105 protein-coding genes and 32 tRNA genes (2 of these 137 cut by a window edge) are annotated in these 112,493 nt (G+C 54.0%); 77 read left to right on the top strand and 60 right to left on the bottom strand.

Annotated elements, in window-relative coordinates:
• The 18 genes from PTW35_RS04175 to flgB all read right to left on the bottom strand — a co-directional run.
• Positions 1–907: the 5' portion of a flagellar hook-length control protein FliK gene (locus PTW35_RS04175; RefSeq protein WP_281026632.1), read on the bottom strand. 176 nt of this gene lie to the left of the window's left edge; 907 of the gene's 1,083 nt are visible here — the first part of the coding sequence; its start codon is at positions 905–907; its stop codon lies beyond the left edge, outside the window.
• Positions 904–1,218, bottom strand: a complete 315-nt coding sequence (locus PTW35_RS04170) for a hypothetical protein (RefSeq protein WP_039463581.1) — start codon at positions 1,216–1,218, stop codon at positions 904–906. Before PTW35_RS04170 ends, PTW35_RS04175 begins: the two co-directional genes overlap by 4 nt.
• A complete protein-coding gene (gene fliS, locus PTW35_RS04165) occupies positions 1,208–1,603 on the bottom strand; it encodes a flagellar export chaperone FliS (RefSeq protein ID WP_044622700.1) in 396 nt (131 codons plus the stop codon). The genes PTW35_RS04170 and fliS overlap by 11 nt, the downstream gene beginning before the upstream one ends.
• Before the next feature lie 11 nt (positions 1,604–1,614).
• Positions 1,615–2,994, bottom strand: coding sequence for a flagellar filament capping protein FliD (gene fliD, locus PTW35_RS04160; protein WP_281026631.1), 1,380 nt, complete (start codon positions 2,992–2,994; stop codon positions 1,615–1,617).
• Between the two features lie 411 nt (positions 2,995–3,405).
• The gene (lafA, locus tag PTW35_RS04155; protein ID WP_281026630.1) at positions 3,406–4,236 is read right to left on the bottom strand and encodes a lateral flagellin LafA; all 831 of its coding nucleotides are present in this window, start codon (positions 4,234–4,236) and stop codon (positions 3,406–3,408) included.
• Between the two features lie 296 nt (positions 4,237–4,532).
• A complete protein-coding gene (locus PTW35_RS04150; protein WP_281026629.1) occupies positions 4,533–5,129 on the bottom strand; it encodes a hypothetical protein in 597 nt (198 codons plus the stop codon).
• A 100-nt stretch (positions 5,130–5,229) separates the two neighbouring features.
• On the bottom strand, positions 5,230–6,285 hold the full coding sequence (locus tag PTW35_RS04145) for a hypothetical protein (protein ID WP_281026628.1): 1,056 nt from the start codon (positions 6,283–6,285) through the stop codon (positions 5,230–5,232).
• Between the two features lie 53 nt (positions 6,286–6,338).
• The gene (gene flgL, locus PTW35_RS04140; RefSeq protein ID WP_281026627.1) at positions 6,339–7,244 is read right to left on the bottom strand and encodes a flagellar hook-associated protein FlgL; all 906 of its coding nucleotides are present in this window, start codon (positions 7,242–7,244) and stop codon (positions 6,339–6,341) included.
• Positions 7,245–7,254: 10 nt separating this feature from the next.
• The gene (flgK, locus tag PTW35_RS04135; RefSeq protein ID WP_281026626.1) at positions 7,255–8,631 is read right to left on the bottom strand and encodes a flagellar hook-associated protein FlgK; all 1,377 of its coding nucleotides are present in this window, start codon (positions 8,629–8,631) and stop codon (positions 7,255–7,257) included.
• A complete protein-coding gene (locus PTW35_RS04130) occupies positions 8,628–9,125 on the bottom strand; it encodes a rod-binding protein (RefSeq protein ID WP_281026625.1) in 498 nt (165 codons plus the stop codon). The genes flgK and PTW35_RS04130 overlap by 4 nt, the downstream gene beginning before the upstream one ends.
• 8 nt (positions 9,126–9,133) lie before the next feature.
• Positions 9,134–10,255 carry a flagellar basal body P-ring protein FlgI gene (locus PTW35_RS04125; protein ID WP_281026624.1) on the bottom strand — a complete coding sequence of 374 codons (1,122 nt, stop codon included), beginning with the start codon at positions 10,253–10,255 and terminating at the stop codon, positions 9,134–9,136.
• Between the two features lie 9 nt (positions 10,256–10,264).
• Positions 10,265–10,906 carry a flagellar basal body L-ring protein FlgH gene (gene flgH, locus PTW35_RS04120; RefSeq protein WP_044624396.1) on the bottom strand — a complete coding sequence of 214 codons (642 nt, stop codon included), beginning with the start codon at positions 10,904–10,906 and terminating at the stop codon, positions 10,265–10,267.
• Between the two features lie 60 nt (positions 10,907–10,966).
• Positions 10,967–11,752: a flagellar basal-body rod protein FlgG gene (gene flgG / locus PTW35_RS04115; protein ID WP_039463612.1), complete on the bottom strand. Its 786-nt coding sequence runs from the start codon at positions 11,750–11,752 to the stop codon at positions 10,967–10,969.
• A 10-nt stretch (positions 11,753–11,762) separates the two neighbouring features.
• A complete protein-coding gene (locus PTW35_RS04110) occupies positions 11,763–12,494 on the bottom strand; it encodes a flagellar basal body rod protein FlgF (protein ID WP_281026623.1) in 732 nt (243 codons plus the stop codon).
• 10 nt (positions 12,495–12,504) lie between these two features.
• The gene (gene flgE, locus PTW35_RS04105) at positions 12,505–13,707 is read right to left on the bottom strand and encodes a flagellar hook protein FlgE (protein WP_281026622.1); all 1,203 of its coding nucleotides are present in this window, start codon (positions 13,705–13,707) and stop codon (positions 12,505–12,507) included.
• A gap of 36 nt (positions 13,708–13,743) precedes the next feature.
• Positions 13,744–14,457, bottom strand: a complete 714-nt coding sequence (locus tag PTW35_RS04100; protein WP_281026621.1) for a flagellar hook capping FlgD N-terminal domain-containing protein — start codon at positions 14,455–14,457, stop codon at positions 13,744–13,746.
• Between the two features lie 10 nt (positions 14,458–14,467).
• Complete coding sequence (gene flgC, locus PTW35_RS04095) at positions 14,468–14,890, bottom strand: flagellar basal body rod protein FlgC (protein ID WP_281026620.1); 423 nt, start codon at positions 14,888–14,890, stop codon at positions 14,468–14,470.
• Positions 14,891–14,896: 6 nt separating this feature from the next.
• Positions 14,897–15,262, bottom strand: coding sequence for a flagellar basal body rod protein FlgB (gene flgB / locus PTW35_RS04090; protein WP_281026619.1), 366 nt, complete (start codon positions 15,260–15,262; stop codon positions 14,897–14,899).
• A 212-nt stretch (positions 15,263–15,474) separates the two neighbouring features.
• Here flgB and flgA point away from each other — a divergent pair, with 212 nt between their 5' ends.
• The 3 genes from flgA (at position 15,475) to flgN (ending at position 17,094) form a co-directional block, all read left to right on the top strand.
• Positions 15,475–16,227, top strand: a complete 753-nt coding sequence (gene flgA / locus PTW35_RS04085; RefSeq protein ID WP_281026618.1) for a flagellar basal body P-ring formation chaperone FlgA — start codon at positions 15,475–15,477, stop codon at positions 16,225–16,227.
• A 68-nt stretch (positions 16,228–16,295) separates the two neighbouring features.
• Positions 16,296–16,607, top strand: a complete 312-nt coding sequence (gene flgM / locus PTW35_RS04080; protein WP_281026617.1) for a flagellar biosynthesis anti-sigma factor FlgM — start codon at positions 16,296–16,298, stop codon at positions 16,605–16,607.
• A gap of 52 nt (positions 16,608–16,659) precedes the next feature.
• Positions 16,660–17,094, top strand: coding sequence for a flagellar export chaperone FlgN (flgN, locus tag PTW35_RS04075; RefSeq protein ID WP_281026616.1), 435 nt, complete (start codon positions 16,660–16,662; stop codon positions 17,092–17,094).
• Between the two features lie 110 nt (positions 17,095–17,204).
• On the opposite strand, the gene fliJ is transcribed toward flgN, so the two are convergent.
• Genes fliJ through PTW35_RS04035 form a run of 8 tightly spaced genes read right to left on the bottom strand, consistent with a single transcriptional unit; the run spans position 17,205 to position 25,336 of the window.
• Complete coding sequence (gene fliJ, locus PTW35_RS04070; protein ID WP_281026615.1) at positions 17,205–17,633, bottom strand: flagellar export protein FliJ; 429 nt, start codon at positions 17,631–17,633, stop codon at positions 17,205–17,207.
• Positions 17,626–18,966 carry a flagellar protein export ATPase FliI gene (gene fliI / locus PTW35_RS04065; RefSeq protein ID WP_281026614.1) on the bottom strand — a complete coding sequence of 447 codons (1,341 nt, stop codon included), beginning with the start codon at positions 18,964–18,966 and terminating at the stop codon, positions 17,626–17,628. The genes fliJ and fliI overlap by 8 nt, the downstream gene beginning before the upstream one ends.
• Positions 18,963–19,970 (bottom strand): flagellar assembly protein FliH, encoded by a 1,008-nt coding sequence (gene fliH / locus PTW35_RS04060; RefSeq protein ID WP_281026613.1) that lies wholly within the window; start codon positions 19,968–19,970, stop codon positions 18,963–18,965. Before fliH ends, fliI begins: the two co-directional genes overlap by 4 nt.
• Positions 19,971–19,972: 2 nt before the next feature.
• Positions 19,973–21,004, bottom strand: a complete 1,032-nt coding sequence (locus PTW35_RS04055; protein ID WP_281026612.1) for a FliG C-terminal domain-containing protein — start codon at positions 21,002–21,004, stop codon at positions 19,973–19,975.
• Entirely contained in the window at positions 20,991–22,745 is a 1,755-nt protein-coding gene (gene fliF, locus PTW35_RS04050) for a flagellar basal-body MS-ring/collar protein FliF (RefSeq protein WP_281026611.1), read from the bottom strand. Before fliF ends, PTW35_RS04055 begins: the two co-directional genes overlap by 14 nt.
• Before the next feature lie 10 nt (positions 22,746–22,755).
• Positions 22,756–23,088 (bottom strand): flagellar hook-basal body complex protein FliE, encoded by a 333-nt coding sequence (gene fliE / locus PTW35_RS04045; RefSeq protein WP_281026610.1) that lies wholly within the window; start codon positions 23,086–23,088, stop codon positions 22,756–22,758.
• A 17-nt stretch (positions 23,089–23,105) separates the two neighbouring features.
• Entirely contained in the window at positions 23,106–24,473 is a 1,368-nt protein-coding gene (locus tag PTW35_RS04040; protein WP_281026609.1) for a sigma-54 dependent transcriptional regulator, read from the bottom strand.
• Positions 24,470–25,336 (bottom strand): OmpA family protein, encoded by an 867-nt coding sequence (locus PTW35_RS04035; protein ID WP_281026608.1) that lies wholly within the window; start codon positions 25,334–25,336, stop codon positions 24,470–24,472. The genes PTW35_RS04040 and PTW35_RS04035 overlap by 4 nt, the downstream gene beginning before the upstream one ends.
• A gap of 761 nt (positions 25,337–26,097) precedes the next feature.
• Here PTW35_RS04035 and PTW35_RS04030 point away from each other — a divergent pair.
• The 8 genes from PTW35_RS04030 to PTW35_RS03995 all read left to right on the top strand — a co-directional run bounded on the left by PTW35_RS04030 (position 26,098) and on the right by PTW35_RS03995 (position 34,542).
• Complete coding sequence (locus tag PTW35_RS04030) at positions 26,098–26,892, top strand: FliM/FliN family flagellar motor C-terminal domain-containing protein (RefSeq protein WP_281026607.1); 795 nt, start codon at positions 26,098–26,100, stop codon at positions 26,890–26,892.
• A gap of 2 nt (positions 26,893–26,894) precedes the next feature.
• Positions 26,895–27,275, top strand: coding sequence for a flagellar motor switch protein FliN (fliN, locus tag PTW35_RS04025; RefSeq protein WP_281026606.1), 381 nt, complete (start codon positions 26,895–26,897; stop codon positions 27,273–27,275).
• Positions 27,250–28,032 carry a flagellar type III secretion system pore protein FliP gene (gene fliP, locus PTW35_RS04020; RefSeq protein WP_281026605.1) on the top strand — a complete coding sequence of 261 codons (783 nt, stop codon included), beginning with the start codon at positions 27,250–27,252 and terminating at the stop codon, positions 28,030–28,032. Before fliN ends, fliP begins: the two co-directional genes overlap by 26 nt.
• Entirely contained in the window at positions 28,032–28,301 is a 270-nt protein-coding gene (gene fliQ / locus PTW35_RS04015) for a flagellar biosynthesis protein FliQ (RefSeq protein ID WP_281026604.1), read from the top strand. The genes fliP and fliQ overlap by 1 nt, the downstream gene beginning before the upstream one ends.
• Positions 28,288–29,079 carry a flagellar biosynthetic protein FliR gene (gene fliR, locus PTW35_RS04010; protein ID WP_281026603.1) on the top strand — a complete coding sequence of 264 codons (792 nt, stop codon included), beginning with the start codon at positions 28,288–28,290 and terminating at the stop codon, positions 29,077–29,079. The genes fliQ and fliR overlap by 14 nt, the downstream gene beginning before the upstream one ends.
• A gap of 1 nt (position 29,080) precedes the next feature.
• Positions 29,081–30,223 (top strand): flagellar biosynthesis protein FlhB, encoded by a 1,143-nt coding sequence (gene flhB / locus PTW35_RS04005; RefSeq protein ID WP_281026602.1) that lies wholly within the window; start codon positions 29,081–29,083, stop codon positions 30,221–30,223.
• 58 nt (positions 30,224–30,281) lie between these two features.
• Positions 30,282–32,378: a flagellar biosynthesis protein FlhA gene (flhA, locus tag PTW35_RS04000; protein WP_281026601.1), complete on the top strand. Its 2,097-nt coding sequence runs from the start codon at positions 30,282–30,284 to the stop codon at positions 32,376–32,378.
• 409 nt (positions 32,379–32,787) lie between these two features.
• Complete coding sequence (locus PTW35_RS03995) at positions 32,788–34,542, top strand: formate--tetrahydrofolate ligase (protein ID WP_281026600.1); 1,755 nt, start codon at positions 32,788–32,790, stop codon at positions 34,540–34,542.
• Positions 34,543–34,618: 76 nt separating this feature from the next.
• Here the strand turns inward: PTW35_RS03995 and PTW35_RS03990 are convergent, their stop codons facing one another.
• Both PTW35_RS03990 and PTW35_RS03985 read right to left on the bottom strand, forming a co-directional pair.
• Positions 34,619–35,872 (bottom strand): NupC/NupG family nucleoside CNT transporter, encoded by a 1,254-nt coding sequence (locus tag PTW35_RS03990; RefSeq protein WP_281026599.1) that lies wholly within the window; start codon positions 35,870–35,872, stop codon positions 34,619–34,621.
• A gap of 384 nt (positions 35,873–36,256) precedes the next feature.
• A complete protein-coding gene (locus tag PTW35_RS03985; protein WP_281026598.1) occupies positions 36,257–36,910 on the bottom strand; it encodes a hypothetical protein in 654 nt (217 codons plus the stop codon).
• Between the two features lie 296 nt (positions 36,911–37,206).
• Between PTW35_RS03985 and PTW35_RS03980 the strand changes: the two genes are divergently transcribed.
• From PTW35_RS03980 to PTW35_RS03935, 10 genes are all read left to right on the top strand, one after another.
• Positions 37,207–37,707 carry a YfbU family protein gene (locus PTW35_RS03980; protein WP_281026597.1) on the top strand — a complete coding sequence of 167 codons (501 nt, stop codon included), beginning with the start codon at positions 37,207–37,209 and terminating at the stop codon, positions 37,705–37,707.
• 257 nt (positions 37,708–37,964) lie between these two features.
• A complete protein-coding gene (locus tag PTW35_RS03975) occupies positions 37,965–39,230 on the top strand; it encodes an extracellular solute-binding protein (RefSeq protein WP_281026596.1) in 1,266 nt (421 codons plus the stop codon).
• Positions 39,230–41,593 (top strand): ATP-binding protein, encoded by a 2,364-nt coding sequence (locus PTW35_RS03970; RefSeq protein ID WP_281026595.1) that lies wholly within the window; start codon positions 39,230–39,232, stop codon positions 41,591–41,593. Before PTW35_RS03975 ends, PTW35_RS03970 begins: the two co-directional genes overlap by 1 nt.
• Positions 41,580–42,851 (top strand): sigma-54 dependent transcriptional regulator, encoded by a 1,272-nt coding sequence (locus PTW35_RS03965; protein WP_281026594.1) that lies wholly within the window; start codon positions 41,580–41,582, stop codon positions 42,849–42,851. The genes PTW35_RS03970 and PTW35_RS03965 overlap by 14 nt, the downstream gene beginning before the upstream one ends.
• 130 nt (positions 42,852–42,981) lie before the next feature.
• The gene (gene rlmA, locus PTW35_RS03960; RefSeq protein ID WP_281026593.1) at positions 42,982–43,800 is read left to right on the top strand and encodes a 23S rRNA (guanine(745)-N(1))-methyltransferase; all 819 of its coding nucleotides are present in this window, start codon (positions 42,982–42,984) and stop codon (positions 43,798–43,800) included.
• A 206-nt stretch (positions 43,801–44,006) separates the two neighbouring features.
• A complete protein-coding gene (locus tag PTW35_RS03955) occupies positions 44,007–44,975 on the top strand; it encodes a ChaN family lipoprotein (protein ID WP_281026592.1) in 969 nt (322 codons plus the stop codon).
• 455 nt (positions 44,976–45,430) lie between these two features.
• Positions 45,431–46,399 (top strand): ABC transporter substrate-binding protein, encoded by a 969-nt coding sequence (locus PTW35_RS03950; RefSeq protein WP_281026591.1) that lies wholly within the window; start codon positions 45,431–45,433, stop codon positions 46,397–46,399.
• Between the two features lie 134 nt (positions 46,400–46,533).
• Positions 46,534–47,472, top strand: a complete 939-nt coding sequence (locus PTW35_RS03945; protein WP_044622673.1) for an ABC transporter permease — start codon at positions 46,534–46,536, stop codon at positions 47,470–47,472.
• A gap of 7 nt (positions 47,473–47,479) precedes the next feature.
• Positions 47,480–48,274: an ABC transporter ATP-binding protein gene (locus PTW35_RS03940; protein ID WP_281026590.1), complete on the top strand. Its 795-nt coding sequence runs from the start codon at positions 47,480–47,482 to the stop codon at positions 48,272–48,274.
• A gap of 93 nt (positions 48,275–48,367) precedes the next feature.
• Positions 48,368–48,670, top strand: coding sequence for a DUF6172 family protein (locus PTW35_RS03935; RefSeq protein ID WP_044622671.1), 303 nt, complete (start codon positions 48,368–48,370; stop codon positions 48,668–48,670).
• Between the two features lie 70 nt (positions 48,671–48,740).
• Here the strand turns inward: PTW35_RS03935 and yfbV are convergent, their stop codons facing one another.
• Positions 48,741–49,193: a terminus macrodomain insulation protein YfbV gene (gene yfbV, locus PTW35_RS03930; RefSeq protein ID WP_044622670.1), complete on the bottom strand. Its 453-nt coding sequence runs from the start codon at positions 49,191–49,193 to the stop codon at positions 48,741–48,743.
• A gap of 333 nt (positions 49,194–49,526) precedes the next feature.
• Between yfbV and PTW35_RS03925 the strand changes: the two genes are divergently transcribed.
• The 3 genes from PTW35_RS03925 (at position 49,527) to PTW35_RS03915 (ending at position 54,658) form a co-directional block, all read left to right on the top strand.
• Positions 49,527–50,723 (top strand): acetate kinase, encoded by a 1,197-nt coding sequence (locus PTW35_RS03925; RefSeq protein WP_044622669.1) that lies wholly within the window; start codon positions 49,527–49,529, stop codon positions 50,721–50,723.
• 151 nt (positions 50,724–50,874) lie between these two features.
• Entirely contained in the window at positions 50,875–53,028 is a 2,154-nt protein-coding gene (gene pta / locus PTW35_RS03920; RefSeq protein ID WP_281026589.1) for a phosphate acetyltransferase, read from the top strand.
• 307 nt (positions 53,029–53,335) lie between these two features.
• The gene (locus PTW35_RS03915) at positions 53,336–54,658 is read left to right on the top strand and encodes an anaerobic C4-dicarboxylate transporter (protein WP_281026588.1); all 1,323 of its coding nucleotides are present in this window, start codon (positions 53,336–53,338) and stop codon (positions 54,656–54,658) included.
• A 120-nt stretch (positions 54,659–54,778) separates the two neighbouring features.
• Here the strand turns inward: PTW35_RS03915 and focA are convergent, their stop codons facing one another.
• From focA to PTW35_RS03885, 6 genes are all read right to left on the bottom strand, one after another.
• Positions 54,779–55,624: a formate transporter FocA gene (gene focA / locus PTW35_RS03910; protein ID WP_281026587.1), complete on the bottom strand. Its 846-nt coding sequence runs from the start codon at positions 55,622–55,624 to the stop codon at positions 54,779–54,781.
• Positions 55,625–55,969: 345 nt separating this feature from the next.
• A complete protein-coding gene (yfcE, locus tag PTW35_RS03905) occupies positions 55,970–56,518 on the bottom strand; it encodes a phosphodiesterase (protein WP_281026586.1) in 549 nt (182 codons plus the stop codon).
• 75 nt (positions 56,519–56,593) lie between these two features.
• Complete coding sequence (locus PTW35_RS03900) at positions 56,594–57,001, bottom strand: CBS domain-containing protein (RefSeq protein ID WP_281026585.1); 408 nt, start codon at positions 56,999–57,001, stop codon at positions 56,594–56,596.
• A complete protein-coding gene (locus PTW35_RS03895; protein WP_281027430.1) occupies positions 56,998–57,348 on the bottom strand; it encodes a P-II family nitrogen regulator in 351 nt (116 codons plus the stop codon). Before PTW35_RS03895 ends, PTW35_RS03900 begins: the two co-directional genes overlap by 4 nt.
• Positions 57,338–58,132 carry a DUF1538 domain-containing protein gene (locus tag PTW35_RS03890; RefSeq protein WP_281026584.1) on the bottom strand — a complete coding sequence of 265 codons (795 nt, stop codon included), beginning with the start codon at positions 58,130–58,132 and terminating at the stop codon, positions 57,338–57,340. The genes PTW35_RS03895 and PTW35_RS03890 overlap by 11 nt, the downstream gene beginning before the upstream one ends.
• A 9-nt stretch (positions 58,133–58,141) precedes the next feature.
• Positions 58,142–58,876, bottom strand: coding sequence for a DUF1538 domain-containing protein (locus PTW35_RS03885; RefSeq protein WP_281026583.1), 735 nt, complete (start codon positions 58,874–58,876; stop codon positions 58,142–58,144).
• Positions 58,877–59,095: 219 nt separating this feature from the next.
• Between PTW35_RS03885 and PTW35_RS03880 the strand changes: the two genes are divergently transcribed.
• Positions 59,096–60,004, top strand: coding sequence for a TIGR01777 family oxidoreductase (locus PTW35_RS03880; RefSeq protein ID WP_281026582.1), 909 nt, complete (start codon positions 59,096–59,098; stop codon positions 60,002–60,004).
• A 61-nt stretch (positions 60,005–60,065) separates the two neighbouring features.
• Here the strand turns inward: PTW35_RS03880 and PTW35_RS03875 are convergent, their stop codons facing one another.
• Complete coding sequence (locus PTW35_RS03875) at positions 60,066–62,522, bottom strand: FtsX-like permease family protein (protein ID WP_281026581.1); 2,457 nt, start codon at positions 62,520–62,522, stop codon at positions 60,066–60,068.
• Positions 62,519–63,193, bottom strand: a complete 675-nt coding sequence (locus PTW35_RS03870; protein ID WP_281026580.1) for an ABC transporter ATP-binding protein — start codon at positions 63,191–63,193, stop codon at positions 62,519–62,521. Before PTW35_RS03870 ends, PTW35_RS03875 begins: the two co-directional genes overlap by 4 nt.
• On the opposite strand from PTW35_RS03870, the gene tesA reads away from it, so the two are divergent.
• From tesA to PTW35_RS03855, 3 genes are all read left to right on the top strand, one after another.
• A complete protein-coding gene (gene tesA, locus PTW35_RS03865) occupies positions 63,192–63,791 on the top strand; it encodes a multifunctional acyl-CoA thioesterase I/protease I/lysophospholipase L1 (RefSeq protein ID WP_281026579.1) in 600 nt (199 codons plus the stop codon). The two genes, PTW35_RS03870 and tesA, sit on opposite strands and share 2 nt — an antisense overlap.
• Positions 63,792–63,822: 31 nt before the next feature.
• Complete coding sequence (locus tag PTW35_RS03860; protein WP_281026578.1) at positions 63,823–64,659, top strand: SDR family oxidoreductase; 837 nt, start codon at positions 63,823–63,825, stop codon at positions 64,657–64,659.
• A 521-nt stretch (positions 64,660–65,180) separates the two neighbouring features.
• A complete protein-coding gene (locus PTW35_RS03855; protein WP_281026577.1) occupies positions 65,181–66,035 on the top strand; it encodes a co-chaperone YbbN in 855 nt (284 codons plus the stop codon).
• 81 nt (positions 66,036–66,116) lie between these two features.
• Here the strand turns inward: PTW35_RS03855 and cueR are convergent, their stop codons facing one another.
• Entirely contained in the window at positions 66,117–66,509 is a 393-nt protein-coding gene (cueR, locus tag PTW35_RS03850) for a Cu(I)-responsive transcriptional regulator (RefSeq protein ID WP_281026576.1), read from the bottom strand.
• Positions 66,510–66,684: 175 nt separating this feature from the next.
• On the opposite strand from cueR, the gene PTW35_RS03845 reads away from it, so the two are divergent.
• The 3 genes from PTW35_RS03845 to PTW35_RS03835 all read left to right on the top strand — a co-directional run bounded on the left by PTW35_RS03845 (position 66,685) and on the right by PTW35_RS03835 (position 70,693).
• Entirely contained in the window at positions 66,685–69,627 is a 2,943-nt protein-coding gene (locus PTW35_RS03845) for a copper-translocating P-type ATPase (protein WP_281026575.1), read from the top strand.
• Position 69,628: 1 nt separating this feature from the next.
• Positions 69,629–69,751, top strand: a complete 123-nt coding sequence (locus tag PTW35_RS03840) for a hypothetical protein (protein WP_276329435.1) — start codon at positions 69,629–69,631, stop codon at positions 69,749–69,751.
• Between the two features lie 78 nt (positions 69,752–69,829).
• Positions 69,830–70,693, top strand: a complete 864-nt coding sequence (locus PTW35_RS03835; RefSeq protein WP_044622656.1) for a TraB/GumN family protein — start codon at positions 69,830–69,832, stop codon at positions 70,691–70,693.
• Positions 70,694–70,945: 252 nt separating this feature from the next.
• Here the strand turns inward: PTW35_RS03835 and ltrA are convergent, their stop codons facing one another.
• The 7 genes from ltrA to PTW35_RS03800 all read right to left on the bottom strand — a co-directional run bounded on the left by ltrA (position 70,946) and on the right by PTW35_RS03800 (position 73,566).
• The gene (gene ltrA / locus PTW35_RS03830; protein ID WP_348637733.1) at positions 70,946–72,238 is read right to left on the bottom strand and encodes a group II intron reverse transcriptase/maturase; all 1,293 of its coding nucleotides are present in this window, start codon (positions 72,236–72,238) and stop codon (positions 70,946–70,948) included.
• A gap of 602 nt (positions 72,239–72,840) precedes the next feature.
• Positions 72,841–72,917: transfer RNA gene (locus tag PTW35_RS03825), tRNA-Pro, on the bottom strand.
• A 43-nt stretch (positions 72,918–72,960) separates the two neighbouring features.
• Positions 72,961–73,037, bottom strand: a tRNA-Pro gene (locus tag PTW35_RS03820).
• A 43-nt stretch (positions 73,038–73,080) separates the two neighbouring features.
• Positions 73,081–73,183 (bottom strand) — tRNA-OTHER (locus PTW35_RS03815).
• A 43-nt stretch (positions 73,184–73,226) separates the two neighbouring features.
• Positions 73,227–73,303, bottom strand: a tRNA-Pro gene (locus tag PTW35_RS03810).
• Positions 73,304–73,346: 43 nt separating this feature from the next.
• Positions 73,347–73,449, bottom strand: a tRNA-OTHER gene (locus PTW35_RS03805).
• A 40-nt stretch (positions 73,450–73,489) separates the two neighbouring features.
• Positions 73,490–73,566: transfer RNA gene (locus PTW35_RS03800), tRNA-Pro, on the bottom strand.
• 285 nt (positions 73,567–73,851) lie between these two features.
• Here PTW35_RS03800 and PTW35_RS03795 point away from each other — a divergent pair.
• Entirely contained in the window at positions 73,852–73,992 is a 141-nt protein-coding gene (locus PTW35_RS03795) for a DUF3149 domain-containing protein (RefSeq protein WP_039460702.1), read from the top strand.
• Between the two features lie 175 nt (positions 73,993–74,167).
• Positions 74,168–74,749 carry a DNA endonuclease SmrA gene (smrA, locus tag PTW35_RS03790; RefSeq protein WP_044622655.1) on the top strand — a complete coding sequence of 194 codons (582 nt, stop codon included), beginning with the start codon at positions 74,168–74,170 and terminating at the stop codon, positions 74,747–74,749.
• 75 nt (positions 74,750–74,824) lie between these two features.
• On the opposite strand, the gene PTW35_RS03785 is transcribed toward smrA, so the two are convergent.
• The 5 genes from PTW35_RS03785 to PTW35_RS03765 all read right to left on the bottom strand — a co-directional run bounded on the left by PTW35_RS03785 (position 74,825) and on the right by PTW35_RS03765 (position 80,410).
• Positions 74,825–75,439, bottom strand: a complete 615-nt coding sequence (locus tag PTW35_RS03785) for a LysE family translocator (RefSeq protein ID WP_044622654.1) — start codon at positions 75,437–75,439, stop codon at positions 74,825–74,827.
• Positions 75,440–75,567: 128 nt separating this feature from the next.
• On the bottom strand, positions 75,568–76,476 hold the full coding sequence (locus PTW35_RS03780) for a LysR family transcriptional regulator (protein ID WP_281026574.1): 909 nt from the start codon (positions 76,474–76,476) through the stop codon (positions 75,568–75,570).
• Between the two features lie 54 nt (positions 76,477–76,530).
• Complete coding sequence (ybaK, locus tag PTW35_RS03775) at positions 76,531–77,007, bottom strand: Cys-tRNA(Pro) deacylase (protein ID WP_281026573.1); 477 nt, start codon at positions 77,005–77,007, stop codon at positions 76,531–76,533.
• Between the two features lie 148 nt (positions 77,008–77,155).
• On the bottom strand, positions 77,156–78,829 hold the full coding sequence (gene ushA / locus PTW35_RS03770) for a bifunctional UDP-sugar hydrolase/5'-nucleotidase UshA (RefSeq protein WP_044622651.1): 1,674 nt from the start codon (positions 78,827–78,829) through the stop codon (positions 77,156–77,158).
• Positions 78,830–79,048: 219 nt separating this feature from the next.
• Entirely contained in the window at positions 79,049–80,410 is a 1,362-nt protein-coding gene (locus PTW35_RS03765) for a Na+/H+ antiporter NhaC family protein (RefSeq protein WP_281026572.1), read from the bottom strand.
• 331 nt (positions 80,411–80,741) lie between these two features.
• Between PTW35_RS03765 and PTW35_RS03760 the strand changes: the two genes are divergently transcribed.
• A complete protein-coding gene (locus tag PTW35_RS03760) occupies positions 80,742–82,625 on the top strand; it encodes a methyl-accepting chemotaxis protein (RefSeq protein WP_281026571.1) in 1,884 nt (627 codons plus the stop codon).
• 109 nt (positions 82,626–82,734) lie between these two features.
• Here PTW35_RS03760 and PTW35_RS03755 read toward each other — a convergent pair whose 3' ends face one another.
• The 7 genes from PTW35_RS03755 to hemA form a co-directional block, all read right to left on the bottom strand.
• Positions 82,735–83,991: an aromatic amino acid transport family protein gene (locus PTW35_RS03755; protein ID WP_281026570.1), complete on the bottom strand. Its 1,257-nt coding sequence runs from the start codon at positions 83,989–83,991 to the stop codon at positions 82,735–82,737.
• Between the two features lie 297 nt (positions 83,992–84,288).
• Positions 84,289–85,143 (bottom strand): 3-deoxy-8-phosphooctulonate synthase, encoded by an 855-nt coding sequence (kdsA, locus tag PTW35_RS03750; RefSeq protein ID WP_281026569.1) that lies wholly within the window; start codon positions 85,141–85,143, stop codon positions 84,289–84,291.
• Positions 85,144–85,182: 39 nt separating this feature from the next.
• Entirely contained in the window at positions 85,183–85,995 is an 813-nt protein-coding gene (locus PTW35_RS03745; protein ID WP_281026568.1) for a tetratricopeptide repeat protein, read from the bottom strand.
• Positions 85,996–85,997: 2 nt separating this feature from the next.
• Positions 85,998–86,378 (bottom strand): SirB2 family protein, encoded by a 381-nt coding sequence (locus PTW35_RS03740; RefSeq protein WP_281026567.1) that lies wholly within the window; start codon positions 86,376–86,378, stop codon positions 85,998–86,000.
• Between the two features lie 13 nt (positions 86,379–86,391).
• The gene (gene prmC, locus PTW35_RS03735; protein WP_281026566.1) at positions 86,392–87,240 is read right to left on the bottom strand and encodes a peptide chain release factor N(5)-glutamine methyltransferase; all 849 of its coding nucleotides are present in this window, start codon (positions 87,238–87,240) and stop codon (positions 86,392–86,394) included.
• Positions 87,240–88,328: a peptide chain release factor 1 gene (gene prfA, locus PTW35_RS03730; protein ID WP_281026565.1), complete on the bottom strand. Its 1,089-nt coding sequence runs from the start codon at positions 88,326–88,328 to the stop codon at positions 87,240–87,242. Before prfA ends, prmC begins: the two co-directional genes overlap by 1 nt.
• Before the next feature lie 51 nt (positions 88,329–88,379).
• Positions 88,380–89,642, bottom strand: a complete 1,263-nt coding sequence (hemA, locus tag PTW35_RS03725; RefSeq protein ID WP_044622644.1) for a glutamyl-tRNA reductase — start codon at positions 89,640–89,642, stop codon at positions 88,380–88,382.
• A 245-nt stretch (positions 89,643–89,887) separates the two neighbouring features.
• Here hemA and lolB point away from each other — a divergent pair, with 245 nt between their 5' ends.
• From lolB to ychF, 5 genes are all read left to right on the top strand, one after another.
• Positions 89,888–90,520: a lipoprotein insertase outer membrane protein LolB gene (gene lolB, locus PTW35_RS03720; protein WP_281026564.1), complete on the top strand. Its 633-nt coding sequence runs from the start codon at positions 89,888–89,890 to the stop codon at positions 90,518–90,520.
• A gap of 8 nt (positions 90,521–90,528) precedes the next feature.
• The gene (ispE, locus tag PTW35_RS03715) at positions 90,529–91,392 is read left to right on the top strand and encodes a 4-(cytidine 5'-diphospho)-2-C-methyl-D-erythritol kinase (RefSeq protein WP_281026563.1); all 864 of its coding nucleotides are present in this window, start codon (positions 90,529–90,531) and stop codon (positions 91,390–91,392) included.
• A gap of 32 nt (positions 91,393–91,424) precedes the next feature.
• Positions 91,425–92,372, top strand: coding sequence for a ribose-phosphate pyrophosphokinase (locus PTW35_RS03710; RefSeq protein WP_281026562.1), 948 nt, complete (start codon positions 91,425–91,427; stop codon positions 92,370–92,372).
• 125 nt (positions 92,373–92,497) lie between these two features.
• Positions 92,498–93,088: an aminoacyl-tRNA hydrolase gene (gene pth, locus PTW35_RS03705; protein WP_281026561.1), complete on the top strand. Its 591-nt coding sequence runs from the start codon at positions 92,498–92,500 to the stop codon at positions 93,086–93,088.
• Positions 93,089–93,179: 91 nt separating this feature from the next.
• A complete protein-coding gene (ychF, locus tag PTW35_RS03700; RefSeq protein ID WP_281026560.1) occupies positions 93,180–94,271 on the top strand; it encodes a redox-regulated ATPase YchF in 1,092 nt (363 codons plus the stop codon).
• Between the two features lie 17 nt (positions 94,272–94,288).
• Here ychF and PTW35_RS03695 read toward each other — a convergent pair whose 3' ends face one another.
• Positions 94,289–94,516 carry a hypothetical protein gene (locus PTW35_RS03695; protein ID WP_281026559.1) on the bottom strand — a complete coding sequence of 76 codons (228 nt, stop codon included), beginning with the start codon at positions 94,514–94,516 and terminating at the stop codon, positions 94,289–94,291.
• A gap of 60 nt (positions 94,517–94,576) precedes the next feature.
• On the opposite strand from PTW35_RS03695, the gene PTW35_RS03690 reads away from it, so the two are divergent.
• The 26 genes from PTW35_RS03690 to PTW35_RS03565 all read left to right on the top strand — a co-directional run bounded on the left by PTW35_RS03690 (position 94,577) and on the right by PTW35_RS03565 (position 97,716).
• Positions 94,577–94,653 (top strand) — tRNA-Met (locus tag PTW35_RS03690).
• 30 nt (positions 94,654–94,683) lie between these two features.
• Positions 94,684–94,768, top strand: a tRNA-Leu gene (locus PTW35_RS03685).
• A 48-nt stretch (positions 94,769–94,816) separates the two neighbouring features.
• A tRNA-Gln gene (locus PTW35_RS03680) sits at positions 94,817–94,891 on the top strand.
• 45 nt (positions 94,892–94,936) lie between these two features.
• A tRNA-Met gene (locus tag PTW35_RS03675) sits at positions 94,937–95,013 on the top strand.
• A 32-nt stretch (positions 95,014–95,045) separates the two neighbouring features.
• Positions 95,046–95,130: transfer RNA gene (locus PTW35_RS03670), tRNA-Leu, on the top strand.
• A 28-nt stretch (positions 95,131–95,158) separates the two neighbouring features.
• A tRNA-Gln gene (locus PTW35_RS03665) sits at positions 95,159–95,233 on the top strand.
• A 45-nt stretch (positions 95,234–95,278) separates the two neighbouring features.
• A tRNA-Met gene (locus tag PTW35_RS03660) sits at positions 95,279–95,355 on the top strand.
• 32 nt (positions 95,356–95,387) lie between these two features.
• Positions 95,388–95,472, top strand: a tRNA-Leu gene (locus PTW35_RS03655).
• A gap of 28 nt (positions 95,473–95,500) precedes the next feature.
• A tRNA-Gln gene (locus PTW35_RS03650) sits at positions 95,501–95,575 on the top strand.
• Between the two features lie 37 nt (positions 95,576–95,612).
• Positions 95,613–95,689: transfer RNA gene (locus PTW35_RS03645), tRNA-Met, on the top strand.
• 30 nt (positions 95,690–95,719) lie between these two features.
• Positions 95,720–95,804 (top strand) — tRNA-Leu (locus PTW35_RS03640).
• Positions 95,805–95,872: 68 nt separating this feature from the next.
• Positions 95,873–95,957 (top strand) — tRNA-Leu (locus PTW35_RS03635).
• A 38-nt stretch (positions 95,958–95,995) separates the two neighbouring features.
• Positions 95,996–96,070: transfer RNA gene (locus PTW35_RS03630), tRNA-Gln, on the top strand.
• Between the two features lie 37 nt (positions 96,071–96,107).
• Positions 96,108–96,184: transfer RNA gene (locus PTW35_RS03625), tRNA-Met, on the top strand.
• A gap of 30 nt (positions 96,185–96,214) precedes the next feature.
• Positions 96,215–96,299, top strand: a tRNA-Leu gene (locus PTW35_RS03620).
• Between the two features lie 66 nt (positions 96,300–96,365).
• A tRNA-Leu gene (locus tag PTW35_RS03615) sits at positions 96,366–96,450 on the top strand.
• A gap of 38 nt (positions 96,451–96,488) precedes the next feature.
• Positions 96,489–96,563: transfer RNA gene (locus PTW35_RS03610), tRNA-Gln, on the top strand.
• A 42-nt stretch (positions 96,564–96,605) separates the two neighbouring features.
• Positions 96,606–96,690 (top strand) — tRNA-Leu (locus tag PTW35_RS03605).
• Between the two features lie 66 nt (positions 96,691–96,756).
• Positions 96,757–96,841, top strand: a tRNA-Leu gene (locus PTW35_RS03600).
• Positions 96,842–96,879: 38 nt separating this feature from the next.
• Positions 96,880–96,954, top strand: a tRNA-Gln gene (locus tag PTW35_RS03595).
• A 42-nt stretch (positions 96,955–96,996) separates the two neighbouring features.
• Positions 96,997–97,081: transfer RNA gene (locus PTW35_RS03590), tRNA-Leu, on the top strand.
• A 28-nt stretch (positions 97,082–97,109) separates the two neighbouring features.
• A tRNA-Gln gene (locus PTW35_RS03585) sits at positions 97,110–97,184 on the top strand.
• Between the two features lie 42 nt (positions 97,185–97,226).
• Positions 97,227–97,311: transfer RNA gene (locus tag PTW35_RS03580), tRNA-Leu, on the top strand.
• Positions 97,312–97,383: 72 nt separating this feature from the next.
• Positions 97,384–97,468, top strand: a tRNA-Leu gene (locus PTW35_RS03575).
• Positions 97,469–97,501: 33 nt separating this feature from the next.
• Positions 97,502–97,576 (top strand) — tRNA-Gln (locus PTW35_RS03570).
• A 55-nt stretch (positions 97,577–97,631) separates the two neighbouring features.
• A tRNA-Leu gene (locus PTW35_RS03565) sits at positions 97,632–97,716 on the top strand.
• Between the two features lie 192 nt (positions 97,717–97,908).
• Here PTW35_RS03565 and PTW35_RS03560 read toward each other — a convergent pair.
• Complete coding sequence (locus PTW35_RS03560) at positions 97,909–99,069, bottom strand: 2-octaprenyl-3-methyl-6-methoxy-1,4-benzoquinol hydroxylase (protein WP_281026558.1); 1,161 nt, start codon at positions 99,067–99,069, stop codon at positions 97,909–97,911.
• Positions 99,070–99,217: 148 nt separating this feature from the next.
• Here PTW35_RS03560 and mtgA point away from each other — a divergent pair, with 148 nt between their 5' ends.
• From mtgA to PTW35_RS03525, 7 genes are all read left to right on the top strand, one after another.
• Positions 99,218–99,922, top strand: coding sequence for a monofunctional biosynthetic peptidoglycan transglycosylase (gene mtgA, locus PTW35_RS03555; protein ID WP_281026557.1), 705 nt, complete (start codon positions 99,218–99,220; stop codon positions 99,920–99,922).
• Between the two features lie 160 nt (positions 99,923–100,082).
• Positions 100,083–101,507, top strand: coding sequence for a tRNA (N6-isopentenyl adenosine(37)-C2)-methylthiotransferase MiaB (gene miaB / locus PTW35_RS03550; protein ID WP_281026556.1), 1,425 nt, complete (start codon positions 100,083–100,085; stop codon positions 101,505–101,507).
• 78 nt (positions 101,508–101,585) lie between these two features.
• Entirely contained in the window at positions 101,586–102,689 is a 1,104-nt protein-coding gene (locus PTW35_RS03545; protein WP_281027428.1) for a PhoH family protein, read from the top strand.
• The gene (gene ybeY / locus PTW35_RS03540) at positions 102,689–103,153 is read left to right on the top strand and encodes an rRNA maturation RNase YbeY (RefSeq protein WP_281026555.1); all 465 of its coding nucleotides are present in this window, start codon (positions 102,689–102,691) and stop codon (positions 103,151–103,153) included. Before PTW35_RS03545 ends, ybeY begins: the two co-directional genes overlap by 1 nt.
• Before the next feature lie 99 nt (positions 103,154–103,252).
• The gene (gene corC, locus PTW35_RS03535) at positions 103,253–104,125 is read left to right on the top strand and encodes a CNNM family magnesium/cobalt transport protein CorC (RefSeq protein WP_281026554.1); all 873 of its coding nucleotides are present in this window, start codon (positions 103,253–103,255) and stop codon (positions 104,123–104,125) included.
• A 3-nt stretch (positions 104,126–104,128) separates the two neighbouring features.
• Positions 104,129–105,688, top strand: coding sequence for an apolipoprotein N-acyltransferase (lnt, locus tag PTW35_RS03530; RefSeq protein ID WP_281026553.1), 1,560 nt, complete (start codon positions 104,129–104,131; stop codon positions 105,686–105,688).
• A 202-nt stretch (positions 105,689–105,890) separates the two neighbouring features.
• Entirely contained in the window at positions 105,891–106,541 is a 651-nt protein-coding gene (locus tag PTW35_RS03525) for a lipid-binding SYLF domain-containing protein (protein ID WP_281026552.1), read from the top strand.
• A gap of 69 nt (positions 106,542–106,610) precedes the next feature.
• Here the strand turns inward: PTW35_RS03525 and PTW35_RS03520 are convergent, their stop codons facing one another.
• Positions 106,611–107,093, bottom strand: a complete 483-nt coding sequence (locus PTW35_RS03520; RefSeq protein ID WP_281026551.1) for a zinc ribbon-containing protein — start codon at positions 107,091–107,093, stop codon at positions 106,611–106,613.
• A gap of 184 nt (positions 107,094–107,277) precedes the next feature.
• Between PTW35_RS03520 and leuS the strand changes: the two genes are divergently transcribed.
• The 5 genes from leuS to rlmH all read left to right on the top strand — a co-directional run.
• Entirely contained in the window at positions 107,278–109,851 is a 2,574-nt protein-coding gene (gene leuS, locus PTW35_RS03515; RefSeq protein ID WP_281026550.1) for a leucine--tRNA ligase, read from the top strand.
• 144 nt (positions 109,852–109,995) lie between these two features.
• The gene (lptE, locus tag PTW35_RS03510) at positions 109,996–110,664 is read left to right on the top strand and encodes an LPS assembly lipoprotein LptE (protein WP_281026549.1); all 669 of its coding nucleotides are present in this window, start codon (positions 109,996–109,998) and stop codon (positions 110,662–110,664) included.
• Positions 110,661–111,689 (top strand): DNA polymerase III subunit delta, encoded by a 1,029-nt coding sequence (gene holA / locus PTW35_RS03505; RefSeq protein ID WP_044622632.1) that lies wholly within the window; start codon positions 110,661–110,663, stop codon positions 111,687–111,689. The genes lptE and holA overlap by 4 nt, the downstream gene beginning before the upstream one ends.
• A gap of 154 nt (positions 111,690–111,843) precedes the next feature.
• On the top strand, positions 111,844–112,161 hold the full coding sequence (gene rsfS, locus PTW35_RS03500) for a ribosome silencing factor (protein WP_039461484.1): 318 nt from the start codon (positions 111,844–111,846) through the stop codon (positions 112,159–112,161).
• 6 nt (positions 112,162–112,167) lie between these two features.
• On the top strand, positions 112,168–112,493 hold the 5' portion of the coding sequence (rlmH, locus tag PTW35_RS03495; protein ID WP_044622631.1) for a 23S rRNA (pseudouridine(1915)-N(3))-methyltransferase RlmH. 145 nt of this gene lie beyond the right edge of the window; only the first 326 of its 471 coding nucleotides appear in the window; the start codon lies at positions 112,168–112,170; its stop codon lies beyond the right edge, outside the window.

The following is a 112,493-nucleotide window of genomic DNA, read 5'->3' as shown; positions in this document are numbered from 1 at the left end:
GCTTGCCTTCGAGCTCTGAGCGCAAACGCTCGGCCCCCTGCTGGGCAGCTTCACGCAATGCCGGATCGGCGGCGGCGATATGTACTTGGATCCTGTTGTTTTCCATCTTGACCGACAGCTCCAGGCTGCCAAGGTGCGGCGGGTCAAGGCGGATACGGGCATGCTGGACATCTTGGTTAAGGTGCATCTGCACCCGATCTTTGAGGACCGAGACCAGCTGCTGGCCCCATTGCTGCTGGTTTTCCGCCATTTTGACAGGAGCCCATTCCGCCCGGGTCGGCGAATGGGTGAGTGTCGGCTCTGAGGCCGAGACTCCGTGGGTCGCCTCTTGCAGCGATAGGGTGGTAAAGCCATTGGCCTGAGTCAGCTGCTGCAACAGCACAGGGTTGGTCATTTCCTGCCTGACCGGTGTCATCGCATTGGAAATCACCCGCTCGATCGCCTGCTCAAACGACAGCGACTCACCCTGAGCCGTGCCATTTGCGGCCAAATAATGCGGGATTGCCGGCTGTGCCTGACCCAGCTGTACCGATGCACTGTGCATACCGTCGGCGCGGCGCATCATGCCAAGCAACTGCTCACGGACATCACTGCTCAGCGCATTGGTGATGTTGAACAGGCGAAACTGGCCTTCCGGCGGCAGCTGTTCGATGAACGGGTGGGCGCTGCTGAACACCCACTCCTCGCCCTCGGCCAGCCCCTTGAGCTGATCATAGAGATCAAACCAGTAACGATTGGCTTCATCGGCCACGTTGCTTTCAGCCCCTTGCTCGGCCCCTAGCCCCAGCAGCGCGGCAAAGCTGTCTAACCAATCGCCGCTGGCCCCGTTTTGCGCCGGGGCCGGCAAGGCAGAGGCGGCACTGCCGCGGCCCTGGGGCATTGATGGCGGTATCGAGAGTTGGCTCATCGAATAAAGCCTCCGGCCATCTCGACCTGCTGGTACTCAGAGACACCTTCTCGCTGGCTCTGGAACTTGGCCAGCATCTGGCCCAGATGTGCTTTTTCTATCTCGCAGGCCGACATGGCCGCCAGATGCACTTTCTTGAGCTGAAGAATGTCGCGGCGCAGCGATTCGGCTAAGGCCGGTTGCTGCTTAAGCTCAGCCAGCATGCTGTAGATCTCCTTGTCTATCTTGCGGACCGTCTGCCACTCCTTGCGCTTGTAGCTTTGGTTGAGCTGCACGGTAAGCTGGCGAACCTGGGTGTTGTTAAGCATCATGGGCCACTCCAAAGTTATGCCAACCTTGTTGGATATTGCCCATCACGGTGCGTACCTCTCCCAGCTTTCCGGCATCGTTATGGACGCTGGCTTCGAACAAGCGCATGCTGCAAAAGTCATACAGCTGGTTCATCTGCTGGGCAAGCTCCCCGCCTTGGCGCATATCGAGCGCGCTGTTAAGGCCACCGATGATATCGATGCACTTACCAATGGCTTCACCTCTTTCCTTCAATCGGTTCGCCGCCATATGGCCCTCGGCACGAGTCAGGTTGTCCATAAAGCCGTCGATCAGCATCAGCACCAGCTGGTAAGGGCTGGCCGCAGCTGCTTGCGCTTCCACTTCGACCTGCTGGTACGCATCGAAGCCAGAATCATCCATTAACATTATCTCTTCCTCTAAAACATAAACATGGAGCCAGTCGACTGCATCTGCGACATGGTCTGCTGCATCGCGGTGTATTGGCGCAAGTAGCGGTTGTAGGTCTTTTCCATCCGGTGATCGAGCCGCTCTATTTTCTCGTCAACCCGGTCGATGTTGCCCTGCAAAGTATCCTGACGACTTTTCAGCAGGTTGCTGCCCGAATTGGAAGAGCCGGTATAGGGTTCGATCGCGGTTTCCAATGCCGTCAGCACACCGTTGTCACCAAAGAAAATGGCATCGATTTTTTCCGGACTTTCTTTCAAAGCCTTTTCAAAACGGTCACTGTCGATTTTCAGTGTGCCGTCGCGGTTAGCCTCGATCCCGATGCTGTACAAGGTACCTTCGTCGAACTGGCCTCGAGTCACGCTGTTGAGCATGTTTTTAAGGCCGCGGGCGGTGGAGTCACTGGCTAGCGCTCCGGCCTCGGTAACCTTAACGCTGTTGTCATCTTTGTCGTCATCGTCACCATCACTGCTCTTGTCGTCCTCATCCTGATCAAGCTTATAATCACTCATGGTGTGCTTGAGGATGGTATTGACCAAATCGTTATAGGCATCGACGAACTCCTGCACCGCTTCTTTCGAGGCCGATTCATCGCTGCCAATCACCAGCGTCAATGGCTTATCACCCGGTTCATGGGCCTTGGTAAGCTCCAGCGTCACGCCATAGATAGCATCATCAATGGTGTTGTTGCTGCTGCGAATTTCCAGACCATTTTCACCGCCGAGCATGACAATGGCATCCTGGGCCTTGTTCAGCACCTGCGGCGGCTTGAAATAATCGGTCACGGCTTGATCCGCCGTAACGCTGAATGCATGCTCTTCGCCGGTTTCGGTGCTGCTCAGTACCAAACTGACCTCATCGCCGGAGCGCACTACCGAGGCGGAAACACCCTCGTCAAACTCATTGATGTAATCAGCCAAGTCATGGAGGCTCTTATCGCCATCGGCATTGAAGGTCGCAAAATCAACTTCGATAGGCTCGCTACCCGGCACCTCAATGGTGATCACACCATCGGTTGGCAGTTCGTCCCCTTTGAGGGTGAAGGCTTCTTGCTGCGCCGTAGCCAGTTGCTTGACAAACAGGTCATAGCTGCCATGGCGGGCAAAGTTACTGGCCGAGGCATTGATGTAACCGTCTTCACTGGGGGTTGCGCTGTTTTTGACAAAGCTGCTGTCGGCCTTGTTCATTCGATCCAGCGCCGATGAAAAGCTGCTGAATGCAGAATCAATATCTTTCCAGGCATCTAATTGCGCCTGGTACATTTTTTGTTGGTTCGCATATTGGATATCAAATGGCTGGCGTTGCATCATCACCATTTGCATTGCCATTGAAGCGGGATCCATCATCGACATTATTGTTCTCCTCAACTCACCAGTTATCAGCAAAAAACATTCCAACTTTTAATTCAGTGATATTTTGCTAATTCGTGTCGATAAAATTACTAATTTGCTGACTAAACAGCCAACAGCGATCGGTTTACGGCTCTTACATTATTTAAGGCGGAAGTTTTACTTCCGCCAGCGGAAGTATTTTATTTCCAAAGCTTCCGCCCCTATTGAAAAACGGGCTTTATAATTGTATTAAGCGACAAATATTGTTTTTTCTTAATTGGCTATTGGCTATTGGCTATTTAATAAACGAGGAAGGAAATATAAACACCAATAACATAAACCCTACGCGGAAAATAAAAAAAGCCGCAGCAAACGCTGCGGCTTTCACTATTATGTGGAGTGGTTTGATTGCAGTATGAATTCTGGAAAGAATTAACCTACTAGGCTCATTACCATGCCAGACATGCCGTTCGCCTGAGACAGCATAGACATGCTCATCTGCGTCAGCATCTGGTTCTTCATCATGTTTGAAGACTCAACCGCGTAGTCGGTGTCCATGATGCGGCCTTTCGCCATTTCTGTGTTTTCACGCATGTTGCCAAGGTTAGTGATAGTGTGGTCAAGACGGTTGATGTTAGCACCGAATGCAGAGCGGACTTCACCAATACCACCTAGAAGCTCATCAATTTTATCCATCTCAGCTCCCTGACCACCAGCAGTAGTCAAGTCACCTAGACCATTAATGAAACCGCTAACCGCACCGATTTCACCTGAAACATCAACAGTTAGCTGATCAGCAGAGCTAGCACCGATTTGGAAGTTTACTGCGCCAGCAAACATACCGCCTTCAAGTAGCTTGTTACCCGCACCATATTCAGTGTTAGTCATAATTGTACCAAGCTCGTCTTTAAGCTCCTTGTACTCAGCATCCATAGCTGCAAGCTCATCAGCACCGTTAGTACCGTTCGCTGCCTGAGTCGCCAGGTCCTTCATGCGGTGGGCGATGTTAGTCATCTCATCGAAAGCACCTTCCGCAGTTTGCATCATTGAAATGGCATCTTGCGAGTTACGCTGCGCAACATTCAAGCCATTTGATTGTGACTGAAGCATAGTTGCAATCTGCAAGCCTGCCGCATCGTCAGCTGCTGAGTTGATGCGGAAACCAGTTGAGATACGCTGCATCGCGTTATCCATCGCACCAGATGTTTTGTTCAGGTTGTTCTGCGTTAGTAGAGATGTGTAATTAGTATGAATCGATAGCATGGTATTGCCCTCTGTGGATTATTCTGTATTAGTGTCTACACCTCTATAAAACGACACCTAAACCTGCTCCTTAAACTGGCAATTGATAATTTTTTAGTGTTTTTTCGCCAACGACGAAAATTAATTTTTCTTAAATTTAAAAGAAAGAAAATAGGCAATAGGCAATAGGCAATAGGCAATAGGCAATAGGCAATAGGCAATAGGCAATAGGCAATAGGCAATAGGCAATAGGCAATAGGCAATAGGCAGGATTAAAACCAAAGAAAGGAAAAAAGTATTTGCTGGCAAAAAAAGTCTTAAAACAGCCAATAGCAAAGGGAGAAAACGATAACTGTGATAATCAGACCAGTGCGCAACCATACCTTGAGCGATAGCGCCGTCTCCACGCCAGCCCCTGCGTTAGCACTATTGCCATACGGTAACCACAGTAGCTGCAGCGGTTCATGGTGCAAAAAGCCCTTGGCGACCAGGCGCCAGCCTTGGTCAACGCTAGGCAGCAGAGTTAGCGATAGCGCGGTGGGCAACGTGGAGTTGAGCTGTTGCACCTCCCCTTGGCTAACCTGCCAACGGAGTGTATGGGGCTGGCCTTCAACCTGAACACGCACTTGCAGCTCCCCTTCCCCGCCAGCCAGGCGGAAACTGGGCGATTGCAGGGTAGGTGCGCTATATGCCGAAGTGTGACCCAGCGCCATCGCGGATGAGCTGGCCAGCATACGGACTACTTGCCACTGGGCTTGTGGCAAAATTTGGGGAGGCGATGCGGGGCTCGAAGGCTGCTGGCTGGCACCTTGCTTGGCGCCCTGCGGCAGTGGCGGGGTAAATTGATCGGCTTTGAGCTGCTGGGGCTCAATACGCAGTAATTTGTGGATTGCCGCAGAGATCGGTGACAGCATACTCATTCCTTTAGTTGCCCAGTGAGAACTGAATCTGCGAGTGCGGGCTCAGCTTTTACTGACTGAGCCTTTACCAGCAAGACCTTTACCTGCCAAGCCTTTACTGGCTCAGCAAGGATACCACGGTTTGGCGATGGACGTTGGCCTGGGCCTTGAGGTTTTGGAATGCCGAGCTGAAACTGTCGCCTTTAGGCAATATCCGCGACAAGTCGTTTTCAATACTGCCCTGCACCTGCTCATTCAAATAGTGATTCCGCTGGTTGATAGTATCAATACGCTGCATCACATCTTGGTTATGTACTTTGAGCTCCTGGATACTGGCCTTTATCTGTTTCATCATCTGCTGGCTTTTCACCAGTGTCTGGCGCAACTGCTCTTTATCCGTTTGCCAGGTCAGTGGCTCAAACCGGGTCTCCGTGGTCTCAAGCTTGACCCGGTTTGGCTGTCCGGCCGGAAAACGATCCCCCTGGCCGACGACGCGCATTTTTTGCGACAGGTGCTGCCAGTCGGCTTCATTGGCCGAAAACACCAGTTGACGCTGCTTGTTGAGCGCAACCCCGATACCGTGCTCATTGAGCGCCTGGCGAAACTGCACCGCCTGCTGTTCCGGAGTGGTATTGGCACCGAGCTTGACCGGCACGGCATTGGCACCGCCCTTGGCAAGATTGAATATCAGGGTTTCATCACGCGGGCTACTGCGCTTGGTATCCAGCCCGCGGATTTGAAATACGGTACGCGGCTCGCCATGGAAAACCGGCTTGAGCTGACGGCTTAGCACCGGCTGCTCTTTGTAAGTGGCTTGCTGCAACCGCTGCTCCATCCGGCTGGCCAGTTGTTCTATCTCACCGGCAATTTTCGGTGAGGCGCTACCGGCACGCATGGCAAACTCGACCCGCTTGCTGAGCTGGGCAAGGTTCTTGCCAATATCGTTAAGGCTGGTCTCTGCCACCCGAGAAGCCGCCACCTTGTGCTGGGCTCGCTGGATCAAGCTGTGCTGGCGGGTATGCTCGGGGGTGAGGGTTTGCGACAGGCGCAATGGGTCCGGCTGCTTGTTATCAGGTAGTGCAGCTGTTTTTTGGGCAGGCCTGGCAATTACCTGCTGCTGGTGACTGGCACCCGCCGCTGCCGAGCGAAAATCATTTACCTGAGAAACCATATGCTTTCCATCAATCAAAAAACACCCTGCCGGGCTCACCGGCAGGGTAACTATTACATAATACTAAACAACGACAGGCTGGCAGTCTTGACATAGGTCGCCTGGGTGGCCTGCAAAGCCAACAGATAATTGTTGTACTGCACCATGGCATCGGCGTAATCAAGATCTTCCAGCTGGCCAATCAAGTCATTGTTGAACAGCTCGACCTCGCTGTGGCCATCCTGCATGGTCGTCAAGGCATTCTGCCGGCTACCCAAGCCGGTTACAGTACCTGACACCGACACCAAGGTCTCGTCCAGCACGTCAACACTACGTTCAATAATATCGCTTGCCGCAAAGTCATAGTCAGGGTCGCGCAGCGCGACCACCAACTCATCCAATTGGTTGAAGATATCCGTACCGCCCGAGAAGAACATATCTTCGGCATTGACGTTGAGCTGAATCGTCACCCCATCGCCCACCACCACCTCGCGCACACCGGTATCACCTTGGTAGATCCAGTTGCCGTCTTGGTCTTTGACCAGTGGCTGGGTGTTAACTTCATTGCCCGAGAAAATGTACTTGCCGTTCTCATCCTTGGCATTGACCAGGCTCACCAAACTGTCTTGCAGGTGCTCAAGCTCATTGGCCATGGCCGCCCGCTCATCAGGTCCATTAGCATCGTTACCGGCCCACAACATCAAATCGCGCATCTGATGCAAGACATCCACCGCACTGCTCAGGTAGGTTTCCTGCTTCTTGAGCGCTACGTCGGCCTGTTCGATATTGCCCAGGTACTGGCTAATCGACGCCTGCTCGCGTTTGAGGCTCATCACCCGTGTCGAGGCCATCGGATCATCAGAAGGAACCAGCAGACGCTTGCCGGTTGCCATCTGCTGCATGATCTTGTTAATGCCTAAAGAGTTCTGGCTGAGGCTGCCAGACATCATCTGGCTGTATTGATTGGTACTTACGCGCATCGCTAACTCCTTAGAACAACTGCATGATAGAGGCGAACACTTGGTTGGAAGCGTTAATCACCTGCAGGTTGGCCTGATAGGCTTGCTGGTACATCATCAAGCTAACGGCTTCCTCGTCGAGGTTAACCCCGCTGGTCGCCGACTTCTCAATCGTTGCCTGCAGGTAGATATTGCTAGCGGCATCGTGATCGGACTGTGCCTGACGGCTTTTCACCGCAATATCCCCCAGCAGGGAGTTAAACGCACTGCCCAAAGTCTGCGAGCCCAGGTGGCCAATATCGAACTCCTGATCTTTAATCTCTATCAGCTTCATCAGGTTATCGGTATTGCCCGGGGTCCCGTCGCCGGATAGCGCCAAATCTTCCGGCTTGAAATCCGGGTTGATTGACATGGTTGCAGCAGGGTTATCCGGATCGAACACAAACAATGGCTTACCCGGCTCGCCGTTGAGATCAAAACCCTGAGCCAACTGATCGTTAAACGCCTGGGCAAACTCAGAGGCGATGTCATTGATCGCAGCCTGGGTTGGGATCAGGACGTCCTTCTCGTATTCGGCCAGCGCCCCGAGCTTACCGCCGATATCATCATCAAGCGGGAAGTTCTGATCGTTGAACGACAGCGACAGCACATCGCCGCGCGGGTTGTTGGGATCCGACTCCAAGCTGAACTGGGCGACTTGGTTGCCCATCACCAGCGGCTGCCCGTTTGGCAGAGCAATGTTCAACGTACCGTCGCCGGCATCGGTAATGCGTACATCGACAATTTCCGACAGCTCGGCAATCAACACATCCCGCTCATCCTGCAGCGCCGAAGTATTAGCGCCTGTTGCCTCGCCCTTGCGGATCTCTTCGTTGAGCTTGCTGATGTTGCCAAGCAAGCTGTTGGCCTGCGATACCGCACTGCTGCGCTGCTGCGACAAGTCGTTATACTGGCCGTCGAGCGAACTACTGAGCTGGTTGAAGCGGTTGCTCAGGGCTTCCGCTTCGCTGATGATCTGAGAGCGGTAGGCCGAACTATACGGTGACACACTGGCACCGTTGAGGGCCGAGAAAAAGCTATCGAAGCCCTGGCTCAGATCCATCGAGTCCCCTGACAGCAGAGTTTCCAATCGCTTCAACTGCTGGGCAGAGGTGGAAGTGGCGCCCAGCATCGAGCCGGCACGGAAAATCTGGTTGGTTTGGTACTGGTCGGTGACCCGGCGGATCGAGCTGACCGAGACACCGTTGCCGGCATCTTTCATGCTCATACTGGTCGAGCCCACCGCCGACAGGTGTACCTGCTGGCGACTGTAGCCCGGGGTGTTGATATTGGCAACATTTTGGGCGGTAACGTTCATGCCCACTTGGCTGGCCTGGATCCCAGACAAACCGATATTCATCAAACTCATACGTTGGAGTCCCCACGGTTAAAATGCAGCAAAGACTGGCTGAATGCGCTGCCCGCGACCGGAGCTTGCTCTGCCTTACTAGAAGTTAAAGCGACCTCCTCCCCGGCTTCCTTAAACGCCGAATCACCACCTAGCTGACGGACAATCACTTCCGCCAGGCCCAGCTGGCTTTTCGACATTTCGATGGCCACCTGGCCATCGAAAAATTCCTGGTAGGTCTTGTGCTCGCGGCTGCCGAACAAGGCATTGTCATCATCGCTATTGAGCGCTTCGCTCGCTTTGCGCATCTGCTTGAGTACCATCTGCAAAAACAGGGACTCGAACTGCTCGGCCACCGTTTGGATGGCCTGCTTCGGATCATCACTCCCCTTCAGCCCAGCCAGCTGACGGCTGTCGAAGGCGGTGACCGTCCCCATATGGGAGTTTGCCGCAATTCGGCTGGTCGCCATGGGCTGAAGCGCCATGGTATTGACCGGTAAAACAGTTACTGTCATGGGTATCCTTAAATCACGACCAGTTCGGCATCCAATGCCCCAGAGGAATGCAAGGCCTGCAGAATAGCGATCAGGTCATCGGGAGAAGCCCCGAGGCTGTTCACCGCTGAAACAATGGTTTCCAGCTCAACCCCTTCCGGCCAGATGAACATCGGATTGCGCTCATGGTTGATATCAATGTCACTTTCCGGGGTCACTACGGTGTTACCGCGGCCAAAGGCATTGGGCTGGCTGACGTTGAACGACTCGGCAATCGTCACCGTCAGGTTGCCGTGGCTTACCGCGGCCCGGCCAATCCGGACCCCATTGCCGACCACCACAGTACCGCTGCGGCTATTGAATACCACCCGCGCGCGCTGGCGACCAATATCGACCGTCATATCTTCAAGCATCGACATAAAGATCACCCGCTGTTCAAAATCCTCCGGAGCAAAGACTTCCACCCGGGCATTGCTGACCGCTACCGCCGTATCCGGGCCAAACACCTCGTCGATCTGGCGGGAAATATTGCGGGCGGTGGTAAAATTCGGACGCAATAAGTTCAAGGTGACTTTCGGCTGGGTGATGAAGTCCGACGGGATCTCTTCTTCAATAATCGCACCACCGGGAATACGCCCGGTGGTCGGCACGTTAACGGTGATGCTCGAACCCGAACGGCCTTCGGCCTTGACCCCAGCAACAATCAGGTTGCCCTGGGCTACCGCGTAGATCTGGCCATCAATCGCCCGCAGCGGTGTCATCACCAAGCTGCCACCCCGCAGGCTCTTGGCGTCACCGATCGACGATACGGTGACATCAATGGTTTGCCCCGGCCCAGCCAGCGGGGGAATAGAGGCATGCACGCTCACCGCCGCCACGTTACGCAGCTTCGGATCGATGTTGTCGGGAAGCTGCAAACCGAACTGGCGCAGCATATTGGTGACAGACTGACTGGTAAACTTCACCTGATTGCGGTCACCGGTTCCGTCCAAACCCACCACCAGGCCATAACCTATCAGCTGGTTTTCCCGCAGCCCCTGAATATCAACCAGATCAATCAAGTGGCGCTCGTTGACCTGCGCTTGGGCAGCATCGACAAACAAGAAAGGCACGACCAGCAGCGTCAGTAGTATCATAAGTTGCTTAAACATAATGCCTCGCTAGATTGGGAACAGTGGATTGACAAACAACTTGGTCAACCAGCCCGCTTCGTTGGCATCCGCCAACACTCCGCTCTGGGAGTAGGTAATACGCGCATCACCGATACGCTGGGAAGATATCTGGTTGCCGTTGTCGATGTCGTCAACCCGCACCAGGCCATCAAGGCGAATAAACTCATCCCCCTGATTAAGCCGGATCCACTTCTCCCCTTTGATACGCAATACCCCGTTAGGCAACACTTGGTGCACCATGACGGTAATGGAACCACTCAGGGAGTTGCGCTGGGAGCTGGCCGAGCTGCCACGGAAATCTCGGTTGCCCGAAATATCCCCGCTGGCACTGCCGCTGCTGGAATTGGTGGAAAAGCTGCCCATCAAGCCGCCACTGGCATTCTTGCCAAAATTGGTATTGGCCTGCTTGCTCGAGCGGGTATCTTCGTCCAGCGAGACCGTCAGCATGTCGCCGACCCGGTAGGCACGGCGGTCCTGGAACAGGGTCCACATATAGCCATCACGGTAAACGGAACCGCTGCGAGCATCCGGCAACGAGTAATCGAGCATCGGGGGCGCATAGTCCAGATCATCGGGGGCCGGGCGCTCATCAATCAAAGAAGGGGTTGATGAACACCCCGCCAGAAGCATGGCTGCCAGCCATGCCCCCAACCGCCGAGTAATGTTATCCTTCATCAGTCCTGCCATGGCTTACAGTACCTGGGAAATGTACTGCAGCATCTCATCCGATGATGACAGCGCCTTCGCATTCATCTCGTAGCCGCGCTGAGTGGTGATCATATCCACCATCTCCTCGACAACCTGCACATTAGAGCCTTCCAGAACCCCCTGCTTGATCTGGCCAAAGGCCCCTTCACCGGCAATACCGTCAATCACCTCGCCGCTCGATGCCGTGGCGCGGAACATGTTGCCACCCAACGCTTCGAGGCCGGCCGGATTGATAAAGTTAGCCAGGGTGATCTGGCCGATTTCCTGCGGCATTTCATCACCGGCAATCTTGGCCGACACAATGCCATCGCGACCGATTGTGATCGTCTCGGCATCCTGCGGTACTTGGATTTGCTGGGCCAGCGGCAGGCCCTGGGCGTTTACAATCAAACCGTCGGAGTTAAGGTGGAACTGACCATTGCGGGTAAAGGCCTGCTCACCGTCCGGGGTTTCCAGCTCAAAAAATCCCTGGCCATCAATGGCAATATCCAGGCTCTGGTTGGTCGTCTGGTACATGCCTTCGGTGAAGACCTTCTGGGTACCAATAACACGGACACCTGAACCAAGCTGAATACCACTTGGCAACTCGTTGACTTCATCAGCCATGGCACCCGGCTGGCGCTGGATCTGGTAGAACAGATCTTCAAATGCCACGCGATCGCGCTTAAAACCAACCGTGTTGACGTTGGCAAGGTTGTTAGAAATGGTCGCCATTTTGGTATCTTGGGCGGCCAAGCCAGTTTTACTGATCCATAGTGCTGCGTTCATCTTTTATCCTTTACGCTCTGATCAGGCGGTTGCCTGCTTCTGCTATTTTTTCTGCGGTCTGCATCATCTTCAGCTGCATTTCGAAATTGCGGCTCAGCTGCATAGATGCCACCATTTCTTCCACAGCAACCACGTTACTTTGCTCGAGAAACCCCGACACCATCTTCACGGTCTCGTCATCATTGAGCGGCTCGCGGCCGTTGGTCACGAACAGGCCGTTTTCCAGCTTGGACAGATCCTGCACCTCTGGATTAACCAGCTTCAACCGGCCAACTTCAACCGCCAGGGCCTCACCTTCCGGCACAATATTGATCAGCCCGTTATCACCAAACTCAATGCTGCTGTACAACGGAACGTTCATCACGTCCCCGCCGTCAGCAAGCACCGGCAGCCCGCTAATCATCAGGTCCCCGTTCTCGCTACGCTCCACTGCCCCCGAGCGGGTATAGGCTTCCTCACCTTCCGGCAAGCGGACCGTAAAGAAACCATCGCCACGGATCGCCAAGTCGAGCTCGCGCCCGGTAGTTTGCAGTTCGGCCGCATCAAAACGCGTTCCCGCCGACTGGGCCTGGACCATGGTCCGGGTATCAAAACCGTTGCCCTGTACGGCAAATGCCTGGGCACGCTCCATATCGGCACGGAAACCATGGGTATTGATATTGGCCAGGTTATTGGCACGTACTTGCTGGGCGTTAAAGATCCGCCCAGCCCCGCTTGCCGCGGTATAAATAAAACGATCCACGCAACGGCCCTTACATGTTGAACAGCACTTGGGTCAACTGCTGCTGGGTTGACAGAGACTGGGCATTGGCCTGGTAGTTACGCTGCGCAGTCATCAACCCCACCAGCTCACCGGTCAAGTCAACATTCGACTCTTCGATATACCCCGAGTAAAGACCGCCCAGCGTACCCGAACCCGGTACTCCGATCAGCGGCTGGCCAGAAGCCTGAGTCGCCGACCAGCCAGTGTTGCCCACCTGCATCAAGCCGCCACTGTTCGGGAAATCTGCCAGTACGACCTGGCCCTGCAACATCTGCTCGCCATTGCTGTAGTTGGCAAAGACCATGCCGCTGTCATCAATGGAGATCCCGGTCAGCTCGCCGGAGGTATGGCCGTTGCTGCGGTTGGTCGATACGGCGAATTCGCTGCCGAACTGGGTCGATCCGGTCATCGACAGGGCGATGTTCATCTCCGCCGCCCCTTCTGGCGCATAGGTCAGGTTAATGCTGCCGGTTGGGTCAACCAGCTTACCGCTTTCATCAAATTGCAACGCCTGGCCGCTTTCGTTTGCCATCACCTCGCCGTTCATGGCGTAGTGCACTTCCCACTCGTTTTCTCCGGTTTTGACAAAGTACTGGGTCAAGGTGTGCTCGTTACCCAACGAGTCAAAGACCGTGGTGGTATAGGAGGAGTTGAAGCTGTCGCTATCTTCTGGGTCGAACGGGATACGGTCACCGTTCTCGTCGACGATGATGCTGGCGCCCGCATCGAGGTTGGCAGAGAAATCAATACGATCGGTGGCTTTCGCCGCTACAGAGCCGGTTTTGACCTGAATATCCCCGACCGTACCCGTCAGGAGGTTGCCGTTGTTGTCGGTGGTGTAACCTTGCAGACGAAGGCCCGCGCTATTGACCAGGTAGTTGTCCTTGTCCTGGTTGAACATACCGGCACGGGTGTAGGTGTAGGCACCGTCTTCACCCTGCAGGACAAAGAAACCATTGCCACCAATCGCCAGGTCGGTGGTGCGGCCGGTCATGCTAAAGCCCCCTTCGTTGAAGGACTGGGACAGGCTGGCCAATTCAACACCGCCGCCCATGCCGCCGTTCATCAGAGCTGAAAATTCAGCACGGGATGACTTGAAGCCAACGGTCGAGACGTTAGCGATGTTGTTACTGATAGTGTTCAATTCCTGAGAGGTGGTATTCAACCCACTCATTGCAATGTTAAAGCTCATTATTATTTCTCTTCTAACCTAGATATTTGCAAACCGCTATCGGCGGCCGGCCAACTTAAATAAGGGAGTGGGTTCCGGGGACTGAGAGGCTGAACCCTGGTTTTCACCGTACTGGTTAACATTGTAAAACGGCACGTAACCGACACCGGCAATCAGGAATTCCGGTGAGCCGCCGCCCGGTGGAATCCGCATCTTCTCAATCTTGCCGGCTACCATGACATCGGGCTTGTAGTCGCTATCGTTTGTCACCACAGTGAGATCATATTGGCCGTCTTTAAGGCCCATAGCTTTAGGATCAATGACAAACGCAACTTCACCATCACTGTTCGCGCCCAGCTCGATGGTGTGCACCAGCTCACCGGCATCGTTGCGGATCTCCACCTTGAGATCATCGACCGTGCTGTCGAGCTCAATGACCGCATCGAGCGGTTTGCCTGCCAACTCCAGACTATCCGTGGTCACCCGGACATCCTGACCGACCATACCGGCCGTGGTCAGCACCTGGATATTGTCGAGCAGTACCATCTGGTTGAGGACCGTACCGTTCATGTTCTGCATCGTCTCGACCTGGGTCATCTGCGCCATCTGGGTCATGAACTGGGTGGTATCCAGCGGATCAAGCGGTGTCTGGTTCTGGATCTGGGCAATCATCAGGGTCAAGAAAGTGTTGTCCTGCTGGCCATTGCTGGCAATCGGATCCTGACTCGTTGGCGTCGCGCCGCTGCTGCTGGTCACATAGGGAGTACTCATCGGCTTATCCTCACTGTCCAAGCTTCAGCAGGCCCTGCTGCATGCTGCGCGCACGCCCAAGGACATCGACACTGGTTTCAAAGCTGCGTGACGCCGACATCATATCGGCCATTTCCGACACCACATCCACGTTGGGGTAGAACACGTAGCCATCGCCATCGGCAATCGGGTTGCTTGGCTCATAGCGGCGTACCAGCTCGCCCTCTACCGGCACCACATCCACAATCTGCACCCGGGCGCCGGCACGCTGGCTGGCCTGGAACTGGCTGTTTTCATACACGGTCGAAAACACTGGCTTGCGGCTGCGGTAGGTACCCGCTTCGGTGGTGGAGGCCGCATCCGCATTGGCCAGGTTACTGGCTATCGTGTTGAGGCGAAGCGTCTGCGCTGTCATTGCCGAGCCGGCTATTTGGTAAATTTCACTGAATGACATAATGAATTACTGTCCTTGAATAGCTGTCGCCAGCCCTTTAAATTTCATGTTCAAAAAAGTCAGGCTGGTGTCAAAATCCATGGCGTTTTGGGCGTAGTGCGCCTGCTCCACCCCCAGCTCAACGGTATTACCATCCATCGAGTTGTTGTAAGGGTTACGATATTGCAGCGCAGGTGCCGTCTGAACCTGTGCCTGTCCCCCCAGACTCTGCGCTTCCACGGATGCTATCGCTGCCTGAAAATCAAAATCTCGCGCTTTGAACCCCGGTGTATCCACATTGGCCAAGTTTCCGGCCAGCACCTTGGCACGCTCGGTACGAAGGTTTAAAGTGTGCGGGTGAATCCCGAGGGCTTTGTCAAAACTGATCCCCATTTGGTGTCCTTGATTGCAAGAGGTCTTAAGCTGCCCTCTTACTAACAAATAACGTGCCAACTTTTAAATTATTGATTTATAACAATAAAAAGCAGCACCAAACCAAAAGCGGAAGTGGTACTTCCGTTACAGGAAGGCGAGCGGAAACGGCAAAGCGGAAGCCGTTCCGCTATCAGGAAAGCGCCAATGGCAAGAAAGAACAAAAGGACAAAATGATCAAGATACCCCATCACCCAGCACTCGTCGCCTTACTGCTAACCCTGCCGCTCGCCGCCAGAGCGGGTGGGCCCGTCAAGCCAGTAAAAGCGCCTACCCCAGCCGAGGCCCAGATAACGCGCCAGGTCTCGGAGGCAATCGAAAAGGCGGTCAGCGGTGCGGCGAAACAGCACCGCTGGCCACCCGCGACGCCAGAGATCACGCTGCGGCTGCCAGGCGGCAGCCACCGCTTGGCAGAATGCCTCTCTGGGCTTGATATTGAGCGGGTCGACCGGCGCCGCTACCCGGCAGGGCGGCTGCGGTTTGTGGTCAGCTGCCCGCAGCCGGACGCCTGGCAACTGGCGGTCCAAGCCGATGTCAGTGTCACCGTGCCCGTTGCGGTTGCAGCCCACACCGTCAGTAAAGATACGGTGCTCAACGCCGAGGACATCACTCTCAAAGCCACCGATATCGCCACCATCAACCGCGAGTTCTTTGCCTCGCCCGAGGGCTATCTCGGCCAGCGAGCCTTGCGGCAAATTCGCCGAGGCCAACAACTCTCCCCCTCTCATCTGAGCCCGGCCTACCTGGTTTCTGCCGGGGACAAGGTGATCATCCAAGCCAGCAACGGAGAGTTTAGCGCTACCACGCCGGGTATTGCGTTAGAGGGTGGGTATGCCGAACAGCAGATACGGGTAAGAAATACCAGCTCCGGCAAGGTGATCAGAGCTGCGATAGCCAAGCCAGGCCTGGTTACCACACTTTTCTAAATTGATTTAATCATCTCGCTCAGTTGGTCGCTTAACAAAAGTATCGGAGAAACAGTCAGGAATTTGCCATGATCGAGTCAACCAAAGCGAGTCTGCAGCTAGCGCCTGCAGTCCAAAACCAGACACAAAAAACCTCAGAAGAGGCCAGCAATCATACAATATCCAAGTCACCGGCACCGGTATCGCAAGTGACCAGGCCAAGTGCCGATGTCAGCGCCCAAGCCCAAAGCCTGGACAGCCTCCAGCAGGAGCTTAAGCGCATCCCAGATGTAGATATGGCGAAGGTCAACGAAATCCGTACTTTGCTGGCCAGCGGGAATTACGAGGTCGACTTGGACGGGTTGGCAGCCAGTATCCGCGGTGCTCACCGCCGCGATTAATTGGTTGGCATTACGCTTAATAACCGGTCTTACACCTCGGAAATTGAATACCATGAGCCAAAAATCAACCGCAATAATCAAGCGCTTTATTCAAGATATCCAAAGTGATTTAGCTGATTACCAGCAGCTCCATCAGCTATTGAAGGTGCAGCACTACAATATGCTGCACCGCAATGGCGATAAGCTCACGGCGATGGCCGAGCCCCATCAGCTTTTACTCCAACAATTACAACGACGCGCTGATCAACGGACGCGGTTGCTAAGCCAACTGGGTATGGATAACAACCCTGACAGTATCAATCGCCTGATCGCAGCCCTACCGGCCCAGTACCGTCAACCCGTTAACGGCAAATGGAAAACGCTCAAGGAACTCGTTCACACCTGCATGGCACAAAACGAGCGCAACAGCCGCCTGTTGATGATGCAGCAAGACATCCTGACTCAAGTGCTTCACCCTGACAGTGATGCTACCTACCAGCCCGCCTAAGCCATCTCTTTCCAGATTGCGCCATTTCTGGCCATCGATTTTCACGACCACCAATAAAAAAGCACCGCAGTGAAAGCTGCGGTGCTTTTTTAAGGAGACGGCTTTGCAACCTAATAATTGGCGCGGATAAACCGTTGCATCGCCATTTCATCCATCAATTTCTGCTCACTTCGTGCCGCATGCTGCTGTTGGTGCTGACGGCGCTTTTCAATCACGCTATCCAAACTCTTGACCTTCACATGCTGCCGGGCAACATGCAGCTTCAAACTCGACTGCTCGGCCTGAGACAGGGCCAGAGTCTGGGTTTGGATCTCAGTCAGATGCTTGAGGTGATCACGCAGGGCAAAGCGATTGGCCCAGGCCAGCCCCGTCTCCCCTGCGACCACCTGGCAAGAGTCGTAAAGCGCATCCAACTGCTCCAGCTTTTCTAGGTGGCGGGCGCAGTCCTGCTGCTTTTGCTGGTACTGCTGGCCCATTTTTTCCAGCTCGTCTTGCCTTAGCTGCCGAAACCGCTCCAATGCTTTTGATTGCCTAGCCAAGATTTAGCTCCTGTATCAACTGGGTCATTTGACCATTCACGGTTTCCCAGTCTGCCTGTTCATCCATTGCCTGTTGCAAGAAGGCCACCAGTTTGGGGTGGGCCGTCACGGCCTGATCCATTTCCGGATCATTACCCGGCTGGTAACCGCCCAGCGGGATCAGCTCGCGAACCTCTTGGTAACGGCTGTAAAGCCGCTTGAAACGCATCGCATAGCCTAGCTGCTCCTTGCTCACCACTTGCGGCATGGTACGGGATATCGACTGGGAGATATCAATGGCCGGATAATGCCCTGCCTCTGCCAGCTGGCGGTTGAGAACCACATGGCCATCGAGGATTGCCCGGGCACTGTCGGCAATGGGATCTTGCTGGTCATCCCCTTCCGTGAGCACGGTATAGATAGCACTCATGCTGCCCTGCTGCGAAGCACTGTTACCCGCCCGTTCAACCAGTTGCGGCAACATACTAAATACCGACGGCGGATACCCCTTGGTTGCAGGTGGTTCGCCCAACGCAAGGGCGATTTCCCGCTGCGCCATGGCAAAGCGGGTCAACGAATCCATCAGCAGCAACACATCCTTGCCCTGATCGCGGTAGTACTCCGCAACCCGGTGGCAAAGCTGAGAAGCACGGAGACGCATCAGGGGGGATTCGTCCGCCGGTGCGGCAATCACCACCGCCCTTGCCAACCCTTCCGGCCCCAGGGAGTGCTCGATAAATTCCTTCACTTCGCGGCCACGCTCACCGATCAGGCCGACCACCACCACATCGGCGCTGGTCTGGCGGGTGATCATGCCCAGCAGAACACTTTTGCCCACCCCGCTGCCAGCAAACAGGCCTATCCGCTGGCCTTTGCCCAGCGTCAGCAGGCTATTGATGGCTCTGATCCCCACATCCAGCGCACCATCAATCGGGCGCCGTAACATCGGGTTGATATTTTCACTTTCGAGGCTGATGTCATCTTGGCCCAGCACCGGCCCCAACCGATCAAGGGGCTCGCCCAGACCATTGAGCACCCGGCCAAGCCACTGCGGTCCGATGCGGATCTGGCTCTCGCCGTCGAGTGGCCAAACCTTGGCGCCTGAAAACAAGCCCGAGGCATTGCTGACGGGCATCAGATAAGCAACATCCCGGTTGAACCCGACCGTCTGCGCTTCAATCTTGGTGCCATTGCCGGTCTCCACCAAGCAACGCTGCCCGGTCAGCAGCCGGCACCCCACCGCTTCCAGCATCAGGCCGGTCACTTTCACCAACCGCCCGGTGACTTTCGCCACCGGGACAGAATCGAGTGAGGCCAGTGCTTGCTCCAGGCGGTAATCGATTATGTTGCTCATGATGCCTGCCTGATCGCTCCACCCGTTTGTTCGGTCGAGCCGGCTCGCTCACAACCCTGGGGATCGGCTTCGCTATTGTTTTCCACCACCACTTGCTCATCGAGCAGGTGCCCCTTTACCGCCGACATGCAAGTCTCTAGACGCTGCTCGCATCCGGCATCGGCCTCGGCATTTTTGGTCACCACGCGACACTCTCCCTGACGCAGGGTGTCATCACAGACAATATTCCACTCACTGATTTTGTCGCTGGCTACTTTCTCTAGGTGGGTAAACTCTTCCTTGGCCATTTTCACCTTCAGGCCCAATGGCTCACCCGGCAAACTTTCGAGTGTTTCATCCACCAGAGCCAAGATCTGCTGAGGCTGGAGTGCGAGTTCACAGCGGATCACCTGCTGAGCGACCTTCTGCACCAGTTCACACACCTGCTCGCGCTGGCGACGTTCGTGCTCAGCAAAAAGCTCAGCCACCTGCTGGTGCATGCGGGCGAAAGGCAGGGTCGCCTGGACAAACTGGGCCTTGCCTTCCTCAATCCCCTGCGCGATCCCTTGCTCACGGCCCTGCAACAATCCTTGCTCGAAACCTTGATGCTGGCCCTGCTCGATACCTTGCTGCAGCCCCTCTTCGTGACCTCGGGTCATCCCCTGCTGGAAGCCTTGGTTAAACTGGGCCTGGAAGTCTTCGGGCTGACCCGGCCGCTCGGCAGGATCAGCGAGCAACGGCTCTTGGTCCATGCCCGCCAACAAGCGGGCATCCTCAGTCATTTCATCGAGGCCAAATTCGTCCATCGCCAAGTTATCAAACCCCAGCTCATCCATGCCGAACTCATCACCCAAGCCAAGGCCGTCATCAAAACCATTCTCCATTCCCTCGCCAAACTCCAATCCCTTCCGAGGGTGTGCCGGCAACGGAGCCTGCGCCAAACTCGCAGGGTCAACCAAAGGCGGAAAGCGATGACTGCGAAACTGACTGGGTTGCAGGCGCATAATCTTATTTCGTCTAAACATCTCTATTCCACCGTCGTTTCTTGATATAGCTGCAGGCTGATCACCTTGGACTCATTCAGCTCACGCACATAGTCCATGATTTCCGAACGGGCCTCCTGCACCTGGCGCAGGGAGACTTTTCCTAGCTGGGCAATTTCCCCTTCCATCGACTGCTGCATGCGACGCGGCAAAATAGAGAGCATTGACTTGCGCAGTGATGAGTCGGACCCCTTCAATGCCATCGCCAGCAAATCGGTTGGGATCTCTTCGAGGATCCGCAAGCGCACCGCTTCCGGCTGACGGGTCAGAATAGAGAACTCATACATCTTGTTCTTCAATCGCTCTGCCAACTCGTTGTCATGCTCTTCAAGGGCGGTCATCAGACTGAGCTGATCACCGCTGTAACGGTTGATGATATCGGCAACTTGCTTCTCGCCTTCAATCACAGCACCGGAGTTCTCCGCCAGGAAGTCGATACAGCGGTCGACCAGATCCTGCAGCTCGACGGCCACTTCACGGCTGACTTCGGTCAGTACTGCTATCCGACGCAGCACATCCTTCTGTTCATCCTGCGACAGCTCAACCAGTACCTGGGAAGCAATGTCCGGTGGCAGGAAGGCAATGAAAACCGCCTGCATCTGGATGTGCTCATTCCTCAAGAATTTGGCAAGTTGCTTTGGCTCGATCCACTGCAGGCGCTGCATCGAGGTACGGATCTCGTCCCCGTAAATCGTATCAAGCAGGTTACGGGCCAGACGGCCACCTAATGCTTTGTCCAGGGTGCGTTGCAAGAACGGGCGCGACGCCCCGCTGATGCCCGATTGGGCACGGAACTCTTCAAAGAATCCCTGCAAGACAAAGCGGGCCTCGACACTGCGAATAGCCGGTTGCTGGGCCATGGCATGGCTGACTTTTAGCAGCTCATCACGGGACATATGGCGCATGACCTGAGAGGCCGACTCCTCGCCCATGCTGAGCAGCAAGATCGCGGTTTGCTCCATTGGTTCCAGCAGCACTTCACCGTCTGCCAGGTGGCTAAAATTACTTAGACTCATTGCTATTCACCCACTTCTTGATAACTTCTGCAACACGCTCTGGCTCGACTTCTGTCAATTTCTGCAGGTGCTTCACCTGTACCTCAAGCTCGGAGCCCGGCGGTGGCAGCGTCGACAGGTCAAAATCCAACTCTTCGGACGACACTGACAGACTTTCCTCTGCCACCATGCCGCCCTGGGCAATCGAATCCAGCAGCGCATCGGCCAGATCCTGCTCGCTTCCCCCGGCAGGGCTAATGCTGGCAGGCTTGAACGCCGCGACCGGATCGGCGCTAGCCAGCGTCTCGCCTGTCGCCATCTCAACCCCTGCCGACGTGGCAGCCAGTGCCGTGGTCATCGGCGCAGGACGTTGCAATGCCTTCACCAATGGACGCAGAACAAGAATAATGAATGACAACCCCAGGAAGGCGTAAACACCATATTTCGCCAGCAACAGCAGCTGCTGATCGTGCCACCACGGGGTTTCAACCGGTGCGGTCTCTACTGCACGGGCAAAATTAAATGCATGCAGGCTGAACTGATCTCCTCGTTCAGCGACAAATCCAACGGAATCTTTAACCATTTGAGCTATTTGCTCCAACTGTGCTTGTTGCCAACCTTGTTCTTGAACATTGTCATTGAGCAACACTGAGACGGATAACATTTCAATACCACCCTGGGCGTGGCGGGTATGGCGAACCTTGCGGCCCACATCGTACTGGCGACTTAGCTCAGCACGCTCATTTCGTGTTTCATTGTTAGTATTGCCCTCTTCTCCCGTCGGCTGATTGCTCAGCGCGCCCGGGATCCCGATTGCCAGCTGGCCCTGGGTATTGTCTTGCTTGGTGAACTCTGTCCGCAGCACCGGATCACTATCAATCGATTCATGGGTCTCTTCACTTTGATCGAAGTTAAGCGTCGCCGCGACCTGCACCCGGAAATTACCGACTCCCAGCAACGGGGCCAGCATATCGCCCGCTCGACGGACAATGTCACGCTCTACCCGTTGCTGCAGCTCGTGGAAACGCACATTGATCTGAGACTGCTGGCCCAAAGCTAAATCGGCACTCAGCAGATTGCCGTATTGATCGACCACCGATACCGCATCGGTTGCCATTCCGGTGATACTGCCGCTGACCAAATTGACGATCGCTTCCACCTGTGGCTGGTCAAGCTGCATGCCAGGCTCAAGCTCGAGCATGACCGCCGCCGATGGCTTCTCTTCATTGATCCCCACGAACAGGGTTCTGTTTGGGATCGCCAAGTGCACGCGGGCATGGTTCACCGCTCGGATAGCCAAGATGGTACGCGCCAGCTCGCCTTCCAGTCCCTGACGGTAGCGGGCATTTTCAATAAACTGACTGGTACCAAGACCAGAGCTACGATCAAGGATCTCCAACCCTTCAGGCAACTTGGCCTTTACGCCACGCGCAGCAAGAAGGATCCTGGCATCGGCCAAACGGTTCGCTGGCACCATGATCTGCCCTGACTGGTTATCAAGCTGGAACTTGATCTTCTCCTGCTCCAGCACCGAGAGGATCTCGCTATTGTCATAGCGCTCCTGGGTACCATACAACGGTCTATAAGGGCTGGTCTGGGTCCACATCGCCACCACGATAAACAGCGATACCAGTACTGCCAACGCCGTAATAAGGGCTACGTTCTTGTATTTACCGTCCAATCGCTGTTGGATTTTTTCTTTATATGACAGCCATTTGCTTGATGGTGCCTGTTCTGGGTTTTCAGCTACTGTTGTACTCATTTTTTTCTCACTACAGAGGCATCTTCAGTACATCGTCATAGGCAGCCAGGATCTTATTCCTTACCTGTGTCAATGCTGAAAAAGAAATACTGGCTTTTTGGCTGGCGACCATAGCGCCGACCAAATCATCAGAGCGCCCGGCATCCACATCCGTCGTCATCTGATGGGCAATATGCTGCTGGTTGTCTACCCGGCGCACGGCTTGTTTCATTGCCGCCTGAAAATTACCGGTTGGCGGATGCGAGAGATTTACCGAGACCTGAGAACCCGCCTGGGCCTGCGAACGCATAACCTCCATGCGCTGCAGCATCTCGCTCTGCATCATTGAAATTTGATTCGACATCGTGTCCGTCCTTATCCTTATGCCGCAGTGCCTGATTGATGAATGTAAGAATCGATGTTGATCCCTTGCTCACGCATGGCGGCAATCTTGTATCGCAGCGCTCGGGTCGACATCCCCAGCGCTTCTGCAGTGTCGTTACGTTTGCCATTGAAGCGAGCAAGGGTTTCGAGAATAAACTGGTGCTCGGCGTTCTTTCGGCTTTGCTTGAGCGCTTGCTTGGCATCTTCCACCACCTCGGAGATCGCCCCTTCCACCATGGTACTGAGCATGTCGTTGAGCATCAGATCCTGTGCGGTGATCCAGTGGCCATGGCGCATCACCAAAGCACGCTGAATGGTATTTTCCAACTCGCGGATATTGCCCGGCCAGCTATAACGCAGCAGAACCTGCTGGGCCTCTTGCGAGAGGCTGCAAGACTCCATGCAACCGGCATTGAGCTTGCGGATAAAGTGATCAGCCAATGGCAAAATATCTTCCCGGCGCTCACGCAGTGGTGGCCATTGCAGTGGCAGCACATCCAAGCGGTAGTACAGATCCTGGCGGAACCGTCGCTCGGCAACCGCTTGCTGCAAATCAACATTGGTCGCGGCAATCACCCGAATATCCAGTGCAATCGAACGATGGCTGCCCAGCCGCTCGACCTGACGCTCCTGCAGCACACGCAGCAGCTTCGCCTGCAGGGCCGGGGGCATCTCTCCAATCTCATCCAGCAGCAGAGTGCCACCGTTAGCCTCTTCGAACTTGCCGGCCTGGCTGTGGGTTGCCCCGGTAAATGCCCCTTTGATATGGCCGAACAACACCGCTTCCAGCATACTCTCGGGGATCGCCGCGCAATTAATGGCAACAAACGGCCCTGCGCTGCGAGGCGAGTTATCGTGGACATATCGCGCCAGCACTTCCTTGCCGGTGCCGGACTCTCCGGTGATCAGCACCGTTGCATCGGTTTGTGCTGCACGGTGGGCCATTTGCAGCACCTGAAGGCTACGCCGGCTGCTGGCCACAACATCACGCTGGGGGGACTGAACCGTCTTGTTCCGCGTCATCAAAGAGATAATTTGCTCGGGCTGGTAGGGCTGCAGCAAATAATCATCAGCCCCAGCCTGTATCGCATCACTGGCTAACTTGCTCTGCTGGTAATCAACTATGGCCACCACCATGGTGTTCGGTTGCGTTTGCTTCACCTGCTTGATGGTTTCGAGCATGCCCATATCCGAAAGGTTATCGGCAACGAACAAGAGACTGTCTTGATGTTCACTTAACTTGGCAATGGCACCTGCAGCCGTTGACACATTGCACACCTGATATCCCTCGGCGGTGAGGATCTTGATGGCTGCAGCAGCGTGAACCAGGCAACGATGAGCAAAAATCACATTGCCAGCTCTCATACTCCCTCCTTGACTATTCGTAGCTGAACACGACGGTTCTGCTGATTGGCGTTTGTCCCTGTTCCTTGTGCAACGGGATAGCGCTGTCCATGGGCACGCAACTGAATAAGCTGGCGATCGATCCCCATTGCCACGAGTTCATCAGCAACAGCTTGGGCACGCTGGCGCGAAAGCCAGAGGTTATCCAGCGTTCTTCCGGTCAGATCGGTATGGCCATCAATCAGAAGCGCCGCTACACGCTGGTCATAGCGGATATACCGCACGATGTCACTGAGCGTTTGTCGCTGCTCGTCCCCCAGCATGGTATCGTTGCTGGAAAAGAAAAATGTGTTGTCTTTCGCCTGCTCGAAGCCCATTGGCAGCAACGCTGCCACGCAAGACTTAAACTCTTGATATGAATCAGAAAAATTGACGGACGGAATATCCCATACTTTCTCTTCCTGATGCTGGCTGTCACGAACCTTAATTTGCGCCCAGGCTCCTTTTTCCATTTCATTGAGCAAGTAGTGGAGCGCTTCCGAGCCGCTAAAAGTCAGCCCGTGCGGATCCACATCGTGACCATCGAGCAAGGTTGTCGTTTCCGGGTTTAACTCCCACGGCGAAAAATTGACGCTTAATTTCACCTCATCGACAAAATAAGGTCGCTGGGTACTCGCAAATGAGACCGAATAGGGTTGAGCAGAGTTTGCAATAAACGCAACACTGCCATCAAACTTGAGTTTCTTTGTTAATTTGCAAGAAAAGCGATCTCCTGAGAATTGCCAATCCACTTTATCCAACGGCGCTTGAATGTTTTTTGCCTGAGCACTAGTTGATAAAAAAACTAACAAAGAAAGCATTGCTGTTGATTTGATTGCTTTCATATAAAACATATTGCCTAACTGGTAAAAAAATACTCGTCCCAACTTGATAACAAGTATGACTAGAAATGCTTACAAAAGTGTCATTGCTTTTATTTTGCGCAATTCATATGCAACAAAGCACCTTAATTATTATATTTGTCAATAAAGCAAGACATTACGGGTGGATATTAGGCAGCATTTAATTGATTTACTAGGCAGTAATCTAAGCCATTTATTTTGATTGGGTTAAGATCACAATTTCAACTTTTGTTACAACAAGCCAGATTTTACATAACCACAACAAAATAACAACAAAACAACCACCACGGAAACCAAATGACTACAAACAAGCCGAAAAACTATGCAGTAGCGCACATTTATAAGACAAGCAAAAATTCTCCATTATTGAAAAACTAAATGGATTTGTGATCTTGATTCATTATTTTTCTAATATTTCATTTAATAAATTTAATTTGCTTTGTTTTGACAAACTTTTTTAAGCATTTGAAATGTTGAATCAATACTGTTAGAAATAACCGCCTAATCGATACATGCAAATAACTGAGCATATTCAGCAATCAATTTTAACTTTTATATCTTCGGGATTATTAATGAAACCGAGCATTAGCAAGAATAAAACCAAGCCGAGGAATATACATAGTTCAAAAAATGTATTTCCTATCGACATCCGTTCATTAGGAAGGCCATTAAATGCTGCTCAACAGTCTTTATCTCCCTATATTTCTCAGTCAGTAAAAGTGCTTGAGCAAACGCTTAATAGCATGACTCGCCGAACAGACTGTCATGTCAAACTTCTCAGCTATGGCTTGGATGTTAGTTACCAGGAAATAAAAGATAGAGAACCTATTTGCTTTACCCACAATCAATTTGATGGTCAGTGCCTTATTAGTATTTCTCAACCGCTGACCCACCTTATTGCCGAAGCATTCTATGGTGGCACCCCCGACTTTTCACATCAGGGCAAAGCCGAAGCAACCGATATTGCTGATGGGAAAACCGAGGCGGCGGCTGAAAACCAAGCCGCGGGCGAGGAGCCAGAAGCGAGTGCCAACACGGTGTTCAAAGCGCCGCCGATGAACGCCAGTGAAAAACGGGTTCAAGCCAGGCTGGCCGCTACCCTGCTAAACCAAATCAGCCACCAGTGGCAAGTGTCATCGGAGCAAGTGAAGTTCAGCAATGGGGTGCTTCATGCCAAGTTCGCTATCCAGATTGAAGATAGTCATGGTGAGATCCACCTTCATCTCGATGATGATCTCTTGCTGCAACTGACAGCACAGGACGTCGTTTCCCAGACCGAACCGGCCAAAGTTGAAAGCCTAAGGGAGATGCACCTCAAACAGGTTCCTCTCCGGCTCAGTGCGGTACTGAGCCGCCAGACCCTGACCCTCGATCAAGTCATCAACCTAAACGTTGGCGACATCATTTCCACCGAAATCCAAGAAGTTGTCGATGTTCATGCTGGGACGCTACCGCTTTACCAAGCCCATATTGTTGAGCGCAACGGCCATCTTGTCCTGCAAGTTATTGATAACATTACTCCTCAGGAGCGAAACTGACTATGAATGAACAAAACATCCAACATCTCCTTGATGGCGATCTCAACATCGATGCCGATGTCGCAGATATCTTCGACACTCCCGCGGCCTCAGAAACCTTGGACAATACCGCAGCCTCGCAGGCACCGCGCGATCTTGGCTTTTTCCGCCAGATTCCTGTAACGGTGACTCTGGAAGTCGCCAGTACCGATATCGCCCTGGGTGAGTTGCTTACCGTCGGCCCTAACTCGGTCATTGAGCTCGACAAGCTCAATGGCGAGCCGCTGGACGTCAAGGTTAACGGCCGCCTGCTGGGCCACGCCGAGGTCGTGGTGGTCAACGACAAGTACGGCCTGCGCCTTACTGACATTGCCGAAGATGCACTGCATGACGTTACCGCATAAGCGCCCTATGCCGGCCTGGCTGAAATTCCTTCCTCTCTTGGCGCTAATGCTTGGCTTCTCCGGCCAAGCATTGGCTGATCAGGGGATTGCATTTATGTCAGTCTTCGACGGCGACAGCAGCCAAGAGTACTCGGTCAAGGTTCAGATCTTGCTGCTGATGACAGCATTGAGCTTTCTGCCTTCAATGCTGCTGATGATGACCAGCTTTACCCGGATCATTGTGGTACTGGCCATCCTGCGCCAGGCATTGGGCCTGCAGCAAAGTCCCCCAAACCGGATTCTGATCGGCATCGGCCTCACCCTGACCATGCTGCTGATGAAGCCGGTTTGGGACCCTATCTATACCGACGCCTATGTGCCTTACGAGCAGGGTAACATCACTCTTCAGCAGGCAGTCGCAACGGCGGAAAAGCCCGTTCGGGCCTTTATGCTGGCGCAGACCTACGAGAACTCTCTCGAGCAGATGCTTCGTATAGCCGGCGACCCGCTTGATCTCGAACCGGATGAAATCAGCTTTGCCGTGCTGATGCCAGCATTCGTGCTCAGTGAGCTCAGAACTGCTTTCCAAATCGGTTTTATGCTATTCATTCCTTTTCTCATTATCGATATTGTGGTCGCCAGTGTGCTGATGGCGATGGGTATGATGATGCTGTCGCCGCTTATCATCTCGCTACCCTTCAAATTGATGGTGTTTGTCATGGTCGATGGCTGGACCATGACCGTCGGCAGCCTGACAGCCAGTTTCGGAGGCTTGTGATGGGGGTTGAAGCAACGGCTAACCTATATGCCGATGCCATCTATATGATCATCTCGATGGTGGTCATCTTGATTGGCCCGAGCCTGCTGGTTGGCCTGGTAGTGGCGGTCTTCCAGGCGACCACCCAAATCAATGAACAGACCATGAGCTTTCTGCCAAGGCTGCTCACCACGCTGCTGATGCTGATCTTCGCCGGCCCTTGGCTGCTGCGCAACATCAGCGATTTCTTCACCTTGCTATTCCACACCATTGCCAATGTCGTTAGCTGACAGCCTGGTCAACCTGACCTTTGCCGAGATCACGGCGATGGCCGGCCAGTTGTGGTGGCCGTTTTTTCGCATCTCGGCCGCCTTCATGACCATGCCTTTTATCGGCAATGCACATATCAACAACCGGACCCGGCTGCTGCTGGCACTGTCTATCTCCTTGGTTTGCGCACCGCTTCTGCCGCCAATGCCTGCGGTCGATCCCGTCTCGCTCAAAGCCTTAGTACTGGCTGGGGAACAATTGGCAATCGGCGCCCTGCTCGGTATGTGCCTGCAGTTCCTGTTTGCGGCCATGGCGATGGTCGGCCAAATCATGTCGATGCAAATGGGATTGGGTATGGCAATGATGAACGACCCGGCCAACGGGGTCACTGTCGCCCTGCTGGGCAACTACTTTTTGATGTTCACCACCTTGTTGTTTCTGGCCTTGGATGGCCACCTGGTCGCGGTGGATATTGTGATTCAGAGCTTTGCCCGCTTCCCGGTCGGAGGCGGCTTTGACGTAGCCTCCTTTGCCCGCCTGATTGACCTGTTCGGCTGGATGATGACCGCAGCGGTGACCATCGCCCTGCCAACCATTGCTGCCATGCTGACCGTCAACCTGACTTTCGGGGTGATGAACCGTGCCGCCCCCTCGCTGAACGTCTTTGCCTTGGGCTTTCCGATGTCGATGATGCTCGGCCTGTGCGCGGTATTGCTGTCAACCTCGGGGCTGCCGGGCATTTACGCCGAGCTGTGCCACCAAATTTTGGCCGAGATGCGCCTGATGGGAGGATACTAGTATGTCCCAGCAACAAAGTAGCCAGGACAAGAGCGAGAAACCCAGCCCCCAGAAACTGCGCAAAGCCAAGCGGGAGGGGCAGGTTGCCCGCTCCAAGGAGTTCGTGGTCGGGGTGCTGTTTATTACCATCGCCCTCTTTCTCTGGGCCTATGGCTACTTCCTCGCAGAGCAAGCCGAGAAGTTATTTACTATCAACTACCAGCTCAGTGCCGCCGAGCTCAGAGAGCCCGACATCATGGCCCGCAAGCTCGGCGAGAGCGTGCTGCTGCTGGCCGGCATTTTTGTTCCGATGGCGATGGTGCTGCTGATCATGACGGTGCTGGCTTCCATGGTCCCGGGCGGCTGGGTCATGTCACTCAAGCCAATCCAGCCCAAGCTCAGCAAGATCAGTCCACTGGCTGGCCTCAAGCGGCTTTTTTCCATCAAGTCGCTGGTTGAACTGGTCAAGTCGATTCTCAAGATCACCCTGATCTCCATCGTGCTCTATGTCCTGCTCGACAACAACCTCGGCACCCTGATCGCCGCCCAGCGGGCGCCGTTCGAGCAAGGTATGGGGATCACCCTCAGTCACATCATCAAGGCTCTGATTTATTTTGGTATTGTGGTGCTGCTGATCGGCTTGATTGATATGCCCTACCAGCTTTGGAGCCATATCAAGGAGCTCAAGATGACCAAGCAGGAAGTGAAAGAGGAGCACAAGAACAGCGAGGGCCGCCCGGAGGTCAAGCAGCGCATCCGTCAGATCCAGCAGCAGATGTCGCGCCGCCGGATTGATAACTCGGTCCCGACCGCCGATGTCATTCTGACCAACCCGACCCACTATGCTGTCGCCCTCAAGTATGACCTCAGCCGGGCCGGCGCCCCATTTGTCGTCGCCAAGGGCGAGGACGAGATGGCCTTTCGCATCAAGGCGATTGCCGAGCAGCACAACATCGAGGTGATGAACCTGCCGCCGCTTACCCGGGCCATCTATTTCAATACCCGGGTTGATCAGGAAATCCCAGGGCCGCTGTTCGTCGCAGTGGCGCATGTACTGACTTATGTCATGCAGCTAAAAGCTTATAAAGAAGGGAAAAATGACAAGCCTCAGCCGTTGCCGAGCTTTGCTATCCCCAAGCAGCTGTTGACCCAAAAGCCGCAATAACCTGAAAAATCTCAACCAACAAAATAACAAGCAACGTCAACTTTGAGCTAGAAGTCCTATGAAAGCGAAACTGCAACAACTGTTTCCGAGCCTGACCACCAGCTATTTTGGGATCCCCATTATGCTGTTGGCGATCCTTGCCATGGTCATCCTCCCCTTGCCGCCGTGGCTGCTCGATGGCCTGTTCATCTTCAATATCGTACTGGCAGTCATCGTGTTGCTGGTTGCGGTGTCGAGCAAGCGCCCGCTGGATTTTTCGGTCTTCCCGACCATCCTGCTGGTTGCCACCTTGATGCGCCTGACCCTCAATGTCGCCTCGACCCGAGTGGTGTTGCTCAATGGCCACCTTGGCGGGGATGCCGCAGGTAAGGTGATCCAGGCCTTTGGTGATGTCGTTGTTGGCGGTAACTATTTCGTCGGTATTGTCGTTTTCGTCATCCTGATGATCATTAACTTCGTGGTGATCACCAAAGGTGGCGAGCGGATCTCCGAAGTCTCGGCCCGCTTTACCCTGGATGCCCTACCGGGCAAGCAGATGGCGATTGATGCCGATCTAAACGCCGGGCTCATTGATCAGAACCAAGCACGTACCCGCCGTGAAGAAGTTGCCCGCGAAGCCGACTTCTACGGCTCGATGGACGGTGCCTCCAAGTTCGTCCGCGGGGATGCCATCGCCGGCCTGATGATCCTGGTCATCAATATCCTGGGTGGTATCACTATCGGTATGGTGCAGCACGACTTGGCTGCCAGCGAAGCCTTCCAGCGCTTTGCCCTGCTCACCATCGGTGACGGCCTGGTCGCACAGATCCCGTCATTACTCCTGGCAACAGCGGCTGCCATTATCGTTACCCGGGTCAACGACAGCGGTGATATCTCGGTGGATGTCCACCGCCAGATGCTGGCCTCCCCGGCCACCCTGTTTACCGCCTCGGCCATCATGCTGATCATCGGCTTGGTACCGGGCATGCCACACTTGGCGTTTTTCATCTTTGCCGCTGTCCTGGCCTATGCCGGCTGGAAGCAGAGGCGAGTTGAGAGCAATCCCGAACCACTCGAACAAGCCGAGGCTGTCGCCGAGGCCATCGCCCAAGACAACGCCCCAAGCCTAGCCTGGAGCGATGTGCCGGTCGTCAACCCGATCGCTCTTGAGCTTGGCTACCGACTGGTGAACCTCGTGGACAAGAACCAGGGGGAACCACTGGCACAGCGCATCCGCGGGGTTCGCAAAACCATCACCGAACAAGTGGGCTTTTTGATCCCGGAAATTGCCATTCGCGATAACCTCAAGCTCAAGCCGACCCAATACTCCTTGCTGCTCCATGGCGAAGTCATTTCACAAGGCGAGATCGATCCGGAACGCCTGATGGCCCTTGCCGTCGGCGAGGTCTATGGCCAGCTTGATGGCGTCCTCGGTAAAGATCCGGCCTATAACCTCGATGCAGTCTGGATTGAACCGGCCAACAAGCCCCAGGCGCTCAACCAAGGCTATTCCGTGGTTGACGGCGCAACCGTGATCGCCACCCACCTGAGCAAAATCGTCAAGGAGCACCTGGCCGAGCTTTTCTGCCACGATGATGTCGAGCACTTGATGGAGCGCCTAGGGAGCACAGCCCCGAAACTAATGGAAGCGCTCACCAACCAGCTCAATCACCAGCAGCAAATGCGGGTGTTCCGCCAGCTGCTGGTCGATCAGGTACCGATCAAGGACATCGGCAATATCGCTTCAATCATGGTTGAAAGCAGTGAAATAACCAAAGATCCCATCCTGATCGCCGCCGATGTCCGCTGTGGCCTCAAGCGCTCGCTGACCAACAGCCTGGTCGGCTCGGGCAAGGATTTCAACATCTATACCTTGAGCGATAACCTTGAGAAAATGCTGCTGACTTCTCTGAGCAAAGCCCAGCAAAGCGGTGGCCCGACGGCGCTCGATAGCTTCCCGGTCGAGCCTACCCTGCTGGCCCAACTGCAGCAGAATATGCCGGCGGTCAAAGAGCAGCTCAAGCAAAACGGCTTCAAGCCCATTCTATTGGTGACACCACAGCTACGGCCCCTGCTGGCGCGCTATGCCCGTACGTTTGCCAAAGGCCTGGTGGTCCTCTCTTACAATGAGATCCCAGAAGACAAGAACATCAATGTGCTTGGGCATTTGGGATAATACAGAGCGGGATGAGAAGAGGCAGGGCTGACAGCCATGACCGGTTAAGCCTCTGCCCACTTTCACGCTCGGGACTGGATACACTCCGGTATCCAGTCCCGAGGCACGCCAAGTCAGCCCCTGCAAAATACCGCAACACAATATAACCGCCGCCAACACGGCAAAATGAGACTGCAGATACAAAAAAGTAACACCTTATTTTCCCTTTCTCTTCAATAGCTTCTACAAAACAGCAAGTTACCATCGCAACATCTCGATAAAAATTAACCAATCTCTTGACATAACTATCCGCATTTATAGCTTTACCCGTGATAAAATTATGGTATAAATCCAGCGCAAACGATTGCGCAACTCATAAAGTCCAATTGCGCGATATATACAAGTTACCAATGCGAGGTTATGGCCGCCCATGAAAAGTGATATTGAAATTTGCCGTGAAACAACGCTGACACCGATTGATCAAGTCGCCGAGCGGGCTGGCCTGCTGCCTGAAGACCTGACCCCGCAAGGCACGCTGAAAGCCAAGGTTAAACCGGCCGTTCTCAAGCGCCTGGCCGACAAAGAAGAAGGCAAGCTAGTTGTGGTCACCGCCATCACCCCGACCCCGCTGGGTGAAGGCAAGACGGTCACCACCATCGGCCTTGCCCAGGGACTGGCGAAAATCAACCAGTCGGTAATGGCATGTATCCGCCAGCCATCCATGGGACCGGTATTTGGCGTCAAGGGTGGCGCGGCCGGCGGCGGTTACAGCCAAGTAGCGCCAATGGAAAAGCTGAACCTGCACCTGACTGGCGATATCCATGCCGTGACAGCAGCCCATAACCTGGCGGCAGCAGCCATCGATGCCCGCGTGTACCACGAAGAGCGCCACGGCTACGAAGGCTTTAGCGAAAAAACCGGTATGCCAGCCCTGCGCATTGATATGGACCGCATCGTATGGCGCCGTGTGATGGACCACAACGACCGTGCCCTGCGCATGATCACTGTCGGCAAAAACCAGCCGGGCAAAACCATCAACGGTATCGAGCGTGAAGATGGCTTTGATATCTCGGCAGCGTCTGAGCTGATGGCCATCCTTGCCCTGTCAAAAGATCTGGCGGACATGCGCCAGCGTATCGGCCGCGTGGTGTTGGCTTATGACCTAGATGGTCAACCCGTAACGGCAGAGGATCTGCAGGTTGCCGGTGCCATGGCCGTCACCATGGTCGAAGCCATTGAGCCGACCATGATGCAAACGCTGGAAGGGGTACCGACACTGATCCACGCCGGGCCTTTTGCCAACATCGCCCACGGCAACTCGTCGATCATTGCCGACCGCATCGCCCTTAAGCTGGCGGACTACACCATCACCGAAGGCGGCTTCGGCTCGGACATGGGATTTGAAAAAGCCTGTAACATCAAGGCGCAGCAAGCGGGCCGTGGTCCTGATTGTGCCGTGGTGGTTGCCACCCTGCGCGGCCTGAAAGCCAACTCCGGCCTATATGACCTGCGCCCTGGCCAAGCCCTACCGCAGGCGATCTTCGAAGCAGACGAAAAAGCATTGGTGGCCGGCTTTGCCAACCTAAAATGGCACATCAACAATGCCGCCAAATACGGCGTGCCTGTGGTCGTGGCTATCAACCGCTTCCCGCAAGACACTGACGCGGAGCTGGCCCAGCTAAAAGGCATGATTGAAGCAGAGCAATTTGCCACCCACGTCGATGTGGCAATCAGCGAAGCCTTCGGCAAAGGCGGTGATGGTGCCGTTGAACTGGCCAGGGCCGTAACCCGTGCATGCGAAACGCCAGCCAGCTTCAAGCCGCTTTACGACCTGTCGCAGACACTGGAAGAGAAGTTGATGGCCGTCGCCGAAGTCGGCTATGGCTGTCGCGGGGTAGAGCTGTCTGCGCTTGCCAAAGAGCAACTTGCTCAGCTCAAAGCCCAAGGCTATGACAATCTGGCACTGTGCATGGCGAAAACACCGCTGTCTATCAGCCATGACCCAAGCCTGAAAGGCGCGCCGAGCGACTTCATCGTGCCGGTTCGAGAGCTCAAGCTGTGTGCCGGTGCCGGCTTTGTCTACGCCCTGTGCGGCAACGTCATGACCATGCCTGGCTTGCCGGAAAAACCAGCCTACCTAGGCCTGGACATCGATGCCGACGGTAACATTGTTGGCTTGAGCTAATCACGATAGCTAGATAAAAAAACGCCAGCTTTTGCTGGCGTTTTTGTGTTCCGACGACAAGCCGTATCTCTGGCAATTACATTGCCAGGCTAATAAACAACCCGGCAACGGTGGCATTGAGTAGGTTGGCCAGCGTCGCTGCCACCAGCGAGCGTACCCCCAAGGTTGCAATCTCGTGATAGCGGCTTGGCGCCATTACCCCAATGCTGCCGAGCATAACCGCAATCGAACCAAAGTTGGCAAAGCCGCACAGAGCAAAGGCAATAATGGCTTCAACACGAGGCTCCAGTACGCCACTGGCAATCATGGGTGCCAATTGCGAGAAGGCGACGAATTCATTGATCGTGGTCTTGGTACCAAAAATCACCGCCATCTGCTGCGCGGAGTCAAAATCCCAGATCCCGGCCATGAAGGCAAACGGCAGGAACAGGTAGCCGAACACCACATCCAGGCTCATCTCAGGCATACCAAACCAGCCGCCGACGCCCGACAGCATGCCGTTTATCAGGGCAATCAGACCGACAAAAGCCAGCAACATGGCACCGATGTTCAAAGCGACCTGCATCCCTTGGGCTGCCCCCTGAGCTGCCGCATCAATCACATTAGCTGGCTTTTGTTGTTCCTGTTGTTGCTCCTCGACACAGCCTGCCGCATCCTCGGTTTCCGGGATCATCAGCTTGGCCATCATCAAACCAGCAGGGGCGGCCATAAATGAAGCCGCCAACAGATACTCGAGGGGAATACCCATCTGGGCATAGCCTACCAGCACCGAACCTGCGACCGAGGCCATGCCACCGACCATCACGGCGAACAACTGCGAGCGGGTCATAGTTGGCAAATAAGGACGAATCGTCAAAGGAGCTTCGGAGATACCAAGGAATATATTGGCGGTGGCTGAAATAGACTCAGGACGACTGGTGCCAAGCACGCGTGCCAGCCCCCGTCCCAGGGTATTTACGATCAACTGCATGATACCAAGATAGTAGAGCACCGATACCAAGGCTGAGAAAAACACCACCACCGGCAGTACCCGAAGGGCAAGGACAAAACCATTACCGCCAAACAGCTCGAACATCTTGTCGGACACCAGGCCGCCGAACAAGAAGCCGATTCCGTGGTTGCTGTAGTTGATCACGGTCTGCACACCGTTAGAAAAATCAGACAGGGCTTCCCGCCCCAGCGAGCTGTAAAGGACGATGGCGGCAAAGCCCATCTGGATTGACAGAGCACCTAAAACAGTACGCCAATTGATACGATCACGTTGTTCAGAAAGGAAATAAGCCAAGACAACCAGTAGTAGAATACCGATCAGACTAGAAAAGACTTGCATAATAAACTCATAGAAACAATCAGGCAGTGCCGCACCCTGGCCGTGTTGTCCAGAGTCAGTTGTACAAAACAATCCGATCCAAAGTGCTTGGGGCGCTACCTAGGTACACCTCTGCCCGGGACAAAATCTCAGGCACCAAATGCACTCGATTTCCCTCTGCTTTGAATCCTTGCCTCCTGGCGGCATTTTGTTCGTATGAATGAATAAAACGGGGATTCTCGCGCAATATGCGAGTGGGCACGGACAAGCCGTGCGGAAAAACGCGCGCAGGGTAAGCCGTTTTGGCACCGAGTTCAAGCCACCCGGCGCCAAGCGCTAGCGAAAGAGGCAAAATGGGGAAATGGCCACCACCTCCATTCACCAGGCAAAACCACCAGCCCGAACTCATTGACTCAAATAATCGTTGTCGTGGAAGGTCCTCACCCACCGTGGTTGGTACACCACCAGCAGGGTGATGGCCATGCCGTTGAGCATGGCTTCGGGGAACAGCAACAACGGTGTCAGCACCAAATAGTTATCGACAATGTAGTGCCAACTATATAAACCGCTGAGCCACATGACTCCGCCGTTGAGCAGCTGATGTATCGCAATGGTTAATGCCCCGTTAAGAAAGGCCGCAACGAAGATATACACAAATAGGTGCCGGATCAGATACCGGTAGGTCAGCCGAAATAGCAAAAAACTCAGCCAAGCCGGCACAATCACCGATACCACGAGATAAATCCCTATATCGGCAAAAGGCAGCAAACCAAAGAGCGCAAGCAGCAGGGTTGGCAGAACACCGATCAGAGCGGCAATTCTCCAGCCATGGCATAAGGACAAAGTCGTCAACGCCAAGAAATGCACCTGCAGTCCGTCGGACACCCCCGCCGTCAGGCTCCAGAGCAGGAACAACACCACCATACTGGCAAGTACCCAGTGCTGATAGTCTTTTTCAGCACGGAATTTGGGCCCAAACTCCCGCGGAAAGCTCATCACGAGGATCACCGCCGCGGCAGCAAACCCCGCTAACTGGAACCCACTTATCACGCCAGACATCCCTCGCCCTCCCCTTTACCATATCGGCTGTCGTTATGTGCTTACTGCCACCGAGCGTCAATTCACGTCAACAACGTGCTTCAGTCCAATTATCTCCCCCCGGCAGAGCCCTAAATCCATGTAATAATTAAGGAGATTGTCTGATTATTTCGCCTAACCAAGGCTGATTTGGATAGACTTTATACGATTAGTAATTTTTAACAAAAAAAAGTTAGCAAGACGTAACCAGATCAATTTTTTTTCGTTCTATCCTGTTAACCTCAATGCCAGCTCAATAAATATTAAGGCCTATCATTATGGAAATGACTAACGCGCAACGCTTGATCCTATCGAATCAATATTACTTGATGTCAAAGCTGACTCCGGAAAACGAAGCCAAATACCGCCGCCTGCAAACTATCGTAGAGCGTGGCTACGGCCTGCAAATGCGCGAACTGGACAAAGAATTCGGTGACCTGCCTGAAGAGAAGTGCCGTGAAATCATTGACTTCATGGAAATGCACCATGCCATGCAGGAGTCATACAAGATGCTGACAGAAGAAAACCAGAAACAGGTTGACCAGCGCCGCTTGCAATTCCTTGGCTTTGATGCCGCAACAGAGGCCCAGCATGTCCATTACGTGCGCTTCCTGACCGAGGAAGAAGGCCTATACCCGCAGTTTGACAAAACAGAACACATGTTCAATAGCCAGGTCCCGATGCTTGAAAAGTACCAGCGTATGCTGCGCACCTGGCGCAACTGCCCGCGTCAGTACCACCTGTCGACCTCTGAAATCCAGCAGATCCTCAACGCCTAATCTGACGATTTGGTCCCCCAAACCGGAGCCTCTGCTCCGGTTTGTTGTATATGAACCTTGGCACTGTTTTCGCCATCTGCAAAGTGTGACCCCGGCCAATAAATCCCCGCCCCATGTGTCAACTTTGACCCGTAAGCTCGGCTGGGCATGGTAAAAGCGATAAACCTTTAATAAATAAAAAATCTCGTTGCTGATTCCACTATTCTTAACGCCATTTTCCCTGTATACAAAGAGGCACTCTGGTTAGCTGATCACCGATGATGAAATTACTCTATGCCGTCATTTTGTTTCTTTCGCTCTCAAGTTGGGCCAAACCAACCGATCAATTGATCATCCTGACCACCTTTACCGTTGAGTCGCTTCAGCCAATCTTGGAACAATTCAAGCAACGATACCCCGAGGTACACTTCACCATTCTCCACCGCCGCGAGGCCTCTAGCCAGCGCCTACTAAGCCATGACGATCATGATATCGATATCGTGATCTCCTCGTCACGCACCCTGTTTACCCCGCTGGTTGAAGAGGGGCGCTTACTGCCCCTCAATGCGTTGAATTATGACTCAACCTTCCAGCAGCAGCGCTTCATGCAGGACTCTATTGCCAATGTCGCCATCTTCGGCTATTCCGGCTACGGCTTGATGTGGAACGAAGATTACCTCGCGAAACACCATTTGCCTTCGCCCGACAGCTGGGAGAGCCTGACCGATCCCCTCTTCTTCCGCCATCTGGTCATGAGCAGCCCGGCCCGTTCAGGCACCACCCATATCATGGTCGAAAATATCCTTCAGCATTACGGCTGGAAGCACGGGTGGCAATTACTGCTGCAAATCGGTGGCAACCTTTCCTCGGTCTCGGCCCGCAGCTACGGCGTCAAGAACAGCATTGCCCGCGGCTTGGTCGGCATCGGGCCTATCATTGATAGCTATGCCTACGAGAGTCAAAAGCTATTCCCCTTTATCAACTTCACTTACCAGCCTAACAGCCCGCTGATGCCAAGCTATGTCGCCGCAGTGAACAACATCAATCAGGCACAGCACAGTATCGAATTTATTAAGTTTTTGCTTTCCGATGAGATACAGCAGACGCTATCGAGCAGCTCACTCAACAAATATGCCCTGCACCAGACAATGCGCCAGCCCTTCGAGGTTGCCTCCCTCGATCACCGGTTAATGGAACAGCGCTCAGCTTTGGTCAAGCAACTGTTCGAGCAGAGTATCAACTACCAGCTGATCCGCCTCAACCAGGCCTGGCAGCTGATCCACAAAGTCAAGGGGCTCAACCGGCTTAGCTCGGAAGAGCAGCGCCAGTTCAACCTGGCAATTCGCTTGGCCTCTACCCCTCCGGTTTCCGAAACCCAGTCGCGCAACCCCATACTGCGAAATAGCATTTCGTTGTCGAGAGGCGACATGCACACCGCCCAGCTAACCGCAGATTGGCGAGCCATCATGGCTGAACAGCTCGATCAGGCTATCCGCATCTGCGAAACATTGCTCGAGAGCCACGAGTCAAAGGGGAACCACTAATGTTGTTCGGCAATACCATCGGCAACCGCCTGATCGCCTCGATCGCGTTCATGGCCTTTTTGACCATCAGCGTCAGCCTGATCGCCATTGTCAACTGGGAGAGCCTAGACGACCAAATCCAGGCCATGGTCAACAAAAACATGCCGACGCTGCGGGCCAGCTACCAGCTAGAACGCAATACCGCCGGTTTGCAAACCGCACTCAACTTACTGAGCAACAATACCGATCCTGTCCTGCATGCGGATCTAAAGCAAAACATCAACACCAAGCTGGCCCAGATCAATGCCGCCATTGCCCAAACAGCCAGTTTGCAATTTCACGCTGCGATCAAGGACGAGCACGATACCCTCTTCAATGACATCAAAGCCTATGCCGGCCTGTTGTACCAGCGTAACACCCACCTCTATGCCTTGGCGCAGACCGAAAACAATATTAAATGGCTGCATCAGGACATGATTGAAGAGCTCACCCCCATTCGGCAAGAAGTCGAATGGCAGCTCACCCGCATGCTCCCCAACGCCCTGGCATCGAGTACCATCAACGAAGTCATGACAGAATTTTCGCTGCTGCAGGCCATCACGGTCAAAGAGAATGAGCTGCATCAGCTGGTGCAGGAAATCATCATGCAACGACAGCAAAGAAATATCAGCAATGCCTTCTACTTCATCGGCTACAAAACCGATGAAATCAGCCAGATGAGCCAAAGCTTGAGCCATTACTCGTCGACCATCTCCTACCGGCAATTACTCGATGAGCTGATCGCCTTGGTCGAACCCGGGGGGACGCTTGAAAAACAGTTGCTCCATGACCACCAGCTGTCACAGCAAATCAGCCATTACCAAGGGCAGATTCAGGCCCGGCTGGCCTACCAGGAAGAGCTGATCCAGACCATGGTTGAGCAAGAGGACGCCTCTTTGCATGCCTTGAACGAGAAGACGCGCCAGGCGATCTCCATCAGCAACCTGATTTTGTTTGGCACTATGGTCGTTACCCTCTTGCTGTCGGTGATGCTGTCGGTGTATCTGGTCGGCCAGGGGATTGTCAAACGTCTCAACCTGCTCTCCCAGGATCTCCTAGCGGTAGCCAATAACCAACTTGATGCCGAAATCCAAGTGACGGGCAATGACGAAATCGGCCAACTCGGGGACAACTTGCGCCATTTCTGCCGCCAAATGCAAGAAATGCAGCAGAGCAACGCCCTCAACCTGATCAACAATACCCAGGCCAGCATCATTACCTGCAGCCTTGAGGGGATGATTGAGTCGGTCAACCCCAGCGCCCTGAACCTGTTTGACAATATCGACATGCCGCAGCACCGAGCCATATGGGAGCTGTTCAGCCCAGCCATGCATGCCCGTCTGCAGTCGCTTTTCAAAAACAACAGCCCGCTGTTTAGCTTGGGAGGGTGCAACTTAACTCTGAAACAGAAAAAAGGCGGCGAAGAGAACCTTTACCTGCGGCTAGATTTCCGCCTTTTCCAGCAGGGGCAACTGGATAAAGTCATCATCACCATGACAGATATCACCGAACAGGAGAAGGCTGCCCGGTGGTTGGAGAAAATGGTCAGAGAAAAAACCCATACCCTCACCAGCCGCAATCGCCAATTGCAACTGGAAATCGAGGATCGAAAGCGTGTCGAGGCGGATTTACGCGCCACCCAGGACGACCTGATCCAAGCGGCAAAGATGGCCGTGGTTGGCCAGACCATGACCTCCCTGGCCCATGAGCTTAACCAGCCGCTTTCGGCCATCTCGACCCATATCTTTACCGCGAAACTGGCATTGGACAAACAGCGCCTGGAGCAACTCCCGGCGTCGCTGGCGAAGGTGGAAAGCCTCGCCACCCGGATGGGGCGGATCATCGCCAGCTTAAAAAGCTTCTCCAAAAAACAATCATCCGATAACCCCATGAAGCCCATCGAGATCAACGCCTCGATCCAGCAAGCAATGATGATTGTCGAAAGCCGGGCCAAAGTTCAGCAGACCGAGATCCGCAATCTGCTGACCGGCCCATGCTATTGCTATGCTGATCCAGTCCAGCTTGAGCAGGTCTTGGTCAATCTGATGGTCAATAGCTGCGACGCGATCGCCGGCTGCGAGCAACGAACCATCACCCTCGAATCCCTTGGCTGCCAGGCCGGTCGATGCCGCTTGGCCGTCAGCGACAGCGGTAACGGGTTTGCCGCCGAAATCATCGAGAAACTATTTACCCCCTTTACCACAACAAAAGAGGTAGGGCTCGGTCTTGGGCTGAGTATCTGCCGTTCAATCATGAACCGCCTTGATGGCGATATTTTCCTTGCCTCAAACCTGCAAGGCGGTGCCATGGTCGTGTTGGAGCTGAACAATTATGATAATGAATAATGATATCGAAGTACTAATCATTGATGATGACCATGATGTGTTGGATTCATACCAACAACTACTTGAAATATCAGGCTTTAGAGTCAAAGCCATTACCGACCCAACACAAGCGACATCCTTGCTGCACAAAAACTGGCCCGGCGTTGTGGTGACAGACATGTACATGCCAGGGCTAAACGGTATGGATCTCCTCGAGTTCATCAAGAACCTCGATCCGGAACTGCCTGTTATCATGATCACCGGGCATGGCGATATCCCGATGGCGGTTGATGCGGTTAAGCGCGGTGCCCTCGACTTTCTGCAAAAACCGCTTCAGCCTGCCGAGCTGCTGGCACTGCTCGAAAAGCACCTACCGGCAAGGAAAGCGGTGATTGAGCAGCGCGAGGCCATCGGCCAGTCCACCTGTGAGATACTGCTGGGCGATAGCCCACTGATCGTCAAAATCCGTGAGAAGGTCACCCAGATAGCCCTGACGTCAAAAGATGTCCTCATCGAAGGGGAGAAAGGCACAGGCCGTCATACCGTCGCCAGGCTGCTGCACCAAAATAGCCAGATGCATAAGGGGCCATTTGTGGCTACCCTGGGTAGCAATATTACCTGCACCCCCGACTTGCAACGGGCAATGATCTCCGCCCGCGGTGGCAGCATCAGCCTTAGCGATCCCCAAGACATGCCGCTGGAAACACAGCAATGGCTGTGCCGCTTCCTGCTTGAACAAGAGCGGCAAAACAAGAAAGAAGTTCGGGTGCTGGCCATTACCGGCACCAACCCAGAGGCCTTGGTTGAGCAAGAAATCTTACTGCCGGAGCTATTCTATTTCCTCAGCCAAGTTCGCTTCCAGCTCCCGCCACTGCGCCAACGGGTAAGCGATATTGCGCCATTATTCAAATACTTCCTGAAACAAAGCTGCCAGAAGCTGCACAAGCCCGTCCCAGCGATCGACAAAGCTTACATCAACACCCTTAACCGCCATGAGTGGAGCGGCAATGTGCTTGAACTAAAAAACGTGGCTGAGCTCTATGCGATAGGTATCGTGAAGCTGGCCGGGCAGGATCGCACCAAGCCGCTGGAGCATATGAGCAGCCCACTTGATGAACTGGTCGACAGCTATGAGAAACAAGTCATCGAGGACGCACTGTACCTGTTTGCCGGCCGGATAAACGATGTCTCCAACTACCTGCAGGTCCCGCGCAAGAAACTATACCTGAGAATGAAAAAGCACAATCTCGACAAAGCCGAATACAAAGCAAAAAGCTAGCAACCGGCTAGCCCGTATAAAGCCAGCATCAGCTGGCTTTATACATTTCCCCCTCTTATCCTCTGTTGGCTTGCAGCTAACCTGAGCAGGCGTTTACAATGCCCAAAACTCAACTAACCGGGTGATCCCAATGCCGTACCAATGCCCTCTCTGCCACCAACCGCTAACCCAACAGGATAATACGTGGAAGTGCGCCAGCAACCACCAGTTTGATCAGGCCAAGGAAGGGTATGTGAACCTAATGCCTGCACACCACAAGAGCTCGAAGAATCCCGGGGATAACAAAGAGATGATGCAGGCTCGCCGCCTGTTCCTCAACGCCGGCCACTACGATCCGATGCGCCAAGTCGTGGTCAGCAAGCTAGAACAATACCTACCAGAAAATGCCGAACAGCTGCTGGATATCGGGTGTGGCGAAGGGTATTACACCTCCGGTTTTGCCGCCTCCCTTGCGGGGCACCCGGCGCTAGAGGTGCACGGCTTGGACATTTCCAAGGTGGCAGTACGCTACGCAGCCAAGCGCTACCCTACCTGCCATTTCTGTGTCGCCTCCAGCCACCGGCTCCCGTTTGCCGACCACTCTCTTGATGGCATGGTGCGCATCTATGCCCCGTGCAAGGCGGAAGAACTTAAGCGAACCATCAAAACCGGCGGGGTTATTGTCACAGTGACCCCGGCCGCCCGCCATTTGTACCAACTGAAAGAGCTGATTTACGACGGCGTACGCCTCCATGACATGGCAGCAGAGAGCATTGATGGCTTTGAGCTTGTCGATCAAACCCAGCTCCATTACGACATGACACTGAACGGTGAGGAAGCAACGGCACTGATGCAGATGACCCCCTTCGCCTGGAAAACCAGTGACGCCGTGTGGCAGCAATTGGCACAAAGCGAACAGTTTTTCTGTGAAGCCGACTTTGCGATCAGGGTTTACCAGCGACAGCCATAACCTTCTCTGAGTTCGACATAACCACCGCAAACAATAGCGATTATCAATTGCAATTGATAATCGCTATCAAGTCATCTATCATCACAGCTTCTATACTCATACCAGACTCGGCCATATTCTGACTCCCCCGCGAACAGATGGCCGGGTTGGTGTATCTTGTTTGCCGTGTGTTTTCCCGGCTTTACTCAACCTGTGATTTGATTCCCATGAAGAAATGGCTCTCCCTCGGTCTCGCTAGCCTGATGTTTGGCTGCACTTCGCATACTGACGTTGCCGGCATAAGTGATGCCGGCACGGCCGCCCGGTTATTGCCGACCATGTATGACTCGACTATTCAGTCTCCCCAAGGGCAGCCAATGACTCTTGACCAACTCGCCGAGGCGTTACAGGCGGCGGATATCGTGCTGGTTGGCGAATGGCACGGGCACCCCGGAGCCCACCTGATGCAAGCCCGCCTTTTTGCAGCCCTCTATCAGCACAACCCGAATATGGCCCTGTCGATGGAGCAGTTCACCCGCGACAAACAGCATGTGGTAAACCAATACCTTAACAATGAAATTGGTGAAAAAACCCTGATCAAGGAAGGCAAAGCCTGGCCGAACTACAGCAGTGATTACCGCCCCTTGGTTGAATTTGCCAAGATGAACCAGTTGGATGTGATTGCCGCCAATGCACCAAAATCTATTGTCCGCTGTATCGGCCAGCAAGGTGAGGGCTATTTGGCGTTATTACCGGCCATGGAACGGCGCTGGGTCGCCGAGCAGCTCACTCTGGGGAGCGATGCCTACCACGACAAGTTCAACGCTTCGATGCACCATGGCGATGAAGAGAAAACCAAGCGCCAGTTTGCCGCCCAGACAGCCTGGGATGACACTATGGCAGAAAGCATGGTTGACTACCTTGCCCTCCACCCCGGCAAGCAAATTATCCATGTGGCCGGACGGTTCCATGTCGCGGAAGGTTTAGGCACGGCGTCGAGGATCACAGCCCGCAACCCAGACTTAAATGTCATGATGGTAACGCCTGTAACAAAAAACACCGGGGTGGCAGAAGGATCGCCAGATTATACTTTTGAGGTCATGCCGCTACCGGCAGCTTATGTCGACCAAGACAAAATGGCTGCGGCAATGGCCGCGATTTACAGCAGGAATAAAGGACTGGAGTGCTATAAATAGCCCTTTCGGGAAAGAACTGACCCCACCGGCGGCCAAGCTTGTGGGGTCATTGGGAGAGATACAGCTGGTATCTCATAGAAGCAGTATGTCGTAACCGACCTGATCCAGACCTGAACACCTCCCAGCTGCAACCTGATCTGTAGCACAGATTTTCATAGCACTATCAGCATCGCCCAGCAGACTTTTCACCATGAGCCATGAAAATAACAATAAAGCAAAATTGTCTGTTTTTTATCCAAGACGTAAACTAACTTGCCACCCCCAACCACACAAGCAATAAAGCTCAACTACATAGTTGCGATATGGCAGCATGATTGGCCACCACCATGTTACAGTGATGTTAAATTTCATATATCCTTTTGATTGCCAATGCGATAAAACAATATGCCAATAAGCGGTTAGAAACCTTGATTGGAACAGCGCAAAGCAAAACACGGAGTGCATGAGAAATGGATATGAAAAACAATAAACTACTTACGGCTATCTGCATTGCCGCCTCGTTAACCATGACATCGACCTCCGCCTTGGCCGATGTGGCAAAAGTGGCGGTATCGCAAATTGTCGAGCACCCGGCCTTGGACGCCGCCCGCAATGGCTTGCTAGACGGCTTGAGGCAGAAAGGTTACGTTGAAGGTGAAAATTTGGAGTTCAGCTACCAGACTGCACAGGGTAACCCCGCCATTGCAGTTCAGATCGCCAAGCAGTTCGTTGGCGAGCGTCCCGACGTTCTGGTCGGGATCGCCACCCCAACCGCACAGGCCCTGGCCGCATCAACCCGCTCGATCCCTGTGGTTTTCACCGCGGTGACTGATCCGGTTGGTGCCAAGCTGGTCAAAGACATGGACAAACCTGCCCGCAATGTCACCGGCTTGTCCGACCTTTCCCCTGTCGCCCAGCACGTTGCCTTGATGCAGGAGCTGCTGCCTGAAATGAAAAGTATAGGGGTCGTGTTCAACCCGGGTGAAGCCAATGCCGTCGCCCTGGTGGAGCTGCTCCGTGCTGCCGCCGAGGACCGAGGACTTACCGTTGTCGAGGGGACGGCCCTGAAAAGTGCCGATGTCCAATCCGCCGCCCAGATTGTAGCGTCAAAAGCCGATGTGATTTATGCCCCGACCGATAACACCGTGGCCAGTGCCATCGATGGGCTGGTCAATGCCGCAAACCAAGCGAACACCCCCATTGTCGGCGCTTCGACCACCTACATTGCCAACGGTGCCTTAGCAGCCCTTGGCTTCGACTACTACCAAGTCGGTGTCCAAACGGCGGATTATGTCGATGCCTTGCTGAAGGGCAAAAAAGTGTCTGATCTTCCGGTAAAAGTCGCCAAGGGATCCGATTTAGCCCTCAACCAGAAAGCCGCCGACCTGCTGGGTATCACCTTCCCGAGCTCGGTGCTTGAGCGTGCCACGTCGATAGAGAAATAAGAGAAGCAGAGGCTAGTTCCTAGATCCTAGCCAACGGTTATAGGTTCTAGGTTCTAGGTTCTAGGTTCTAGGTTCTAGGTTCTAGGTTCTAGGTTCTAGGTTCTTCACTACACATAAAGACAAGGAGAATAAGGATGTCTTTCTTTGCCTTTCTCGGGACGCTCGAGATCGGGTTGGTCTACGGCCTGGTTGCCCTCGGCGTCTACCTGACCTTCCGGATTCTGGACTTCCCCGATCTATCGGTTGATGGCAGCTTCCCGATGGGGGCGGCGGTGGCGGCAACAGCCATCATAGCCGGTTTCAATCCATGGGCGGCAACCTTACTGGCCATTGCCGCTGGCGGGCTGTGTGGCCTGGTAACCGCATTTCTCGCAGTACGCTGCGGGATCCTCCACCTGCTGGCCAGTATCCTGACCATGATTGCGGCTTTCTCCATCAATATCCGGATCATGGGCAGCCCCAACCTCTCACTGCTCGGTGAAGATACCTTGTTCACCCCGTTTGAATTGTTAGCGTTCGATTACGGGATGGACGAAGGCATCGTCCGCCTGGTCGTTGTAGTTGCCTTGGTCATCGCCAGTGCATGGTTCATCACCCGGCTACTGGCCAGCGATTTTGGCCTCGGCCTGCGGGCAACCGGGGTCAACAGCCGGATGGTGAGTGCTCAGGGCGGCAATACCGCCCTGTACACCTATTTCGGCCTTGCCTTATCCAACGGCTTGGTCGGCTTTGCCGGTGCCCTGTTTGCCCAAACCAACAGCTTCGCCGATGTGACCTCGGGTGTCGGTACCATAGTGGTAGGCCTTGCCGCTGTTATCCTTGGCCAAACCCTGCTACCCGGTCGCAAAATTTGGATAGCGGTTATCGCCGTGATTCTCGGCTCTATCCTATACCGCCTCGCCGTCGCCTTTGCCCTGAGCAGCGGCATGTTCGGCCTGCAAGCCTCGGATCTCAACCTGATCACCGCACTGCTGGTTGCCATCGCCCTGATTGCCCCACGCATGAAAGGACAGCTGACTCGCGGCAAGCAGAAAGCGTCCGTCGTCACCAACAAGGCCAAAGCAAGGGGTTGAGGTAAAGATGATTGAATTGAACAATATCCGTGTGACCTTCAACGAAGGCACTATTTTGGAAAATCAGGCGCTGAAAGGCGTTTCCCTCACGGTCCCCGAAAAGCAATTTGTCACCGTGATTGGCTCAAACGGCGCGGGGAAATCGACCTTGCTCGGCGCAGTCAGCGGCGAAACCCCGATGGTTGGCGGGCAAGTCCTGATAGACAATATCGATGTCACCCAGAAAAGCGTCTACCAGCGGGCTCAGTATGCCGCCAGGGTGTTCCAAGATCCGCTGGCCGGTACCTGCGGCTCACTCACCATCGAGGAAAACATGGCGCTGGCCTACCAGCGCGGCAGCAGCCGCAGCTGGAAACTGGCTCTGTCATCGAAACGCCGCCAGCTATTCCAGGAGCGGATCAGCATCCTTGGCCTCGGGCTCGAGGATCGGCTCGGTGATAGCATCGGGCTATTATCCGGCGGCCAACGCCAAGCGGTCAGCTTGGTGATGGCAACACTCGCTGACAGTAAATTACTGCTGCTCGATGAGCACACCGCCGCGCTGGATCCCCGGATGGCAGCCTTCGTCCTGGCACTGACCAACAAAGTCGTGAAAGAGTTTGATCTCACTGTCATGATGGTCACCCACTCGATGAAAGATGCCCTGGCCTATGGCGAGCGTACGGTTATGCTACATCAGGGGGAAATCGTTCTTGATGTCGCTGGCGAGGAACGCAACCAGATGGGCGTCAAAGACTTATTGGAAATGTTCAGCAAGGTCCGCGGCGAAGAACTGGCTGATGATAGCCTGCTGCTGAACTAGTGCCAAAATTGCCATTCGCGACCGGCAGCAAATTAAAGTAAAATGCCCATCGTGCCCAGCATGTTCTGGGCCTTTTTGATTTTTAGGAAAACGATGAAAAAAACATTTGCTTTAACTCACCCAAAGAAAGCAGTTCCACGCGTTGTCGAAGCCGTCAAATACGAGGTAAAGAAGTACCTCAAGCGTGAACGTAACAAGTCCCTACCAGCAGGCGCTGACTACTGGGATTTCGACTGTAAATATGGTCACACCGAGCAGGAAGCAAAGGTTATCCACGTTAAAGAAATCAACAAGTGCATTGACGAAGCCGAATCTCTGGCGCTGACGTCTTTCTACTTGGAAATCTTGGCCAAGCCTGGTGTTCGCACCAAGCGCCAGGTTGAAGACGACGAGTGATCGCCGATTAAAAAAAAGTAGCCCTAGGCTACTTTTTTTGTAATCAACCCGCCCGCAAGCAACGACCGATTCAGAACCAACGCTCAAGCGAGCCTTTGTCCAGTTGCTTGAACGCCCGGTTTAGCACCTGGGCCAATTCTTTGTAGCGCGGGCGGCTCTTCAGCGGCTGCAGCGCATACCCTTCACTGACAATCTTGTCATGGATCTCACGGTACCAGCTCGCCAGCGACGGTGGCAAATCGGTCCGGCTGCGCTTGCCGAGCCACCACAGCCCCTGCAAGGGCATGCTCAAGGCGAACAGGGCGACAGTGATGGCCTGGGGCAAGGCGTCATAATTATCGAAGGCCATCTGGCTCAACACGCTCATGACAGCAACGGCTGGCATCACCCGCATTGCGAATCGCGTGGCTTTGATATAACGCTGCTCGGGAAACAGCATGGCCAACTCTTTGCGCATTGGCCACGTGGCCATGTAATCCTGGCCATGACGGAAAGCTTGCCAAATCGAATGTTGTTGACTCATAAATCACCAAACTTCAAAAAAAACAGTAAAATTTAAAAACCAGCAATAACAAACTTGATTCAAATTAATTTTTTCTAAAAATCTTTTTGTTATATTGCACCACAATCGCTATCCTATGCACGCCTACATTTATTGTTGCCTGTAATCATCGTTCTGGCAACTGAAGGCGCTTCCAAGGATGGCCCAGGATCTGGGTAACACGATTCTATTTTGATACGGATGTAGCACGATTTTGACCCTGACTAGACCGGCTTGTCGAAAAGTCGTCTATCCTATGGGTAATTTTTATTTCAGTTGAATATCAACTTTCAGACAGATTATAGGTAGTCACTCATGTCTAAGCTGGTTTTAGTTCTTAACTGCGGTAGTTCTTCTCTTAAGTTCGCTGTTGTTGACGCGGTATCAGGTGAAGAGCACCTGACAGGTCTTGCAGAATGTCTGCACCTTCCAGAAGCACGTATCAAGTGGAAACTTGACGGTAAACACGAAGCTCAACTAGGCGAAGGCGCTGCTCACGAAGAAGCGCTAGCGTTCATGGTAGACACTATTCTTGCTTCTAAGCCTGAACTAGCTGAAAACCTGGCCGCTATCGGTCACCGTGTTGTACACGGCGGTGAGCAGTTCACTAAGTCTGCGCTAATCGACGATGCAGTACTTAAAGGTATCGAAGACGCTGCGACTTTCGCACCGCTTCACAACCCAGCTCACATCATCGGTATCAAAGCAGCCCAGAAGTCTTTCCCAGCGCTGAAAAACGTTGCTGTATTCGACACTGCATTCCATACAACAATGCCAGAAGAAGCGTACCTATACGCACTACCGTACAACCTATACAAAGAGCACGGTATCCGTCGTTACGGCGCACACGGTACTTCTCACCTGTTCATCACTCGTGAAACAGCTGAGCGTCTAGGCAAACCTGAGAGCGAACTGAATATCATCAACTGCCACCTAGGTAACGGTGCATCTGTTTGTGCAATCAAGAACGGTCAGTCTGTAGATACGTCTATGGGTCTAACACCTCTTGAAGGCCTAGTGATGGGTACACGTTGTGGTGATCTTGACCCAGCTGTTATGTTCCACCTACATGACAAGCTAGGCATGAGCGTTGATGAAATCAACACTATGTTCACTAAAGAGTCTGGCCTACTAGGTCTGACTGGCGTAACGTCTGACTGTCGTTTCGTTGAAGACAACTACGGCGAGAAAGAAGAAGCAACTCGTGCAATGGACGTGTTCTGCCACCGTCTAGCTAAGTACGTTGCTGGTTACACTGCAACACTAGAAGGTCGTCTAGACGCTATCGTATTCACTGGTGGTATCGGTGAAAACTCTGCACCAATCCGTGAGATGGTTCTTAACCGCCTTGCTATCCTAGGTGTTGAAGTTGACAGTGAAGCAAACCTTAAAGCACGTTTCGGCGGCGAAGGTGTGATCACTACTGAAAACAGCCGTGTTCCTGCAATGGTTGTTTCAACTAACGAAGAACTAGTTATCGCTGAAGATACAGCTCGTCTAGCTGAAATCTAATCGGTCGAAACTGATTTCAACGGCTGGCCTAGGCCGGCCGTTTTTTCATGACTTATGACCTTAGGTCATGCTTTTTTGTGGTGCTGTCCAATACCGGTTCACCCATCGTTATTGCACAGCACTGTCGTGTTCAATAGTTGAGGAATCCATAGTGTCCCGTACTATTATGCTTGTTCCGGTTGGTGCCGGTGTTGGTCTTACTAGCGTAAGCCTTGGTGTGCTTCGTGCAATGGAGCGCAAAGGTGTTCGCGTTTCTTTCTTCAAGCCTATCGCTCAGCCACGCCACGGTGGTGATCAGCCAGATCTAACAACGAACATCATCGCTGCTAACAGCGATATGAAAGTGGCTGAACCTTTCTCTATGGCTTGTGCAGAAGAGCTTATCCGTAACGATAAGAGCGACGTACTGCTAGAAGACATCGTAGCCCGCTTCAAAGAAGCAACTGCTGACGCTGAAGTTGCGCTGATCGAAGGCCTTGTACCAACTCGCAAGCACCCGTTTGCTAACCAGATCAACTACGAAATTGCGAAAACGCTAGACGCGGAAATCGTATTCGTTGTTGCACCTGGTACTGACAACCCAGCTCAGCTTAAAGAGCGTATCGAAGTAGCATGTTCTAACTTCGGCGGTATCAAGAACAAGCAAATCGCCGGTGTTATCGTTAACAAGCTTAACGCACCTGTTGACGCTGAAGGCCGTACTCGCCCTGACCTATCTGAAATCTTCGACGACGCTGAAGCCACTGTACCTTCAAACGTTGAAGTGATGCAGGTATTCAACTCTAGCCCAATCCGAGTTCTTGGCTGTGCCCCTTGGAGCGCTGAGCTGATCGCGACACGTTCGACGGACATCGCTAAGCACCTGAACGCTGAAATCATCAACCAAGGTGAAATTGCTACTCGCCGTATCAAGAGCATCACGTTCTGTGCGCGTTCTATCCCGCACATGGTTGAGCACTTCCGCCCAGGCTCTCTGCTCGTGACTTCTGCAGACCGTCCAGACGTAATCGTTGCTGCATGTCTTGCGGCCATGAACGGCGTTGAAATCGGTGCCCTACTGCTGACAGGCGGCTACGAGCTACCTAAGCCAGTAATGGATCTTTGTGAGCGTGCTTTCGAAACAGGCCTGCCTGTTATGACTGCACAAGGTAACACTTGGCAGACTTCTCTGAACCTTCAGAGCTTTAGCCTAGAAGTACCAGCTGACGATAAAGAGCGTGTTGAGCTAGTTAACGAATACATGGCTAGCCATGTTGACGGCCAGTGGATTGAGTCTCTAACTGAAGGTTCAACCAAAGAGCGTCGCCTAAGCCCACCTGCTTTCCGTTACGAACTAACTGAGCTTGCACGCAAAGCGGCTAAGCGTATCGTTCTTCCTGAAGGCGATGAGCCTCGTACCGTTAAAGCGGCAGCTATCTGTGCCGAGCGCGGCATTGCTGAGTGTGTCCTTCTTGGTAACCCAGAAGACATCAAACGTGTTGCTGAGCAGCAGGGCGTGACACTAGGTGCTGGCGTGACTATCATCAACTCTGATGAAGTTCGTGAAAACTACGTTGCTCGTCTTGTTGAGCTACGTGGCCACAAAGGCATGACTGACGTTGTTGCTCGTGAAAAACTTCAGGATTCTGTTTTCCTAGGCACTATGATGCTTGAAAACGACGAAGTTGACGGCCTGGTTTCAGGTGCGGTTCACACCACGGCGAACACTATCGTTCCTCCATTCCAGATCATCAAGACAGCACCAGATGCGTCAATCGTATCTTCTGTATTCTTCATGCTGCTACCTGATCAGGTACTGGTATACGGTGACTGTGCAATCAACCCGGATCCAACTGCTGAGCAGCTAGCTGAAATCGCTATCCAGTCTGCAGATTCTGCAAAAGCATTCGGCATTGAGCCTCGCGTCGCAATGATCTCTTACTCTACTGGTGAATCTGGTAAGGGTGCAGACGTTGATAAAGTACGTGAAGCAACTCGCATTGCTCAAGAGAAGCGTCCTGACCTAGTGATCGACGGTCCTCTACAGTACGATGCTGCAATCATGGAAAACGTTGCGGCTTCTAAAGCACCTAACTCGCCAGTAGCGGGTAAAGCAACAGTATTCGTGTTCCCAGACCTGAACACAGGTAACACGACGTACAAAGCGGTACAGCGTTCTGCAGACCTAGTCTCTATCGGTCCAATGCTTCAGGGCATGCGCAAGCCAGTTAACGACCTGTCTCGTGGCGCACTGGTAGACGATATCGTATACACGGTAGCACTGACTGCGATCCAGGCGAAACAAGCTGACGACGCAAACAAATAAATTAAGTCACTGAACGACTTGGATATATTTTCAATGCCCCGCACCGCGGGGCTTTTTTTTATTCTATAAAATCAGTTATTTAATTTTCATCCCGAATAATTATCCCTTCCTTTTTTCACGCAACCGACATCATATATTGATCAAGTTCACATTCCCCTGCAAAAACAAGGGTTTTTCGTTAATGGTTTGTTTTTATTAGACTTGTATACCACTTTTGACGTAGTTGATGGTCTATAAACCTATTCCATGAGCTTGGTGCAGAAGTTCGAGCGGATTTTGACTGATATGAAACAAGGATAATGGAATAATGTTCTGGATACACCTGTTATTGCTGCTAGCTGTCATCTTGATCGGTATACGCCACGGCGGCGTCGCCTTTGGTCTGTTGGGGGGCCTCGGCGTCTCCGTGATGACATTCGTTTTTGGTATCGCCCCGGGATCCCCGCCCGTTGGCGTTATGCTTATTATCCTCGCGGTAGTGGCGGCCTCTGCGACCCTAGAGGCCACCGGTGGCTTGAAGCTACTGGTTAAGTTTGCCGAGCGCCTGCTTCGCAAACACCCTGAGCACGTGGTTTTCCTCGGCCCGATTTGTACCTATACCCTGACGGTTTTGGTCGGGACCGGCCACTCGGTCTACCCGCTGCTGCCCGTGATCTACGATGTCGCTTACAAAAAAGGGATCCGTCCTGAGCGTCCGATGGCGATGGCGACCGTGGCCTCGCAAATGGGTATCACTGCCAGCCCGATTGCCGCTGCGGCAGCGGTGGTAATGGCGACGGCGATGGACAACAGCCTCGACATCAGCCTGATCAATGTCCTGATGGTCACCATTCCCGCGACATTCGGCGGCCTGCTGATTGGCTGTCTGTGGAGCCTCAAGCGCGGTAAGGACTTGGACAAGGATCCGGAATTCCAGGCTCGCCTTGAAGATGAAGATTTCCGCAGCAGCCTGGTCGATCCCGAGCAGGAAGGCTCGGCCGAGGAAGAAGCCGAGCACCAGCGTACCGCCAAGAAAGGCCTGACCGTATTCCTGCTGGGTATCCTTGCCGTGGTCGGTATCGCACTCTTTAGCAAGCAGGTCCTGCCACAGGGCGTCGGTATGTCGGTAGCCATCCAGTTCATGATGCTATCGGTCGGTGCGGTTATCCTGCTGACCACCAATATCTCGCCAAAGCGCATTGTACACAGCAACGTATTCATTGCCGGCATGAGCGCAGTGATCACCATCTTCGGTATCGCCTGGTTCAGTGACACCATCATCGGCCACCACAAGGACTACCTGGTTGGCTTGGTCAGCGGCATGGTTAACGTCTACCCGTGGACCTTTGCCTTTGCGATGTTCTTCGTGTCCGTGTTCCTGAAAAGCCAGGCCGCAGTGCTGACCATCATGCTTCCGCTCGGTTTTGCCCTGGGTATCGATCCCGCGGTATTGATCGGCGTGCTGCCTGCTTGTTACGCCTACTTCTTCTTCCCGTTCTACCCAAGTGATCTGGCGGCTATCAGCTTCGACCGCTCGGGCACCACGGCGATCGGTAAGTACGTGCTCAACCACAGCTTCATGATCCCAGGCTTCATCGGTGTGGGCTCGGCGACGATTATCGGTTACTTCATCTCGCTGATGATCAACTAATTACGTTGAAAAAAAAGGCCGCTACACCCGTAGCGGCCAACATGTCAGACTCGAATCAACACAATTTAAAACACCAGCTCAATACCAAGCCAGTAAAACGTAGAACACGGTACTCCCCACTTACTTGTTGCGTAAGTAGATAATCCAATACCCCATACCGACAAACACACCACCACCGATGATGTTACCCAGTGTCACCGGGATCAGGTTATTGACAACAAAATTGCTCAGGGTCAGATCGGCAAAGTCTGCCGGGTTCATCCCCGTCATCTGCCAGAATTCAGGCGAGGCAAGATGCTTGATACCAATTGCCATTGGCACCTGGAACATATTGGCAATGCAGTGCTCGAAACCCGATGAGACAAACATCGCCACCGGCAGGATCATCACCAGAATCTTATCTGTCAGGGTACGGCCACTGAATGTCATCCATACCGCGACACACACCAGTACATTACACATTACGCCAAGGGCAACGGCCTGCATGAAGTCGTGATGCAGCTTATGCTGGGCAATTTGCATCGCATTGATACCGACCGCGCCACTGCCGGACATGTACTGCTTGGTCATCAGCATGATCACCACCAGCATCAGGGCGCCCAGCAGGTTGCCCACATACACCACGCCCCAGTTGAGCCACAGGCTCTTCCAGCTGATCTTACCGCTGGCACGGGCTACCAGTGTCAGTACCGAGCTGGTAAACAGCTCACCGCCAGTGATCACCACCAGGATCAAACCCAGGCTAAATGCCAACCCACCGACAAAGCGCGACATTCCCCACGGCATGTCACCGGCCCCGGTGGTCACCGTGGTGTAGAACACAAAGGCGATACCAATATGCATCCCGGCAGTGATCGCCAGCAGCAACGACTTCATCGGATCTTTGGTGGCCTTGCTTACACCTACCTCGGCCGCTTTCTCCGCCATCTGTGGCGGTAATAACGAATCAAACTGACTCTGACACATATTGTTTGGCACCTGACACATCTTGAAACACACAAAATTAAGGAGGCGAGATAGTGGCTTTTATCACACAAATATTCAAGCCATTGCCAAAACAATAATTCGAAATATACGAACGAATTACTCGGATAAACCGAATCAACAAATATTGTAAACATTGAGCAACAAATCAATGTGCCAAAGATTCAAATCACGCTAACATGCCGTCACATTGCAACTACATTTATACCCGCATGTGCATAAGCGCTGAATTATATTCAGGAGTTAAAACTCGCCGACCATCAGAGCCGGGATAAAAAAAGGCGGCTTAACAGCCGCCTTTTCTTCATCTGATGAATAAGTTGTCGATTACACCAATTCAACCTGGCAAATGATCTCATCATCAAAGGTCAACACCTTGAGTGTGTTGCCTTCCAATAGACCGTAACTTGCCTGGTATTCACCGCGCGGGATAGTCACCGAGCCGGGGTTATAGACATAGAGCGCGCCTTTGCTTTCAGCGACAGGAATATGGGTATGACCGGATACCACCACATCACCGTCACGCAGGCGCGGGTGTTTGTCGCCGTTGTAGAGATGGCCATGGGTCAGGAACAGACGGCGGCCGTTTGGCAGCAGCACCAGGTTGTAGTCCGCCATCATCGGGAAGTCCAGCAGCATCTGATCAACATCACTGTCGCAATTGCCCCGCACAGCGGTGATCTTCTCAGCATGTTGATTAAGCTGCTCGGCCACGTCAATTGGTGCGTACCCTGCCGGCAGCGCATTGCGCGGGCCATGGTTGAGCACATCCCCCAGCAAGAGCAGGTGGTCGGCACCGCTCCGCTCAAACTTGGCCAAGGTACGGCGGGTGCTGTCGGCACAACCGTGGATATCAGAAGCAAAAAACAATTTCATGTCAGGAGGTCTATCTTCGAAACAGGATGCCGTGATCCTACACCGAAGCCCATGACAATACCATGGCACTAGTTGTTACGATTCTTCCCGCAGCATACCGTTGAGAACGATGTTGTTATAACTCACCATTCCTATTATCTTGCCATCCTCAATCACCGGCGCCCGGCTAATGCCAAAACGCTCAAACAGACGGGCACAGTACCGGACGTCCATCGCGGCACTGACCGACAAGGCCGGCTTGGTCATGATTTCATAGATATTGGTCCGCTCCGGGGAGCGGTCCAGCGCCAGTACCTTCTTGGCAATGTCGTTCATCAGCACGATGCCGTACTCGTCGTCATCGTTGCGCTTATTGACGATCAGCGCCTTGATTTGCTTTCGCTTGGCAATGCGGATCGCCTCGGCCACCGTGGTCAGCCCTTCGACAATCGCATAGGTGTTCATCATTACATCCCGTACCCGGACCAAGGTGTCATTACTCATAGCTTCGCCTCAACAACTTTGGTAAGTGTTTCAACCTGGTGGGCGACGCCCACCGCATCCTCGACATCAAGCTGCACCGCAATTCCCTGCCCGGAAGAGGTATCAAAGTCCCCGACCCGCTCGATGGTTTCCAGGATCGTCCTCGCCAGGTGCTCCTCCACCACAAACAAAATCACGTCCCGCTGGACGTCCAGGCCCAGACCGAAAAAGGTTTTCTTCTGGTACAGCCCTTCACCGCGGGCATTGTTGATCACTGTCGCCCCCGTCGCGCCGGCCTTGCGGGCGGCGTCCAACACGGCGTCGGTTTTCGAATCTTCAACAAAGGCCAATAACAGCTTAAAGCGCATTCTCTTCTCTCCTCTTTGCCTGGCTTGCCGATAGTTGGGCATACCCCATTACCGTGATCATCGGAAACAGGCTGGCAAACGCAATTAGCCCAAACCCGTCGAGCATTGGATTTCGTCCCGGCACGGTGGAGGCCAGCCCGAGCCCCAATGCCGTCACTATCGGCACCGTGACCGTCGATGTCGTCACCCCGCCAGAGTCATAGGCCAAGGGAACAATCATTTTCGGTGCAAAGTAGGTCTGCACCACCACCACGCAGTATCCCGCCAAGATGTAATAGTGGAGCGGATCGCCGGCCACTATCCGGTAGCTGCCAAGGGCGATTCCGACCGCCACCCCCAATGCCACGGCAATACGCAAGCCGTTGACACTGATAGCTCCCCCCGATACCTGGTTGGCTTTTATGGCCACTGCAATCAGGGAGGGCTCGGCGATGGTGGTACTGAACCCAATCGCCGCCGCGAACAGATAGACCCAGTAGTACTGGGTCCAGGGGATCGTCGCCGGGATCCCCTCACCACTGTCAAACAAGAAATCCATCGCCGTTAGCTGTGCGGCCATTGACTCGCCCAACGGAAACAGCGCCAGCTCAAGTCCGAGCAGGAACAGCGACAAGCCTACCACGACATAGACAAACCCCAGCGCGACTCTGGGCCAATGGGTCACCGGACGACGCAGTACGGCCAATTGAAAGCCAAAAATAATCACCGCAATCGGCAGGACATCGCGTACTGTCATCAGCAGGGTAGCGAAAAAGTGGGGCACAATACCGTTCAGCTCTGTCATCCCTGCCTCCTAGTGCACCAGCATGCCGTAGGCCATCACGAATATCATCGGGGTCAGCGAGGCAAAAGCGATCAGGCCAAACCCGTCGACGATCGGATTGCGTCCTTTGATGGAGGAGGCCAACCCGACCCCCAAAGCCGCGACTAAGGGGACAGTAATGGTCGAAGTCGTCACGCCGCCTGAATCATAGGCGATCCCGACAATCGCCGGCGGAGCGAACCACGTCATCAACATCACCATCAAGTAGCCGCCGATGATCATCCGGTGAATGGGCCATCCTTTTAGTATACGTGTCACCCCGAGCATAATGGCAATCCCTACCGATAGGGCAACAGTCAGGCGCAAGCCGGTCGCATAGCTCTGCTGGCTTTCAGCACCGGCAGCTATCAAGCCCCCTTCGGCGGCCACCTTGGCAGCCTCCGCCGCAACGGCAGTCAATGCCGGCTCGGCAATCGTCGTGCCGAACCCCAAACAGAAGGCAAACAGCAACAACCACCACACACTGCCCTTGCTGGCAAAGGAGTGTGCCATCGACTCGCCGATGGGAAACAGCCCCATTTCCAGCCCGAAGACAAACAGGGTCAAGCCGACCACCACAAACGCCAGGCCAACCAGTATCGGTCCTAGCTGTGGCAGAGGTTGCTGAAGGACAACCATTTGGAAGAAGCCAATAACCAAGATGATCGGCAGCAAATCACGCAGACTGGACAACAGGGCTTTCAGCAGGACGAGCACAAATGACATTCCACCTCCAGGTTGTCGCACGGCCGTTGAATTAAGGGTATACCTTCAAGGTACTCCTCATTAACAATTAGACACAACTTTTATGCACCAACACGAGAGCTAGCACACATAACCATATGTCATAAAGAAGATTGTTCGCGCTAACAACCCTTTGGTTTAGCTATACTTATGCTCAGAATTATACCAAGACGGGTAAAGGCGTTGCCTCAGAGGAGAAGCATGAAGATATTAGTGACCGGCGGCACAGGTTTTATCGGCTCGGCCTTAATCAATGCCCTGACTGAGCATGAGGTTACCGTTTTGAGCCGCAATCCGGCCAAGGCCAGCCAAACCCTGGGCGACAGGATCAATGCCGTTGCCTCCCTAGACCAGTTCGACAACCTTGATGGCTTTGATGCCGTGATTAACCTTGCCGGCGAGCCGATCATCAACAAACGCTGGAGCCAACAGCAAAAAGACCGGATCTGCCAAAGCCGCTGGACACTGACCCAGCAACTGGTCGATAAAATCCAGGCCAGCAGCCAACCACCTCATACCTTCATCAGCGGCTCGGCCGTGGGGATCTACGGTGACCAAAAAGAAGCGCTCATCGACGAGTCCTTTGCCATCAGCGAGCATGTGTCCAGCGATGACTTCGCCCACCGGGTCTGCCGGCGCTGGGAGGAAATTGCCATGGAGGCTGACAGCGAGCAAACCCGGGTTTGCCTGATCCGCACCGGCATTGTACTGGGCAAGCATGGCGGCGCACTGGCCAAAATGCTGCCGCCTTACCAGCTCGGGCTTGGCGGCCCAATCGGCAACGGCAAGCAATACACCCCCTGGATCCACCTGCAGGACATGGTGGCGGCAATTGTGTTTCTGCTCGAGACCCCATCGGCCAGCGGCGCCTTCAATCTGACAGCTCCACTCCCCGTCACCAACAAGGTGTTCAGCCAGTCACTGGCCAAGGCCCTGCACCGGCCGCATATCCTGTTCACGCCCGCTTTCGTGCTCAAATTGGCGCTGGGCGAGGCCTCCTCGCTACTGCTGGAGGGACAGCGAGCCATTCCCCACAAGCTGGAAGCCCTGGGTTTTGCTTTCCGTTTCCGTACTATTGAGGCGGCACTGACGGATATTGTCGCCGCCTGACGCTTTGTGCCACTCAACGACACGTTCCCCTATCGACGGGGGAACGCGCGGTTGACAGCCATCAACCGCGGATCGGTAGCAGCAGGCTGTTTATCATCGAGCGGATGATAAGCACCACCAGCAGCAACGAGAGCAACGGTACCACCAGCCATACCCCGGGGTGCCAGCTTACCGGTAACGCGAAGCCCCACTTCACCAACACCGCCACCACGGTTTCGGCTCCAGCGGCCGCCATTACACCGGCGAGCATTGCCATGATCCCATACTCGCCCCACACGGTCGCCGATACCCGTTTGCGGCTGGCCCCCAAAGTACGGTAGAGACGGATTTCATCCCTGCGCTGAGCCAAGCTCAGGCGCAGTAAGGTCATGACCAGCAACAGGCCGCTGACAACCCCCAGCCCCGCCAACACCGACAGCGAAAGCGATACTTGTTGCATAACACCTTGGATGCGGGTGGCCATGGTGCGCAGATCCAGCAAGGTAACCGTTGGGTAGTCCCGGCCGAGCTGATTGATCACCGCCTGCTGGTCCGCTTCAATCCGGAAACTGACCAACCAGGTTGCGGGCAGCTTAGCCATCACATCCGGGGTAAAGATAAAATAGAAATTGGGCCGCATGTTGCGCCATTCGACCTCGCGAATACTGGTGACCTTGGCACTGAACGGCTGGCTGTTGACATTGAACGCCAGAGTATCACCCACCTGAATCCCCAGCCGCTCGGCAATACCGGACTCGACCGAGACCCCACTTTCCCGGCCCCACTCACCAGCAACCAGCTGGTTGTGAACAGGCAGGGCGTCACGCCAGGTGAAGTTGAGCTCGCGACGCAGCGATTCATCCTGCTCCCGGTTTCCCTGCTGCGCCCGGACCAGCAAATCCTCTTGATTGATGTGCGTTATCCGGCCACGGATCACCGGATAGCTATCGGAGCGCATCACCTGCTGCTGATCCAGGTGGTTAAGATACGCCGACTGCTGCGCCGGGCTGATGTTGAGGGCAAAGACATTCGGCGCATCCGCCGGCAGGGTTTGCTGCCAGTCAGCCAGTAGATCAGAGCGCAACAGCCAGATCACCGTAAGCAGCATCAGCGAGCTGGTCAGGGCGGCCAGCTGGGCACCGGTTGCGATCGGGCTGCGATTGATTCGGCTCAGCGCCAGGGTAATCGCCGGCCCCCAGCGGCCCCGCTTCAATCCCCGGACAATAGACACCCCAACCACGGCAAGAACCACCAGGATAGCGGCCAGCCCCAGCAAGGTTAGCCACATCAGCCCGTTGCTGCCCAGCCACAACAGCCCAGCCGCCAATGGCAACAGGGCCAATGCGTACCCCTTGTTGCTGCTTTGCCAGTTGTCCGTTCGCTGTATCACCGAAATAGCAGGCGCATCAACCAGCCGCAGCAGCGGCATCCCCATCCCCGGCACCGCGACCAGCAAAGCGACCATAACACTCACCACCAGCGGCATAATACCTATCCCCGGCAAGGGATCCGGCAGCACATCCACCAGCGGAACGCGCAGCAAATATTCCAGCACGGCCCCGATCATCACCCCCGCCACCAGGGCCACGGCAAACAGCATGGCCAACTGGCGGGCCAGCCACTGCCACAGCCACTTTTTGCTGGCGCCGAGGCTCTTCATCATCGCGACCACTTCGGTCCTCGTCGAGGCATAGTGCATGCACGTCAGCACCAAGGTTGCCGTCGCCATCAGAATCACCAGAATTAGAGTCAGTGATAGGTACTGGCGGGCTTTTTCAATCACATCGCCGGTGCGCCCCTGTGAAGTTTCACTCAACCAGCGCTGCCCGGGCTCAAGCTCCACTTGCTTCTGCAATGCCTTGAGCTGGCTATCTGCGCCGGTGAAATACGCCCGGTACTGAACCCGGCTACCCGGCTGGATTGCCCCGGTACTGTCCAAGTCATCAGCATGAATGAGAACCGCCGGCATCTGGCTAAACGGGTTGAACGACAATTCTGGCTCTTGCACGATAATTCCACTCACCTTGAGCTCGGCATCGCCAATAGCCAGCACATCACCGGGCGTGACCTTCAATAAATCTAACAAGCGCTCGGCAAGCCACAGCTCACCGGGCTGAACCTGATGGCGGAGACCTGAGGGGCTTTTCAGCTCGAGTTCGCCCCGCAGCGGAAAGTCACTCTCGACACTTTTGACACTGACCAGCTGCATCGCCTCATCACTGAACGCCATGGTGCCAAAACGTACTTGCTGGGACACCACCAGCCCCAGTCGCGCCGCCTCTTCGAGCAATTGCCCATCGACAGGATTAGCCGATCTGAAGACCAAATCGGCAGCAATCATGGATCGCCCCTGATCCACCATGATCTTCTCAACCCGCACGACCAAGGCGGCAAGGGCAAAGACACAGGCAATGATCAGGGTCAGGGCAACAGCCACCGGCCACAACTGGCCGTGCCACAACTCGCGCCAGCTCCACCTGAGCAGCATCGAGCGGTTAACTGATGGGGAATCGGATTGGATATCTGTCATTTCTGTCATGCGGCTACCAGGCTCCCACTCTCGAGCATCAGGGTTCTATCGCAGCGCTGTGCCAGCTGGGGATCATGGGTAACCAGCACCAAGGTTGTACCGTGATCGCGGTTGAGGGCAAACAGCAGCTCGATAATATTGGCGGCGGTATGTTGGTCCAGGTTACCGGTCGGCTCATCGGCAAACAGCACCTTGGGCCGGGTCATGAATGCCCTTGCCAGCGCCACCCGCTGCTGTTCCCCACCCGACAGCTGCGCCGGCAAATGAATTTCACGCCCGGTCAGCCCGACCTTGTCGAGCAGCTCTCGGGCCCGCCCCTCGTCGGCGGCCTCACCCTTGATGATGGCTGGCAGCATCACGTTTTCCAGCGCCGACAGGGATGGGATCAACAAGAAACTCTGGAACACAAAGCCAATGCTGTCGCTGCGCAATGCGGCGCGGGCTTCATCATCCATGGCTGCCAGCGGCTTGCCCAGCAGCTCGATGCTCCCCTGGCTGGGAATATCGAGGCCGGCCAGCAACGTCATGAGAGTCGATTTCCCGGCACCGGACACTCCCACCAGGGCAATTGCCTCACCTTGCTCGACCTCGAGCGAAACATCCTGCAAAATGGTGAGAGACGATGATGCTGTCGTTACCTGCTTGGACACTGATACAGCTTTAATCACGGATGTAGACATGATGCGATTCCTTTCAGTCATCTTTTTGCTTGTTTTTACTCAGCACAGTTTCGCCGCCACCCTGCTGGTACTGGGCGACAGCCTCAGTGCCGGTTACCAGATGCAGGCCGAGCAGAGTTGGCCGAGTCTGTTGGATTCTGAGCTCGAAAAATATGGCCATAACGTAACAGTGGTCAACGCCAGTATCTCCGGCGACACCACAGGCAACGGGATGGCCAGGCTTCCCCGCCTGCTCGAGCAGCACCAACCAGATTTTGTCTTGATTGAGCTGGGAGCCAACGACGGGCTTAGAGGCTTTCCTCCTACAACTATACGCAATAATCTGGGTGAGATGATCACCCAGATTGAGCAGGCAGGTGCCTATCCGCTGCTGATGCAAATCGCTGTGCCGCCAAATTACGGCAAGCGCTACAGTGATCAGTTTGCCAAAGTGTACCAAGAGATCAGCAACAAACTGGACATCCCGCTGCTGCCCTTCTTCCTCGAACACATCATACTCAAGCAGGAGTGGATGATGGACGACGGTTTGCACCCCAAGCCTGATGCCCAGCCCTGGATCGCCAGCTTCATGGCCAAAGAAATTGCCCCACACCTCTAACCCAACAACTCGACAAGGAATGGCCTCGACTATGCCCAGCACCCCCCTTCGCATTCTAATCACCGGCTGCAGCAGCGGCATCGGTTACTACTGTGCCAAAGCTCTGCACCAGCAAGGCCACCAGGTTATCGCCAGTTGCCGCCGACAGAGCGATGTCGAAAAGTTAAACCAAGAAGGCTTGCCTTGCGTTAGGATCGACATGGATAACGAAGCCTCCATTGAACAGGGCTTTGCCGCCGCCCTCGCCATCACCGGCGGCAGCTTGGACATACTGTTCAACAACGCAGCCTACGGCCAACCCGGCGCACTCGAAGATCTGCCAACCCATGCCCTGCGCCAGCAATTTGAAAGCAACCTGTTCGGCTGGCACCACCTGACAAGGCTGGTGATCCCTGTGATGCTGGCACAAGGCCGCGGGAAAATCGTCCAGAACAGCTCGGTACTGGGCCTGGTGGCAATGAAATACCGCGGTGCCTACAACGCCAGCAAATTCGCCCTGGAAGGCTATACCGATACCCTTCGCCTCGAGCTCGCCAACACCCCCATAAAAGTCAGCTTGATCGAACCCGGCCCTATCGAAAGCCAGTTCCGGGCCAATGCCAAGGCAAAATTCGAGCAGCATATCGATATGCCACGCTCACGCCACTTGGCCAGCTACCAGAACACACTCGACCGGCTCGGCAAAGCCTCACCATTGAGCAAGTTCACCCTCGGCCCTGAAGCGGTTTTACAGCCCCTGCAATCCATTATGGCAACCGATGAACCAAAGGCACGATATTATGTTACCCAGCCAACGTACATTTTCGGCTTCCTACGGTGCATTTTACCTACCCGTCTGCTCGATTCATTGTTAATAAAAAGTGACTAATTCGTCGAAAAGCCGGATAGAACGGCGAAGACGTCGAACCAACGGTGTTTGAAAATCAAACAGTAAAACAAAACACTTACAACTTATCGGGATCAAAAAAACACCACTGACAAGAAACAAACCTTGAAAAACACTGAATAGCTGAGCGGAAGTACGGTTTTAGCCAAAAAAAGCAAGAAATGTAATATTTGTGTCACACTGCACAGTTAAGCTTGCAGTGTAAATTGAAGGTTGTTCCCTACCAGTCCTTCTTGTCCCAATAACCGTTCCGCGACAGAAAAGAAAAAAGGTGTGACGATGACATTGCGCCAAATAAATATCCTGTGTGTGTGCGTGACGCTCGCACTGCTGTTAACCTTTCAATAAAAATGGAGAGCGAGGCTCTCCTTTTTTATTGCTCCCAGCGCTATCTTCCCGCCGCTCTCCCTTGAAAATGCTTGGCTTTCCCCCCATAACTATGACAACGAAGAAATTTATGGCCTATGCGCTTTTTCAGAAGTCCAGGGAGTGAAGATAAACCCATGTATGACCAACTAGCCATCGAACTGAACGAACAGAATCTGCAGCAGGTGATCGAGCAATCGATGCAAACCCCTGTGGTGATCAGCTTCTGGGCCCCGTCCATGCCTGAAACGGCTGAAGTGAATCAAATTTTGGAAAAGCTGGCAGCGTCTTATCACGGCCAGGTCACTCTGGCGACCCTGGACTGTGAATCCCAGCCAATGGTCGCCGGCCAATTTGGTGTGCGTAGCCTGCCAACCGTCGCCGTATTCAAAAATGGCCAGCCGGTTGATGGTGCCGCAGGCCCACAAACGGAGCAAAGCCTGGCCGAGATGCTGGCCAAGCACCTGCCGAGCCAGGAGGAGCTAGCCCTCAAGGCCGCCCTGGAGCAAGTTGACAACCAACAGTACAACGAAGCCCTGCCGGTACTGCGTGAGCTGGCGGCGAAATTCGCCCAGAACAGCGTGATCAATTTGGCGATGGCAGAATGCCTGCTCGGTACGTCCCAGTACGATGAAGCACAGACCCTGCTTGCCACTATCCCGATGCAAGATCAGGATGCCAAGTACAAAGGACTGATGGCAAAACTGGAACTGCACCAGCAAGCGAGCGATTCGCCGGAAATCCGATTGCTGGAGGAAAAACTGGCGGCGGAGCCTGGCAACAATGAGATTGCCTATGAGCTTGCCGTACAGTACAGCCAGGTTGAGCGCGCAGAGGAAGCCCTAGAGCTACTGATCAACCTGCTGCGCAAAGACATGAACTTTGCCGATGGCGGAGCCAAGAAAACCATGATGGATATTCTGGCTGCGCTAGGCCAAGGCAATGCCGTGGCCAGCAAATACCGCCGTCAGCTCTACTCACTGCTTTACTAAGCACAGCCGTCAGCGGACTGACCATCACGACAAGGCAGGGCTCTCCTGCCTTTTCTTTTGTTCGCGCTTGCTCTGTCTTATCTAGCGGTGACGGCACAGGCCTTCAATAATTGGGCAACTCGCCCCTTCATCGCCCGGGCACTGTTTGGTTAACGCCTCCAGCGTCTGCTTCATCTCAAGCAGCTCTTTGATTTTCTCGTCGATTTCCAGCAGCTTTTGCTCGGCTTTGGCTTTGACGTCGGCACTGCGCCGCTGCGGATCACGAGAAAAGGCCAGTAGCTCACGGCCTTCATCGAGCGTAAAGCCAACCAAGCGCGAGCGCCGAATAAGATGCAGCTCATCGATATGCTTGGCACTGTACTGGCGATAGCCATTCGCCGCTCGGCCCGGCGGCGAGATAATACCTTTATCCTCATAAAAACGGATCGTCTTGGTTGTCAGCCCAGTTTGCTGAGCCACTTCACTGATATTCATACTCAGCCTTACAGTTAATGGAAGGTTATACTTGTTAGTATTCTCTTTTATCGCCCTAGTATCAAGCCTATTATTGCTTCTCTCGATAGCCGTCAAAATGTATTGACCTTCCAGTTGATGGAAGCTTTATGATGAGTTTAAGTGAATAAAACCGTATCACCAGTAAGGCTTCAATATGGTCGAGTTAACCCTGCCGCTGAAGAAGGTGCGCTGTATGAACTGCGCCAATAAAATCAAAGCGGCCCTCACTGCACTACCGGGTGTTGAATCCGTTGATGTCAATACCGAACAAGCCACCCTGCGGGGAACGTTTACCCCACAGGCGGCCGTCGATACTATTACCCAGCTCGGGTATGAAGCTGGTTATCAGTACCAGCTTCCACTGGCGGGCCTGTCCTGCGGCAAATGTGTCCGCAAGGTCAAGGATGCGCTGGACGGGCACCCTGACATTTTCTTTGCGGATGTCAGCAAAACCGCGCTTAACGCCAGTGGCACCCTGCCCGAACCGCAACTAATCGAGCTCATTGAGTCGCTCGGCTACAGCGTACCGGCCTACAGCGCCTATGAGCTGTCCCTGTCAGGGCTAAGTTGCGGAAAGTGTGTCGCCAAAGTTGAAGAGCTGCTGGCACAGCAAGCTGGCATCGACAGCTTTACCGTCAGTAAAACCCATGCCAGTGTGCGGACCACCCAGCCTCAAGCAACGGTCATCGCCTTGATTGAAGACGCTGGTTTTACTGCCTCACCGGCAACGGAACAAGCTGATACCAGCGAATCCGCTGCCAGCAGCACTGCGACCAATACTGCCACAGACGAGGTACCGGCAGAGCCGCTGAGCAGCGCAGGCGAACCGCAGGGCAGCAACATATCACAGCAATTTATTTTGTCAGGCATGACCTGCGCCAGCTGCGTCAGTTCGGTCGAGAAAGCCATCCTAAGCGTGCCCGGAGTGGTATCCACCAGCGTCAATTTGGCCGAGCGGACAGCCCTGGTTAGCGGTGATGCACAGAGCAGCCTCATTCTCCAGGCTGTTGCGGACGCCGGATACCAGGCCGAGTTGTCCGAAGACGAGCTGACACGCCGCCAGCGCCAGCAAGCGCAAAACGAGCAGGTATATCGCCAGCACATCAAAAATGCCTATATTGCACTGACTGTCGGAGGCCCTTTAATGGCTTGGGGCGTATTCGGCGGCAGCATGATGATCGTCTCCCGGGCTGACCAAATTGGCTGGGGGGCGATAGGGATCATCACCCTGATTTTACTTGCCACGGTGGGGAAGCACTTCTTCGTCAATGCCTGGAAAGCGTTCAAGCATCACCGGGCAACCATGGATACCCTGGTCGCTCTCGGTACCGGTGCGGCCTGGCTGTATTCAACCTTAGTGGTACTTGTGCCTGACTTATTGCCGATGCAAGCCCGCCATGTCTACTTCGAAGCCTCGGCGATGATTCTGGGCCTGATCACCCTCGGTCACGCCCTGGAAGCCCGGGCCCGAAGCCGAACCTCCAAAGCCCTCGAGCAACTGATGGACTTGCAACCGCCAACCGCTGTCATCGTTGACAACGGCGAAGAGCGTGAAGTGCCCCTTGCAGACGTTCGTACCGGCATGGTACTGCGCCTTCATCCCGGCGCCAAAGTGCCGGTCGATGGCACCATCCTCGAAGGTCAGAGCTATATCGATGAATCGATGCTGACCGGCGAGCCTATTCCGGCCAACAAGAAAGCGGGCGATACCCTTCACGCCGGTACCATCAACCAGCACGGCAGCCTACTGTTTACGGCAGAAAAAATCGGCCGCGATACCATGCTGGCAAGAATTATCGAGCTGGTACGCCAGGCGCAAAGCAGCAAACCCGCTTTAGCTCGGCTGGCCGATACCATTTCTGCCATTTTCGTGCCGGCGGTCATGATCATCGCCATCGTCACCGCCATGATCTGGTACTACTTCGGCCCAGAGCCCTCGTCGGTCTATATGCTAGTGACCGCCACAACAGTATTGATCATCGCCTGTCCTTGCGCCCTCGGCCTTGCCACGCCAATGTCGGTGACCGTCGGTGTCGGCCGCGCTGCTGAGTACGGCGTCTTGATCCGTAACGCCGAAGCCCTGCAAATTGCGGCCGATGTCGATACCGTGATACTGGATAAAACCGGTACCCTGACCGAAGGCAAGCCTGCGCTTATCAGCAGTGAGTGCTATAGCGGCTTCAACAAAGGCCAGCTGCTGACCCTGGCAGCCAGCCTCGAGCAAGGTTCCGAGCACCCCCTTGCAGCAGCGATTGTCAACGCCGCCAAAGCAGAAGCACTCAGCCTCGAGCCGCAGCAGCACTTCCGCGCGCAGCCTGGCTATGGCATCAGCGGCCAAGTACTGGGCCACACGGTACTGCTGGGTAACCAAAAGCTGATGGACCAGCACCGGGTAGATCTTTCTCCAGCCCTGCCAGCCACGGTTGATGCCAGCGTTCAGGGCGCAACCCCGATTTATGTGGCGGTCGACGGCCAACTTGCGGGCCTGCTGGCCGTCAGCGATCCCATCCGCCATGACTCGGTCTCTGCGATCAAGCGGATGCAAAAAATGGGGCTAGAGGTCATTATGCTAACCGGCGATATCCCGGCTACCGCCAATGCCATCGCCAAGCAGGCTGGCATTGCGCATGTTATTGCTGGTGTACTACCCGATGGCAAAGCCAGCGAAGTGGAGAGAATCCAGCAGCAGGGTAAGCGTGTTGCCATGGTCGGTGACGGTATCAATGATGCGCCCGCCCTGGCCCAGGCCGACATCGGTATCGCGATGGGCAGCGGCAGTGACGTGGCGATTGAGAGCGCTCAGCTCACCTTGGTGCGCCACTCCCTTCATGGCGTACCGGATGCCTTGCAGCTGTCAAAAGCGACTCTACGTAACATGAAGCAGAATCTATTCGGTGCCTTTATTTACAACACGCTGGGCATTCCCGTGGCCGCAGGGATCCTGTTCCCATTCACCGGTGCCCTGCTCAGCCCTGTCGTAGCCGGCGCTGCCATGGCACTGTCTTCGATCACCGTGGTGAGTAATGCTAACCGTCTAAGGCTATTCAAGCCGGACGGCGGCGACAGACAAGCCGCTCAGGCACAAACGGAGAACTAATATGGTTGCTATCATCGGCACGCTTGCCATTGCCTTTATTGTCTGGTGGTTCTGGTTACAACCAGCAAAAAAGGAACATTCAGCAAATAGCCCGGCAGCGAACAACCAACAGGCAAACAAATAGTTCGCCCAGTTGATGAATCCCCTGTCATGAGCTGATATAACTGCATAATAACGGGTTATATCAGCTCACAGGATCACTATGCTGAAATCGCTTTTCACCCGGGCAGCCTTGCTGCTGCCCTTTATGACTGCCAGCGTCGCTGCCGAACCTCTGGTTTGGCAGGCGCAAGATGCCAACCGGCAATTTATCATTCTCGGCTCCATCCATGCGGGCGACGACAACTTCTATCCTCTGCCAGCAGCCTTTACCACCCACTGGGACAGTGCCGATGCCCTCGTGGTTGAAGCCAATATCCTCAAACCCAGCTCGGCACGGCTCAACCCGGCAGTCGCCACTACTGCCCAGATGTTATCAGACGCTGAAAAACAATCTCTCGCGGCAACGGCCAAACAAGCCGATTTATCATCCTCGTCACTGCTCAGCTCCCCCCCCTGGCTAGCTGCTATCAGTTTACAGATGAAAATGGCCGAACAAGCTGGCCTCAGCCCAGACAGGGGGATTGATCTCACCCTTCTCAAGCGCGCCCGGGCCAGCCAACTGCCAATTCTCGAGCTGGAAAGCATCGAGCAACAGCTACGCTTGATGGAACAACTCGATGATCATGGCAAAGATCTCCTCATGGCCACTGTCAATGAGTGGGGAGAGATGACCGAGCAGCTCACTTGCCTGATCAACGCCTGGCAGGCCGGTGACCAACAGCAACTCGCCACCCTGTTTGATAACAGCCAGTACAATGACCAAACCGATGCCGCCCTGATCATCGAGCGCAACCACGATTGGGCCGCACAGCTGAGCCACGATCCAACTTATCAGCAGGGTAAGTTCTTAATTGTCGTTGGTGCCATGCACTTATTGGGACAGGAAGGGTTGCCAGCATTACTCAAGCAGGAAGGGTTTTCAATTAATCAGTTAAGCCAGAGCCGGCAGGTTAGCTGCGATTGATGCCAGCCCCAAGCGCCATAGGATTACAACCAAGCGGTACGGCCCAATAACGAAAAAAGCCCCAAACTACGCGTCCCGGACTTTCGCTGCAGGCTTTGAAGAGTGGTCGGTGAAGAGGGATTCGACGCGGCTGGGCTTCCAGACCCCGACCCTCTGGTCCGCTATTTGCCAGGAGCTGGAGATGCGAGACCAAACTAAGCTATTCAACAGCTGCAGAATCGAGTAGGAGGAGGCCTCGCGGCCTCCGTCCTCTCACACCACCGTACAAGCGTGGGTCGCATACGGCGGTTCCGAATATATTTTCAGTAACTCGTACCCATCTCGCAATGAGTACATGCCCATCTCCTTGAACCGTTTCGTTGGCATGGCCTGATTGAGCTGTGGCGATAAAGCCAAGTGCCACCATCCTTTCTCTGACATCGCTAGCTTCCACGCATTGCGTTCGCTTACGCCCTCTTGGCGTAACCATGACGCTATACTGTGTCTGCGTTTGCGCTGCTTGAGTCGATAGCACCGTAGGCGCCGCCTTATCCATTCATCTAAGCGCTGCATCGCGCTTTTCCGTATGGCAAGCTTGAAGTAGTGTTGCCATCCTCTTAGGTATTGAGTGAGTTCGACTATTACTGTCTTCAACTCTCGCCCTCGATTCCGCTTCGTTATTTGACGCACTCGCTTCTTCATATGAGTTTGTGCTCTCTTCGAGATATGGATAATTCCACCTCGTTGGAAGCGATGGCCTAGGTAAGTCCGCTCTGTCACTCTTGTTGCCGCACTTTTCTCACGGTTGACCGTGAGTTTCAGTTTCTGCTCCAAGAACTCCGTTATTGAGGCTTTTACTCGGTTCGCGGCTTCCTCACTGCCCACGTAGATTTGGCAGTCATCTGCATATCGGCAGAACTTATGCCCTCTTCGCTCAAGCTCTTTATCCAACTCATCTAATACGATATTTGATAGCAGCGGAGATAATGGTCCACCCTGTGGTGTCCCTCGTTGCCTCTGCTCGGCTAACCCGTTTCGCATTATGCCTGCCTGTAGGTATGACCTGACCAGCTTCAGTACCCGTTTGTCCGTGATATCCTCCGATAGCCTGTGCATCAGTCTATCGTGGTTCACGGTATCGAAGTATTTCGCTAGGTCAATGTCGACTACATAACCCCGCCCCTCCCTGATGTAGTGGCTTGCTGCCGCCAATGCATGGTGGGCACTACGGTTGGGCCTGAACCCGTAACTACTGTGGGAGAACTTCGGTTCATAGATATCTGTCAGTACTGAGGTGATAGCCTGTTGGACTATCCTATCAAGTACTGTTGGGATACCTAGTTGCCTAACTCCCCCGCTAGGTTTAGGGATTTCTACACCCAGAACAGGTTGGGGTTGATAGCTCCCATCCAGAAGGCTCTGGCGGAGCGCTTGCCCATTTGAAGACTGCCGAAGCATCGAGATAGTCGCTGTTATATCGAGTTTATCGACACCAGCACACCCTTTGTTCTTCTTCACTCTTCTCAGGGCTTGGTTCAGATTCGTTGATGAACAGATCTGCTCCATCAACTGAGTTGAGGTCACCAAGACTCGTCCTCCTGTCTACGCCGATCATGCTTGTCATTCTTCGTGGCCATGAGCGTCACTTGCGGTGTTGCCCATTGGTACGTAGAGATTTTGATCATCTTGCTATGACTCCACATGATTGAGTGTCTAGTGACTGCTTCTTGATATATTCAGTTCCGGCCTTCCCTTGGGTTGTACTTCCCCAAGGTACTATGCCTTCTGCTGACTTCTTATTTCCCATCACACAGCATCACTGCTGCATTAGTCTCGCCCGAGACAGGTAATAAGATCTCCCGAGGTAAGACGTTGTTCTTTCCCTTGGCTGTGCCTGATTTACCCGTACACACTTCCCGTCGAGGCATTGGGCTATTCTATATGTTGCTAGGTTACCCAAGTTGTACTGGCCTACTATCAGATTTCTGTTCGTCACGGCCAAGTTTTGCCATTTGCTTCCTTCAGATCCCGCCTCACGGTGGGCACCCTTGCATAGGCTAACGGTTCTCGCTCGACTGAGCCCGTAGAGGACTTTCACCTCCTAGAACAACGCCATGCTCGGCGCACAACGAAAAAAGCCTCAGTCTTTCGACTGAGGCTTTAAATAGTGGTCGGTGAAGAGGGATTCGAACCCCCGACCCTCTGGTCCCAAACCAGATGCGCTACCAAACTGCGCTATTCACCGACATTGTCAGCAGCATGCCATGCAGGCTTACCACTTGAATAAGTGGTCGGTGAAGAGGGATTCGAACCCCCGACCCTCTGGTCCCAAACCAGATGCGCTACCAAACTGCGCTATTCACCGACGTTGTCAGCAGCATGCCATACAGGCTTACCACTTGAATAAGTGGTCGGTGAAGAGGGATTCGACGCGGCTGGGCTTCCAGACCCCGCCCCTCTGGTCCGCTATTCCCAGAGCCTGAGATGCGTACCAAACTGCGCTATTCACCGACATTGTCAGCAGCATGCCATGCAGGCTTACCACTTGAATAAGTGGTCGGTGAAGAGGGATTCGAACCCCCGACCCTCTGGTCCCAAACCAGATGCGCTACCAAACTGCGCTATTCACCGACGTTGTCAGCAGCATGCCATACAGGCTTACCACTTGAATAAATGGTCGGCGAATAGGGATTCGACGCGGCTGGGCTTCCAGACCCCGCCCCTCTGGTCCGCTATTCCCAGAGCCTGAGATGCGTACCAAACTGCGCTATTCACCGACATAGCAGCACGCCATACAGGCATACCACTTTGAATAAGTGGTCGGTGAAGAGGGATTCGAACCCCCGACCCTCTGGTCCCAAACCAGATGCGCTACCAAACTGCGCTATTCACCGACGAGATAAGTAAAAAGCCTTTGAAACTCTTTACTTGAATCAGCTTCGTTGCTGAGGTGGCTTATAATACTCAGCCAAAGAATTTACGCAAGCAGAAAAACTCATTTTTAAAAAAAACCACTCCTAATTGCTCACAGAATTATCAACCACGGCGAAAAAGTGATCGCAACCGCACTAGCCAATACAAAGTTAACACAACCTGTAAACCATTGATCCAGATCATCACAACATTTTCGCTGCATTGTTTATCTTATCACCACTGTCCCACGACCTAGAGGAATACACATGGATTTCTGGCTAGATCTACTCTTTGGTAATGCCGTAGGCCTGTCGTCAATGATTGTTATCTTTGGCGCCCTGGGATTAATGTTATTTTTTGGCGGTTACTTTGTTTACAAAGCACTGTCAGCACCCTCTCCTCACTAGAGCCATTTCGCAATGTCATCTGCTTGCGCCAGGGTCCAAATTGTCGGTTGCGGCCCTGGATTTATTTTATCGCTCCGTGATCTGCATAACCGCATCGCCCAAAGCTCGCTCAAACATGCATCTTAGACGGACTTGGGTATATAATCGGGTTATATGCCTTCAACCCTGAAACACCATGTCAGAAAACGATGAATTAGATCTCTTCCGAGAGATGATGGCTGATGTTGCCCCTATCAAGCAGGACAAAGTCGAAGTTGCCCACAAGCACCAAGTTACCGAAGCCCAGCTAGCAAGACGCCTTGCCGCACAAACCCTATCCGACGGTGATCCCGAATATCTCTCGTTAGACTATGCCAAGATGGTCAAGCCTGACGACATGCTGGAGTTCAAACGTGACGGTGTGCAAGAAGGTGTTTTTCGCAAACTTCGTCTTGGTAAATACGATATCAACGCCCGGTTGGATCTCCACCGCAAGACCCTGAAAGAAGCACGGGACGAAGTAGTTAATTTTCTCCGTCAATGCCAGCGAATGGACATCCGCACTGTCATTATCGTCCATGGCAAAGGGGAGAAATCCAATCCACCGGCAATGATGAAAAGCTATGTCGCCACCTGGCTGGAGCAAATCTCTGATGTGATGTGCTTCCACTCGGCCCTACGCCAACACGGCGGCAACGGTGCACTCTATGTCATGCTGAAAAAGAGCCCAGAGCGAAAGCTGGAAAACCGCGAACGCCATAGCAAGCGTCAGGGCTAACACTCACACTGGCCACAATAAAAGAGGAGCCTCTGGCTCCTCTTTGGGATCATTCCACCTCTTATGTCACCGGCACTACGCCTGAATGACCACCCGCATTGCAAGCAGGATCAGCACCACACCAGACAGCCTGTCGATCAGCTGCGCCTTGGTCCTTAACTTCTCGAGCACTTTCGGGTTCGACAATACAAAGGCAATCAGGGTATACCACAACCCATCCACCAAAAGTGGTGTGGCTACGATAACGGCGCGGCTGCTGAATTCCGTCCCCACCGCCACAAACTGGCTGAACAACGCAAGGAAGAACAGGGCAAGCTTAGGGTTGAGCAGCGAGATCATCGCGCCGTCTCGGGCCGCTTCCACCAAGCTGGTTGATTGGCCCGCCGCCAATTTAGCCGCAACGCCGCCTTTGGATCGCAGGGCATTTATCCCAAGATAAGCAAGGTAACCAGCACCGGCATAAGTAATGACATTAAACAGGGTCGGTGACTGCTTGAGTACCACCGCAAGGCCCAGCAGGGTCACCAAGGCATAAACGCCCACACCAGCAGCATGAGCCCAAGACGTCACGACGCCGTGCAGACGGCCTCCCGCCAAACTGTGCTTGGCAACCACGGCCAAACTTGGACCCGGCGACATTGCCCCCAGCATGCATATCATGAGTAACGAGAGCCAAATACTGAATGTCATTGTTAGTTCCTATCCGCTAGAGCTTATTTTTTAATGTGATGCACAGACTCTAGCAAGTGAAGGTCATGCAAGGAAATCAAAAGAAATCATCATAGCTATGATTTTAGATCATCACCAAGCAATGGGCCCTAAATCGAATACATGGAGCTTTTCATCACGCTGAGCACCTGCTGGCGGAACCAGCGGTGGGCAGGGTCGCTGTCATAGCGAGGGTGCCACAGCAGCCAGTAGTTGTGCTGCGGCTTCGGGATAGGCAGGGGTTGGTAAGTGATCGCAAACCAAGCCTGCATATTGCGGGCTATGTGCTCTGGCAGCACCATCAACATATCGGTGCGCACCAAGGTTTGGAAAGCCGCACTGAAAAAAGGCACGGAGAATTGTACGTTACGGCTTAGACCCTGCGCTTTGAGCTCCCGCTCGACAAAGCTATCCTTGTCACCGCCCGCCGACACCCGCATGTGGGAGTATTCGACCAGTTGCGACAATGACAGGGAGGCCCGGTTGGCCAAAGGGTGCTGGTCACGCATCACGCATACCGGAAAATCAGATCCGATATGGGCACCGCACAAGCCCTCGGGGATCTGCGGCAGCATGGTCGATACCAGCTGAATATCCAAGTCAGCCAAATGCGATAAATACTCCGGAGACCAGAGCCGGTAGCTGATATTGACGTGCGGCGCCTGTTGCTGCACCCGCTCGACAATTTCAGGCAAGATGTACTGAGCAACATAATCGGAAGAGGCCAAAACCATCGGCCCGCTCCACTGCTGGGGAGAAAATGCCGGTTCATCCAGCAGCCCTTGGCAGCTGGCAAGGATCCCATCAACCCTCCCCTTCAACTGCAGTGCCTTGGGTGTGGGCAACAAACGGTTACCTTCTCTGACCAATAAAGGATCACCGAACAATTCACGCAGTTGGGTAAGCTGGCGACTGACAGCTGACTGCGTCAGGCACAGGCGTTCGGCGGTGCGGCTGACATGCGATTCTTCGAGCAACACCTGCAGGGTGCGCAGCAAATTCAAATTGATGTTTTGCACGGCCTGCCCCTCAAATATTGCTGCTGGATGGATTTTGCTGTTGTTCTATTGGTGCTATAGCTTTGCCAGCGGCGCAAACTGGCCCCCCGTCAGTTCAAGGAGATCCTTGGGCGCCAGTTCAATTTCCAAACCACGCCGCCCGGCACTGACACAGATTGTCTCGTACTGCTGGGCCGAGGCATCAAGAAAAGTCGGCAGACGCTTTTTCTGTCCCAGCGGGCTGATGCCGCCGACAATATACCCGGTGGTTTTCTCCGCGATTTGGGGATCGGCCATATCGACTTTCTTCGCTCCCGCCGCCTTGGCCGCAGCTTTCAGATCAAGCAAGCCCGCAACCGGCACGATGGCAACCGCCAGTTTTTTCGGATCGCCATTGAGCGCGAAAAGCAAGGTTTTGAAAACCTGGTTCGGATCCTGCCCCAATACTTCCGCCGCCTCCAGACCAAAATTGGTATTGGCCGGATCGTGCTTGTACTGGTGGATGGTGTGGGCGATTTTCTTTTTCTTGGCAAGATTGATGGCAGGTGTCATAGCCGCTCCGATTCCATTTCCAATTATCGACAGCCACTATAGCCCAACGCGATTGATGCCAAAAGAAAAAAGACGCTTTGGCTTTACCGGGGCGCATAAAAAAGCCCTGCATTTGCAGGGCTTCGCGCTATACCTTTAACCGTCGTTGTTAGCGGTAAACCATCTCACCTTTTGGTGCAAAGGCATTCACGTCAATCGGACTGTTGGTCTGCAGGAACTCCTTCAGCACTTCCGCATCAACAAAGCCGGTATTCACATGGCCTGAGTGTTCGGTGATCTTAGGGTAACCATCACCACCGGCAGCATTGAAGCTCGGTACCGTGAAGCGGTAAGTTTCAGTCAAGCTCAACGGCTTGCCGCCAATCTTCACATCGCTCACCTTACCGTTAGCAACCGTCATTGAAATACCGTAGAACTGGGCGTAAGCACCTGAATCAACCGGTTTGGTCGCGACCACGTTAAGGTAGTCCATCACTTCGCTACCGCTCATATCCGTGTAAGTGACAATATTGCCAAATGGCTGCACCGTCAGCACATCTTTGTAAGTGATATCACCGGCAGCAATCGAGTCACGCACACCGCCTGAGTTCATGACTGCAAAATCAGCCTTGGCGCGTTGCATATGAGAAGCCGCAATCAGACGGCCTAGGTTCGTCTGCTGGAAGCGAACCACATTACGGTCACCTTCTAGCTTGCCGTTTGACTCGGCGATCTTGATATTGAGCTGCTCCTGACCACGCTCCTGGAAGGGCTGTAGGAAAGCTTTCACTTCGGCATCCTGGGCAATCTCATCCTGGATAAACACACGCTGTTTAGAGCCGTCAGCCAATTTGACTTTCTTTTTCAGGTTAACTGGGATCAAGTCATAGCTAACCATCTGCAGTTCGCCATTCTGGAACTCAAAGTCAGCACGGCCAACATATTTGCCCCACTCGTGAGCCTGGACAATCCATGTGCCGTTCTGCTGATCCGGCTGACAGTCGTCACCCGGATTGAAGCTCTTGTTGTACATGCTTGGGCCTTCCATGCACACAGGCTCCTGCGAGTGGCCACCGACAATCATATCCAGCTCGCCGGCAGGCAAGTAGCGGGCTAGCGCAACATCACCCGGCGCATTGATGCCGTGGTTACCATTGGCGTAGTGGCCCATGTGGGTCGCCGCAATGATCACATCCGGATTCTCGGTCGCCTTTAGCTGCTCGATCACCTTCTTGGCCTCTTCCTTTGGATCGCGGAAGTCAACGCCACCGATGTACTCAGGGTTACCGATCTTCGCCGTATCTTCCGTTGTCAGGCCGACAACGGCAATCTTGATGCCCTGCTGCTCGAAGATCTGGTAAGGCTGGAATAGGCGCTCGCCGGTTTCCTTGTCGTAGATGTTGGCAGACAGCATCGGGAACTCTGCCCACTCTTCCTGCTTGCGCAGGACTTCCAGCGGGTTGTCGAACTCATGGTTACCCAGTGCCATCGCGTCGTAACCCAACATGTTCATCCCTTTGAAGTCCGGCTCGGCATCTTGCAGATCTGACTCAGGCACACCGGTATTGATATCGCCCCCAGAAAGCAACAGAGTGGTACCGCCTTGTGCTGCGACTTCTGCGCGGATCTGATCCAATAGCGTCTTACGTGCCGCCATACCGTACTCGCCATAAGAGTTATGCCAGAAACGACCGTGGTGATCGTTGGTATGTAGAATGGTTAGCTTGTACGTTTGATCAGCCTGCCAAGAGGGGGCTGCGGTCTCAGATTGGCTGGCACAGCCTGCCAGAGAGGCAAGTATCGCAGCCGTTAGCGCTGCCTTGGTGAAAAAGCGTTCCTTCATTGGGGGTCACCTTAACCTAATTATGTGATTTCAAAGAATTTGACAAGCGTCAGTTTAAGTTATTTAGTGAATGCTGTTGTATGGTTTTCATCATTCTGTTGACTAGATCACTATACCGGGTTCGCATTTTCATAACGGTGAGATAACAAGCAAAAAAAAGCCTCACTGTGTGAGGCTTCTGATATCATCTCGCTTTTTCGAATTTATCTCATCGCGCAATTAAGCCGTGGCTAGCTGTCGCGCCGGATGTTTGATAAAGACTGCCGCGATAGCCGCGAAAGCCAGGAAGAAGCAGTAGTAGGAATGGCTCACCACTTGTAACGGCGACAAGCCGAAGACCGAACCCAGCAACAACGCTTGCGCCCCGTATGGCAAAACCCCCTGCACCACACATGAGAAAATATCGAGCAAGCTTGCCGAACGGCGAGGTGTAACACCATTTTCTTCCGCCAGTTCACGAGCAACGCCACCTGAGACGATAATCGCTACGGTATTGTTCGCGGTACAGCAGTTGGTTAGCCCCACCAGGCCAGCAATACCCAGCTCGCTGGCTCGCAGGTTCTGGGCTTGCGAGTGCTGCTTGCTAAAGACACGGATCACCTTGCTGATCAGTTGTGTCAGGTAAGCCAGGCCACCCTGGCGGCGCATCAGCTCACCCATACCGCCGATCAGCATCGACAGCAGGAAGATCTCCTGCATATTGCCGAAACCGGCATAGATATCCTGGCCGTAGGTCGACAAGCTGTAATCAGGGGTAGCAAACAGGCCGATGCCCCCCGCCAGCAAGATCCCGATGCTCAAGACCACGAAGACATTCAAGCCAGATACCGCCAATACCAAGATGGTGATATACGGCAGCACTTTCAGCCATTCAACAGCCGTTGTGGCCGGCACTTCGGTCGGCGTACTGCTGAACAGGAACAATAGAATAGCCGCGATAGCCGCAGGCAGGGCAATACGGATATTCTCGCGAAACTTGTCTTTCATCTGGCAGCCCTGCGAACGGGTCGAGGCAATGGTGGTGTCCGAGATGATAGACAGGTTGTCACCGAACATCGCGCCACTGAGTACCACGCCGGCAGTCAGTGCCACATCCATCCCGGCCGTTTGCGCGATCCCCAAGGCAACAGGTGCCACTGCCGCAATGGTCCCCATCGACGTACCCATTGCGGTGGCAATGAAGGCTGAAATCACGAAGATACCCGGCAGGATCATGCTGGCAGGCAGCATAGACAGACCGAGGTTCACCGTCGCATCTACGCCACCGGTTGCTTTCGCCACCGAAGCAAAGGCACCGGCCAGCAGGTAAATCATACACATAGCAATAATGTCGCTATGACCGACCCCTCGCAGGAACTGTTCGATCGCCTTGTTGAGTTTTTCCTTGCTCAGCAAAATCGCGACGATCACCGCCGGCAGTGCCGCAACCGGGGCAGGCAGTTGATAGAACGCGAAGTCCACGCCTTGTAGGGTCAGGTAGGTCCCGACACCGATGAACAAGGCCAAGAAGATCCCCAGAGGGAGTAGTGCCAACGCAGAAGGTGCTGGCTCGCTAGAATGTTGTTGTGTTGTGTTCGACATGATGACTACAGGACATCTATTTTAGAAATTGCGCCTAGACTAAGTGTTGTTTATGGCCGCGTCAACATCTAGACGTCTAAACATCCAAAAAAGTTACTGTAACTGGCATAATAAACTCATCCGGCATCACAGTAACACCGCACATATTCCCTACCCATAACCGTCAAATTATTGACTAAAATCCCACGAATTCCGTCAACCAAAAGTCACAATAAATCATCAACTTGTTTTTTTTTCGACCAGGGCTACTTTTCCGTGCAACAGGCAAGAAATCGCTATAGAATCCGCCTCGCAGACACCTCCCCCCATCCCCGTTGTTGAGATAAAGACAATGACATTAACCTTAAAACAGAAACTCATTGGCGCCAGCCTTTTTGCTGTTGTCGTCATGGCAACCGCCCTGACCTGGCTCGCGGCCGACCAACTCTCTGACCAAACCCGCCAGGGCATCTATTCCCGTGCCGAAAGCCTGGCCCACGCCGCCAACGAAGGCATCGCCGACTGGGTTCAGATCCGTCGTGACATCGCCCAGGCTTTCAATGATTACAGCACCGAAGAGAATATGGTGCCTTACCTACAGCAAGCCCGTAAAGCGGGTGGGTTCGATGATATCTTCTTCGGCACGCCGGCCGGGGACATGTTCCGCTCCCACCCGGAACGTAACCGTGCCGACTACGATCCCCGTACCCGCCCATGGTACCGTGATGCCGTCAGTGCCAACCGCCAAATCGTCACCACGGCCTACCGGGATGCGATCACCAACGCCTTGCTGATCACCATTGCCGAACCGGTACGTAAAAACGGCAGCCTGATCGGTGTTGTCGGGGCCGACGTGCTGATCGACCAGCTGGTGAATGACGTGATCAACCTGGATGTCGGCCAAAACGCCTACGCCATGCTGATCAACCGACAAGACAACACTTTTCTTGCCCATCCTGATGAGTCTTTGATCCTCCAGCCAATCAACCGCTTCAGCAGTGAGCTGAACATGGCCCTTATCGACGAAGCCGCCCGTACAGGCAGCATTGAGATGGCCACTATCAAGGGCCAGGAGAAGCTGTTCTACTTCGCCCAGGTGCCGGGAACGGATTGGGTGCTTGGCCTCGAGATGGACCGCGCGACGGAAGAAGCGAGCCACACCACCCTGCTGCGCCAGCTGATCATCGCCTCTGTTGTGATCACCCTGATTGTAGTGGCGATTGCCGCGACACTGGTTGGCTACCTGTTCCGGGATCTGGCCCGTGTGTCCGAAGCCTTGGCTGAAATCGCCACCGGCGAGGGTGATTTGACCCAGCGCCTGGAGCCGCGCAGCGACGATGAAGTCGGCCAGCTTGCGCACAACTTCAACCGCTTCGTGGGCAATATGCATACCATGGTGTGCAAGCTTAACGATGTCTCGAACTCTTTGACCCAGCAGGCACACATTACCGCCTCGCAGGCAGAAGAGCGCAGCACCCGTATCCAGCACCAGCAAGACGAAATCAACATGGTCGCAACCGCCATCAACGAGATGGCCGCCGCCACCCAGGAGATCGCCGGTAATGCCGACAACACGGCACGCACTGCCGGTGAGACGGTTGAAGTGTCTGATCACGGTGCGACCCAGGTCGGGCAGAGCCAGCAATCGATCACTAGCCTGGCCTCCGAAGTCGACACCGCCACCGGCGTGATCAGCGAGCTGAACAACCACGCCCAGAGCATCAACACGATTCTGTCTACTATTCAGGGAATTGCCGAGCAAACCAACCTGCTGGCCCTCAATGCCGCGATCGAAGCCGCCCGTGCCGGCGAGCAAGGCCGTGGCTTTGCCGTGGTTGCCGATGAAGTCCGTGTCCTGAGCCAACGCACCCATGCATCGACGCAGGAAATCCAGCAGATGATCGAGACCCTGCAGCAAACCACCGGCAAAGCGGTGGGGATCATGGAAGACAGTCGCAAGCTGGCAGAAACCAGTGTTGACGACGCCAACTCGGCATCGGCCAGCCTGTCGCAGATCAACAGTGCGGTGACCAACATCAGCGACATGGCGACCCAGATAGCCTCTGCGGCTGAAGAGCAATCTTCGGTAACTTCGGAGATCACCCGCAATACCGAAGGGATCCGTGATGTGTCCAACGAGCTTGCTGTCGAGGCCAGCGAGGCTGCCAAGCAAGCCGCTGAGCTGTCAGAGCTGTCCTTCCAGCTGCAGCAGGAAATCAGCCGCTTCAAGCTCTAGGTTCTAGGTTCTAGGTTCTAGGTTCTAGGTTCTAGGTTCTAGGAACTGAAAAATCAACAAGGCTTGCCAGATGGCAAGCCTTGTTTCGTTCTAACCCTCGGCAAGCAGGCTATAGCAGATTGAAAACAATCGCAGATACGGCCAACAGTCCCATCACCAAAATAAAGAGGGTGCTTACCTTGCCCCGGTGTGCTTTCAGTGCTTCAACCCTGTAGACCGCCAGCATTGGCATCACAAACAGGATCAGTGCAATAACCGGCCCTGATAAAGCCTCCATCATGCCCAAGATACTTGGGTTCATGATCGCTGCAAACCAGATAGCGAAAAACATAAACACAATCCCCAACCGGTCTATTTTCGCCGGAGCCATCTTGGTTTGCTTCTGCAACATACCGTTCAAACTCTCACGGGCCCCCATGAAGTGTCCCAGGAAAGAGGATGATATGGCGATAAAGGCAATCACCGGGCCAAGGGAAACAATAAAAGGACTGTCGTGAACATTCGCTAGGTATGACAAGACAGAGACATTTTGCGCCTTCGCTTGCTGCAGCTGTTCTGGGCTAAGGCTCAGTACACATGAAAACACAAAGAAAAGCACAAACGAGATCAGCATCACCGAGGTACGTTTGAGGATCTGTTCTGATTTAGGCACCGCGTGCTGGCCATAATGACGACGCTGCACATTCGCAAAACTAGAAATGGCTGCGGCATGACTGAACGCAAAGACCGTCACGGGAATGGCAAGCCAAACCGTTACGGAAAAACTGCCCATTTCAGGCACTGCCAGCAAGTCGGGCATTTGCCAGTTGGGAACGAGATACAACGACAGGCCCGCCAATATTGCCGCTAGCGGATAAACAATCACCTCGAAGGCTTTCAGCATCACTTTTTCGCCTGCCATCATGATAGCAATCATGGCAAACACCAAGATGCCAGACAGCACAACCCGTGAAGGTTCGTCCCCTCCTAGCTGGTTGACGATGAAACTGTTGACCGTATTCGTCAGCCCCACACCGTAGATCAACAAGATAGGAAAAATTGACAGGAAATAGAGCATTGAAATCAGGCGGCCGGCACGCGCACCGAAATGTTCTTCAACCACATCGGTAAAATCAGCATTTTGTTTTGACGAGGACAGCACAAAGCGCGCTAGACCGCGATGGGCAAGGAATGTCATCGGGCCGGCCAGCAAAGCCATGATCACCAGCGACCAGAAACCACCGGCCCCGATATTGATCGGAAGAAATAAAATACCGGCCCCCACCGCGGTACCGAATAAACTTAGCATCCAGCTAGTATCGTGTTTATTCCAACGGGAAGCCCCAGCCTCTGTATGGCTCAGAGGTATATCTTGAGATAATGACACGCAACACCCTACACTTACAAAATTTTACTCGGCGCAGAGTATACCTTCACAAAATAAAACACTCACAACAAGAGCAGAAAACATCTCACTCCATTCCCGGCACACCACCAGCCAGATAAACCCATATCATCTCATTTGGATTACCAAGAACACTGCCAAATACGAATATGGTAGATTAATTCACTAAATTTTCACCTATTTTAATTTTTTCTATCATAAGGAACTGACTTCATAGCAATAAAAAACGGCCCGACAGGTAACCTGCCGGGCCGTTTTGAATCAAATCAAATAACACCGTTACTTAATTTCAATCTCTTCAAAGCTTTTAACAAGATCATCAAGCTGCTTGAGCTGACTCAGGAACGGCTCAAGCTTGTCCAGCGGGAATGCAGACGGGCCGTCACAGCGCGCTTGATCCGGGGTCGGGTGCGCTTCCATGAACAGACCGGCAATCTTGGTCGCCAGACCAGAACGCGCCAGGTCAACGGTTTGCTCGCGGCGACCGCCAGACGCGGCACCATTAGGATCACGGCACTGCAGGGCGTGAGTCACGTCAAAGATGATCGGGCTCCCCTTAGACGCCTTCTTCATCACATCGAAGCCCAGCATATCAACCACTAGGTTGTCGTAGCCGTGCAGCACGCCACGCTCACACAGGATGATATTCTCGTTGTCGCACTCCGCAAATTTCTCAACGATGTTGCCTACCTGGCCCGGGCTCATGAACTGAGGTTTCTTTACGTTGATCACGGCACCGGTTTTCGCCATCGCCTGGACCAAGTCAGTCTGGCGAGCCAGGAAAGCCGGAAGCTGGATCACGTCAACCACATCAGCAACCGGCTGGGCCTGGTACTGCTCGTGGATATCCGTGATGATCTTCACGCCGAAGGTATCTTTCAGCTCCTGGAAAATCTTCAGGCCTTCTTCCATCCCCGGACCGCGGTACGAGTGGACAGAAGAACGGTTTGCCTTGTCGAAAGAAGCCTTGAAGACATAAGGAATGCCTAGCTTGTCTGTCACTTCAACGTACTTTTCACAGATCTGCATCGCCAAATCTCGTGATTCCAGTACGTTCATACCGCCGAATAGGACAAACGGCTTATCGTTGGCAACCTCGATATCACCAACGCGAACAACTTTCTGTTCCATCATCTTCTCTCTTAATTTTTGATAAGCCCAGCCCCGCGCCAATTAGTGCAGGGTCAACGGCTCTTTGTTGAGTTCTTTGACCTGAAGCTTCAGCAGCTCGGCAGCTGGGTCTTCAGGGCATTGCTCGATAAAATACTCGTAATCCAGCGCAGCGGCATGGCTGCACTCTAGCTGCTGGTAAATATAGCCGCGATCGCGGATTTCGTGCGGATCCCCCGGACGAAAAGCCCCTAGCACAACATCACTGCAGCGCAGCGCTTCGGTAAACAATCCCTCGCGCAGCAACGCACTTTTCATCACGGTTAGCCAGCGAGCCAAAATATCGTAATTGCCGGCCGTGGCGAAATACTCGCTACGCAACTCGGAAAACGGCCCCTTGTGGCCTTTCAGCCAAGCCGCCATAACGTGCTTACTCAGGTACTCGCCATCAAACGGGTTGATGAACAGGGGATCACTGCCGTACCACTCTACCTTGAGGACAAACTGGGTTGGGAAGCCCACGGCACGGACCGGCAAGTCCAACCGGTGCGCCAGAAACAGAAACAGGGCCCCCAGGGTGACCGGGATCCCTTTCTTGCGCTCGAGCACCTTGTCGAGAAACACGTTGTCCGATGAGAAGTATTGCTCGTGATCGCCAATAAAGCCCCATTCGCGGTAGAACAGGCGCAACAGGCCTTCAAGGCGCAGGTAGCTATCCGGCTCATCCATCAAGGCGTGTTCGGCCTCTTGGGCAAGGCGCTCCAACTGGACGCTGACCCAACCCGCAGGGAAATGCGGATCTACCGCCTCAGTCATCGCAACCGCGCCATCCACCAGCGGCATCTGCTCCAGTTCTTGTTCGGTAAAGCGTAACATGGTTATCCTAGGAAAGAGGTTTTGGTCATGGCAATCTTGGCGGCGGCCATAACCCAACCCAGCGAGCCGAAGAAAGCAAAGGTCTTAAAGACCTTGTTCGACCCCATCTTGAGGGTGAAATAGCCAAGGGCAATGTACGCCAGCACACAGCTAAGCTTTTGCGTCATCCAGCCGCCAGCCGCGGTAAACGGCACGAAACCGGTGATAACAATCAAGACCACACCGGTCAGCAATAAGACGGTATCCACCACATGCGGGGTGATCTTAAGGAATTTTTTCTCGTTCAGGGTCGAGTTGGCCATCATCAAGCAGTAGCGCAAGATGAACAGTGTCACGCTCAGCGCGATAGCCAGCATATGTAGGTGTTTTACAGCGGTATACATTGTTATTGTCTCTCTATCCTTGCCAACGGCCCATGGTCACACGATCCAGGCCGGCATAGTCCTGTGCTGTGGCGACCTCATGGTAACCCAGCGCTTCTAAGATACCACGCACAGCCGAACCTTGCTCGTAGCCGTGCTCCATCAGCAGCCAGCCGCCCGCTTCGAGGTGCTGCCGGCCCTGCTCACTGATCACTTGAATATCCGCCAAGCCATGATCCTCGGCCACCAGGGCACTCTTCGGCTCAAAGCGGACATCGCCCTGCTCGAGGTGAGGATCGGCCTTGTCAATGTAAGGCGGGTTGCTAACAATGACCGCAAAACGCTCCTGCTCGGCCAAGGGGCTATACCAGCTCCCCGCCAGAAAACGGGCATTGGCAATGTGCAGGTCGGTGCGGTTCTGTTCGGCCAGTGCGGCCGCTTCCGGCCGCAGGTCAATCCCGGTGACCGCGATATCTGGCCGCTCAGACGCGATGGCCAATGCAATCGCACCGGTTCCGGTTCCCAGATCCAGTACCTGACAGGCGCCGGCTGGCAGCTTCTCCAGTGCCAGCTCGACCAGTCTTTCGGTATCCGGACGTGGGATCAGGGTGTGGGGGGCCACTTTGAGCGGCAGCGACCAAAATTCACGCTGGCCGACAATGTAAGCCACCGGCTCGCCGGTCAGGCGTCTTGCCAGCAGGGCTTCAAACGCGGCCAGCTGATCAGCCTCTAGCTCTTTCTCGGGCCAAGTCAGCAGGTAGCTGCGGGGTTTACCGAGCACATGGCATAGCAGGACGGCAGCATCGATGTGCGGGCTGTCCGAGCCCGCCTCACTCAATGCCGTCGCCGCCAGCTTCAGCTGGGCGTCTATCGACAGGCTCATTAGTTCTGCTCGGCCATTGCCGCAAGCTGATCGGCCTGGTGCTCCTGCAGAACCGGCTGGATCAAGCTGTCCATATCCCCTTCCATCACTTCGTTCAGACGGTAGATAGTCAGGTTGATACGGTGGTCAGACACACGGCCCTGCGGGTAGTTGTAGGTACGGATACGGTCAGAGCGATCGCCCGAGCCCAGCAGATTACGGCGGGTGCTTGCCTCTTCGGCATGGCGCTTCTCTTCTTCGGCCTGGATAATGCGGGCAGCCAACACAGACATCGCCTTCGCTTTGTTCTTGTGCTGCGAGCGCTCATCCTGACATTCCACCACGATACCGGTTGGCAGGTGGGTAATACGAATTGCAGAGTCAGTGGTGTTAACGTGCTGACCACCGGCACCGGACGCACGGAACGTATCGATTTTCAGATCGCCGGCATTGATTTCTGGGATTTCCGCTTCTGGGATTTCCGGCAGTACGGCTACCGTACAGGCAGATGTGTGGACACGGCCTTGAGATTCTGTCGCCGGGACGCGCTGTACGCGGTGGCCGCCTGACTCGAATTTCAGCGTACCGTACACAGCCTCGCCGCTGATTTTCGCGATCATTTCCTTGTAGCCACCGTGCTCGGCATCGTTGGCACTCATCACTTCTACGCGCCAGCCGCGTGATTCGGCAAATTTGCTGTACATGCGGAACAGGTCACCGGCAAAGATACCAGCCTCGTCACCGCCGGCACCGGCACGGATTTCAACAAAGCAATTGCGCTCATCATTTGGGTCTTTAGGGATCAGCAGAACCTGAAGCTCATCTTCAAGACGGATGATCTCGGCTTTCGCTTCCTTGACTTCCTCCAGCGCCATCTCACGCATGTCAGGATCGTCTTCGTTGGCCATTTCTTCAGCAGTTGCCAAGTCTTCCTTGGCTTGCTGGTAGGCCTGGAAGCATTGGGTTACTTCCTCCAGCTGTGAATATTCACGGGATAGCGCACGGAACTTGTCCTGGTTGCCAATGACCTCTGGATCGCTTAGCAAATGCTGGACTTCTTCATAACGCTCAACCAGCGTTTCTAATTTCACTAAAATTGAAGGTTTCATATAGATTTCTACTGTATTCCACTAAAGGCAGGGAAGGTTTCCCTGCCAGGATTAATTCTTGGCGGTATCTAGCCCGAGCGTCTCGCGGATCATGGCCAGCTTCTCTGGCTCGCCCTCTTTGGCTGCCTGTTGCATGGCACGGGTAGGCGCATGGATGAGCTTGTTGGTCAGCTTGTTGCTGAGTTCCACCAACAGTTTCTCTGGATCGCCCCCGTTGGCCAGTGCCTGCAGACTGCGTGTCAGCAAGTCAGACTTGAGCTCTTCAGCTTGGCAGCGGTACTGGCGGATGCTGTCGACGGCTTCCAGCGAGCGCAGCCAGCTCATGAACGCCGCACTTTCCTCGCTGACAATCGCTTCGGCCTGTATAGCCGCCACTTTACGCTGTTCACGGTTTTTCTCAACAATACTGTGTAAATCATCAACAGAGTAAAGGTATGCATCGCTAAGTTCACCCACTTCCTGCTCGATATCACGCGGGACGGCGATATCGACCAACAGCATCGGCTGATGGCGGCGGGCCTTGATCGCCTTCTCGACCATGCCCTTGCCGATGATCGGTAGCGGACTGGCCGTTGAGCTGATCACAATATCCGCTCGGTGAAGATGCTCGGGGATTTCCGGCAGGCTGATCACCTCGGCCCCGAATTCCCGGGCAAGGTTCTCTGCCCGCTCTTTGGTCCGGTTGGCCACGATCAGCCGGTTACAGCCCTGCTCAACCAGATGGCGGGAGACGAGTTCTATGGTTTCGCCGGCGCCGACCAACAGCACGGTGGCTTGTTCGAGAGACTCGAAAATCTGTTTCGCCAGGGTGCAGGCGGCAAAGGCCACTGAGACGGCATTGCCACCGATGTCGGTCTCGGTACGTACCCGCTTGGCCACGGTGAAGGTTTTGTGGAACAGCTTCTCCAGCATCCCCTGAACAACCTGGTTATCCCTGGCATCGGAATAGGACTGCTTGACCTGACCGAGGATCTGCGGCTCGCCCAACACCAACGAGTCAAGCCCACAAGATACCCGCATCAAATGACGGACAGCGGCCTGCTCTTCGTGAAAATACAGGCTGGGCATCAGCTCTTCGGTACTGATCTGGTGAAATTTACTCAGCCAGTCAATCATCAGTCCTGGGCCTTGCTGCGCCACATCGCAATACAGCTCCGTGCGGTTGCAGGTCGAGACGATGACCCCACTGCGAACCTCTGGATGGTCTTCCAGTTGAGCCAGGGCCTGCTTCATCTTTTCAGGCGAAAACGCAACCCGTTCACGCAAGTCTACCGAGGCTGTTTTATGGTTTATTCCTAGTGCAAGCAATGTCATGGAGACGGTGTACCACTTCGCCGATGAAATAAGATTTAAGGGCGGATTTTACTTGATGCCCCCGCTTAATAAAAGAACGCAGATCGAATCTATGGGGCAATAATCCACATAAATTGGTAATCAATTATTCATAGGATAGGAAAAAAGAGTGGTATCAACCTGTCTTTTTCCGAGAGAAGGAGTTGGAAATATTAAGGTTTTACCGCTATTGTTTGGCAACAATACTCAATGAAAAAGTGATAACAATGATGTCATCATTGCGACATGCCCGCCATCCTTTGAGCTGCATTCCACGCAGAGCATCATGGCTAGCCCTCATTTTGACCCTATTGGCCGGCTGCGCGACCCAACCGCCGCAAACCGTCCAAACCGACTGGGAAAACCACCAGCAGGCACTCCAGTCACTTTCCAACTATCAGGCCACAGGAAAACTCGGGTACAAGGGCAAGCAGCGGTTCGGCGCGAACTTGCTGTGGCAAACGGCCCCGGGCCAGGACCACCTCTTGCTGACCAACTTTCTCGGCTCGACCCTACTCAAGCTTGATGCCACTCCAAACCGGGTGACCCTGGTCGACAACACCGGCAAAACCCACCAGGGCAGCAATGCCAGCGATCTGGTTCTCAGCCTGACCGGCATCAACCTGCCGGTCGAACAAATGCGTGATTGGCTCATCGGCCTGCCGACCGCCGCTGATACCTACCAGCTCAATGCTGAGAACCGGGTCGGCTACCTTGCCAAGCGCGTTGGCGATAAAATGTGGCAGCTCGATTACAACGAGTACGACTACTCGGTCAGCCCGGCACTGCCCAAGCGCATGGTATTGAGCACCGCCGGCACCAGCATTACCCTTATCATCCACCAATGGTCCATTAACTAGAGTACGCTATGATCACCCGCACCACCCAATGGCCGGCGCCGGCCAAACTCAACCTGTTCCTCTACATCACTGGCCGCCGCGCGGATGGCTACCACGAGCTGCAAACCCTGTTTCAGTTTCTCGACCACAGCGATACCCTGACCATTACCGCCAATAGCAGTGACCACATTACCCTGTCGCCGGCTATCGCTGGGGTAAAAACCGAAGACAACCTCATTTACCGTGCCGCTGATGCCCTGCGCCAAAAGGCCGGTATCCGCGCCGGTGCCGAGATCCATATTGACAAGATCCTGCCGATGGGCGGGGGGCTTGGCGGCGGCTCATCCGATGCGGCCACCACCCTGGTTGCCCTCAATTACCTGTGGCAGACCAACCTGAGTACGGATGAGCTGGCCGAACTGGGTCTGGCACTCGGTGCCGATGTCCCGGTGTTTGTTCGCGGGGTGAGTGCGTTTGCCGAAGGCGTTGGCGAGCAATTGCAGCCGGCCAAGCCGCAAGAGAAATGGTATCTGGTTGTCAAACCGGAGGTAAATATTGCTACGGTCGATATTTTCACCCATCCGGGGCTAAAAAGAGACAGCAAAAAACGGTCTTTAAATGCACTGTTGGCAGGGGTTTACGAAAACGATTGCGAAAAAATCGTCAGATCACTGCACCCTGAGGTTGATAAGGCGCTTTCGTGGCTGTTAGAATACGCGCCGTCGAGATTGACCGGCACTGGCGCTTGCGTGTTTGCTGAATTTAGCACCCATGAAGCGGCCATTGCAACCCTGAATAAATTACCTGACTGGCTCCAAGGATTTGTCGCAAAAGGTGTCAACACATCTCCCCTTTTGACAGCCTTGAACGCACATTCTACGGATTGTCAGTAACTACAACTTGGACGCAACCTGAGGTTTCCACCGTGCCTGATATGAAGCTGTTTGCTGGTAACGCGACACCAGAACTAGCCCAACGCATTGCTGACCGTCTTTACATTTCTCTAGGAGACGCAACAGTTAACCGTTTTTCCGACGGTGAAGTCTGTGTTCAGATTAATGAAAACGTTCGTGGTAGCGACGTATTTATCATTCAATCTACCTGTGCGCCAACCAATGACAACCTAATGGAACTGGTTGTTATGATCGATGCGCTACGCCGTGCTTCTGCAGGCCGTATTACCGCTGTAATCCCTTACTTCGGTTACGCTCGTCAAGACCGCCGCGTCCGTTCTGCCCGTGTGCCAATCACGGCTAAAGTCGTTGCCGACTTCCTGTCAAACGTTGGTGTTGACCGCGTTCTGACTGTTGACCTTCACGCTGAACAAATCCAGGGCTTCTTCGATGTTCCTGTCGACAACGTGTTCGGTAGCCCAGTACTGCTAGAAGACATGCTAGCGAAGAACCTGGAAGATCCAGTCGTGGTTTCTCCAGACATCGGTGGTGTTGTTCGTGCCCGCGCTATCGCGAAGCTACTGGACGACACCGATATCGCCATCATCGACAAGCGCCGCCCACGTGCCAACGTTTCTCAGGTTATGCACCTGATCGGGGACGTTGAAGGCCGCGACTGCATCATCGTTGATGACATGATCGATACCGGCGGTACGCTATGTAAAGCGGCTGAAGCACTGAAAGAGCGTGGTGCCAAGCGCGTCTTCGCTTACGCAACGCACCCGGTATTCTCTGGCAACGCGCCGCAGAACATCCGCGAGTCTGTGATTGACGAAGTGATCGTAACTGACTCAATCCCGCTATCTCAGGAAATCGCCGATACTGGCCGTGTCTCTGTGCTGACGCTATCAGGCATGCTTGCTGAAGCTATCCGTCGCATCAGCAACGAAGAGTCAATCTCGGCAATGTTCCAGCACTAATTCTGGACTGCCACAAGATCCAACGCCCCGCCATGTGCGGGGCGTTTTTCGTTAAGATATCAATTTTGCCCATTTTGATATAACATAGCGCGCGTTTTTACAGCCCCTAGACTTGAGAGATCAGTGTGAGTAACAATATTCGCCTACTTGTTGGCCTAGCAAACCCCGGTGCCGAATATGCCAGGACCCGTCACAACGCAGGTGCCTGGGTGGTAGAAGAGCTGGCCCGTATACACAATGTCAGCCTGCGAGAAGAAGCCAAGTACTTTGGCCAGACCGGCCGGATCCAGACCAACGGCCAGGATCTTCGCTTGTTGATCCCCTCTACCTACATGAACCTCTCGGGTAAGTCGGTTGCTGCTCTGGCAAAGTTCTTCCAGATCAAGCCAGAAGAGATCATGGTTGCCCACGACGAGCTTGACCTTCCCCCGGGTGTCGCCAAGTTCAAGAAAGGTGGCGGTCACGGTGGTCACAACGGCCTGCGCGACATCATCAGCAAGATGGGCAACAACAAAGATTTCTTCCGCCTGCGGATTGGTATCGGCCACCCGGGTGACAAGAACAAGGTTGCCGGTTTTGTCCTTGGCAAGGCGCCTGCCAAAGAGCAGGAGAATATCGATGCCGCCGTTGATGAAGCGGTACGCTGCATGGATATTTTGCTAAAAGATGGCTTAAACAAAGCCCAAAATCGACTACATTCATTCAAAGCTGTTTAAGCCAGATTGCTGTAGTCAGTACTGAATTTAGATTTCGGCAGCAGGTCTGCCGGAGTGTTTTACCGAACAATTACCAAAAGGGTTTTACACCATGGGTTTTAAATGCGGAATCGTCGGCCTGCCTAACGTAGGTAAGTCCACTCTTTTCAACGCCCTGACCAAAGCAGGGATCGAGGCAGCGAACTTCCCGTTCTGTACAATCGAACCAAACACAGGCGTCGTGCCAGTGCCGGATCTGCGCCTTGATGCCCTAGCAGCTATCGTTAACCCTGAGCGTATCTTGCCGACAACGATGGAATTCGTTGATATCGCCGGTTTGGTTGCGGGCGCATCAAAAGGTGAGGGCCTAGGTAACAAATTCCTGGCTAACATCCGTGAAACCGACGCGATCGGCCATGTCGTGCGTTGTTTCGAGAACGAAAACATCGTTCACGTAGCGGGTAAGATCCACCCGCTCGAGGATATCGAGGTGATCAACCTAGAGCTTGCTCTGGCTGATCTTGATACCTGTGAGCGTGCTATCCAACGCCAAGCCAAGCGTGCCAAAGGCGGTGACAAAGACGCGAAGTTCGAAATCACTGTACTTGAAAAGATGCTGCCGACCCTGAGTGAAGGCGGTATGGCGCGTTCGGTTGAACTGAGCAAAGAAGAGTTCGCGGCGATCAGCTACCTGAACTTCCTAACGCTCAAGCCAACCATGTACATTGCCAACGTTAGCGAAGATGGCTTCGAAGACAACGAGTACCTGGACATGGTGCGCGAGCACGCGGCAAAAGAAAACGCGGTGGTTGTGCCGGTATGTGCGGCTATCGAGTCGGAAATTGCTGAACTTGACGATGCTGACCGCGAGGAGTTCCTGGCTGACATGGGTATCGAAGAGCCGGGCCTTAACCGTGTGATCCGCTCTGGTTACGAGTTGCTGAACCTACAAACTTACTTCACCGCGGGTGTGAAGGAAGTGCGTGCATGGACTATCCCTGTTGGCGCAACCGCTCCTCAGGCTGCGGGTAAAATCCACACCGACTTCGAGAAAGGCTTCATCCGTGCCGAAGTGGTTGGTTACGACAACTTCATCGAGTTCAACGGCGAGAACGGTGCGAAAGAAGCAGGCAAATGGCGTTTGGAAGGTAAAGACTACATCGTTAAAGACGGTGATGTGGTTCACTTCCGCTTCAACGTATAATCAAGCCCGGCGCTTTTTTACCGCTTCGAAAAGCCAGCCATCGTGCTGGCTTTCTTTTTCTCTATCGGACCACAAACACCACCACCACACGCGCCCCGTCGATTTTCTCTTTTCACACGCGCTAAAACGCATAAAAGCAGTTGTTTAGCACGGCAAACGCCCAGTTCGTCCAAATAAGCACCGAACAAGCGGGTTTTTTCAAGATATTCAAAAAAACTGTTGACGCTATTGGCTGGTATGAGCATAATGCGCCCCGTTCCCGAGACGGCGGCCAGCTAGGCAAGCTGCTTGGAAAACAACAAAATGGCTACGTAGCTCAGTTGGTTAGAGCACATCACTCATAATGATGGGGTCACAGGTTCGAATCCCGTCGTAGCCACCATCTCCCTTCTTAGGAAGCGAGATACAATGTGCGGAAGTGGCGAAATTGGTAGACGCACCAGATTTAGGTTCTGGCGCCGCAAGGTGTGAGAGTTCAAGTCTCTCCTTCCGCACCATTCTCTCTCTTGAGTTAAAAGTGAGAGCTGCTTGCAAGAGCATCCTGCAGGTCTATCGCCAAGCGGTAAGGCAACGGGTTTTGATCCCGTCATTCCCTGGTTCGAATCCAGGTAGACCTGCCATCTTTACAAGGTTGTGGATTACTAGTATAGTCGGCAACCCATAGTGGCTACGTAGCTCAGTTGGTTAGAGCACATCACTCATAATGATGGGGTCACAGGTTCGAATCCCGTCGTAGCCACCATCTTTCCTCTCTGAGGCAAGATAACAATTTATGCGGAAGTGGCGAAATTGGTAGACGCACCAGATTTAGGTTCTGGCGCCGCAAGGTGTGAGAGTTCAAGTCTCTCCTTCCGCACCATATTCAAGTCTCAGTAATGAGCAGCTGCAGGTCTATCGCCAAGCGGTAAGGCAACGGGTTTTGATCCCGTCATTCCCTGGTTCGAATCCAGGTAGACCTGCCATCTTTACAAGGTTGTGGATTACTAGTATAGTCGGCAACCCACAGTGGCTACGTAGCTCAGTTGGTTAGAGCACATCACTCATAATGATGGGGTCACAGGTTCGAATCCCGTCGTAGCCACCATCTTTCCTCTTTGAGGCAAGATAACAATTTATGCGGAAGTGGCGAAATTGGTAGACGCACCAGATTTAGGTTCTGGCGCCGCAAGGTGTGAGAGTTCAAGTCTCTCCTTCCGCACCATTTTAAAGTCTCAGTAATGAGCGCCTGCAGGTCTATCGCCAAGCGGTAAGGCAACGGGTTTTGATCCCGTCATTCCCTGGTTCGAATCCAGGTAGACCTGCCACTGTTTTAATCATTGGCAAATGCCGGTGATATATGATGGCTACGTAGCTCAGTTGGTTAGAGCACATCACTCATAATGATGGGGTCACAGGTTCGAATCCCGTCGTAGCCACCATTCTCTCCTTCGAGGCGAGAAACAATTTGTGCGGAAGTGGCGAAATTGGTAGACGCACCAGATTTAGGTTCTGGCGCCGCAAGGTGTGAGAGTTCAAGTCTCTCCTTCCGCACCATCATTCTTCGGTTGAGCTTAGGCTCGATTGAAAATAACCAGAGAAGCAGCTGGCAACAGCACAAAAATGCGGAAGTGGCGAAATTGGTAGACGCACCAGATTTAGGTTCTGGCGCCGCAAGGTGTGAGAGTTCAAGTCTCTCCTTCCGCACCATTCTCTCTGGTCTCAAGTCTCTGCAAAGAGCAATCTGCAGGTCTATCGCCAAGCGGTAAGGCAACGGGTTTTGATCCCGTCATTCCCTGGTTCGAATCCAGGTAGACCTGCCACTGTTTCAATCATTGGCAAATGCCGGTGATACATGATGGCTACGTAGCTCAGTTGGTTAGAGCACATCACTCATAATGATGGGGTCACAGGTTCGAATCCCGTCGTAGCCACCATTCTCTCCTTTGAGGCGAGAAACAATTTGTGCGGAAGTGGCGAAATTGGTAGACGCACCAGATTTAGGTTCTGGCGCCGCAAGGTGTGAGAGTTCAAGTCTCTCCTTCCGCACCATCATTCTTCGGTTGAGCTTAGGCTCGATTGAGAAAACCAGAGAAGCAGCTGGCAACAGCACAAAATGCGGAAGTGGCGAAATTGGTAGACGCACCAGATTTAGGTTCTGGCGCCGCAAGGTGTGAGAGTTCAAGTCTCTCCTTCCGCACCATTCTCTCTGGTCTCAAGTCTCTGCAAAGAGCAATCTGCAGGTCTATCGCCAAGCGGTAAGGCAACGGGTTTTGATCCCGTCATTCCCTGGTTCGAATCCAGGTAGACCTGCCATCATTTAGCTTAACGGTTATCACACGATAATTCGGTAAGTATGCGGAAGTGGCGAAATTGGTAGACGCACCAGATTTAGGTTCTGGCGCCGCAAGGTGTGAGAGTTCAAGTCTCTCCTTCCGCACCATCATTCTTCGGTTGAGCTTAGGCTCGATTGAGAAAACCAGAGAAGCAGCTGGCAACAGCACAAAATGCGGAAGTGGCGAAATTGGTAGACGCACCAGATTTAGGTTCTGGCGCCGCAAGGTGTGAGAGTTCAAGTCTCTCCTTCCGCACCATTCTCTCTGGTCTCAAGTCTCTGCAAAGAGCAATCTGCAGGTCTATCGCCAAGCGGTAAGGCAACGGGTTTTGATCCCGTCATTCCCTGGTTCGAATCCAGGTAGACCTGCCATCATTTAGCTTAACGGTTATCACACGATAATTCGGTAAGTATGCGGAAGTGGCGAAATTGGTAGACGCACCAGATTTAGGTTCTGGCGCCGCAAGGTGTGAGAGTTCAAGTCTCTCCTTCCGCACCATATTCAAGTCTCAGTAATGAGCAGCTGCAGGTCTATCGCCAAGCGGTAAGGCAACGGGTTTTGATCCCGTCATTCCCTGGTTCGAATCCAGGTAGACCTGCCATCATTTAGCTTAACGGTTATCGCACGATAATTCGGTAAGTATGCGGAAGTGGCGAAATTGGTAGACGCACCAGATTTAGGTTCTGGCGCCGCAAGGTGTGAGAGTTCAAGTCTCTCCTTCCGCACCATTATTTGAATTGACCATCCTAGATGTTCATTTCAATGTTAGAGAAATTGCTGAGTGATCAGCTACAATAAATGCGGAAGTGGCGAAATTGGTAGACGCACCAGATTTAGGTTCTGGCGCCGCAAGGTGTGAGAGTTCAAGTCTCTCCTTCCGCACCATTCTCTCTAACACGCTCTGATAGAGCACCCTGCAGGTCTATCGCCAAGCGGTAAGGCAACGGGTTTTGATCCCGTCATTCCCTGGTTCGAATCCAGGTAGACCTGCCATCTTTTGCTTAACGTCATTTATTTTTCATTGCTAAAATGAAAAGACGGTAAGTACGCGGAAGTGGCGAAATTGGTAGACGCACCAGATTTAGGTTCTGGCGCCGCAAGGTGTGAGAGTTCAAGTCTCTCCTTCCGCACCATCTTTAGAAACCCACCTTTTGGTGGGTTTTCTTATGTCTGGCATATGGTTAGCAATATGTACACCATCACCAAGTAAGTCAGGCAAAACGATTTTACAACCAACTCAATGATCGTATCTCTCTGGTTGTTAAGCCGAGTGTTTGTAAAAACATTCGGCTTTTTTCTTTCTGCTTGCGTCTTCGCGAGCCCGGTTACATACCCATCGCGTATTTCAGTACTTTCTGCTTAATCGGCCCAGCTTGCTCGGCCAGCTTCAGCCCAGCATTGCGCATAAACTTCAGCGGCAACAGATCATTACTGAACGCGGTATAGAAAAAGTCCATGCCGCTCTGCATCAATAGGTTATCCGGACGACGACGGCGCTCATAGGCTTTGAGTACCCGTACATCCGGCCAGTCCTGTCCCGCTTTTTCGATTTCATGCAGCAAGACATCGACGTCCTTGAAGCCAAGGTTAACCCCCTGCCCAGCCAATGGGTTGATGGTATGGGCCGCATCACCCAACAGCACGATCCCGGGTTGGTAATATTGCTGGGCATGGCGGCGGGTCAGCGGAAAGCTACCGTGGCGGAGTACTTTGATTTCGCCAACCTCTGCCGGGAAATGGGCAACGATCTGGGCCTCCAGCTGCTCGGGGCTCAGCGCAGAGAGCTGCTGGATCCGTGCCGGGCTGTCGTACCATACCAGTGAGGCCTGATGGCCCGGCAGCGGCAGGAACGAGCGCGGGCCGTGAGGCGTGAACATCTGCCAGGTAATATCCTGCTGCGGCAAGGCGGTTTCCACATTGATCAGCATGCAGTGCTGGCGGTAGTCCCACGCAGTAATACCAATACCGGCCTGCTCGCGGACACGAGACTGAGCACCGTCGGCCCCAACCAGCAAGGTGGCATGCAGCTGGCAGCCATCTTCAAGCGTGATCTCGTAACCACGGCCTGTTGCGGTAGCGGAAACCATTTTTGCCGGGCATTTCAACAGCAGGTTAGGATACAGCTCGAATTGCTGCCACAGCGCCAGTTGGATCACCCGGTTCTCGACAATGTAGCCCAGGCGATCAAGGTGCATCTGCTCGGCGCTGAAACGGGTCCGGCATTCTGGGTGCTCCCAGGTCTCCAGGCGCTTGTAGGGACACAGGCGCATGGCCGTCACCGCCTCCCAGGCGCCCAGCCGCTCGAGTAATGAAACCGAGTGTGGGGAAATGGCCGAGACCCGCAGATCCATCGGTTGCGAAGAGTCATACGGGGCAGGGGTCACCCCTTCCAATACTGCAACGGATAACCCCTGCTGGGCCAAACCTATAGCTGTTGCCGCCCCAACCATACCGCCGCCCGCCACAACCACATCAAACTGTTCCATTCCGGTTCCCATTTGTTATGCTCAAGAAAAGAGTTCCGCGCACAGTGGCGCATTGCTGCCATTATTCTATCAAAATTCACCAGCGCATCAGTGATTAATATACCCCCAAGTCACGACAGGATGCGTCGCTACCCGCACAGGATGAGGGATGACTGGATTTATCAAACGCTGGCTGATCAGGCTATTGCTGCTGGCCCTTGTGTTACCCATCCTGCTGGTATTGGCCGGGAAGTACATCGACCCGCCGGTCTGGGGCTGGCAGCTTCACCGCACAATATTTCCGCCGCAAAGCTATCCGCCGCGGGCCGCCCACCAATGGGTGCCAATGGCAGCCATATCGCCCAATGCCCAGCTGGCGGTCATTGCCGCCGAAGATCAGCACTTTCCCGACCACTACGGCGTGGATATCAACGCGATTTTGACCATCCTCAAACAGACCGGCAGCGACGGCCCCAGCCGGGGCGGCAGTACCATCACCCAGCAAACCGCCAAGAACCTTTTCCTGTTCCCGTCCCGTACCTTCCTGCGCAAAGGGGCGGAGCTCTATTTTGCCCTATGGATGGAGTTGCTCTGGGACAAGTCGCGGATCTTGGAAGTCTACCTGAACATCGTCGAATTCGGCCCCGGGTTGTTCGGGGTCGAGGCCGCCAGCCAGACCTTCTTCGGGATCCCTGCCAGCCGGCTGAGTGCCCAGCAAGCCGCCCAACTGGCGGCGGTATTGCCCAACCCCTACCGGATGGAGCCGGCGCCCATGACCCGCTATGTCCAGCAGCGCAGCCGCTGGATCCGCCAGCAGATGCGCCAGCTTGGTTTGCAAACCCTCAATAAACTCAAACCGGTAGCGCCGGAGTAAAAAACCACAAAATATTCGGGGTGGTGATGATCTAGTCAGACACGCGTTAAAGCAGTACAATACGCGGCTTGCTACCGCAGGCGGCCTTGTTTTTGACCGCCGGAGCGGAATGAAGCAATGTGAAATGCAATGAATAAACACTACGAGTGAAGAGTTAGACATGGCTAAGAAACTGCTTATCAAAACCTGGGGTTGCCAGATGAACGAATACGATTCATCGAAAATGGCCGATCTTCTTAATGCAGCCAATGGCTTCGAGTTAACGGAAGAACCAGAAGAAGCAGACGTTCTGCTGCTTAACACCTGCTCCATCCGTGAAAAAGCCCAGGAAAAAGTGTTCCACCAGCTTGGTCGCTGGAAAACCCTAAAAGACAAGAAACCTGAGCTAGTGATCGGCGTCGGTGGCTGTGTAGCAACCCAGGAAGGCGACTCAATCCGCCAGCGTGCACCGTATGTCGATGTGATCTTCGGCCCACAGACACTGCACCGCCTGCCTGAGATGATCAAGCAATCGCAAAGCGATGATGCGCCAGTCATGGATATTTCTTTCCCGGAAATCGAGAAGTTCGACCGCCTGCCAGAACCTCGTGCCGAAGGCCCGACGGCGTTCGTTTCCATCATGGAAGGCTGCTCGAAGTACTGCACCTACTGTGTGGTCCCTTACACCCGTGGTGAAGAAGTTAGCCGCCCGCTGGATGACGTACTGTTCGAAATCGCCCAGCTGGCAGAACAAGGCGTGCGTGAAGTCAACCTGCTTGGCCAAAACGTGAATGCCTACCGTGGCGCTACCCACGACGACGAAATCGCGACGTTTGCCGAGCTGCTGCGCCTGGTGGCAGCCATCGACGGCATCGACCGTATCCGCTATACCACCAGCCACCCGATCGAGTTCACCGATGACATCATCGAAGTGTACCAAGACACCCCTGAGGTGGTGAGCTTCCTGCACCTGCCGGTACAAAGTGGTTCCGACCGCATCCTGGCCAACATGAAGCGCCCGCACACGGCGATCGAGTACAAGTCGAAAATCCGCAAGCTGCGCAAGGCGCGCCCGGATATCACCATCAGCTCTGACTTCATCGTTGGTTTCCCGGGCGAGTCCGATCAGGACTTCCAGGATACGATGAAACTGATCCGCGATGTCGACTTCGACATCAGCTTCAGCTTTATCTTCTCGGCCCGTCCTGGTACCCCGGCAGCCGATTACCCGTGTGATCTGTCTGAAGAAGTGAAGAAACAGCGCTTGTACGAACTGCAGCAACAGATCAATACTCAGGCTATGCGCTACTCACGCCAGATGTTGGGTACCGAACAGCGTATCCTGGTTGAAGGTCCATCGAAGAAGAACGTGATGGAGCTGCGTGGCCGCACCGAGAACAACCGCGTGGTGAACTTCGCAGGTTCGCCGGAGCTGATCGGCCAGTTCGTGGACGTGAAAATCACCGACGTATTCACCAACTCGCTACGTGGTGAGCTGGTTCGTACTGAAGCGGAAATGGACCTGCGCGTGGCCATGACTCCTGCCGAAGTGATGGAAAAGACACGCAAAGAAGATGAATTGGGTGTTGGCGTATATACTCCATAGTAAGACGCCCGTCTGAACAAAAGTAGGACGCGCCCTGAACCCTAGGCCACCCGCAAGGGTGGCCCTATTGAGAGGCAAATCTTGAGCAAAGTTATTACTATTGAATTCAATCTGGAACCCGCCAATAACCAGCGCCTTTCCAGCCTTTGTGGCCCTTTCGACGATAACATCAAACAACTTGAACGCCGTTTGGGTGTAGAAATAAACCACCGCAGCAGCAGTTTCAGCGTCGTCGGCCAGCCCCACACCGCCGAAGCCGCCGCCCATATCATCAAAACCCTGTACGTCGATACCGCCCCGGTTCGCAATACCATTCCTGATATCGAGCCTGATCAGGTTCACCTGGCCATCAAAGAGTCCGGTGTCCTGGAGCAATCGACCGAGTCGAGCATTCCTTACGGCAAAGAAGTGGTGATCAAAACCAAGAAAGGGGTGATCAAGCCACGCACGCCTAACCAGGCCCAGTACATTGCCAACATGGTCCGCCATGACATTACCTTCGGGATTGGCCCGGCAGGTACCGGTAAAACCTACCTGGCGGTTGCTGCCGCCGTCGATGCCCTCGAGCGTCAGGAAATCCGCCGCATCCTGCTGACCCGCCCAGCGGTCGAAGCCGGTGAAAAGCTGGGCTTCCTACCGGGAGACCTTAGCCAGAAAGTCGACCCGTATCTGCGCCCGCTGTACGACGCCCTGTTCGAAATGCTGGGCTTCGAGCGTGTCGAGAAGCTGATTGAACGCAATGTGATTGAAGTGGCGCCGCTTGCCTACATGCGTGGCCGTACTCTCAATGACGCCTTCATCATCCTCGACGAGAGCCAGAACACCACTGTCGAACAGATGAAGATGTTCCTGACCCGTATCGGATTCAACTCGCGCGCCGTGATCACTGGTGACGTCACTCAGATCGACCTGCCTCGCGGTGCCCGCTCGGGCCTGCGCCACGCGATTGAAGTCTTGTCTGAGGTCGATGAAATCAGCTTCAACTTCTTCCAGGCCGACGACGTTGTTCGCCACCCGGTCGTCGCCCGTATCGTCCAGGCCTACGAGGTCTGGGAAAGCGAAGATCAGAAACAGCGCAAACTGGCCGAGCAGCGCCGACGTGAAGAGCAAGCCGCCAAGCAGGCCCCCGTTGCAGCCCCGGCACCAGTTGCCAACCAAGACGAAACGGAAAAAACAAACTAATGGCGATTTATCTTGATCTCCAAGTGGCTACCGAAAGCGCCGACGGTATGCCGAGCGAAGCACAATTCCAGCAGTGGCTGGAGGCAGCTATCACCCCATTCCAGGCCGATGCCGAGGTGACAATCCGCCTGGTCGACGAAGAAGAGAGCCATGGCCTGAACCACGAGTACCGCGGCAAGGACAAACCGACCAACGTGTTGTCTTTCCCGTTCGAGGCGCCGCCGGGGGTTGAACTGGAACTGCTGGGTGATTTGATCATTTGCCGACAGGTTGTCGAAAATGAGGCCCAGGAGCAGGATAAACCTCTTCATGCCCACTGGGCACACATGGTTGTACATGGCAGTCTCCATCTGCTAGGTTATGACCATATCGAGGACGACGAAGCGGAAGAGATGGAAGGCTTGGAAACGGAAATCATGCAGCAGATGGGCTTTGCCGATCCGTATGCCGAAGAAAAGCACTAACCTTTTCTTGATATTGTTGTCAAACTGATACGGTATACTTGATGCCGTATTATTCCCGTGGCACAGCCACTTAACTGAGAGAAGTAATTCTTACAAACAATGAACGAAGATAACTCACAAAATTCTGAAGGTCCGAGTAGAAAGTCCTTCTTTGAACGAATTGGCCAGCTATTTCAGGGCGAGCCGCAGAACCGCGAAGAGCTAGTTGAAGTTTTCCGTGATTCAGAAGAAAACGATTTGATCGACCACGACACCCGCGACATGCTCGAAGGGGTCATGGAAATCTCCGAGATGCGTGTCCGTGACATCATGATCCCGCGCTCTCAGATGGTCACAATCGAGCGTTCTCAGAAGCTAGAGGATCTGATTGATTTAATTGTTGATGCCCAGCACTCACGCTACCCGGTGATCAGTGACGACAAAGACCACGTCGAAGGGATCCTTCTGGCCAAAGATCTGTTGCGTTACCTACTCCCGAACAGCGAACCGTTCGACATGGATAAAGTACTGCGACCTGCGGTCGTTGTCCCTGAAAGCAAGCGCGTTGACCGCCTGCTCAAGGAATTCCGGGAAGAGCGCTACCACATGGCGATTGTGGTCGACGAGTTTGGTGGGGTATCAGGTGTTATCACCATTGAAGATATTCTTGAGCAAATCGTTGGCGAAATCGAAGATGAATTCGACGACGAGGAAGAGCAGGATATCCGTCAGTTAAGCAAGCATACTTTTGCGGTAAAAGCACTGACAACCATTGAAGAGTTCAATGAAATGTTCCATACCCAGTTCAGCGACGAGGAAGTCGATACCGTAGGCGGCCTGGTCATGACCAGCTTCGGCCACCTGCCGACTCGAGGTGAAATCGTTGAATTGGCGGGCTACTCATTCAAGGTGACGTCTGCCGACAACCGCCGGGTTATTCAGTTGCAAGTGACCGTGCCTCACGAAGCACCTCAACCGACGACAACATCATAACGAATGACGACAAATACCCTTAAGAAGTTGGGACAGCCGTTGCTGGCTGTCCCAGCAGGTGCCTTAGCCACCCTATCCTTCGCCCCGTACCACCATTGGTACCTTGCTCCCCTTTCTCTGTTTATTTTTCTCTACCTACTCCAGAACCAATCGGCCAAGCGCTCAGCCTTGATAGGTTTGCTGTGGGGATTAGGCTTATTCGGAACCGGGATCAGCTGGGTCCATGTCAGTATTGCCAATTTCGGCGGCATGCCATGGATTGCGGGCTGGGGATTGATGGCCCTGCTCATCGGCTACCTTGCCCTCTACCCAGCCGTATTCGGCGCCCTTTTCAACAAATTCAACCGCGGCCGCCCATTCCACCAGCTGATGCTGAGCGGCCCGGTGATCTGGCTCATCCTCGACTGGATCCGCGGCTGGCTGATGACCGGCTTCCCGTGGCTGTGGCTGGGCTACAGCCAGATTGACAGCCCTTATGCCGGCTTTGCCCCGATTCTGGGTGTCGAAGGGATCACCCTCGCCATCGTATTGAGCACCGGCGCCCTGGTCGCAGCAGCCTGTTACCGCAACTGGCGCCCGCTCCTGGTTCCGGCCTTCATCCTGGCCCTTGGCCTGCTAGCCGGCCAGAAGCAATGGGTCAAACCCGATAGCGACAATGCGGTGGATGTGGCGATGATCCAGGGTAACGTCCCGCAAGAGATCAAGTGGCTGCCAAGCCAGCGCTGGCCGACCCTGATGAAGTACACCGATCTGACCCGCGAGAACTGGGGCGCAGATTTGATCATCTGGCCGGAGGCGGCGATCCCGGCCCTGGAAACCCAGGTCACCACCTTCCTGCAGAACCTCGATGCCGCGGCGCGCAATAACAACAGCACCGTCATTACCGGCGTTCTGGATCAGAACGAGGACGGCGAGTTTTACAACAACATCCTGACCCTTGGCGTCAATGCGGTCGGTCCGTACCAGTACGAGCAGGCAGAGCGCTACAGCAAGCACCACCTGCTGCCGTTTGGTGAGTTTGTGCCGTTTGAAGATATCCTGCGTCCGCTGGCCCCGTTCTTCAATCTGCCGATGTCGTCGTTCAGCCGTGGTGATTACATCCAGCCGAACCTCGAAGCCAATGGCTACTCGCTGGCACCGGCACTGTGCTACGAAGTCGCGTTCAGCGAACAGGTTCGCCGCAACGTCAATGTCGATACCGAGTTCCTGCTGACCCTATCCAACGATACCTGGTTCGGTAAGTCCATCGGCCCGTTCCAGCACATGGAAATTGCCCAGATGCGCTCGCTTGAGCTCGGTAAACCCCTGCTGCGCGCGACCAACAGCGGTCTGACCGGGATTGTCGATCACCAAGGCAAAATCATCGAGCAGATCCCGCAGTTCGAAACCGGGGTACTGAGGGCCAAGGTGATTCCGACCATCGGCATGACACCGTATACCACCCTCGGCAGCTGGCCGCTGTATATCTACCTGTTGTGGTCCGTTGCCCTGTCATGGCTGCTGATCCGCCGCCAGGCCGGTCGCTTTCGGGACGAGCAGCCGCAAATCAATTATCACGACTGACCGGTTTGGCTGCCCAACACTGAATCAACGCTGACAATCCTCCCAAAAGGCGAAGGTAACCCCTTCGCCTTTTCATTCACCTTGTTAATATGTCGGTTATATAACCAAGCGATGTGTATCGAAATGTGCCCGCTAGATCGGCACGCCGCACCGCTCGCCAGCTTGGGATAACAACAGCACAACGTTTATTTGGGGAATGCTAATGAAATCGATCAACAAATTATTCGCCATGCTATGCAGCGTGGCCATGCTCTGCGTCGCTACCGGCTCGGTCGCAAAAGAAGATCTTGAGACCCAGGCGGCCCTGACCCAGTTCCAAGCGGCCCCGCAAACCCAGCCATTTTTCCACACAGCCTACGGCTATGCAGTCTTCCCTTCGGTCGGTAAGGGCGGCTTCTGGGTCGGCGGTGCCTACGGCAGCGGTACGGTCTTCAAAAATGGCCAGATCACCGGTCATGCCAAGCTGTACCAAGTCTCTTTCGGCCTGCAGTTCGGCGGCCAGTCCTACAGCGAGATCGTGTTCTTCCAGGACAAACGCGCCTATGAACGCTTCATGAGCGGCAACTTCGAACTCGATGCCTCTGCTTCTGCGGTGGCCTTGACCGAGGGTGCTCAAGCCAATGCCGGAACGTCGGGCTTGCGTGCCAGCGCCGGTGGCAAATTCGTCGATGCCGATTACACCAACGGGGTCGCCGTCTTTACCGTAGCCAAAGGCGGAATGATGGTGGAAGCGGCGATCGCCGGCCAGAAGTTCAGTGTCACGCCAGTTCAGGGGACCAGCCAGCCATCCGCCCAGTTGCCCGAGCCGGCTCCTACGGCCGTGGTGGTAAACACTATCGAGCCGCTGGAATAAGCCGCAAGACTTTTCCCGCAATGAAAAACGGGCCATATGGCCCGTTTTGCTATCCGTTAAGTGACGAAGCTAGGGAGACAGCGGCTTGCGGGTAAAGCGGGTATGACCGCATTTCAGACAGGGAGAGATTTCCTTGACGTGAGTGATCACTTCGTCATGGCCGCACTTTTCGCAAACCAAGTGACCAAGGCCAACAATCTCGCCAGCCTCGTATACCCCTTGGTGCCTGAGATCATCCATGACTTCGTGCCACTCGATCTGGGTCTTGTCCGTTGCCTCTGCCAGACCTTCCCAAATGGTTTCTTTCACCACCCGGTAAAAAGGGCTGTCACTGAACGGGGCCGGGCTTTCATCGGCATTCCGGCCGAACTCCTTCACGTCCCGCTTGAGGTAAGCAGAAATCAACGCCAGCTCGTCTTTGGTCATATCGCTGGCCGCCTGGCGGTACTTTTCCGTCACTTCAGCCCAGTGTTTTAGCTCATCGGGGCTATGCTTGAGAGTTTCAGTGACTTGCTCGAGTAGCGCCTCATAATCCTTTTTCTTTGTTGCCATGGGTCACCTCCTATCCGCTAATTCACCGGCATCCGGCTGCCATCTGGGTAATTGGCACCATAATCGGCCAACAATTCGTCCCCGAAGTGGTTTCAGCTATTGTTGACACCTTTACCTTTAGTTATTCTATGTCGATTATATTGAATGTGTTTGTACTCAACTCACAAAATCCCGGATGTCATCGATGCAAGAACAATATCGTCCACAGGACATTGAACAGAAAGTTCAAGAACATTGGGACAACAAAAAGACCTTTGTTGTAAGTGAAGACCCTAATAAAGAAAAATTCTACTGTCTCTCCATGTTCCCGTACCCAAGTGGTCGACTGCACATGGGTCACGTGCGTAACTACACCATCGGTGATGTGATCTCTCGTTACCAGCGCCTGCAGGGCAAGAATGTCATGCAGCCTATCGGCTGGGATGCGTTCGGCCTGCCTGCTGAAAACGCCGCGGTTAAGAACAAGACCGCTCCTGCACCTTGGACTTACGAGAACATCGAATACATGAAGAACCAGCTCAAACTGCTGGGCTTCGGCTACGACTGGAACCGTGAATTTGCAACCTGTACCCCTGAATACTACCGCTGGGAGCAGGAATTCTTCACCAAGCTGTACGAGAAAGGCTTGGTTTACAAGAAGACCTCTTCAGTAAACTGGTGTCCGAACGACCAGACCGTACTGGCCAACGAGCAGGTAGAAGACGGTTGCTGCTGGCGTTGTGACACGCCGGTAGAGCAGAAAGAAATCCCTCAGTGGTTCATTAAGATCACTGAATACGCCCAGGAGCTACTGGACGATCTGGACACCCTAGAAGGCTGGCCTGACATGGTTAAGACCATGCAACGCAACTGGATCGGCCGCTCTGAAGGTGTTGAACTGACGTTCGAAGTGAAAGGCCACGACGATCTGGAAGTGTACACCACCCGTCCGGATACCCTAATGGGCGTGACTTACGTCGGTATCGCTGCGGGCCACCCTCTGGCGGCAGCAGCTGCGGCGAACAACCCTGAGCTTGCTGCGTTCATCGAAGAGTGCCGTAACACCAAGGTCGCCGAAGCTGAGCTGGCGACCATGGAGAAGAAAGGCATGGCAACCGGCCTGACTGCCATTCACCCGCTAAACGGTCGTGAAGTCCCAGTCTTCGTTGCTAACTTCGTGCTGATGGATTACGGCACAGGCGCGGTAATGGCAGTTCCAGCCCACGACCAGCGTGACTACGAGTTCGCCACCAAGTACGGCCTGGACATTATCCCAGTGATCAAGCCAGAAGACGGCAGCGAGCTAGACATTTCTGAAGCGGCATACACCGAGAAAGGTGTACTGTTCGATTCAGGTGAATTCGACGGCCTGGATTTCCAAGCTGCGTTCGATGCGATCGCCGCTAAGCTGGAAGCAGAAGGCAAAGGCCAGAAGACGGTTAACTTCCGTCTACGCGACTGGGGTGTATCCCGCCAGCGTTACTGGGGCGCCCCAATCCCGATGGTCACCACTGAAGATGGCGAAGTTCACCCGGTACCGGCTGATCAGCTACCAGTGATCCTGCCTGAAGATGTGGTGATGGACGGCGTAACCAGCCCAATCAAAGCCGACAAAGAGTGGGCGAAGACCACGTTCAACGGCCAGCCAGCACTGCTGGAAACGGATACCTTCGATACCTTCATGGAATCGTCTTGGTACTACGCTCGCTACTGTTCGCCACAAGCCGACGAGATGCTAGATTCTGACGCAGCAAACTACTGGCTGCCGGTTGACCAGTACATCGGTGGTATCGAGCACGCGTGTATGCACCTGCTGTACTCTCGCTTCTTCCACAAGCTGCTGCGCGACTGCGGTATGGTAACCAGCGACGAACCATTCAAGCAGCTGCTTTGTCAGGGTATGGTACTGGCTGACGCTTACTACTACACCAACGACAAAGGCGCGAAAATCTGGGTTGCCCCAACAGATGTGACTGTTGAGCGTGACGACAAGGGCCGTATCACCAAGGCCGTTGATAACGAAGGCAACGAAGTGGTTCACTCGGGCATGACCAAGATGTCCAAGTCGAAGAACAACGGTATCGACCCGCAGGAGATGGTAGACAAATACGGTGCGGATACCGTTCGCCTGTTCATGATGTTTGCCTCTCCGGCTGATATGACGCTGGAATGGCAAGAGTCTGGTGTGGAGGGTGCTAACCGCTTCCTGAAGCGTGTTTGGAAGCTGGTACACGACCACACAGCCAAAGGCGAAGCTGAAGCGCTTGACATTGCAGCTCTGACTTCAGATCAAAAAGCCCTGCGCCGCGACGTTCACAAGACTATCGCCAAAGTGAGTGACGACATCGGCCGCCGCCAGACGTTCAACACCGCTATCGCTGCCATCATGGAGCTGATGAACAAGCTGACCAAAGCCTCTCAGGACAGTGCACAAGACCGTGCCCTACTTGACGAAGCACTGAAGGCTATCGTTCGTATGCTGTACCCAATGACACCGCACATCTGTTTCGAAATGTGGGAAGCGCTGGGCCAGAGCGACGTTGACCACGCCGATTGGCCGGAGGCTGACGAAAAAGCATTGGTTGAAGACGAGAAGCTGATTGTTGTTCAGGTCAACGGCAAGCTGCGTGCTAAGCTGACAGTAGCGGCTGATGCCACCAAAGAGCAAGTCGAAGCCCTGGCAATGGCCGAAGAAGGCGTAACCAAATTCACAAGCGACAAAACCATTCGCAAAGTGATTTACGTACCGGGCAAACTGCTGAACATCGTTGCAAACTAATCCCGCAGCGAACTAAAGCAATTTCCCAGTGCCTAACCTGTGGCTCCTGTTTTGGAGCCACAGTTTTAATCCGGCTCACACACATCTAGCAGAACCACCCGCGTCAGCCGGTCAGTTTTCACTTTTTTTCATGGAGCAGACTCGGTGAGAGCTTTCATTTCTCCAAAAAGCGTTATCCGAACCTTCTTTGTTGTCCTCATGGCGCTGGCGACTGCATCTTGCGGTTTTCACCTCCGTGGTAACTACATGCTACCCGACGACATTGCCAAACTATCCCTGACCAGCTTTGACCAATACGGCCAGCTGCACCGTCAGGTAAAATCCCAGTTCCAGCTTCACGGTATCGAGCCGGTTGCGCCTTCAAGCAGAATCCCTAACCTGCACCTGATCAGTGAATCAACCAGTGAACGTACCCTGTCGCTCTACCAGAATGCCCGTGCCGCCGAGTACGAGCTAACCTACACGGTGCGCTACCGTATTGTGGTACCGGAAAAGGGCAGCCAGACGTACACTACCCGTGTCAACCGGACCTTCCTCGATAACCCACTGACAGCTTTGGCAAAATCTGTCGAGCGCGACATGATCGAGCAGGAAATGCGCGAGCAGGCCTCCAAGCAGATCATGCGCCAGCTTGCCCGTCTGACTGCCGTATTCAACCAGCTGGAAGAACAAGAGCTGGAAGCCTTGCTGGAAAAAAATGCCGACAGCAACGAGCGCGTTTCAACTGAGCTCGGCTTGGACGTGAAAGCCGACAGTGCAGCCGCTGCCGGCCAAGCCGCCAAGCAGGAAAACCAGGTTGAGTCCGCACAATGAGGATTTACCCGGAACACCTGGCGCAGCAGCTAAGCAAAGGGCTACGCCGTGCCTATCTCCTGTGTGGTAACGAGCCACTGCTAAAGCTCGAAGCCAGCGATCAGATCAAACTGGCCGCCCAGCAGGCCGGCTTCGATGAGCGCCACAGCTTTGCCGTTGATGCTCAACTCGACTGGAACAGCGTCCTCGATTGCTGCCAGGCCATGAGCCTGTTTTCAGCACGCCAGATCATTGAGCTGGAGCTACCGGAGAACGGCCTCAATGCTCAGCAAGCCAAGTCGCTGCAAGAAGTGATCGACAGTGCCCATGACGATATCTTGCTACTTGTTCAGGGCCCCCGTCTCAACAAAAAACAAGAAAGCACCAAGTGGTTCAAGGCACTGGACGCCCAGGGGTTGTATATCCCTTGCAACACGCCGGAAGCACGCCACTTACCGCGCTTTATCCAGGGCCGCTGCCAGCAGCTCGGGCTCAAGCCGGATCATGAGTCAGTCCAACTATTGGCCCAATGGCATGAAGGCAACCTGCTCGCATTGGCCCAGAGCCTACAAAAACTGGTGCTGCTCTACCCCGACGGCGAGCTGACTGTCGTGCGTCTCGAAGATGCCCTCAGCCGCCACAACCACTATACGCCTTTCCAGCTGCTCGATGCGGTACTGGCCGGCCAGGCCAAGCGCAGTCAGCGTGTATTGCGCCAACTGCAAGGCGAAGGGGTTGAAGCGGTGATCCTGCTACGCACCTTACAGCGCGAGTTGACCCAGTTGTATAAAATGCAGGAGATGGGTAACAAGGGCACGTCGCTCAACAACATTTTCGAGAACTTCCGGATCTGGCAAAGCCGCCGGGAAGTCTACATTGGCGCCCTCCACCGCCTGCCACTGGCAGTGATCATCAAGCTGCTCCAGCAATTGGCCGAGCTGGAGCTGCGGGTCAAGACCGACTTTGACTACCAGCCATGGGATGCCCTGTCGGCCCTGTGCGCCGAGATGTGCGGTGTCCATACCGCAATCCCGAGCAAGCTTTAGCCACCACACGCGAGTTAGGGGCGCAGGCCTATGTAAAGTTACTGCCAACTTGTATTGAACGAGCTTGAGCATGGTATACTGCGCCGCTACATTGGGACCCAGCACTATCTGGGTCTACAGTAATGACACCAAACACACAAAAGAGGACCCCCTTTTGCAGGTTCAAGAACTACACGATTTTATTGTTGATAAAGTAGATGACATCAAAGCACAGGACATTGTTACCCTTGATGTTCGCGGTAAATCAAGCATCACTGATTTCATGGTACTGTGCACCGGTACGTCAAACCGCCATGTCGCCTCGATTGCCGATCACGTTAACAAGGAATCGAAGCTAATTGACTACCCGCCATTTGGGATCAGCGGCGAAGAAGACGGTGAGTGGGTAATCGTTGATATGGGTAGCGTGATGCTGCACATCATGCAGGAAGATGCGCGTAACCTGTACCAACTGGAGAAGCTCTGGGGCTAACCGACAATGAAGCTTCAACTGATTGCTGTCGGCACCAAGATGCCGAAATGGGTCGAGGAAGGCTACAAAGAATACAGCCGCCGCTTCCCGAAAGATATGCCGCTTGAGCTGGTTGAAATCCAGGCAGGCAAGCGCGGTAAGAATGCCGATATCGCCCGTATTCTGCAAAAGGAAGGCGAGGCAATGCTGGCTGCCGTGCCAAAAGGCAACCGCATTGTCACCTTGGATATCCCAGGCAAGCGCTGGGATACCGAGCAATTGGCCGAACAACTGGAAAGCTGGAAGCTCGACGGCCGGGATGTGTCCATCCTGATCGGCGGCCCGGAAGGCTT

It is taken from the genome of Photobacterium sp. DA100 (assembly GCF_029223585.1).
Taxonomy (GTDB): domain Bacteria; phylum Pseudomonadota; class Gammaproteobacteria; order Enterobacterales; family Vibrionaceae; genus Photobacterium.
This window is presented reverse-complemented; position numbering and strand designations above follow the sequence as displayed.

Excerpts from the sequence above, each read along its gene's own strand:
- PTW35_RS04170 (WP_039463581.1), bottom strand. The coding sequence starts at position 1,218 with ATGATGCTTAACAACACCCAGGTTCGCCAGCTTACCGTGCAGCTCAAC.
- fliS (WP_044622700.1), bottom strand. The coding sequence starts at position 1,603 with ATGTTAATGGATGATTCTGGCTTCGATGCGTACCAGCAGGTCGAAGTG.
- fliD (WP_281026631.1), bottom strand. The coding sequence starts at position 2,994 with ATGTCGATGATGGATCCCGCTTCAATGGCAATGCAAATGGTGATGATG.
- lafA (WP_281026630.1), bottom strand. The coding sequence starts at position 4,236 with ATGCTATCGATTCATACTAATTACACATCTCTACTAACGCAGAACAAC.
- PTW35_RS04150 (WP_281026629.1), bottom strand. The coding sequence starts at position 5,129 with ATGCTGTCACCGATCTCTGCGGCAATCCACAAATTACTGCGTATTGAG.
- PTW35_RS04145 (WP_281026628.1), bottom strand. The coding sequence starts at position 6,285 with ATGGTTTCTCAGGTAAATGATTTTCGCTCGGCAGCGGCGGGTGCCAGT.
- flgL (WP_281026627.1), bottom strand. The coding sequence starts at position 7,244 with ATGCGCGTAAGTACCAATCAATACAGCCAGATGATGTCTGGCAGCCTC.
- flgK (WP_281026626.1), bottom strand. The coding sequence starts at position 8,631 with ATGAGTTTGATGAATATCGGTTTGTCTGGGATCCAGGCCAGCCAAGTG.
- PTW35_RS04130 (WP_281026625.1), bottom strand. The coding sequence starts at position 9,125 with ATGACAGTAACTGTTTTACCGGTCAATACCATGGCGCTTCAGCCCATG.
- PTW35_RS04125 (WP_281026624.1), bottom strand. The coding sequence starts at position 10,255 with ATGTTTAAGCAACTTATGATACTACTGACGCTGCTGGTCGTGCCTTTC.
- flgH (WP_044624396.1), bottom strand. The coding sequence starts at position 10,906 with ATGCTTCTGGCGGGGTGTTCATCAACCCCTTCTTTGATTGATGAGCGC.
- flgG (WP_039463612.1), bottom strand. The coding sequence starts at position 11,752 with ATGAACGCAGCACTATGGATCAGTAAAACTGGCTTGGCCGCCCAAGAT.
- flgE (WP_281026622.1), bottom strand. The coding sequence starts at position 13,707 with ATGAGCTTTAACATTGCAATGAGTGGGTTGAATACCACCTCTCAGGAA.
- PTW35_RS04100 (WP_281026621.1), bottom strand. The coding sequence starts at position 14,457 with ATGAGTACTCCCTATGTGACCAGCAGCAGCGGCGCGACGCCAACGAGT.
- flgC (WP_281026620.1), bottom strand. The coding sequence starts at position 14,890 with ATGTCATTCAGTGAAATTTACCAAATAGCCGGCTCGGCAATGACAGCG.
- flgB (WP_281026619.1), bottom strand. The coding sequence starts at position 15,262 with ATGGGGATCAGTTTTGACAAAGCCCTCGGGATTCACCCGCACACTTTA.
- flgA (WP_281026618.1), top strand. The coding sequence starts at position 15,475 with ATGATCAAGATACCCCATCACCCAGCACTCGTCGCCTTACTGCTAACC.
- flgM (WP_281026617.1), top strand. The coding sequence starts at position 16,296 with ATGATCGAGTCAACCAAAGCGAGTCTGCAGCTAGCGCCTGCAGTCCAA.
- flgN (WP_281026616.1), top strand. The coding sequence starts at position 16,660 with ATGAGCCAAAAATCAACCGCAATAATCAAGCGCTTTATTCAAGATATC.
- fliI (WP_281026614.1), bottom strand. The coding sequence starts at position 18,966 with ATGAGCAACATAATCGATTACCGCCTGGAGCAAGCACTGGCCTCACTC.
- fliH (WP_281026613.1), bottom strand. The coding sequence starts at position 19,970 with ATGTTTAGACGAAATAAGATTATGCGCCTGCAACCCAGTCAGTTTCGC.
- PTW35_RS04055 (WP_281026612.1), bottom strand. The coding sequence starts at position 21,004 with ATGAGTCTAAGTAATTTTAGCCACCTGGCAGACGGTGAAGTGCTGCTG.
- fliF (WP_281026611.1), bottom strand. The coding sequence starts at position 22,745 with ATGAGTACAACAGTAGCTGAAAACCCAGAACAGGCACCATCAAGCAAA.
- fliE (WP_281026610.1), bottom strand. The coding sequence starts at position 23,088 with ATGTCGAATCAAATTTCAATGATGCAGAGCGAGATGCTGCAGCGCATG.
- PTW35_RS04040 (WP_281026609.1), bottom strand. The coding sequence starts at position 24,473 with ATGAGAGCTGGCAATGTGATTTTTGCTCATCGTTGCCTGGTTCACGCT.
- PTW35_RS04035 (WP_281026608.1), bottom strand. The coding sequence starts at position 25,336 with ATGAAAGCAATCAAATCAACAGCAATGCTTTCTTTGTTAGTTTTTTTA.
- PTW35_RS04030 (WP_281026607.1), top strand. The coding sequence starts at position 26,098 with ATGACTCGCCGAACAGACTGTCATGTCAAACTTCTCAGCTATGGCTTG.
- fliN (WP_281026606.1), top strand. The coding sequence starts at position 26,895 with ATGAATGAACAAAACATCCAACATCTCCTTGATGGCGATCTCAACATC.
- fliP (WP_281026605.1), top strand. The coding sequence starts at position 27,250 with ATGCACTGCATGACGTTACCGCATAAGCGCCCTATGCCGGCCTGGCTG.
- fliQ (WP_281026604.1), top strand. The coding sequence starts at position 28,032 with ATGGGGGTTGAAGCAACGGCTAACCTATATGCCGATGCCATCTATATG.
- fliR (WP_281026603.1), top strand. The coding sequence starts at position 28,288 with ATGTCGTTAGCTGACAGCCTGGTCAACCTGACCTTTGCCGAGATCACG.
- flhB (WP_281026602.1), top strand. The coding sequence starts at position 29,081 with ATGTCCCAGCAACAAAGTAGCCAGGACAAGAGCGAGAAACCCAGCCCC.
- flhA (WP_281026601.1), top strand. The coding sequence starts at position 30,282 with ATGAAAGCGAAACTGCAACAACTGTTTCCGAGCCTGACCACCAGCTAT.
- PTW35_RS03995 (WP_281026600.1), top strand. The coding sequence starts at position 32,788 with ATGAAAAGTGATATTGAAATTTGCCGTGAAACAACGCTGACACCGATT.
- PTW35_RS03990 (WP_281026599.1), bottom strand. The coding sequence starts at position 35,872 with ATGCAAGTCTTTTCTAGTCTGATCGGTATTCTACTACTGGTTGTCTTG.
- PTW35_RS03985 (WP_281026598.1), bottom strand. The coding sequence starts at position 36,910 with ATGTCTGGCGTGATAAGTGGGTTCCAGTTAGCGGGGTTTGCTGCCGCG.
- PTW35_RS03980 (WP_281026597.1), top strand. The coding sequence starts at position 37,207 with ATGGAAATGACTAACGCGCAACGCTTGATCCTATCGAATCAATATTAC.
- PTW35_RS03975 (WP_281026596.1), top strand. The coding sequence starts at position 37,965 with ATGATGAAATTACTCTATGCCGTCATTTTGTTTCTTTCGCTCTCAAGT.
- PTW35_RS03970 (WP_281026595.1), top strand. The coding sequence starts at position 39,230 with ATGTTGTTCGGCAATACCATCGGCAACCGCCTGATCGCCTCGATCGCG.
- PTW35_RS03965 (WP_281026594.1), top strand. The coding sequence starts at position 41,580 with ATGATAATGAATAATGATATCGAAGTACTAATCATTGATGATGACCAT.
- rlmA (WP_281026593.1), top strand. The coding sequence starts at position 42,982 with ATGCCGTACCAATGCCCTCTCTGCCACCAACCGCTAACCCAACAGGAT.
- PTW35_RS03955 (WP_281026592.1), top strand. The coding sequence starts at position 44,007 with ATGAAGAAATGGCTCTCCCTCGGTCTCGCTAGCCTGATGTTTGGCTGC.
- PTW35_RS03950 (WP_281026591.1), top strand. The coding sequence starts at position 45,431 with ATGAAAAACAATAAACTACTTACGGCTATCTGCATTGCCGCCTCGTTA.
- PTW35_RS03945 (WP_044622673.1), top strand. The coding sequence starts at position 46,534 with ATGTCTTTCTTTGCCTTTCTCGGGACGCTCGAGATCGGGTTGGTCTAC.
- PTW35_RS03940 (WP_281026590.1), top strand. The coding sequence starts at position 47,480 with ATGATTGAATTGAACAATATCCGTGTGACCTTCAACGAAGGCACTATT.
- PTW35_RS03935 (WP_044622671.1), top strand. The coding sequence starts at position 48,368 with ATGAAAAAAACATTTGCTTTAACTCACCCAAAGAAAGCAGTTCCACGC.
- yfbV (WP_044622670.1), bottom strand. The coding sequence starts at position 49,193 with ATGAGTCAACAACATTCGATTTGGCAAGCTTTCCGTCATGGCCAGGAT.
- PTW35_RS03925 (WP_044622669.1), top strand. The coding sequence starts at position 49,527 with ATGTCTAAGCTGGTTTTAGTTCTTAACTGCGGTAGTTCTTCTCTTAAG.
- PTW35_RS03915 (WP_281026588.1), top strand. The coding sequence starts at position 53,336 with ATGTTCTGGATACACCTGTTATTGCTGCTAGCTGTCATCTTGATCGGT.
- focA (WP_281026587.1), bottom strand. The coding sequence starts at position 55,624 with ATGTGTCAGAGTCAGTTTGATTCGTTATTACCGCCACAGATGGCGGAG.
- yfcE (WP_281026586.1), bottom strand. The coding sequence starts at position 56,518 with ATGAAATTGTTTTTTGCTTCTGATATCCACGGTTGTGCCGACAGCACC.
- PTW35_RS03900 (WP_281026585.1), bottom strand. The coding sequence starts at position 57,001 with ATGAGTAATGACACCTTGGTCCGGGTACGGGATGTAATGATGAACACC.
- PTW35_RS03895 (WP_281027430.1), bottom strand. The coding sequence starts at position 57,348 with ATGCGCTTTAAGCTGTTATTGGCCTTTGTTGAAGATTCGAAAACCGAC.
- PTW35_RS03890 (WP_281026584.1), bottom strand. The coding sequence starts at position 58,132 with ATGACAGAGCTGAACGGTATTGTGCCCCACTTTTTCGCTACCCTGCTG.
- PTW35_RS03885 (WP_281026583.1), bottom strand. The coding sequence starts at position 58,876 with ATGTCATTTGTGCTCGTCCTGCTGAAAGCCCTGTTGTCCAGTCTGCGT.
- PTW35_RS03880 (WP_281026582.1), top strand. The coding sequence starts at position 59,096 with ATGAAGATATTAGTGACCGGCGGCACAGGTTTTATCGGCTCGGCCTTA.
- PTW35_RS03875 (WP_281026581.1), bottom strand. The coding sequence starts at position 62,522 with ATGACAGAAATGACAGATATCCAATCCGATTCCCCATCAGTTAACCGC.
- tesA (WP_281026579.1), top strand. The coding sequence starts at position 63,192 with ATGATGCGATTCCTTTCAGTCATCTTTTTGCTTGTTTTTACTCAGCAC.
- PTW35_RS03870 (WP_281026580.1), bottom strand. The coding sequence starts at position 63,193 with ATGTCTACATCCGTGATTAAAGCTGTATCAGTGTCCAAGCAGGTAACG.
- PTW35_RS03860 (WP_281026578.1), top strand. The coding sequence starts at position 63,823 with ATGCCCAGCACCCCCCTTCGCATTCTAATCACCGGCTGCAGCAGCGGC.
- PTW35_RS03855 (WP_281026577.1), top strand. The coding sequence starts at position 65,181 with ATGTATGACCAACTAGCCATCGAACTGAACGAACAGAATCTGCAGCAG.
- cueR (WP_281026576.1), bottom strand. The coding sequence starts at position 66,509 with ATGAATATCAGTGAAGTGGCTCAGCAAACTGGGCTGACAACCAAGACG.
- PTW35_RS03845 (WP_281026575.1), top strand. The coding sequence starts at position 66,685 with ATGGTCGAGTTAACCCTGCCGCTGAAGAAGGTGCGCTGTATGAACTGC.
- PTW35_RS03840 (WP_276329435.1), top strand. The coding sequence starts at position 69,629 with ATGGTTGCTATCATCGGCACGCTTGCCATTGCCTTTATTGTCTGGTGG.
- PTW35_RS03835 (WP_044622656.1), top strand. The coding sequence starts at position 69,830 with ATGCTGAAATCGCTTTTCACCCGGGCAGCCTTGCTGCTGCCCTTTATG.
- ltrA (WP_348637733.1), bottom strand. The coding sequence starts at position 72,238 with ATGGAGCAGATCTGTTCATCAACGAATCTGAACCAAGCCCTGAGAAGA.
- PTW35_RS03795 (WP_039460702.1), top strand. The coding sequence starts at position 73,852 with ATGGATTTCTGGCTAGATCTACTCTTTGGTAATGCCGTAGGCCTGTCG.
- smrA (WP_044622655.1), top strand. The coding sequence starts at position 74,168 with ATGTCAGAAAACGATGAATTAGATCTCTTCCGAGAGATGATGGCTGAT.
- PTW35_RS03785 (WP_044622654.1), bottom strand. The coding sequence starts at position 75,439 with ATGACATTCAGTATTTGGCTCTCGTTACTCATGATATGCATGCTGGGG.
- ybaK (WP_281026573.1), bottom strand. The coding sequence starts at position 77,007 with ATGACACCTGCCATCAATCTTGCCAAGAAAAAGAAAATCGCCCACACC.
- ushA (WP_044622651.1), bottom strand. The coding sequence starts at position 78,829 with ATGAAGGAACGCTTTTTCACCAAGGCAGCGCTAACGGCTGCGATACTT.
- PTW35_RS03765 (WP_281026572.1), bottom strand. The coding sequence starts at position 80,410 with ATGTCGAACACAACACAACAACATTCTAGCGAGCCAGCACCTTCTGCG.
- PTW35_RS03760 (WP_281026571.1), top strand. The coding sequence starts at position 80,742 with ATGACATTAACCTTAAAACAGAAACTCATTGGCGCCAGCCTTTTTGCT.
- kdsA (WP_281026569.1), bottom strand. The coding sequence starts at position 85,143 with ATGATGGAACAGAAAGTTGTTCGCGTTGGTGATATCGAGGTTGCCAAC.
- PTW35_RS03745 (WP_281026568.1), bottom strand. The coding sequence starts at position 85,995 with ATGTTACGCTTTACCGAACAAGAACTGGAGCAGATGCCGCTGGTGGAT.
- PTW35_RS03740 (WP_281026567.1), bottom strand. The coding sequence starts at position 86,378 with ATGTATACCGCTGTAAAACACCTACATATGCTGGCTATCGCGCTGAGC.
- prmC (WP_281026566.1), bottom strand. The coding sequence starts at position 87,240 with ATGAGCCTGTCGATAGACGCCCAGCTGAAGCTGGCGGCGACGGCATTG.
- prfA (WP_281026565.1), bottom strand. The coding sequence starts at position 88,328 with ATGAAACCTTCAATTTTAGTGAAATTAGAAACGCTGGTTGAGCGTTAT.
- hemA (WP_044622644.1), bottom strand. The coding sequence starts at position 89,642 with ATGACATTGCTTGCACTAGGAATAAACCATAAAACAGCCTCGGTAGAC.
- lolB (WP_281026564.1), top strand. The coding sequence starts at position 89,888 with ATGATGTCATCATTGCGACATGCCCGCCATCCTTTGAGCTGCATTCCA.
- ispE (WP_281026563.1), top strand. The coding sequence starts at position 90,529 with ATGATCACCCGCACCACCCAATGGCCGGCGCCGGCCAAACTCAACCTG.
- ychF (WP_281026560.1), top strand. The coding sequence starts at position 93,180 with ATGGGTTTTAAATGCGGAATCGTCGGCCTGCCTAACGTAGGTAAGTCC.
- PTW35_RS03695 (WP_281026559.1), bottom strand. The coding sequence starts at position 94,516 with ATGCTCATACCAGCCAATAGCGTCAACAGTTTTTTTGAATATCTTGAA.
- PTW35_RS03560 (WP_281026558.1), bottom strand. The coding sequence starts at position 99,069 with ATGGAACAGTTTGATGTGGTTGTGGCGGGCGGCGGTATGGTTGGGGCG.
- mtgA (WP_281026557.1), top strand. The coding sequence starts at position 99,218 with ATGACTGGATTTATCAAACGCTGGCTGATCAGGCTATTGCTGCTGGCC.
- miaB (WP_281026556.1), top strand. The coding sequence starts at position 100,083 with ATGGCTAAGAAACTGCTTATCAAAACCTGGGGTTGCCAGATGAACGAA.
- ybeY (WP_281026555.1), top strand. The coding sequence starts at position 102,689 with ATGGCGATTTATCTTGATCTCCAAGTGGCTACCGAAAGCGCCGACGGT.
- corC (WP_281026554.1), top strand. The coding sequence starts at position 103,253 with ATGAACGAAGATAACTCACAAAATTCTGAAGGTCCGAGTAGAAAGTCC.
- lnt (WP_281026553.1), top strand. The coding sequence starts at position 104,129 with ATGACGACAAATACCCTTAAGAAGTTGGGACAGCCGTTGCTGGCTGTC.
- PTW35_RS03525 (WP_281026552.1), top strand. The coding sequence starts at position 105,891 with ATGAAATCGATCAACAAATTATTCGCCATGCTATGCAGCGTGGCCATG.
- PTW35_RS03520 (WP_281026551.1), bottom strand. The coding sequence starts at position 107,093 with ATGGCAACAAAGAAAAAGGATTATGAGGCGCTACTCGAGCAAGTCACT.
- leuS (WP_281026550.1), top strand. The coding sequence starts at position 107,278 with ATGCAAGAACAATATCGTCCACAGGACATTGAACAGAAAGTTCAAGAA.
- holA (WP_044622632.1), top strand. The coding sequence starts at position 110,661 with ATGAGGATTTACCCGGAACACCTGGCGCAGCAGCTAAGCAAAGGGCTA.